Genomic DNA, 115343 nt, shown 5'->3' on the forward strand with positions numbered 1-115343 from the left:
GGTAGTCACGGCCTGGGCGGTGAGGATGTTGAAGATTTGCTGGGAGATGTACTGGTTGGCGTGTTTTTCCATGGCATTGACGTCAATGTTCTGGATATTGCCGTCATCGCTCTCTTCGGCGTAACGCATGATGTCGTTGGAGATCAGCATCATCGCGTTCCACGGGCGGATACGCCCCTTCACGCTGGCTTCGCTGCTGTCTTCATTGTCGAAGTTGTACGAGAAGTCCCATTCTTCCGAAAGGTATTTGCACAGCAAGCGTCCGGCGTTGATGTGCAGTGCCTCGGACATTTCGCTGCGGTGGTCGGAGATGTTCGGCAGCACACAAATGCCGCTGGTGAAGATCGGCTCGAAGACGAAAGCGTGGCCGCTCTTGCTGTCGTGCTCGTCGGCGGGCTTGGTGTCGAACGTCTTGTTCATGTACGAATGCTGCTGCGCCAGGCCGAATTCCGAGGCCATGCCCGAACCGGTACCGCCGCCGGCGCTGAAGATCGAGAAGTACAGGCGCGACTGATTGGCCTTGATGCCGCAGGAATCGATCAGGTACGAATGGATCATCTTCCAGTCGGGGCTGGAAAAGCGCTGGGTGTCTTTGTTGAGGATGATCTTGGCCAGGTACTGGCCGAGGATCGGCGCGTTACCGGCGCCACCGGCATGGACTTCGGAGAGGTCCATGATTTTCATCTTGCTGTAGTCGCGCAGAAAGCCGCTTTTTTCGCCCTTGCGCGAGAAACGGATACGCCCGGCGATGTCCTTGTCCAGGTCGCCCAGCATCACCAGCGGTTCCACCAGGAACACCGGCTTGCTGGCCTTGCCGCCGCCCAGGCGCAGGTTGTTGCGAATCCACTGGGCCGGGCTGTAGCCCTTATCCAAGGATTTATCTTCAGTGCTGAATTCGTTGAGGTAGAACTTGCGCGCGTTGTACACCAACTCCGCTACGTCCAGCGCGATGTTCGAACCGCAGCGGCCCAGGCCGATCAGGCAGACCGAGGGGAATTCCTGCTCGCTGTGCTGCTCGCTGTCGCCTTCCAGGTGAGGCGGTCGCGGGAACACCATGTCGCGCAGGCCGTCGAGGTTATCGAGGATGCGGTCGGTATTGGTTTCGGTGAAGTACAGGTATTGCTGGGTGGCCAGCGGGCGTGCGGTGCTCAATGACTTTGAACCTGAGGGCTTTTCCGCAGGAGCTGGGAGCAACACATCGGATACCACGGTGCCAGAGTTATTTTTAGAAGTCATTGTGCGCCATGTACCTGGGCGGATGGCTGAAAAAGTATCAAATAGCCATCGCAGAATGGGAGTTCGCGACTTTACAGTGCGTCCTTGTCCGGTACGATCAGGCTTACCCAGTGTGCTCAGGAAAAACCTGGCCGGACTCTAATGAATCGGCCGTTCGTCGGCGATCTTTAGGTAAGTGATGGCGAAATGCCAAAGATTCGACGTCAGCGAATTGGCCGGACGATAGAGGTGGATCCGGAGCGGCCAGGGGAGGACTCTTTCCCCGGGCGGGTGTCCTTGGTGCCCGCCACGCTGAATGGGTAGAGCGGATTGCGTATGTCGATACCTTGCATTGCGCCAATTATTTCACTGGCGGGGACCGCCGGGCTCAACAGGTAGCCCTGGACGAAATCACAGCCATGTTTGAGCAACAATTCGAACTGGGCCTGGGTTTCCACACCTTCGGTCACCACCTGCAGGTGCAGGGTATGGGCCATGCCGATAATCGCCTGGACGATCTCGATGTCGGCGGTCGACTTGGGAATATCCTGGATAAACGAGCGATCGATCTTCAGGGTGTTGAGCGGCAGGCGCTTGAGGTAGGCGAGGGAGGAGTAGCCGGTGCCGAAGTCGTCGATAGCCAGCGACACGCCCAGCGCGCGGATTTGCCGCAGCAGCGCCAGGGTGCTGCTGATATTGCCCATCAAGGCATTTTCGGTGACCTCCAGCTCCAGGCGGTTGGCGCCGATCCCGCTGAAGCGCAGCGCGTTTTCGATCTCATCCGCCATTTCGTCGCGGGCCAGGTTCAGGGCCGAGCAATTCACCGCCATGGTCAGTTCGGTATAGCCTCGGTCGGAGAGCAGGCTCAAGTCATGGCAGGCCTGGCGCAAGACCCAATGGTCGAGTTCGGCGATCAGCCCATTGCTTTCGGCAATCCCGATAAACCGGTCGGGGGCCAGCAGCCCCTGTTGCGGATGCTGCCAGCGCACCAGGGCCTCCAGGCGCGTGACCTTGCCCAGCTTCATGTCAAAGATCGGTTGGTAGAACAGCACCAGTTGGTTCTGGGCACGCAGGGCGCTGCGCAGCTCCTCTTCCAGTTGCAGTTCGAGGAAGGCTCGGGTCTTCAGGTTGGAGCTGAAGAAGTTCAGGCTGTTGCGTCCCGTGTCCTTGGATTGGTACAGCGCCAGGTCGGCGGTTTTCAGCAGCTCTTCGCAGGTCAGGCCATCCTCGGGAAACAGGCTGATGCCGATACTGGTGGTCATCACCATACGGCGACCGGCCAGTTCGATCGGATCCTTCATCTTCTGCATGATGCGCTGGGCCAGGTGTCGCGCTTCGTCGCGGTGATGAACGCTGATCAGGATGCAGAACTCATCGCCGCCAAACCGGGCGACCACGTCCGCATGGCTGCGCACAGAGCCTTTGATATGGCTGGCCAGAACGGTGAGCAATTGATCCCCGGCGTCATGGCCGAGGCTGTCGTTGATGCGCTTGAAGTGATCTATATCGAGGAAAATAACTGCCATCATGCCGTTTGAAGCCGTTTTTTCGGCGATCTTTTCCGCGAAAATCTGATTGAAACCCCGTCGATTAAGCAGGCTGGTCAGTGCGTCGTAATGGGCCACCTGTTGCAGGGAGGCGCGCGCCTGGTCCAGTTCGCTGAGCAGCGCGTTGACCCGACGCAGGTCGCGCTCCTTGTGCTGCAGCTTCTTGTCCGCCAGCGCGGCGCTGATGCTGCTGCCGATCACCAGCAGGGTGATCACGGCGACCGACAGGCCCAGCTGGATGGGGTTGTTATCCAGCGGTAATGAGAGGTCGGCCCCCGTGGGGACTATCAGTTGCATGGCGGCCATGCCGGTAAAGTGCATGCTGATAATGCCCGCGCCCAATATCAGGCTTGCGGCGTATTTGAGCAGTTGATGGAAGACCCCGGCGCCGGTGCGCAGGTAGCTCGACAGCAGCAATGCGGCGAGGCTGGCGCCAATGGCGATGCCCACCGAGGCGAGGAGCAGTCCCGACTCGAAATACGCCTGGGCTTGGGAGCGCATGGCGGACATGCCGACGTAATGCATCAAGGCAATGCCGATACCCATCCATACCGATGCCAGCAGGTATTGGTTAAACCGCAGGTGGTTGTGACTGAGGGTTTGCATGGCGAACAGCGAAGCGATCAGGGCGATGATCAGCGAGGCGAACGTCATGAACAGTTCGTAGTGAATTGCGATGGGGGCCTGGAAAGCCAGCATGCTGATGAAGTGAGTGGACCAGATACCACCTGCCAGGCAACCGGCCCCCAGCCAGCGCCAGTGGCGGCGAGGGGTGGGGTCTTCGACATTGCCGACTCGTTCGGCCATGTCTAGGGTGCCGAAACCTGCCGCACAGGCGACCAGATAGGCCAGCAGCACCAGGAACGGGTTATGACTGCAATTGAGTAATAAGTGCCCGTTCGCGGGGAGGTCGGTAAAAAAGTGCAGACCTAGCCATTCCATAGCATGTCCCGTCATAGCGTCACGTCACAGCCTCAGGCGATGACCTATGAGGTCGAGTGTAGAAGCCTCGGGGGATTCGCCATCGATAATGGCATTTTGCTCACTATGATTTTGGCATGTCGTTAATAGCGTTTAATGCTAAGCGCTGAGGGGCAGGATCAGTTCGAAAGGTTGCTCCAGGGGGGCGAGGCCAAATGCTGCGCGGGCGGCATCGCAGTCGACGTTCTGCACGCCTTGGCTCCAGGACGAATCGAACTCGCGGCACACACTGGAGCGCTGCTCATAAATTGAGCAACTGGTGGCCTGGCCCACGTTGCCCTCCAGGCTGCAGCAGCGTGCGGGTTTCTGGTCGGTGCCGATCATGGCCACGCGGGTGGGGTTGATCTGCACCACCAGGTCATCGGGCACAGTGCCCCCCGAGGAGGCGCACTCACCCCAGAAGAAAGACACACGAAAGTGTGAACAGCAGGCACCGCAATTCAGACACGGACTGGCTTCGGACATGGGCGTCTTCGATTAAGAAAGGTAAGGGGAGAGTGGTTCGGGAAGGCTCGCCATTCTAATCGGGTCATGGCCGTTGGGAAGGGGGGCATGCACTTATATTTTTGTCGGCAAAGTCCCGTAGTGACGGGTGAAATCATGCCCTATCAGCTTTACGAATCATTACAGACAACCACGGCTCGCCTGACTATGTTGCAGGTTCCGGGCGGGATGCATCGGGCATCGCAGCTCTCATAACAATAAAAGAGACGGACCCATGCAGAACTCGACCCAAGCGGCGAATGCCTGGCGCATTCTGTTCCTGCTGTTCCTCGCCAACCTGTTCAACTTCTTCGACCGCACCATTCCGGCGATCATCATCGAGCCGATCCGCATGGAATGGCACCTGAGCGACTTCCAGCTCGGCATCATCGGCACCGCCTTTACCATCGTCTACGCCATTGCCGGCCTGCCGCTGGGGCGTCTGGCCGATACCGGCTCGCGCAGCAAGCTGATGGGCTGGGGCCTGTTCGCGTGGAGCGGGCTGACAGCGGTCAACGGCCTGGTTGGCAGTTTCTGGACGTTTTTGCTGGTGCGCATGGGCATCGGTATCGGTGAAGCCAGCTATGCGCCGGCTGCCAACTCGCTGATTGGCGACCTGTTCCCGGCACACCGTCGTGCCCGGGCCATGGGGATTTTCATGTTGGGCCTGCCTTTGGGCCTGTTGCTGGCGTTCTTCACCATCGGCTGGATGGTCAAGGCGTTCGACAGCTGGCGCGCGCCATTCTTTATCGCCGCCGTGCCGGGGCTGATCCTTGCGGTGTTCATGTTCTATATCAAGGAACCCAAGCGCGGCGCCGCCGAAGCCGTACAAGTCTCCCAGGAGCGCGTCGACCGCCCGATCCGCCGCGTGCTGGCCGTGCCGACCTTCCTGTGGCTGGTGCTGGCCGGGTTGTGCTTCAACTTCGCCACCTACGCGTGCAATTCATTCCTGGTGCCGATGCTGCAGCGCTATTTCCTCATGCCACTGCAGGACGCGGCGGTCGCCACTGGCGTCATTGTCGGGTTGACCGGCCTTGTGGGCCTGACCTTGGGTGGCTGGATTGCCGACAAGATCCATCAGCGCGTTGCCAATGGCCGACTGCTGTTTGCGGCGTGCAGCCTGATCATCTCCACCGTCACCACCGCCTGGGCCTTGCATGCCGGGCGCATCGAGATCGGTGTGTTTGTGGCGCTGTTCAGTGTGGGCTGGTTGTTTGCGTATAACTTCTACACCTGTGTGTACACGGCGATCCAGGACGTGGTCGAGCCGCGCCTGCGGGCTACGGCGATGGCGTTGTTCTTTGCCGGCTTGTACTTGCTGGGCGGAGGCATGGGGCCGATTGTGGTGGGCGGGCTGTCCGACCATTTTGCCCATGCGGCGATGTATGCGGCGGGGGCGGAGCAGATGACTGAGGCTTACAAGGCAGTGGGCTTGCACGACGCCATGTACCTGATTCCGGTGGCGCTGTTCCTGACCATGTTGTTTCTGTTCCAGGCGTCACGCAGTTTTGTGCGTGATGCCAAGCGGATGAAGGAGGGATTGGTGGCTGTTGAGGTGCCGGCTGCGGCAGCGACGGCTTGAAACCGCGGTGACTGTGCCGGGACAAGCCCCCTCCCACAGTTGACCGAGTTGTCATGTCGAGCACTGATCAATGTGGGAGGGGGCTTGCCCCCGATGAGGCCCGCAAAGCCAAAGCTGTTCTCAAGTGAATAAAAAAGGCCCGCATTGCGCGGGCCTCTATTCAACAGGGCAGGGCGGTAATCAACCCGCTACCAACACCCGAATGGCTTCCAGTCGCAGCGCAGCCTTGTCGAGCATGGCCAGGCCTTGCTCGCGTTGGTTGCGCAGGGCGACCAACTCGCTGTCGCGTACGGTCGGGTTGACCGCTTGCAACGCGGTCAGGCGCGCCAGTTCTTCGTCGGTGTCTGCCGCCAGGCGACGTTTGGCTTCGGCCACACGTTCGGCGTGACGCGGCGTGATCTTCTCTTCACCGGCGTTGATCCGCGGTGTGAGTTGATCGCGCTGGGCCTGCACGAACTTGTTGGCGCTGGCCCGTGGCACGCTTTCCAGCTGGTCGTTCAAGGTTTCGAACGAGACGCGGCCGGACAGGTCGTTGCCATTGGCATCCAGCAGGCAGCGCAGTGCCGCCGGCGGCAGGTAGCGGCCCAATTGCAGCGCGCGCGGCGCGACCACTTCGCTGACGTAAAGCAGTTCCAGCAACACGGTGCCTGGCTTGAGCGCCTTGTTCTTGATCAGCGCCACGGCAGTGTTACCCATGGAGCCGGACAGCACCAGGTCCATGCCGCCCTGCACCATCGGGTGTTCCCAGGTGATGAACTGCATGTCTTCACGGGACAGCGCCTGGTTACGGTCGTAGGTGATGGTCACGCCTTCGTCGTCGCCCAGGGGGAAGCTGGCGTCGAGCATCTTCTCGCTTGGCTTGAGGATCAGCGCGTTTTCCGAATGGTCTTCGCTGTCGATGCCGAATGCGTCGAACAGGGTTTCCATGTAGATCGGCAGGGCGAACTGGTCGTCCTGCTCGAGGATGTCCTCCACCAGCGCATCGCCTTCGCCGGCGCCGCCGGAGTTGAGCTCCAGCAAGCGGTCGCGGCCGGTGTGAAGTTCCTGCTCCAGACGCTCGCGCTCGGCACGGGCCTCGTCGATCAGGGCTTGCCACTCGCTGTCGTCGGCATTTTCCAGCAGTGGCAGCAGGCGCGGGCCGAACTGATGCTGCAAGGCGTTGCCGGTCGGGCAGGTGTTGAGGAACGCGTTCAGCGCTTCGTGGTACCACTGGAACAGGCGCTGTTGCGGGCTGGTTTCCAGGTACGGCACGTGCAGTTCGATCACATGCTTCTGGCCGATCCGGTCCAGACGACCGATCCGCTGTTCCAGCAGGTCGGGGTGGGACGGCAGGTCGAACAGCACCAGGTGGTGGGAGAACTGGAAGTTGCGGCCTTCACTGCCGATTTCCGAGCAGATCAGCACCTGGGCGCCGAATTCTTCATCGGCGAAGTAGGCGGCGGCGCGGTCACGCTCGAGGATGTTCATGCCCTCGTGGAACACCGTGGCCGGGATGCCGGAGCGAACGCGCAAGGCGTCTTCCAGGTCCATGGCGGTTTCGGCGTGGGCGCAGATCACCAGGACCTTGGTGCGCTTGAGCATTTTCAACTGGTCGATCAGCCACTCGACGCGCGGGTCGAAGCGCCACCAGCGGTTTTCTTCGTCGATGTCCGGTTGCGACTGGAAGCTGACTTCCGGGTACAGCTCGGCGTGTTCGCCCAGGGGCAACTCGAGGTATTCGTCCGGGTTCGGCAGCGGGTAGGCGTGCAGCTTACGCTCCGGGAAGCCCTGCACGGCGGCACGGGTGTTACGGAACAGCACGCGGCCGGTGCCGTGGCGGTCGAGCAGTTCACGCACCAGGCGTGCGCTGGCTTCGGCGTCGCCATCGTTGACGGCGGTCAGCAGCGCTTCACCTTCGTTGCCGAGGAAGCCCTGGATAGTCTTGTGCGCGGCGGGGGAGAGGCGGCCCTTGTCGAGCAGCTCCTGCACGGCTTCGGCCACCGGGCGATAGTTCTCGCTTTCGGCGCGGAAGGCGTGCAGGTCGTGGAAACGGTTGGGGTCCAGCAGGCGCAGGCGCGCGAAGTGGCTGTCCTGGCCCAGTTGTTCCGGGGTGGCGGTGAGCAGCAACACGCCCGGGATGACCTCGGCGAGTTGTTCGACCAGGCTGTATTCCGGGCTGGCTTTGTCTTCATGCCACACCAAGTGGTGGGCTTCATCGACCACCATCAGGTCCCAGCCGGCGGCGAACAGCGCGTCCTGGGCTTTCTCATCGTCCACCAGCCATTCCAGCGCGACCAGGGCCAGTTGGGTGTCTTCGAACGGATTGGCGGCATCGCTTTCGATAAAGCGTTCTTCATCGAACAGCGCCACTTGCAGGTTGAAGCGGCGGCGCATTTCCACCAGCCACTGGTGCTGCAGGTTTTCCGGTACCAGGATCAGTACGCGGTTGGCACGGCCCGAGAGCAGTTGGCGATGGATCACCAGGCCGGCTTCGATGGTCTTGCCCAGGCCCACTTCGTCCGCCAGCAAAACCCGTGGCGCGATACGGTCAGCGACTTCACGGGCGATATGCAATTGGTGGGCAATAGGTTGCGCACGCACGCCACCCAGGCCCCACAGCGAGGATTGCAATTGGCGGCTGGTGTGTTCCAGGGTGTGATAGCGCAGCGAGAACCAGGCCAGCGGGTCGATCTGCCCGGCGAACAGACGGTCGCTGGCCAGGCGGAACTGGATAAAGTTGGAGAGCTGGGTTTCCGGCAGGGTGACCTGCTCGTTCTGCCCATTGAGGCCGTGGTAGACCAGCAGGCCGTCGACGTCGTCGACTTCCTGTACGGTCATTTTCCAGCCTTCGAAATGGGTGATGGAGTCACCCGGCGAGAACCTCACGCGGGTGAGGGGCGCATTCCGTAGCGCATACTGGCGGGTGTCGCCAGTGGCCGGATAGAGCACGGTCAATAAGCGGCCGTCCTGTGCCAGAACGGTGCCTAACCCCAGCTCTGCTTCGCTGTCACTAATCCAGCGTTGCCCCGGTTGATACTGCTGCGCCATGCTGCCTGACTCCCGCCGTGAAAAAGCCGACTATCTTAACGGAACAAGGCCCCACGCCCAAGGACTCTGACAAAAACTACGCCGTTTGAGTGGCCGGGTGAGCGCAGAATCGACGGGTGGCGGGCACTTGTGAGTGTCGACTGGGTCACAGGTTGACGAACCTGCGCTCAAGTCGCCACGCGGCCCGCCGACAGCCTGCTGACAGGAGAACAACTATTATGCTTCCACCTATGCTGCCCGTCAGCGTCGTACCGGTTACGTCGCAACTCGACCCGGTCCGCCAGAAACCCGATATTCCGCCCGTGGTCCCTGTGCAAGCGGGCTCCAACGAAAGCACCATCGACCTGAAAAAGGGCGATGCTGAGCAGTCGACCTTTTTGCTGCGCGAGGAACAACGCCGCCAGCAGGAACAGCAGAAACGCCGGCGCGAAGCCGATGAAGACCCGGATCAACACTTGGCGATCCCGGGCGACCTGCTCAATGCCGACAACACCGTACCGGTTGTGCCGCTGATCGAAGACGCGCCGCGCCAGGGCTTGTGGGTGGACGTGGAGGTTTAGCCCCGCAGTTCCCGCAGGGCCGTCATCAGCAACGCGATGTCGTCATCGTTGTTGAGCGGGCTGACGGAGATCCGCGCAATGCTGGTCAGGCCACGGGCCTGCATATCCAACGGGGTGTAGGCCACGCCGTTAGCGCCAATATTGATCCGCTTCAACCCCAATCGCCGTTTGAGCTCGAAGGCGTCCCAACCGGCGAGGTTGAAGGCGATCAAGCCTGATTGAACCGTGCCCAGGTCATGCAGGGAAATACCCGTAATCTCACGCAATGCTTCGCGGATTCGCCTACTGGTTTGCGTGACCCTTTCCCACACCCGCTCGATCCCCAATTGATTCATCTCCTGCAGCGCATTGCCCAAGCCCGCCAACAGGGCAAACGACGCCTCGCTGGTTTCAAAGCGCCGGGCGTCGTTGCGCAGGTCGAAACCATCGGCGGCCCAGGGGGCGGAAAACACGTCGCGTTGGGCCGGTTTCAAGTGCTGGAGGAAATCCGGCCGCACGTACAGCAGTGCCGTGCCCCGTGGCCCGCGCAGGTGCTTGCGACCGGCCGCTTTGAGCACATCGCACTGCAACGCCTGCACATCCACCGGCACCTGGCCGACGGCTTGGCCGGCGTCGATAAAGTAGGCGATCCCATGACGCCTGGCCACTTCGCCGATGGCCTGGGCGGGGTTGATCAGGCCGCCGTTGGCGGGGAGCCAGGTGAGGTCGATCAGTTTTACGTTCGGGTCGATCATGGCGTCCAATGCCACGGGGCAAACCGCGCCGGTGGCATCGCACGGGATGACCTCCACCCGCGCGCCGGCTTGCACCGCCAACTGCATGCTCGCCAGATTGCCGCCCCATTCGTGGCGCCCTACCAGAATGCGATCGCCCGGCTGCCAAGGGTCCAAGGCCTGGAACGCCATGCTCCAGGCGGTCGAGCCGCTGCTGGCAAAGGCAATCGACGGGGTGGGCGCGTTGAGCAACTGCGCGGCCGCGCGGCGGGCTTTTTCCACCAGCACGGCGCCATATTCGCCGGCTTCCATCGGGCCGTCACGGGCTTCGCGTTGCAGTTGCTCGATGATGGCGTCGAGGGTCGCCTGGCTTGGTAATGAGGCGCCGGCAGGGTTGAAGTGCACGATGCCCGATTGGCAGCCGCGTGTGCCCTCACGCAGATGTTGCACTTCAAGCGGGCTCACGGTTGCAACTCGAAAATCGCGTCAACCTCCACCGCCACGCCGGCCGGTAGGCTGGAAACACCCACTGCCGTGCGCACATGACGGCCCTTTTCGCCGAGGGTATTCACCAGCAGGTTGGAGGCTCCATTGGCCACCGCGCCCTGGCGCTGGAAGTCGCCGCTGCTGGCGATAAACACCCCCAGGCGCAGGATGCGCACCAGGCGCGACAGGTCATCGCCCAGGGCGTCGCTCAATTGCGCGAGCAAGCTCAATGCGGCCAGCTCCGCCGCCTGGACACCTTCTTCCTCGCTGAGGGATTCGCCCAGGCGGCCGACATAGGCGGGCTTGCCGTCTATCAGCGGGATTTGCCCGGAGATAAACAGCTGGTTCTGGCTGACCACATGGTTGATGTAGTTGGCAATCGGCTGGCTGGGGGACGGCAGCGTCAGGCCAAGGGCTTGCACGCGGTGGCGGAGGGAGTCGCTCATGGTGAATCCTCTTGGGTCTGGAGGTTTCAGCATGTGGGGCAGGGGGATTGTCGACAAACGGATAGATCTCATGCGACGTATCGAAATAACTCACGCGTCGCCGCAGATCTCCTTCAACCACTCGCTGAAACAGCGCGCGGCGTCATTGGCAGTGTCTTGCGGTGCAATCAACCAGTAGCCTATTTCACTGTGATAGGGCGGCCAATCGAAGGCTTCCACCAGGCTGCCGTCATTGAGCCTGCGTTGGATCAGGCGATGACGGCCCATGGCAATGCCCTGGCCGGCCACAGCGGCTTCGACCACGATGTTGTAGTCGTGGAGCATGACGCGAGGATGGTGCTTGAGGTCGACTTGATAATGCCGAGACCAATCCGTCCACTCAAAAGGCCGGTGCGAAGTCGCCATCAACAGCGCACCGTTGTGCAGGTGGCTGGCCTTGAATGCCGGGCTGCACACCGGTGAGATCACCTCCGGCATCAGCCGAGTGGCCTGCACGTCGGGCCAGTCGCCTTTGCCGTAGCGAATGGCCAGGTCGACTTCGGCACCTGCGACGTTGGCCAATTGAATCGCCGGCAGCAACTCCACCTGGATATGCGGATAGCGGTTGAGAAAACCGGCCAGGCGCGGCGCCAACCACAGGGTGGCAAAAGACGCCAGCAGGCCGACACGTAACACCGTGGCGCTGGGCAGCACCCGTTGGGCGCGGGTCGCGATGGCAATGGCGTCAAGGGCTGGACGGATTTCATCGTAGTACCGCTGGCCGTCTGCAGTCAGATCGATCGCACGGGTGCGTCGGATAAACAGCGGTTTACCCAGATGCTGTTCGAGCTTTTGCACCTGATGGCTCAGGGCGCTCTGGGTCACGGACAATTCCTGCGCGGCCTTGATAAAGCTCAAGTGTCGGGCCACGGCTTCAAAGGCGCGCAGGGCCAGCAACGGCGGAAGATCCTTATGCAGTGCCACCTGAATGCGCTTCCTGGAGGGGTGAAAAGTGCCGATTTTGGGCGACGGCCTGCCATTTGTCGCGGGTTGATTTGCCGTCGGGCGCAGGAGTCCGCATTATTGAGCCTTACTCGCCACGACGTAAGCCAAGCCATGAGTGATGACGACAAGCTGATCGACCTGAACGCCGAACGCGCCAAGCGGGTGCATGACCTGAATGACAAGCGCCTGAATGAAGTGCGCCAGGCGTTTGAACAGGCGATGCCTTTAGGTAAAGCCAAGAAAAAATCAAAGAACAAACCCAAAAAGCGTTAAAACGGCCTGCATCTATTGATGCAGGTCAGTTATTACCCTGCTTTACGCCCCGTCGCGGGCAACATTGATCCCTGTCAATTTTTCAATCCGCCTTCTCCATTAACTTAGCCCTATCGCAACAAGGCAAGTGCAGGAGGCCGGTCATGTTTATCGACAATGTGGTATTCGCCGGAGTGCTGACTGTAGGCCTCATGGTGCTGTTTTTTGTAGGGTTTGGATTTTTTATCTGGAAAGACGCGAACAAGCGTAAAAAACCTTAGGTCTTTCCGGGTTACATGAGCACGCAAGGCATTTTGGGCGACTTCGGTCGCCTTTTTTTTTGCCTGGTATTTAATGATCTCGGTTAATTCATATCCATAAAAAAGGTGCGGTCCTCACAGAGGCCGCACCTTTTTTCAGCGCCTGGCTATCAGTTGCCCAGTGCCTTGGAGGCCAGCCAGAACAAGCCGGCCGAGAGGCCTACGGTCGCAGGCAGCGTCAACACCCAAGCCATCAGGATGGTCTTGACCGTGCCACCTTGCAGGCCGCTCTTGTTGGCGACCATGGTGCCCGCCACGCCGGAAGACAGTACGTGGGTCGTGGAGACCGGCAGGGCGAAGATATTGGCAAAGCCAATCATCGTGGCGGTGGTGATCTGTGCCGACATGCCCTGGGCGTAGGTCATGCCCTGCTTGCCGATCTTCTCACCGATAGTCAGTACCACACGCTTCCAACCCACCATGGTGCCCAGGCCCAGGGCCAGTGCGACCGCGAGGATCACCCAGAACGGCGCGTACTCGGTGGTGGCGGTCAGGTCTTTGCGCAGCTTGTCGAGGTCGGACTTCTCTCGCGCTTCCAGGCCCGGCAGCTTGCCGACTTTTTTCGCGGTGTCGTCCAGGCACAGCAGGTAGCGGCGTACTTCGATACGCTGATCGGAGGTCAACGAGTGGTAGTCGGAGACACCCTTCAACGTACTCACGAGTGCGTTGATGGTGGGCTCGGTCTGCTGCGGATTGCACTGGAATTTGCCCGGCAGATCGTCCTTCACACTTTTACCCAGGGCCAGGAATTCGCCAAGCGTATCGTTGTTACGCTGGTAGAACTGGCTCAAATGCACGGTCGCATCGCGGGTACGCTCGATCTGGTAGGTGGTGCTGCCCAGGTCAAGTACGAACTGCGCCGGCACAATACCGATCAACACCAGCATGATCAGGCCGATGCCTTTCTGGCCATCGTTGGAGCCGTGAACGAAACTCACGGCCATGGCCGAAATCACCAGGACCAGGCGGTTCCAGAACGGCGGGTGCTTCTTGTCATCAAGCTTGCGGCGCTGGTCCGGGGTCTTGTGCATCTTTGACAGCGGACGCCACCATTTCAGGCCGAGCAGCACCAGGGCTGCGACCAGGAAGCCGGCCATCGGCGAGAACACCAGGGATGCGCCGATATCGACGGCCTTCTGCCAGTTCACACCGTCAGCCAGGGGGATGTCGTTGATCAGGGCATTGGCCAGGCCGACACCAAGGATCGAACCGATCAGTGTGTGGGAGCTGGATGCGGGGATACCGAAGTACCAGGTGCCCAGGTTCCAGGTGATCGCCGCAGCTAACAACGAGAAGACCATGGCCAAACCATGGCCGGTGTTCACATTGATCAGCAACTCCACGGGCAGCAAGTGCACGATGGCGTAGGCGACACCGACACCGCCGAGCAACACGCCGAGGAAATTGAACACCCCGGAGAAGAACACGGCCAGATGCGGCGGCATGGCTTTGGTATAGATGACTGTGGCCACCGCGTTAGCGGTGTCATGAAAGCCATTGATGAACTCGAAGGCGAGGACAAAGGCCAGGGCGAGCAACAGGCTCACGAGAACCCAAGCATCCAGTCCGCTGAATAAATCGATCATGAAGGTTTTCTGACCCGGTCGTAAGGGGGCGCGATTATGCCAGAAAACCTCGGTAATCGATGCACTAGCTGCTCATCGGTAACAATCTTCATTGAATCGACATGGGCGAAAGCTGGCGATCCCAGGGTTTTCGGGCCTTTGGCAAGTCTTTGATTTATAAAGCGCAGGGCGGAAAAGACAGGGTTTTGTCACAAAATCGTCATACCTGAAACATTTGTATGAAATTTTACAGGTGATCGTGAGATTTAGGCCGACTGGAAGCTGGCTAAGTGACAGCATTCCAGCCAGGACCCTGGGATAAACCCGAAGCGCTTATGGCTCTTCGGCTTTGCGTTCCTGTTCAATCTTTTGGATTTCCTGGGCAAATGCCTGGTCGAGCAGGCTGGCTCGCTTGCGCCATGGTTTGCGTTCAGGTTCAGGTTGGGCGGCGTAGGTGGTGATTTCTCCGCCGTAAACATCCTTGTAACGTTGCTCCTGGCGCTCAAGTTCCGCGCGCAGTTCATCTTTCGTCACATTGTTACCTAATTGAGTTGAGTGTAAATACGTAGCAGCGTTAATGCCTGAATGCCGCCTCGGGCCGTTCCAAATTGAACCCATGAAGTGTTCAAGTTTGAAATAGAAACGAGAGGCCACTGTTGTGGCAGTCATTCCAGGCAGGTAATTGCGACCGCCCATGCACGGCCTGTGCATGGTTTGGCGAGCCCCTGCCCCGATATGAAACCGGGTTGACCTCCGCACAGGGTGCATTATAGCGGCGCATTTGAATAACACTATCGGCATAAAGTTAAAAAGCGTCACCTTTGTGTGAGTGTTTTGTTACGCGGACGCGTCGGTATTTGCTGAAAGTCTGGCGTCATAAATACAACAAGGGATCCCGCTATTAAATGACCGGCTTAATATTATCCGATGGCATGAATGGGAGGTCGGCTTCAGGCGAGGTGCAAAATTGCGATAATCGCATGGTTGTCCGATAATCGCCCAATGTTGCTGGGCTTGCCTTGTGCATCACGGCCGGCCCGGCTTGTAATAGCAGCCCAATCCCCTGCGGTTGACAATAAGAGAAAGGAACCTGGCATGAACGATCAATTGCGCAACTCTTTCGCGTCAGTGGCGCCGCCGATCGTTGCCTCGCCGGCCAAGCGTATCCAGGCGTTTACCGGTGACCCGGACTTCATGACCTCGCTGGCCCGCGGCCTGGCCGTGGTGCAGGCGTTCCAGGAGCGCAAGCGCCACCTGACCATCGCCCAGATCAGCCACCGCACCGAAATCCCCCGCGCCGCCGTACGCCGCTGCCTGCATACCCTGATCAAACTCGGCTACGCCACCACCGATGGGCGCACCTATTCATTGCTGCCCAAAGTCCTGACCCTGGGCCACGCCTACCTGTCCTCCACGCCGTTGGCGGTGTCGGCCCAGCCGTACCTGGACCGCATGAGCGAGCAACTGCACGAAGCCTGCAACATGGCCACCCTCGAAGGCGACGACATCCTCTACATCGCCCGTTCGGCCACCACCCAGCGCCTGATTTCCGTGGACCTGTCGGTAGGCGGACGGTTGCCGGCCTATTGCACCTCCATGGGTCGCATCCTGCTCGCGGCATTGGATGATGCCTCGCTGCAGGACTACCTCGACCACGCTGACCTGCCCACCAAGACCAGCCGCACCCTGACCACCCCAGAAGCCTTGTTCGAGTGCCTGCAACAGGTGCGGCAGCAGGGCTGGTGCATTGTTGACCAGGAACTGGAACAGGGCCTGCGCTCCATCGCCGTGCCGGTGTATGACGCGTCGGGCCAGGTGCTGGCGGCGCTCAATGTCAGCACCCACGCGGGACGGGTCAGCCGCAGCGAGCTGGAGCAGCGTTTCCTGCCGAGCATGCTCAGTGCCAGCCGTGAGTTGAGTGCGCAGCTGTTTGCCTAAGGTGTTCGGTGACCGCACAGATCCCCGCTTGATGAATTGACGATGTTTCCCCCGGCTTATTACTGTGCGGCAGCGCTCTTGAGGGCGCACCAATAATAATGACGGCCCCAGGCCGTTGGCCCGCCATCGGTGTGGAATAAGAATAATGAATCAGCCTTCTGTCGGTACCACCCTGGACGTGCAGTCCTTTATCAACACCCAGCCACTGTCCCGTTATCAGTGGCGCGTGGTGATCCTGTGTTTCCTCATCGTTTTCCTCGATGGCCTCGACACCGCCGCCATGGGTTTTATCGCACCCGCGCTGTCCCAGGACTGGGGCATCGACCGCGCCAGCCTTGGCCCGGTGATGAGCGCCGCATTGATCGGCATGGTGTTCGGCGCCCTGGGGTCCGGGCCACTGGCCGACCGCTTCGGCCGTAAAGTGGTGCTGGTGGGCGCCGTGCTGGTGTTTGGCGCGTTCAGCCTGGCCTCGGCCTACAGCAGCAATGTCGACCAGTTGCTGGTGCTGCGCTTCCTCACCGGGCTGGGCCTGGGCGCCGGTATGCCGAACGCCACGACCCTGCTGTCCGAATACACCCCCGAGCGTCACAAATCGCTGCTGGTGACCAGCATGTTCTGTGGTTTCAACCTGGGCATGGCCGGTGGCGGGTTTATCTCGGCCAAGCTGATCCCCGCGTTCGGCTGGCATAGCCTGCTGCTGATTGGCGGCATCCTGCCATTGATCCTCGCCGTGGTACTGCTGGTGTGGCTGCCGGAGTCGGCACGTTACCTGGTGGTGCGCAACCGCGGCACCGACAAGGTGCGCAAAACCCTGTCGCCGATCGAACCTTCTATTGTTGCCCAGGCCACCGCCTTCAGCGTGCCCGAACAAAAAACCGTCAAGGCGCGCAACGTGTTCGCGGTGATCTTCTCCGGCACCTACAGCGCGGGCACCTTGTTGTTGTGGCTGACTTACTTCATGGGCCTGGTGATCGTGTACCTGCTGACCAGTTGGTTGCCGACCCTGATGCGTGACAGCGGCGCCAGCATGGAGCAGGCCGCTTTCATCGGGGCGCTGTTCCAGTTTGGTGGCGTATTGAGCGCCGTCGGCGTGGGATGGGCGATGGACCGGTTCAATCCCCACAAGGTCATCGGCACCTTCTACCTGCTGGCCGGGGTGTTTGCCTACGCGGTAGGGCAGAGCCTGGGCAATATCACCCTATTGGCCACGTTGGTGCTGGTCGCCGGGATGTGCGTCAACGGTGCGCAATCGGCGATGCCGTCCCTGGCCGCGCGCTTCTACCCGACCCAAGGCCGCGCCACCGGCGTGTCGTGGATGCTTGGCATCGGCCGTTTCGGCGCGATCCTCGGCGCGTGGATGGGCGCCACCTTGCTCGGCCTGGGCTGGAACTTCGAGCAGGTGCTCACCGCCCTGGTGATTCCGGCCGCTCTGGCCACTGCTGCCGTTGTCATCAAGGGCATGGTCAGCCATGCGGATGCCACCTGAGATCAATCGATAGCCTGCCAACAATCCGTTCGATAATCGAACGCTGAGTCGATTATCGGATTGTTTGGCCCATTTCCCCGGCTTAATCTTCAAGCACTTCGGCGCCACCTCAGCGCCTTTTTCGATCCATACCGGGAGCCCAACCCCATGGCTGAAATTCTCACCCTGCGTGATGCGGTCAAGCGCTTCGTGAACGACGGCGATACCGTTGCCCTCGAAGGCTTTACCCACCTGATCCCTACGGCCGCAGGTCATGAAATCATTCGTCAGGGCAAGAAAGACCTGACGCTGGTGCGTATGACGCCTGACTTGATCTACGACCAGTTGATCGGTGCCGGGTGTGCGCGCAAGCTGATTTTCTCTTGGGGCGGTAACCCGGGTGTAGGTTCCCTGCATCGCCTGCGCGACGCGGTCGAAAAGCAATGGCCGCAACCGTTGGAAATCGAAGAGCACAGCCACGCCGACTTGGCCAATGCCTACGTCGCCGGCGCATCCGGCCTGCCCTTCGCGGTGCTGCGCGCCTACGCGGGTTCCGACTTGCCCAAGGTCAACCCGCTGATCAAGACCGTGACGTGCCCGTTCACCGGTGAAGTGCTGGCAGCGGTGCCGTCGGTGCGTCCGGACGTCACCGTGATCCACGCGCAAAAGGCTGATCGCAAGGGCAACGTGCTGCTCTGGGGCATTCTTGGCGTGCAGAAGGAAGCGGCCCTGGCGGCCAAGCGCTGCATCGTCACCGTGGAAGAAATCGTCGATGACCTGAACGCGCCGATGAACAGCTGCGTGCTGCCGACCTGGGCCCTGACTGCGGTGTGCCATGTACCCGGTGGTGCACATCCGTCCTACGCCCACGGCTACAACGAGCGAGACAACCGCTTCTATCAGGCGTGGGACCCAATCGCCCGCGACCGAGGGACCTTTACCGCCTGGATGGATGAATACATCCACGGCACTGCCGATTTCAGTGAATTCCAGGCCAAGCTGACCACACAGCAGGAGGCCAAGTAATGGCTTACTCCACCAATGAAATGATGACCGTCGCCGCCGCGCGCCGCCTCAAGAACGGCTCGGTCTGCTTTGTGGGCATCGGCCTGCCGTCCAAGGCCGCCAACCTGGCACGCCTGACCTCATCGCCAGATGTGGTGCTGATCTACGAGTCCGGCCCGATTGGCGCCAAGCCCAACGTATTGCCTCTGTCGATCGGTGATGGCGAACTGGCGGAAACCGCCGACACCGTAGTGCCGACCGGTGAGATCTTTCGCTACTGGCTGCAGGGCGGGCGTATCGACGTGGGCTTCCTCGGTGCCGCGCAAGTCGACCGCTTCGGCAACATCAACACCACCGTGGTCGGTGACTATCACCACCCCAAGGTGCGCCTGCCGGGTGCTGGTGGCGCGCCGGAAATCGCCGGCTCGGCCAAGAGCGTGCTGATTATCCTCAAGCAGTCGTCCCGTTCGTTTGTCGACAAACTGGACTTCATCACCTCGGTCGGCCACGGCGAAGGCGGCGATTCGCGCAAACGCCTGGGTCTGCCGGGTGCCGGTCCTGTCGGAATTATTACCGACCTGTGCATCATGGAGCCGGAAGAGGGCACCCATGAATTTGTGGTCACCGCCCTCCATCCGGGCGTGACCCGCGAGCAAGTCGTAGCGGCCACCGGTTGGGCGATTCGATTTGCCGACCAGGTCAGCACCACCGCCGAGCCTACCGAGGTGGAACTGACTGCCCTGCGTGATCTCGAAGCACGCACGGCCGCCGCCCATGGCCAAGCACCGGGAGAAGCCTGATGCGCGAGGTATTTATCTGCGATGCGATTCGTACCCCCATCGGCCGTTTCGGCGGTGGCCTGTCCACCGTGCGTGCCGATGACCTGGCGGCCTTGCCGATCAAGGCGCTGATCGAGCGCAACCCATCGGTGGACTGGTCGGCCGTTGACGAGGTGTTCCTCGGCTGCGCCAACCAGGCCGGTGAAGACAACCGCAACGTTGCCCGCATGGCGCTGTTGCTGGCCGGCCTGCCGGAGAGCATTCCTGGCGTGACCCTCAACCGTTTGTGCGCCTCGGGCATGGATGCGATCGGCACCGCCTTTCGCGCCATCGCCAGCGGCGAAATGGAGCTGACAATTGCCGGTGGCGTCGAGTCGATGTCCCGTGCCCCGTTCGTGATGGGCAAGGCTGATGCGGCGTTTTCGCGCAACATGAAGCTGGAAGACACCACCATCGGCTGGCGTTTTATCAACCCGTTGATGAAGGCCCAGTACGGCGTGGATGCCATGCCGCAGACCGCCGATAACGTCGCCGACGACTACCAGGTTTCACGCGCTGACCAGGACGCCTTCGCCCTGCGCAGCCAGCAACGCACCGCCGCCGCCCAGGCGGCCGGGTTCTTCGCTGAAGAAATCGTGCCGGTGCGGGTCGCCCATAAAAAAGGCGAAACCGTGGTGGAGCACGATGAGCACCCGCGGGACACCACCCTCGAAGCCCTGGCCAAACTCAAGCCGGTCAACGGCCCGGACAAAACCGTCACCGCCGGCAATGCCTCAGGTGTGAATGACGGCGCGGCCGCGCTGATCCTGGCGTCTGCCGAAGCGGTGAAAAAACACGGCCTGACCGCCCGCGCTCGCGTATTGGGCATGGCCAGCGCCGGTGTCGCGCCACGGGTGATGGGCATCGGCCCGGTGCCGGCGGTGCGCAAGCTGGTGGAGCGCCTGGGCCTGGCCGTCACTGACTTTGATGTGATCGAACTCAACGAAGCCTTCGCCAGCCAAGGCCTGGCGGTGCTGCGTGAACTGGGCATTGCCGACGACGCCCCCCAGGTCAACCCGAACGGTGGCGCCATTGCGCTTGGCCATCCCTTGGGCATGAGCGGTGCGCGGCTGGTACTGACGGCCCTGCATCAGTTGGAAAAAACCGGCGGCCGTAAAGGCCTGGCGACCATGTGCGTGGGCGTCGGCCAAGGCCTGGCCCTGGCGATTGAACGCATCTAATAAGAGAGGACTGCTCCATGAGTGACAAGCCCGGTTACCGGCGCCCGCAAGCGGGCACTCAACCTGATTACCTGCACCCGGCCTATCAGTCGACGAACCTGCGTTCGCCGTCCCAGCCGTTGGTGTTTCTGCCCCATTCCTTGTCGGAAATCACCGGCCCGACCATCGGTGCCGAGCGAGTCAGCGAGAAGGACAACGACCTCACTGCCCAACACGACGGCGAGCCCCTGGGTGAACGCATCATCATTCACGGTCGCGTGCTGGATGAAAACGGCCTGCCGGTGCCGGGCATTCTCGTGGAGATCTGGCAGGCCAACGCCGCCGGTCGCTACAACCACAAGCGTGACCTGCACGATGCGCCGCTGGACCCGAACTTCACCGGCACCGGGCGCACCGTCACCGACGCCGATGGCTGGTACCAGTTCCAGACCATCAAGCCCGGTGCCTACCCATGGGGCAACCACCACAACGCGTGGCGCCCGGCGCATATCCACTTTTCGCTGTTCGGCCCGAGCGTGCTGACGCGCCTGGTGACGCAGATGTATTTCCCTGGCGACCCGCTGCTGGAATACGACCCGATCTACAACTGCGTACCGGATACCAGCGCCAAGGAACGCCTGATCGCCCGTTTCGATTTGGAAAAGACCATTCCTTCCTATGCCCTCGGCTACCGCTGGGACATCGTCCTGCGCGGCCGCGACGCCACGCCGATGGAGAAATGAGATGACACTCAACGCGACCACGTCCCACACCGTCGGGCCGTACTACCACATCGGCCTGACCTGGCTGAACCGCGAAGACTTGACCGTCGCCGCCACCCTCGGTGAGCGCGTGGCGATCAGCGGGCAAGTGGTGGACGGCAACGGTGATGTTGTCAACGACGCCATGCTCGAAGTCTGGCAGGCCAATGCCGCCGGCAAGTACGACCACCCTGAAGATGAGCAGGACAAGGCGCTGGACCCGAATTTCGAAGGCTTTGGCCGGGTGCCGGTGGATGCCGAAGGGCGTTTCCGCTTTACCACGATCAAGCCAGGCAGCGTGCCGGGCCTGCAGGGCACGACCCAGGCGCCGCACCTGGTGGTGCTGGTGTTTGCCCGTGGGCTAGTGAAGCACCTGCTGACGAGGATTTATTTCGAGGGCGAGGCGTTGAATGGGGATGACCCATTGTTGGCGTGTGTGCCCGCAGAGCGGCGCGGCACGTTGATTGCCAAGCCGGATGCGGCGGGTGTGCATCAGTGGAATGTGATTTTGCAGGGGACAGATAAGGAAACGGTGTTCTTCGATTACTGAGTCGCTTGTCAGGGCCTCATCGGGGGCAAGCCCCCTCCCACATTTGATAGGCGGCGCGGTCAAAAGGTGGGAGGGGGCTTGCCCCGATGGGGCCGGTTCAGGCACTGCCTACTCAAAAGTCTGCTTGCGGAACATGGTTGTTGCAAAGTATGTCTAGGCTATAACCGTTCCCACTGAGTGAAAAAAACCATGACAACCACCACCAGTCACTACACCGGAGAAGAACGTAGCAAACGGATCTTTGCGATTGTCGGTGCCTCCTCCGGCAACCTGGTCGAATGGTTCGACTTCTACGTCTATGCCTTCTGCGCCATTTACTTCGCCCCGGCGTTTTTCCCGTCGGATGACCCCACGGTCCAACTGCTCAACACTGCTGGCGTGTTCGCCGCCGGCTTTCTGATGCGCCCCATCGGCGGCTGGCTGTTCGGCCGGGTTGCCGACAAGCACGGGCGCAAGAGTTCGATGATGATCTCGGTGCTGATGATGTGCGCCGGTTCCCTGGTCATTGCCTTTTTGCCCACCTACAAAGACATCGGCGCCTGGGCCCCGGCCTTGCTGCTGGTGGCGCGGCTGTTCCAGGGCCTGTCGGTGGGGGGCGAATATGGCACCACCGCGACCTACATGAGTGAAGTCGCGCTCAAGGGCCAGCGTGGGTTTTTCGCCTCGTTCCAGTACGTGACCCTGATCGGTGGCCAACTGTTGGCGGTGCTGGTGGTGGTGATCCTGCAACAGATCCTCACTGAAGAAGAGTTGCGCGCCTGGGGCTGGCGGATTCCGTTCGTGATCGGTGCGATTGCGGCGGTGATTTCCCTGCTGCTGCGTCGCACCCTCAAGGAAACCACCAGCAAGGAAATGCGTGAAGACAAGGACGCCGGCAGCATCGTCGCGCTGTTTCGCGACCACGGCAAAGCGTTCGTTACGGTGCTCGGCTACACCGCCGGTGGCTCGCTGATTTTCTACACCTTCACCACTTACATGCAAAAGTACCTGGTGAACACCGTGGGCATGCACGCCAAGACGTCGAGCTACATCATGACCGGCGCACTGTTCCTCTATATGTGCATGCAGCCGCTCTTCGGTATGTTGGCGGACAAGATCGGCCGACGTAATTCGATGCTCTGGTTCGCAGGCCTCGGCACCCTGTTCACGGTGCCGATCCTGCTGACCTTGAAGACCGTCACCAGCCCGTTCCTGGCGTTTGTGCTGATCACCCTGGCCCTGGCGATTGTCAGCTTCTACACCTCCATCAGCGGCCTGGTCAAAGCGGAGATGTTCCCGCCCCAGGTGCGTGCTTTGGGCGTGGGGCTGGCGTATGCGGTGGCTAATGCGGTGTTTGGTGGTTCGGCGGAAGTCGTCGCGCTGAGCCTGAAATCCATCGGCATGGAAAACACTTTCTATTGGTACGTCACCGCGATGATGGCGGTGGCTTTCCTGTTCAGCTTGCGCCTGCCGAAACAGGCGGCGTACCTGCATCACGATTTGTAAGGGATGAGTTATGACACTGCGCACGAGCAATCAACTGTTCGACGCTTACTTCACCGCTGACAGCATGGCCGAGGTGTTCTGCGACCAGGGACGCTTGCAGGGCATGCTCGATTTCGAAGCCGCGCTCGCTCGGGCGCAGGCCCAGGTGGGGGTAATCCCGCAGGCCGCCGTGGCGCCGATTGCCCAGGCGTGCCTGGCCTCGCTGTACGACGTGGATGCCCTCGGCGCGGCGATTGCCACGGCGGGGAATTCGGCGATTCCGCTGGTGAAGGCGCTGGGCAAGCTGATTGCCAGTGAGGATGCTGGGGCCGAGCGCTATGTGCACCTGGGCGCGACCAGCCAGGACGTGATGGACACCGGGCTGGTGCTGCAACTGCGGCGGGCGCTGGGGTTGATCGACACGGACCTGGCGCGTCTGGGCGACGTGCTGGCCGCCCAGGCCCAGCGTTATGCGACGACACCGTTGGCCGGGCGTACCTGGTTGCAGCACGCAACGCCGGTCACCTTGGGGATGAAGATTGCCGGTTGGCTGGGCGCGGTGACGCGCAGTCGCCAGCGCTTGGAAGAACTGAAACCGCGTTTGCTGGTGCTGCAATTCGGCGGCGCGTCGGGGACGTTGGCGGCACTCGGTGAACACGCCATGCCGGTGGCCGAGGCGCTGGCGGCTGAACTGCAACTGAGCTTGCCTGAACAACCCTGGCACACCCAGCGCGATCGTCTGGTGGAGTTTGCCGCCGTGTTGGGCCTGATCGCCGGCAGCCTCGGCAAACTGGGCCGCGATATCAGCCTGCTGATGCAAACCGAAGCGGCCGAAGTCTTCGAGCCGTCGGCGCCCGGCAAAGGCGGTTCGTCGACCATGCCCCACAAACGCAACCCGGTCGGCGCCGCCGTGCTGATCAGCACCGCCACGCGCGTGCCCGGCCTGGTGGCGACGATGTTCAGCGCCATGCCCCAGGAACACGAACGCAGCCTGGGCCTGTGGCACGCCGAATGGGAGACCTTGCCGGAGATTTGCCGCCTGGTTTCCGGTGCCCTGAAACAAGCGCTGCTGGTGAGCGAAGGGTTGGAAGTCGACCCTGGACGCATGGCCCACAACCTCGACCTGACCCAAGGCCTGGTGCTGGCAGAGGCCGTCAGTATCGTGCTTGCCCAGCGCCTGGGCCGGGAAACCGCGCACCACCTGCTGGAGCAATGCTGCAAACGCGCCGTCTCCGAGGGGCGCCACTTGCGCGCGGTGCTGGCGGACGAACCGCAGGTCACCGCCGAGCTGTCCGCCCCTGAGTTGGACCGCCTGCTCGACCCGGCCCACTATCTGGGCCAGTCAACCACCTGGGTCACTCGCGCTGTCACCGAACACTTTGCACTGACCGCCTAAGGAGAACGCTGTGGCTTTCGTACAACTCGCCGAGGGCGAACTGCATTACCAACTTGATGGCCCCGTGGATGCGCCGGTGCTGGTGCTGTCCAACTCGCTGGGCACCGACCTGCACATGTGGGACATCCAGATCCCGGCGTTGACCAAGCATTTCCGGGTGTTGCGTTTTGACACCCGTGGCCACGGTAAATCCCTGGTGACTGAGGGACCCTACAGCATCGAGCAACTGGGCCACGACGTGATCGCTCTGCTGGATGCGCTGGATATTCAGCGTGCGCATTTTTGCGGGCTGTCCATGGGCGGCTTGATCGGCCAATGGCTGGGGATTAACGCGGGTGAGCGCCTGCACCGCCTGGTGGTGTGCAACACCGCCGCCAAAATCGGCACACCGGAGATCTGGAACCCACGGATCGAGATGGTCCTGCGCGACGGCGCGGCAGCCATGGTGGCCTTGCGCGATGCATCGATTGCACGCTGGTTCACCGCCGATTTTGCGGCGGCCAGCCCGCACCAGGCCAAGCAGATCACCGACATGCTTGCCGCGACTTCGCCCCAAGGATACGCGGCCAACTGTGCCGCCGTGCGTGATGCGGATTTCCGTGAGCAGGTGTCGAAGATCAAGGCGCCAACCCTGGTGATTGCCGGCACTGAAGACGCGGTCACCCCACCGGCCGGTGGTCACTTTATCCAGCACCATGTACAGGGCGCCGAATACGCCGAGTTCTACGCCGCGCACCTGTCCAACGTACAGGCCGGTGCTGCATTCAGTGACCGGGTTATCCAGTTTCTGCTGGCCCGCTGAGGCAGCTGTTGTGGCGAGTTGAAATCTTATTGAAGCAGGAGTTTTTTGTGGACGAGAAACAACGTTATGCCGATGGCCTGCAAGTGCGCCGCGAAGTGCTGGGCGATGCCCATGTCGACCGCAGCCTCAATGCCCTGACCGAGTTCAACAGCGAGTTCCAAGAGATGATCACCCGCCACGCCTGGGGTGATATTTGGACCCGCCCCGGGCTGCCTCGGCACACCCGCAGCCTGATCACCATCGCCATGCTGATCGGCATGAACCGCAGTGAAGAGTTGAAGCTGCATTTGCGTGCGGCGGCCAGTAACGGCGTGAGCCGCGCCGAGATCAAGGAAGTACTGATGCAGAGTGCGATCTATTGCGGGATTCCGGCGGCTAATGCCACGTTTCACCTGGCGGAGTCTGTATGGGATGAGCTGGGTGTCGAGTCGCGCGAGTGATCAGTGGGAGTCTGCGTCCCACACCCAATTCCACACGCCCGGCAGATGCACGGCTTCATTCACATCTTTGACCGTACGCGCCAGCGCCGCGCGTTGCAGGGCGGCCGTATCTGTGTAGAACGGTTCGGTGGCGGTCTTCATGCCGTTGACTCGGGCGCTGTCCAGCAGGATCTGCAGGTATTCCTGCATATGCCGCGCGGTGTAGCGGTTGATGTCGTGGAAGGTCACCACCACCGGTATCACGCCGTCCACCGTGGGCAATTCGTCCAGTGCGATGCGCTCGCGCACCACCGACAGTTGTCGGTACAGGTTGGCGCGGCGGCGTGGGCTGCCGTTGAAGCCCCAGATCTTGCCGTCATTGGCGCTCAGGTCGGTCAGCAAGACCTGCATGCCATGGCGCTGGTAGGCGGCGAAGGTGCGCCGGTCGTAGTTCCAGAACGGCGGGCGCACCAGCACGGGCGGTGCGCCGGTGATCGAGGCGATATCCGCCGCGCCCTGGGTGAGGGTGCTTTCCAGTTCGGTATTGCTCAGCCAGCGATGGTTGGTATGAAACGCCGTCGCCGTATGGAACGCCAGGATATGGCCGCCCGCATACTCGCGTTCCATGGTCTTGCGCCCCCTGGAGCTGCCGCCGGAGCGGGCCGCTTCGGTCTGCAGGAAGAACACCGCCTTGATCCCCGGCAGCACCGGGTTGTGTGCCAGGTCGGCGACCACTGAACGGCTGGGGTTGTCGTAGCCCGAAGCACTGGGGCCATCGTCGAAGGTCAGCAAAAAACGGATCGGCGCCTCGGCTTGCAGGCGTTGCTCGGTCTGCGTTGTCAGGGCGATGGGCGCTCCGATACAGCCGCTGAGGCATAAGACCAGGGCAAGCACGGCGTTTGCTAAGGCAAAGGATTTCATGGTGTGCGCAGGCTCGAATAAGAGGCCGCTGCTGGGCGGATCAGCAGCGGCAGGCGCGCACGATACAGTAAGTGTCGCGCTGGATTACAGCAGACTTATCGGGTAACTGACGATCAACCGGTTTTCATCGAACTCGTTGTTGCTGTAATCGCGGCGCATGCTGGAATTGCGCCAGCGCACCATAAGGTTTTTCATCGCGCCGCTTTGCACGGTGTAGCCCAATTCGCTTTCGCGACCCCATTCCTTGCCGTCGGTGATGGTGCCCGTGTGCACGTTGCTGCCGCTGATATAGCGGTTCATCAGGGTCAGGCCCGGTACACCGAGGGCGGCGAAGTTGTAGTCGTGGCGTACTTGCCAGGATTTTTCCTCGGCGTTGTCGTAACTCGAGTTGTAGCTGTCGTTGGCGAGGGTGCCGCCGCTGGTGCCGTTGACGCGCATCCACGCGCTGTTGCCGGTGAGTTTTTGCAGGCCGACGTAGAAGGTGTTGCCGCCATACTTGGCCGAGAACAGGCCGGACCAGGTCTTGTTGTCCAGGTCGCCGGCGCGGGCGCTGCCGTCGTCCTTGCCGTAGAAGAACCCGAGGTTGGCGCCGAGGGTCCAGTCGCCCACGGGCTGGCTGTGGATCAGGTTGACGAACTGTTGGCTGTAGATGTCCTTGAGCTGGGCGTTCCACAGACCGATCTGCGTGCGTTTGTCGTTGAAGGCGTACTCGCCGCCCTGGAAGTTGAAGCGGTCCGAGGTGAACGCGGTTTTGCCGACCATCGACATGTCCGACATGCTGCTGTCGTCTCGCGGGCTGTTGGCGCGGAACTGGCCGCCGTACAGGGTCAGACCGTCGATTTCCTTCGACGTGATCTGCCCGCCGCGCAGGGTTTGCGGCAGGGAGCGGCCATCGTCCGCACGCAGGATCGGCAACACCGGCATCCATTCGCCGACCTTTACTTCGGTCTTGGAAATACGCGCCTTGAACGCCACGCCGAGACGCCCGAATTCATCCGCAGGGCGGCCATCGTGGTCCAGCGGCAACAGCTGGGTGCCACCGGTACCGCGCCCGCCATCGAGCTTCAACGAGTACAACCCCAGCACATCCACCCCGAAACCGACGGTGCCCTGGGTAAAGCCGGACTTGGCATCGAGGATGAAACTCTGCGTCCACTCCTGTGCGCCGCCCTGGGTCTTGGTCGGGTTGGTGAAATTGCGGTTGAAGAAGAAATTACGCAGGTTGAGGTTGGCGCTGGCGTCCTCCAGAAAACCGTGTTCTTCGGCGACGACGGGCATGGCAAGACTGGCGATAGTGGTGGCCAGCAGGAGCCGGCGCGGGTGAAAAGTGCTCATGGTGGTAGGCCTGTTGTTATTGGGTTTATGCAGGTGGCGGCCATGGTGCGGGGCGGTGCGGGGGCGGTTCAATCGGGGGTGGGCGGGTTGTGGGCGATGATCGAACGCAAGTTACCGGGCCTCCCTTTGTCAAGGAGGCGCCGGTTCAATGGCTCAGAGGAAGTAGAGCAGGCTCGTCCACGGGATCTCTGGCAAGTACCTCTGGCAGAGTAGGGTGACCGCTGCCATCACGGCCAGGAAAGCCACCTGCAGCGGACTCCAGTGCGCCCAATGCAAGCCGCTGACCCAAGGGTAAAAGTGCTCGACATGCTCATTCACTTTGCCGATACGCCTGCTGTGGAACAGATGGATGCCGATCATCCCCAAGTACGTCAGCATGCCTATTACGCCCAGCAACAAGCCGAACATCAGCAGCATGCCCACTTGAGGAATGCCGTGGCGCAGCACCAGCCAGTGTTGATGGGGGTTGAACCGTGACGGCAGCAAGCGCTTGCTGAGCCACAGGTCCTGGACGATCAGCTGTGATGTCAGGACCGCCCACAATTGAGTGCCACGGATGCCGATAATGGCAGGCACAAAGGTCAGTATCACGACAATGACGGCATCGCTGAGCCTATCCATTTTTGTATGGGGGGAAACGGCCAAGGCGGCTGCCAACGCCAGGCCGCCCCATACCCGTATCCAACTGTGATGGGATACCGGCCTGGGGAGGAGCTCTCGCCAAAAAAACACATTGGCCTGGGGGAGCCGCTCAACCAACTGCGGGTAGCGCCAGGTCAGGATTTCGGCCAGATGCTGACAGGCATTCCAGGCGTTACTGTCGAAGCGCTCCGTCATCTGTTTTTGTTGTGTCGCTGACATTGGCGTGAGCAGCAGGCGCGCCGCCATGGCGTCGGCGGATTTCCATGTCGTATCCTGGGCCTTGTCTTGTAAGCTGGCGTAGAAGCTTTCCTGCTCGCAACGCGACACCAATTCGCGCCACATCCACGCCGGTTCCGGGTAGACGCCTTTCTGGTCGTCCCAGCCGAAGGCCTGGCACACGCGCTCGAACAGCGGCACGCTCCATTGGGTGTCATGCAGCAGGTGTAGGACGATACGTTGCCACTGCTGTTGCAGGTCGAACACCCGCAGCCAGGGTTGGTCGTTGTACTGCGTGAGCTGGGTGATGAACTCGCGCTCGGCCTTTTGCTCCAGGAGTTCCTGCAGGGTGCGGCGGTAGTCTTGCAGCAGTTCGCCGGTCAGCGCTTCGTATTGCCAGGACGTCATCGCCACCTGCTGCCAGGGGGTCAGCCATTCCAGGTGTTGCGCGGCCCAACCGGCGATGGCGCTGCGTTCGCCCGGTGCTTCGAAACAATGGCGCAACAGGCCGGCCTGGAACGCATCGGTGCAGCCCTGTTGCCGAGCCTGGGCCCAGCGTTCATCGAGGTTACGCGCGTTGAGGCCGTCGAGCAGAGCCTGGGCCGGGTCGGGTGTGTGGGCTTCGAAGGGCGCAGGGCTGACGGGGCTGATGTTCATCAGTTCGGCCAGGTCATTCAGGTTTCCGTAGACCGCGTCGGCCACGGGCGCCTGGATGCGTTCTGCCTCTTCGTTATCAGCCCGCCAGCGTGCTTCACTCAGCGCGTGTTCATAGGCTTCGCGCAGGCGCTGGAAGCCTTGGGCATCGTCGTCCGGGCGGCAGCTTTTCAGCAGCCGCGCATAGCTGCGCTTGATGCTGCGCTCGTCGGCGTCATCCGGCAGTTGCAGTACGGTCCAGCAATCCATCGGTGTTCCCTCAGCGCCAGAACCCGTTGTCGAGTTGCTCAAGTTGACGGGTCAGTTCGCTGCGCGCTTCGCGGATGCGGCGTTCGTCCTGGGTGTCGAGTACCTGCTGGAACTGCGCCGCCCAATGGCCGAGCTGTTCGCGCAGCTCGCCGAGGTTTTCCTGGTAGAGCCGTTCGAGGCGGGCGACGAGCACGGTGTTGACCTGCTGGTCGCGTGGGTGGACCTTCAATTGCGCCAGGGCTTGCAGGCGTTGCTGGATCTCCTGCGGGTTGAGCACGCCGGGGTTGTTCTCGATCACCAGCGAATGCTGCTCGCCGGTCAGCGGGATATTCACCTGGGCTTCCAGCAGGCCGTTGTTGTCGTAGGTGAAACGCACGTCCAGGGACACTTCACCGGCCTTGCGCTTGGGCACGGGAATATCCAGTTGGCCCAGCTCAATGTTGTCTTTGACCAGGCGGCTTTCGCCTTGGTAGATCTTCAGCAGCACGCGGGTCTGGTCGTCGTGCAGGGTGACCACACTTTTGACCCGGCTCACCGGCACGCTGCTGTTGCGTTCGATCAACGGCAGGTAATGGCCGCTTTCGATATGGCCGCCGTACTGGTTCGAGGTTTCGATGCCCAGGGTGTAGGGGCAGACGTCGGTCAGCACCACTTCTTCGAGGGCGGCGGAGCGCGCCTTGAGCGCGGCCTGGATCGCCGCGCCGTGGGCGACCACCTGGTCGGGATCGAGGCTGATGGAGGGGAAGCGCCCGAACAGGCCGGCGGCGAGTTTGCGTACCAGCGGCATGCGCGTGGTGCCGCCCACCAATAGGATTTCATCCAGGTCGCCGACCCGAATCCGCGCATCGCGCAGGGCGCGTTCGATCGGCGCGCGCAAGCGCTCCAGCAGCGGGGTGTAGAGCTTGGCCAACTCCTGTTGGGTGACGGTTTTAACCCATTGCTGGCCGTCGACACGCAGGGCGAACTCAGCACTGTCATCCTGGCCCAGGGCTTTGCGCACGCGCTCGGCTTCGCGGCGCAGGGCTTGCAGCACAGTGCGGGTGGGCGGGAAACCTGTGGCGTTACGTTGGCTGTCGACAAAGTGTTCGAGCAACAGGGTGTCGAAGTCTTCGCCACCGAGGAAGTTGTCGCCGGCGCTGGCGCGGACCTCCATCACGCCGTCGAACAACTCGATGATCGACACGTCAAAGGTGCCACCGCCGAGGTCGAAGACCAGGAACGAGGTTTCTTTATCACGCTGATGCAGGCCGTAGGCCAGGGCCGCTGCGGTCGGTTCGTTGATCAGTTTCTCAACGGTGAGCCCCGCCAGTTCACCGGCGATGCGCGTGGCCTTGCGTTGGCCGTCGCTGAAGTAGGCGGGCACGCTGATCACTGCGTCGGTGACGGTTTGGCCGTAGGTACGCTCGATGTCCTCCTTGAGGCTTTTGAGCACCAACGCCGAGAGTTCTTCGGGGCGGAACGAGCGGTCGCCCAGGCGCACTTCGGTGGCGCTGCCCATGTAGCGCTTGAACAGCGAGGTGGTCAGGTGCGGGTGGGTGTGCAGGCGCTCTTTGGCGGCCTGGCCTACCAGGACACGGCCTTGGTCATCCAGCCCGACCACGCTGGGGGTCAGCAACTGGCCCAGGGCATTGGGCACCATTTCGGCGGCATCACCGCGCCAGACGGCTGCGAGACTGTTTGTGGTCCCCAAGTCGATTCCTACGATCATTACGACAAGCTCCCTCTGTGGTCTGTAAGAATCTGTGACAGATTTTACCCTGAAAGGTTGAGCGCAAAGCAAGGCGGGAGAGTTTTGTGGCGAGCGGGCTTGCCCCGCGTTGGGCTGCGAAGCAGCCCCAAACCAAGCCCGCTGTCACAAAAACATTCTGGCTATCGCAAAGCACCGATGACCTGGCATAAAAAAACCGCTTCCAGTAAAGGAAGCGGTTTTGATTACAACGGCGCTATCAGAACAACTTCAACGCCGGTGCTTCTTCTTTCAGCGGTTCGTTCTTCGCGGTCTGCTCGTTCCAGCCACCGCCGAGGGCCTTGTACAGGTTGACCTCGCTGGTCAGCTGCGCCAGGCGGTCGGTGATCAGCGATTGCTGGGCACTGAACAGTTGGCGCTGGGCGTCGAGGAAGGTCAGGTTGCTGTCGACACCGATGCGGTAGCGACGCTCGGCCAGGCGGTAGTAATCCTGGTTGGCCGCGACGAAGCCACGCTGGGCTTCCAGCTGCTGCTTGTAGGTCTCACGCGCGGCGAGGCCGTCGGAGACTTCCTGGAAGCCGGTCTGGATCGCCTTCTCGTAGTTCGCCACGTTGATCTCTTTCTGGATCTTCGAGTAGTCCAGGCTGGCGCGCAGGCTGCCGGCGTTGAAGATCGGGATGTTGATCTGCGGGGCGAACGACCAGGTGCCCGAACCGCCTTTAAACAGGCCGCCCAGGGTAGGGCTGGCGGTGCCGGCGCTGGCGGTCAGGCTGATGCTCGGGAAGAACGCTGCACGGGCCGCACCGATGTTGGCGTTGGCGGCCTTGAGGTTGTACTCGGCCTGCACGATGTCGGGACGACGTTGCAGGAGGTCCGAGGGCAAGCCGGCCGGGACGTCGCTGAGCAGGTCATCCGACAGCGGCTTGCTGGCGATATTCGCTGGCAGGCCGGTGCCCAGCAGCAGGGTCAGGCTGTTTTCGTCCTGGGCCACCTGGCGGGTATAGCGCGCCAGTGCTACGCGGGCGTTTTCCACCGAGGTGCGCGCCTGGCTGAGGTCGAGGGCCGAGGCCACGCCGACTTCGTTGCTGCGCGAGGTCAGCTTGAAGCTCTGCTCGTACGCACCCAGGGTGTCCTGGGTCAGCTTGAGCAGTTCCTTGTCGGCCTGCCAGGTCAGGTAGGCATTCGCCACACTGGCCACCAGGCTGATCTGGGTGCTGCGCCGCGCTTCTTCAGTGGCGAAGTACTTTTGCAGGGCTTCTTCACTCAGGCTGCGCACACGACCGAACAGGTCCAGCTCATAAGAACTGATCCCGAGGCCGGCCGAGTACTGGCTGGTGATGGTCGATTCGCCGGTCTGCGACAGCTTGGCCGGGGTGCGCGAACGGCTTCCGCTGCCCGTGGCCGATACGGCCGGGAACAGGTCGGCACGCTGGATCTGGTACTGCGCCGCATAGGCGTCGATGTTCAGGGCCGCGACACGCAGGTCACGGTTGTTCACCAGCGCGGTCTGGATCAGCTGTTGCAGGGCAGGGTCATGGAAAAACTGCTTCCAGCCCTGCTCGGCGGCGGCCTGGCCCGGCGCCTGGGCCGACGAATACGCCGGCCCCTGTGGGAACTGAGCTGCCACCGGCGCTTCAGGGCGCTGGTAGTCAGGGATCAGCGAGCAGCCACTGAGCACGAATGCCGTGACGGCTAAGGAAAGTAGCGACTTGCTCATTGGCCAGCCTCTTTAGAAGTGTGCTTAGGTTCAGTCTTTTTACGTTCGCCCATGGCGGACACAGTTGCGAAGAACAGTGGCACCCAGAAGATCGCCAATACCGTGGCCGTGATCATACCGCCAATTACGCCGGTACCGATCGCGTGCTGGCTGCCTGAGCCGGCGCCCGAGGAGATCGCCAGCGGCAATACGCCGAGGACGAACGCCATGGAGGTCATGATGATCGGCCGCAGACGCATCCGGGAAGCCTCGATGGCGGCTTCGACGATGCCTTTGCCTTGCTCGTGGAGCTCCTTGGCGAACTCGACGATCAGAATGGCGTTCTTCGCCGCCAGGCCCACCGTTACCAACAAGCCCACCTGGAAGAACACGTCGTTGGACAAGCCGCGCATGCTGGTGGCGATCAACGCACCCACCACGCCCAGTGGAACCACCAGGATTACTGCGATCGGGATCGACCAGCTTTCGTACAGCGCCGCGAGGCACAGGAACACCACCAGCAGCGACAGCGCATACAGCGCCGGCGCCTGGGAGCCGGACAGACGTTCTTCATACGACAGGCCCGTCCAGGCATAGCCCACGCCCGCCGGCAATTGCTTGGCGATGCGTTCAACTTCGGCCATGGCGTCACCGGTACTGTAGCCGGGTGCCGGGGTACCGAGGATTTCCATCGCCGCTACACCGTTATAACGCGAGAGCTTCGGCGAGCCGTAGATCCACTTGCCCGAGGCGATGGCCGACAACGGCACCATCTTCCCGGAGTCGCTGCGCACGTACCATTTGTTCAGGTCTTCCGGGGACATCCGGCTGGCGGCTTCACCCTGCACGTACACCTTCTTCACTCGACCACGGTCGATGAAGTCGTTGACGTAGCTGCCACCCAAGGCAATCGCCAGGGTCTGGTTGATGTTCGACAGCGTGATGCCTTGGGCGCTGGCCTTCTCGTCATCCACGGTGAGCTCGTATTGCGGCTCATCGTTTACGCCGTTGGGGCGCACACCGGCCAGGATCTTGCTCTGGGCAGCCATGCCCAGGAACTGGTTACGCGCAGCCATCAGTTTTTCATGGCCGACACCGCCCTGGTCTTGCAGGAACACGTCGAAACCGGTGGCGTTACCGAGTTCCAGTACAGACGGCGGCACAATGGCAAACACCATGGCGTCCTGGAAGGTCTGCATGAAGTAACCCTGGGCACGCTTGGCAATCTCGAATACCGAGGTGGAAGCATCACGCTCGTCCCACGGCTTGAGCATCACGAAGGCCAGGCCCGAACTCTGGCCACGACCGGCGAAGTTGAAGCCGTTTACGGTAAACACCGATTTCACGCCTTTGCCTTCGCCTGGCTCGCCTTCCTTGTCATTGAGCAGGTAGGCGCGCATATCGTCGATGACTTTTTGCGTACGTTCAGCCGACGAACCTACCGGGGTCTGCACCTGGGCAAAGATCACACCCTGGTCTTCATCGGGCAGGAACGCAGCCGGGATGCGCATGAACAGCCAGATCATGCCGGCGATGATCAGCGCGTACACCAGGAACGCCGGGATCTTGTGCTTGATCATGTTACCCACGCCGCGCTCGTAGCTGAGGACGCCACGGTCGAAGGTGCGGTTGAACCAGCCGAAGAAACCGCGCTTGGGTTGGCCGTGCTTCTCCGGATCGATCGGCTTGAGCATGGTGGCGCACAGGGCCGGGGTGAAGATCAGCGCAACCAGTACCGACAACGCCATGGCCGAAACGATGGTGATGGAGAACTGTTTGTAGATCACACCGGTGGAGCCGCCGAAGAACGCCATCGGCAACAGTACCGCCGACAGCACCAGGGCAATACCCACCAGGGCGCCCTGGATCTGGCCCATGGACTTGACCGTCGCTTCTTTCGGCGACAGGTGTTCCTCGGCCATTACCCGCTCGACGTTCTCCACCACGACGATGGCGTCGTCCACCAGCAAGCCGATGGCCAGGATCATGCCGAACATGGTCAGGGTATTGATGGTGAAACCAAATGCCGCGAGGATCCCGAAGGTACCCAGCAATACCACCGGTACGGTCATGGTGGTGATGATGGTGGCACGGAAGTTCTGCAGGAACAGGAACATCACCAGGAACACCAGCACGATCGCTTCGACCAGGGTGTGTACCACACCGGAAATCGATTCGGTCACGACCGGGGTGGTGTCATATGGCACCACCGCCTTCATGCCAGGCGGGAAGAACGGTTCCAGGGACGCCACGGTGGCACGAATGGCCTTGGCGGTGTCCAGGGCGTTGGCGCCCGATGCGAGCTTGATCGCCATACCGGAAGCCGGGTTGCCGTTGAACTGCGCACTGATGCTGTAGTTCTGGCCGCCGAGTTCGATGCGGGCAACGTCATGCAGGCGAACCTGGGAGCCGTCGGCATTGACCTTCATCAGGATATTGCCGAACTGCTCCGCCGTTTGCAGGCGGGTCTTGCCGATGATGGTCGCGTTCAGCTGGTTGCCGGGCAGGGCAGGCAGGCCGCCCAGTTGACCGGTGGCCACCTGGACGTTCTGCGCAGAGATGGCGGTGCTGACATCGACCGGCGTGAGCTGGAAGTTGTTCAGCTTGGCCGGGTCCAGCCAGATACGCATGGCGTACTGCGAACCGAATACCTGGAAGTCACCCACACCCGCAGTCCGGGAAATCGGGTCCTGGATGTTGGAAACGATGTAGTTGGACAGGTCATCCTTGGTCATGCTGCCGTCTTCCGACACCAGACCGATTACCATCAGGAAGTTCTTCACCGACTTGGTTACGCGGATACCCTGCTGCTGCACTTCTTGCGGCAGCAGTGGGGTCGCCAGGTTGAGCTTGTTCTGCACCTGAACCTGGGCGATGTCCGGGTTGGTACCTTGGTTGAACGTCGCGGTGATGGTCATGCTGCCGTCGGAGTTACTGTCCGAGGCCACATAACGCAGGTTGTCGATACCGTTGAGCTGTTGCTCGATGACCTGCACCACGGTGTCCTGCACGGTTTGTGCAGACGCGCCTGGGTAGGTCACCTGGATGTCGATGGCGGTTGGCGCGATGGCCGGGTATTGGTTGATGGGCAACTTCAGGATCGACAGTGCCCCGACCAGCATGATCACCAGGGCAATTACCCAGGCGAAAATGGGACGGTCGATAAAAAATTTCGACATGGATTACTCCCCCTGGCCAGGCGCGGCAGCAGGAGCAGCGGCGGAACCGGCGGGCTTGGCGTTGTCAGCCTCCTTGACCTTGACCTCCACACCCGGCTTGACGTATTGCAAGCCTTCGGTGATCACGCGGTCACCGGCGTTCAGGCCTTTTTCAACCAGCCAGTAGGCGCCGGCGGTGCGGTTGGCCACCAGTACACGCTGCTCGACCTTGTTGTCGGCGTTGACCACCAGTGCCGTCGGGATGCCCTTGAGGTCGCGGGTCACGCCTTGCTGTGGTGCGAGGATGGCCTTGCTGTTCACGCCGGCTTGCAGCTGGGCGTGTACGAACATGCCCGGCAGCAGGGTGTGGTCAGGGTTGGGGAACACGGCGCGCAGGGTCACGGAGCCGGTGGTCTGGTCGACCGAGACTTCGGAGAATTCCAGCTTGCCGTCGTGGCCGTAGTCGCTGCCGTCTTCCAGGGTCAGCTTGACCTTGGCGGCATTGGCGCCGGCTTTTTCCAGTTGGCCGCTTTCCAGGTCGCGGCGCAGTTTCAGCATTTCAGCCGAAGACTGCGTGACGTCGACGTAGATCGGGTCCAGTTGCTGGATCACGGCCATGGCATCGGCCTGGCCATTGCTGACCAGCGCGCCTTCGGTCACCGAAGAACGGCCGATACGCCCGGAGATCGGCGCGAACACTTTGGTGTAGCGCACGTTGATCTGGGCGGTTTGAACGTTTGCTTCCGCAGTCATGCGGTTGGCCACGGCGGTGTCGTATTCCTGGCGGCTGACGGCTTGCTCATCGACCAACTGCTTGTAGCGGTCGGAGATGGACTTGGTCTGGGTCAGGCTGGCTTGTGCGCTTTTCAGCGTGGCGTCATAGACCGACGGGTCGATCTGATAGAGCTGCTGGCCTTCCTTCACATCCGCGCCTTCCTTGAACAGGCGCTTGAGAATGATGCCGTTGACCTGTGGGCGAACTTCCGCGATGCGGTAGGCGGTGGTGCGGCCTGGCAGCTCGGACGTCAGGGTATAGGCTTGCGGTTGAATGGTGACCACGCCGACCTGAGGGGCTTGAGCGGGCGGAGCCGCTTCTTCCTTTTTACATCCGCTGAGCAGCGATGCCAGGGCGACGGCAGTGACCAGAGCGGTAACAGCTGGCTTAAGTTGCATGAAGATCCTCGGGTCAGGCGCGCAGGGTGCGCACAAGAAGGGTGGAAGGGTAAAAAACAAGCCGTGAGTGGATAAGTAGCTTGCTACGCAATATACTTACGTTCATGGTTGTTTGTAAACTCTTGACAGGTTTTGCGCAATGCTTACAAAGCATCGTCAAAAGCCTCGATTTTAGTACGTTCGGCGCCCATGACGGTGCCGTCCCACAATTATTCAGATGATCGTTAGCGCTTGTTAACTCTGCGTTAACGTCAGTCCCTGTTGCCCTGATTGAGGTTTTACTGCCATGGTTCGTCGCACCAAAGAGGAAGCTCAGGAAACGCGCAGCCAGATTCTCGATGCTGCCGAGCAAGCCTTCTATGAGCGCGGCGTTGCGCGGACTACGCTGGCGGACATCGCCGCGTTGGCCGGTGTGACGCGGGGCGCCATTTACTGGCACTTCAGCAATAAATCCGATCTGTTGCAGGCGTTGCTCGACACCTTGCATGAGCCATTGGACGAGTTGGCCAGGGCCAGCGAAAGCGAGGACGAAATCGACCCGCTGGGCTGTATGCGCAAGCTGCTGATTCATCTGTTCCATCAAGTGGCCCTGGACCCGAAAACCCGGCGCATCAATGAGATCCTGTTCCATAAGTGCGAATTCACCGATGAAATGTGCGACATGCGCCGGCAGCGCCAGACCCACAGCCTGGAATGCAACCTGCGTATCGGCCTGACACTGCGTAACGCAGTCCATCGCGGGCAACTTCCGGAAAATCTCGACACTACCCGTGGCGCGGTGTGCATCCATGCCTACATCAACGGCCTGATTGGCCAGTGGCTGTTGGTACCCGACAGCTTCCAGTTACATCAGGAAGCCGAACGCTGGGTGGATGCAGGGCTGGACATGCTGCGCTGGAGCCCCAGCCTGCGCAATTAAGACAAAATGCGTAATTGCATCAGTGTGTGTCAACAGTAAAGCCCAAGGACAGTCAATCGTCCTTCTGCCTGATTGGTGGGGTGACTTTATATACGGGCTGGCGGGCGGTTGATAGGTAGCCGCCTAAGTATTTTGTAGGGATTTTGTTGCGGTTCTGTGAAGCAATGTAGCCAGAACCTGCACGCAGCCAACAATGTGGGAGGGGGCTAGCCCCGATGGCAGTGGTTCAGTCAACACATACTGTGACTGACGCACCGCTATTGGGGGCAAGCCCTCTCCCACATTTGGTTTCAGGTTTCGGCCGATTACAGCGGCAGGGTCGGGTAGTCGATGTAACCCACTGGGCCCTTGCCGTAGAAGGTTTCCGGGTGTGCTTCGTTCAGCGGCGCATCGGTCTTCAGGCGCGCCGGCAGGTCCGGGTTGGCAATGAACGGTACGCCGAAGGCCACCGCATCCGCCTTGCCAGCCGCCAGCCACGCATTGGCACTGTCCTTAGTGAAGCGTTCGTTGGCGATGTACACGCCGCCGAAGGCTTTTTTCAATTGGGGGCCGAGGCTGTCCGCCCCTTCCTTTTCACGGGAGCAAATGAACGCTATGCCACGCTTGCCCAGTTCGCTGGCGACGTAGGTGAAAGTTTCGGCCAGGTTGTCGTCGCCCATGTCGTGGGAGTCGGCGCGCGGTGCCAAATGCACACCCACACGGCCAGGGCCCCAGACTTCGATGGCCGCATCGGTCACTTCCAACAGCAGGCGTGCACGGTTTTCCAGGGAACCCCCATAGTTGTCGGTGCGCTTATTGGTGCTGCTTTGCAGGAACTGGTCGAGCAGGTAGCCGTTGGCGCCGTGGATCTCCACGCCATCAAAGCCGGCGGCCTTGGCATTCTCGGCACCGGTGCGGTAAGCGTCGACGATGTCGGCGATTTCAGCGGTTTCCAGGGCGCGCGGCGTCGGGTAGTCGGCCAATGGGCGCACCAGGCTGACGTGGCCCTTGGGTTGGATCGCGCTCGGCGCCACCGGGGTTTCGCCGTTCAGGTAGGACTCATGGGAGATCCGCCCTACATGCCACAGTTGCAGGAAGATCTTGCCCCCCGCGCCGTGAATGGCCTTGGTGACGTTGGCCCAGCCGCGCACCTGGTCATTGGACCAGATGCCCGGCGTGTCCGGGTAGCCCACGCCCAGCGGTGTCACCGAGGTGGCTTCGCTGAGGATCAGCCCGGCGGAAGCACGTTGCACGTAGTACTCGGCCATCAGCGCGTTGGGTACGCGGCCGGCATCGGCGCGGCAGCGGGTCAGCGGCGCCATGATGATGCGGTTCGACAATTCCAGGTCGCCCAGTTTGATCGGATCGAAAATAGTCGTCATGGGAAAACACCCTTCTCTTTGAAGTTGATCAGTTGGTCGCAGGGGCCAGGTCGGCATCGCCGCCCTGACGGAAAGTAATCAGGGTCACCAGCAGCGCCAGGATCGCCAGGGCGGCTGCCGCCAGAGGCACGTTGGTCAGGCCGAAACCGTGGGCAATCACGCTGCCGCCCACCCAGGCGCCGAGGGCGTTGCCGATGTTGAAGGCGCCGATATTCAGGGTGGACACCAGGTTCGGTGCAGCCTTGCCGAAGGTCACCACGTTGATCTGCAGCGCCGGTACGGCGGCAAACGAAGCGGTGGCCCACAGGAACAGGGTGATTTCGGTCGGGATCACGGCGACGCTGGTCCAGGTCAGCGCGGTGGACACCACCGCCATGCTGATAAACACGCCGATAAGGGTGGTCGCCAGGCGTTTGTCCGCCAGCTTGCCGCCGATGATGTTGCCCACGGTGAGGCCCAGGCCGATCAGCAGCAGGGTCCAGGTCACGCCTTTGGGCGAGACGCCGGTGACATCGCCGAGCAGCGGCGCAACATAAGTGAAGAGGGTGAACATGGACGCGGCGAACAGCGCGGTCATGCTCAGCGACAACCAGATACCGGCACCCTTGAGGGCGGCCAGCTCGGCGCGCATGTCGAGTTTTTCTTCGTCACGCTTGGCCGGCAGGAAGCGGATCAGGCCGATCAGCGCTACCACACCAATCACCGTCACCGCCCAGAAGGTCGAGCGCCAGCCGGCTTCCTGGCCCAGCGCGGTGCCCAGCGGCACACCGAGCACGTTGGCCAGGGTCAAACCGGTGAACATCAGGGCCACGGCTGAAGCGCGCTTGTTGGCCGGCACCAGGTTGGCGGCGACCACCGAACCGATGCCGAAGAACGCACCGTGGCACAGCGCGGTGATCACACGGGCAAACATCAGCACGTTGTAGTCACTGGCCAGGGCGCAGAGCAGGTTGCCGATAATGAAGATACCCATCAACGCTACCAGGGCCGCCTTGCGTGGCAGCTTGGCGGTGGCCAGTGCCATGAACGGTGCACCGATGGCCACGCCCAGGGCATAGCCGGTGACCAGCCAGCCGGCGCCGGGAATCGACACGCCGAGGTCTGCCGCCACATCGGGCAACAAACCCATGATCACGAACTCGGTGGTGCCGATGGCGAAGGCGCTCAGGGCCAGTATGAGTAGCGAGAGGGGCATTATCGTTTCCTTGTTACAACGGCGCGCTGATTTCAGCGCTGAGTTCAGTGGTAAGCGCCGCGAGGAAGGCTTGGATCACTTCCTCATCGCGCTTGAAAAAGTGCCACTGCCCGGCCTTCTGGCTGCTGATCAGTCCCGCACGTTGCAAAGTGGCCAGGTGGGCCGACACGGTCGACTGGGACAAGCCGCAGCGCTGGTCGATTTGCCCGGCGCAGATGCCATATTCGTGGTTGTGCACTTGCTCGGGGAACTGCACTTTCGGGTCTTTCAGCCAGGTGAGGATGTCTCGTCGTACTGGGTGTGCCAGGGCTTTTATTATTTCGTCGAGGTCGATGGACATGGCAGGTGCTCGGTGTCGTAAAGCGTTATATCGCGATGAGGCGAACCTTAAATCGTTATATCCCGATATACAAATATGATTTTGCTCTGATATCAGGCTAAATCGGTATATCGGGTTATAACGATACGTTGATGGCAGTGCTAAACTGCGCGGCATGAATTATCTCGCACATCTGCACCTGGGCGGCCAACTTCCTGCGCAACTGCTGGGCAGCCTCTATGGCGACTTCGTCAAAGGCCGCCTGCAGGGCCAGTTCAGCCCGCAAATCGAATCGGCGATCCAGTTGCATCGCTCGATCGATCGCTTCACCGACAGCCACCCGTTGGTGGGGGAGGCGTTGTCGCGCTTCAGCCTGACTCGCCGGCGCTATGCCGGGATTGTCCTCGATGTGTTCTTCGATCACTGCCTGGCGCGGGATTGGGTGCTGTACGCCGACCAGCCCCTGGAGCACTTCACCTCGCAGGTGTACCGCGTACTGGCTGCCGAACCGCAGTTACCGGGACGGCTGGCGCAGATTGCGCCGTCTATGGCCGCGGATGATTGGTTGGGGTCGTACCGCGAGTTTGCGGTGATGGAGCCGGTGTTGCGCGGGATTTCGCGGCGGCTGACACAACCCCAGGAATTAGGGTGTGCGATGCAGGAATTGCGTGAGTTGTATGAACCGTTGAGTGAAGACTTCCGGATCTTCTACCCCGAACTGCAAGCCTTCGCGCATAACCACCTGACAACACAAAGCTAAATGTGGGAGGGGGCTTGCTCCCGATTACGGTGTGCCAGCCACCACTGATGCTGGCTGATCCACTGCTATCGGGAGCAAGCCCCCTCCCACATTTGAACTGTGTTCACATCTCAGGCTGCAAAAGCCGGTCGAGCATGCACTTGTTCAGTCTCCGGCACCGGCCCAAACAACGCCTTCTGCACCGCCTGCTGCGCCTGGAACGCCAGCGCCGCACGTTCCTGCCCGGCGCAGGCAATCGGCTTGAGCACATGGATTTCCACATCGCCCTGGTCATTGCCGAACAGGCGCATCAGGTGCGAGAGCAAATCGTCATCGCCAATAAACGGTGCCAGCGGGTCGATCTGCCCATCGCGCAGATAACGGATGGCCACTGGTTGCAGCGACACATCCGCGTCAATCGCACTGGCCAGCAAGCGCCCGTGGAAGGTGCGCAGGCTGCGGCCGTCGGTGGTGGTGCCTTCGGGGAACATCAGCAGCGGGTGCTGTTGTTCCAGATGGCGGGTCATCTGCTTGCGGATCAGCTGGCTGTCACCCGAACCGCGACGGATAAACAAGCTACCGGCCTTTGCCGCCAACCAGCCGGCCACCGGCCAGGTGCGCACTTCGGCCTTGGACAAAAACGACATCGGCGCCACTGCGCCCAGCAACGGAATATCGGTCCAGGACACGTGGTTGCTCACCCACAGCATCGGCGTTTGCGGTACCTCGCCGTGCACGGTCACGCGAAAGGGCAGGGCGTTGGTCAGCCGCGCCATGAAGAACCGCGACCAGCGCTGGCGGCGCACCATCGAGTTGGCCACGCCCAACCGTTCGAATACGCCGAACACACTGGCCATGCTCAAGCCCAGCGCCACTACCACCAGTACGCGGGCAATGCGCCCGTACACGCGCAGGCGGCTCATCACATGGCCGCCTTGAAGTGGCGTGCATAGCGCGGGCATAGCTCATCGCGCTTAAGCAGGATGAACACGTCGGCCACCTGGAAATCTTCATCCCAGCACGGCTCGCCGCAGATCTTCGCACCCAGGCGCATATAGGCCTTGAGCAGCGGTGGCATCTCGGCGATTACGTTGGTCGGCAGGTCCAGCGCCGGCAGCGGTTTTTTCGGTTCGGCGCGCAGGTGTTCATTGCACAGGTAGCGTTCGCGCAGGCGCTGCATGATCGCGTGGGCCTGGATGCCGCCGTCGTGCATCGGGATGCTCGCGCAGCCCATCAAGTAGCTGTAGCCGCCCTGGTTGAGCACTTCGGCCAGCTCGCCCCACAACACGGCGATGGTGCCGCCGTTGCGGTAGGCCGGGTCGACGCAGGTGCGGCCGATTTCCAGGATCGGGCCCTGTAAATGCAGCAGGCCATGCAGGCTGAATTCTTCTTCGCTGTAGAACCGGCCCAGGGTGCTGGCGGCCTGGTGATCGAGCAAACGGGTGGTGGCGACGAGTCGACCGCTGTTCAAGTCCCGCACGCCGATGTGGCTGCAGTGAACATCATAGTCATCCATGTCCAGGCCATGTTCCGCGCCTTTCAGCTTGGCGTTGAACTCGCCGCTGAACACGTTGAACCGCAGGGCCTGGGCTTCCTGCAACGCTTGTGCGCCAACCAGGCGTTCGGCTTGCAGACGGCGTTCATTGCCGGTGTCGCTGATGCGGGCGATCTGAGTCATGGCGAATCTCCGAGTGCCAGCCACGTTCCGGCCGGTCGACTTGTTTGTCCAAACTCAGGCTATGTAGGCTCGGTGTCATCTCCATGAAGTTATGGTGACGCTTGGATGACAGCCTCCCTGTAGCAAATCTGTCATCGCCCTCGGCTAGGCTCGCGGGCTTGAATGCTCCGTTGAGTGTGTGTCCATGGTCAGAGGCCTGCTGTGCGTTGCCCTGCTGTTCGTCACCGTTACCGCCTGCGCTGAAACCTGGCCTGACAAGGAGTGGGCCAAGGGTACGCCGCTCGCCGGCCCCGCTGTCGACGCCCTTGACGCCTACGCTTTTCCCCCGCGTGATGACACCACCCGCCAAGGCATTCGCACCGATGCGCTGCTGGTGATCCGCGACGGCGTGGTTGTCTATGAACGCTACGCCGCGCCGACCACGGCCAGCACGCCGCACCTGACCTGGTCCATCAGCAAAAGCCTGATGGCCACCGTCTTGGGTGTAGCCTACGGCGACAACCGCTTCAAATTGACCGACCCGGTGTCGCGTTTTTACCCGCCGATGAAACAGCACCCCAAGGTGACCATGGCCGACCTGCTGCACTGGGCCTCGGGCCTGGACTGGCAGGAAGACTATGAATACGCGCCGCTGAAGTCCTCGGTGGTTGCGATGCTCTACACCCGTGGTCGCGCCGATATGGCCGAGTTCGGCGCCAACACCGAATCCTTCAGTGCACCGGGCCAGGCCTTTCGTTATTCCAGCGGCGACAGCAATATCCTGTCCGCCGCGCTCAAGGGCATGCTCGGTCACAAGGCGTACATGAGTTACCCCTGGGATGCGTTGTTCAAGCCGCTGGGCATTCACAACGCCACCTGGGAAACCGATGCGGATGAAACCTTTGTCGCCTCGTCCTACGCTTACCTCACCGCACGTGACCTGGCGCGAGTCGGCCTGCTGATGGCTCGCGACGGGCGCTGGGGGAATCAACAATTGCTGCCCAAAGATTGGGTCGCTTTCAACCGCCAACCCTTCGACAAATACGCCGCAGGCCAGGATGAAGCCGTCCCCGGTGGCCAATGGTGGCTCAACCAAGGCGCTCCAAGACCCTGGCCCGATGCCCCCACCGACACCTTCGCCGCCCTCGGTCATTGGGGCCAGGCGCTGTACGTGATGCCCGACGAACATCTGGTCATCGTGCGTTATGGCGATGATCGCGACGGCAGTTACCGCCACAACGAACTGCTCAAACGCGTGCTTGCGGCGGTGCAACCATGATTCGTCGTCGGCCGTTTACCAGCCTTTTTCTGGTGCTGTTGCTCGCCCTGTCGGGCTGGGTTTGGCACGAGCGCGTCAACCTGCAAGCCTTCCCCGACATCATCGCGGCCTATACCGCCAAGGAGTATTGCTCGTGCCGCTATGTGGCGAACAATCCAGCCGACTATTGCCGGGGTTATGTGAAGCAGTACGTGCCCACGAGTGCGTTCAGCGACAACCCGGAGCGCAGTGAAGTGACGGCGAGCGGGTTGGGGCGTACGCACAGCGCGCGGTGGTTGGGGGAGCGGCAGGGCTGTCGTCTGAATCCCTGACACCGCGCAAGCCAGCTCCCACATTGGATTTGCGCCGTTCGTGACATTGCGCTTAAGGTTCGTGCAGGTTTTTCGCCCTACGAGTCCTTAATGTTCAACGCGTCTGTTATCAAACCCCTGGCCTTTGCCCTGCTGGTCGCTGCCGCCGTACCCGCCCACGCCGACTGGTATCTGGACAACGAATCCTCACGCCTGTCGTTCGTCACCACCAAAAATACCGAGATCGCTGAAGTCCATCGCTTCCTGGTGCTGCACGGCAAGGTCGACAGCAAGGGCGCGGCGCAATTGGAAGTGGAACTGGAGTCGGTCAACAGCGGCATTCCGCTGCGTGACGAGCGCATGCGCAATCAGCTGTTCGAGATCAAGACCTTCCCCGAAGCGCTGATCAGCGCACAGATCAATCTGCAACCGATCAATGACCTGGCCCCCGGCGCGCAACTGGAACTGCGCTTGCCCCTGAGCGTCACCCTGCACGGCAAGACCCAGACCTACAGCGCCGAGTTGTTGGCCACGCGCCTGGATGACCGGCGTTTCCAGGTGGTGACCTTGGAACCGGTGGTGTTGCATGCCGAGGATTTCGACCTGGCGCCGGGGGTGGCGGTGTTGCGCAAAGCGGCCGGGCTCAAGTCGATCAGTTTGTCGGTACCGGTGGGTGCGGTGCTGATTTTTACGGCGCGCTGACATGAGCGGCGCAGTGTTCCCGTGGCGCAGCGCCAACCGTTTCGAGTTGTTGATCGACGGCCCGCAGTTTTTTCCGCAGATGCTGGTGGGCATTGCCCGGGCCGAGCGGCAAGTGGAGTTGGAGTTGTACCTGGTGGAGGCCGGAGCCTGCGCCGAAGCCATGGTGCAAGCATTGGTGCTCGCGGCCGAGCGCGGCGTGCGGGTGCGTTGTCTGTTTGATGATTACGGCAGCCTGGCCTTTACCCTTGGGCTGCGCAAACGCCTGACGGACGCCGGTGTGGAGCTGCGTTTCTACAATCGCCTGAGCTGGCGCCGCTGGATGCGCAACCTGTACCGCGACCACCGCAAGCTGTTGCTGATCGACCAGGAAACTGCCGTGGTCGGCGGCACGGGCGTCACCGATGAGTTCTGGACGCCGGGGCAAGACACCGCCGACTGGCATGAAGTAATGGTGCAGATCAGCGGCCCGCTGGTGCTGGACTGGCAAGCGCTGTTCGAGCGGCAATGGCACGCCAATGTCGCGCGCCGTGCGTGGAAGCCCGCCACCCATTTCGGTCTGCCGCGGTTGCCCAAGGTGCCGGCGACGGGGCCAGGCCTGGGCCGAGTGGCCTACGCTGATGCCCGACAGCACCGCGACATCTTGCAATCGCTGATCCGCGCGCTGAACAGCAGCCAGCAACGTATCTGGTTCGCCACGCCGTACTTCCTGCCCACTTGGGGCGTACGCCGCGCGTTGCGTCGGGCAGCAGGGCGTGGGGTGGATGTGCGTTTGCTGCTCACCGGCCCGCGCACCGATCACCCGTCCGTACGTTACGCAGGGCATCGTTATTACCCGCGTCTGCTGCGCTCGGGCGTGCAGATATTTGAGTACCAGCCGTGCTTTTTGCATCTGAAGATGGTGCTGGTGGACGACTGGGTGAGCATCGGCTCGTGCAATTTCGATCACTGGAATCTGCGTTTCAACCTGGAAGCCAACCTCGAAGCGTTGGACCCTGAACTGACGCAGGCGGTGGCGGCGAGTTTTACTGCGGATTTTGCTCAGAGCCAGGTGGTCAGCCTGGAAGCGTGGAAGGCGCGGCCATTGTGGCGGCGGGTGAAGCAGCGAGTGTGGGGTTGGATTGATCGGTTGGTGGTGAACCTGCTGGATCGACGCGGCTAGCAAGAACACTGAGATCAAATGCGGGAGGGGGCTTGCCCCTCCCACATTTTTTGACCGCGTCAGGCGTTAGAGCAGTTCGAAGGTCTGCTGCTGTACGTCCTGGGAGTCCAGGCCGATCTGCACATTGAACTCACCCGGTTCGGCCGCAAACTTGAGCTGGGTGTTGTAGAACTTCAAGTCTTCCTCGGTGATGGTGAAGTGCAAGGTGCGCTCTTCGCCAGCCTTGAGCATGACTTTCTGGAAGTTCTTCAGTTCCTTGATCGGACGGATCATCGAACCCGCCACGTCCTGGATATACAGTTGCACCACGGTTTCGCCGTCGACCTTGCCGGTGTTCTGCACCGTGACGCTGGCGTCGAGCTTGCCGGTCTTGTTCAGGGTGGTGGACGACAGCGCCATGTCCGAGAGGCTGAACGTGGTGTAGCTCAGGCCATAGCCAAACGGGAACAGCGGCCCGGTGGTGTCATCGAAGTACTGTGAGGTGTAGTTGCCCGGCTTGCCCGGGGTGAATGGCCGGCCGATGGTCAGGTGGTTGTAGTAGGTCGGAATCTGCCCCACGGAGCGTGGGAAGGTGATCGGCAGTTTGCCCGACGGGTTGTAGTCACCGAACAGCACGTCGGCAATGGCGTTGCCGCCTTCGGTACCGGCGAACCAGGTTTCCAGGATGGCGTCGGCCTGCTGGTTCTCTTCCAGGATCGACAGCGGACGGCCGTTCATCAGCACCAATACCAGCGGCTTGCCGGTGGCCTTGAGGGCCTTGATCAGGTCGCGCTGGCTTTGCGGGATGTTCAGGTCGGTGCGGCTGGAAGATTCGTGGGACATGCCACGGGATTCACCCACGGCGGCGACCACCACGTCGGCATCTTTGGCGGCCTTGACCGCTTCGTCGATCATCACCTGCGGCGCGCGCTTGTCATCCACCACTTCCGGGGCATCGAAGTTGAGGAAGTTGAGGTAGTCGACCACGGCCTTGTCGTTGGTGATGTTGGCGCCACGGGCGTAGATGATTTTGCCTTTCTCGCCGATCACCGCATTCAACCCGTCGAGCAGGGTCACCGATTGCGCAGGCTTACCGGCAGCCGCCCAACTGCCCATCATGTCGATCGGGGCCTTGGCCAGCGGGCCCACGAGTGCGATGGTCGCGGATTTTTTCAGCGGCAGGGTGTTGTTCTGGTTTTTCAGCAACACCAGGCTGCGGCGCGCCACATCACGGGCCTCGGCACGGTGCAGGCGGCTGTCGGCGTAGGTGTCGGCCGGGTCGTCCTCGGCCTTGCCGATGCGCAGGTACGGGTCCTTGAACAGGCCCATGTCGTACTTGGCGCCGAGCACTTCACGCACGGCGTTGTCGATGTCGCTCTGTTCGATCTCGCCGGATTTGAGCAACCCCGGCAGTTCCTTGCCGTACAGCGAGTCGTTCATGCTCATGTCGATACCGGCCTTGATTGCCAACTTGGCGGCTTCACGCCCGTCCTTGGCCACGCCGTGCTTGATCAGCTCGAAGATCGCCCCGTGGTCGCTCACGGTCAGGCCCTTGAAGCCCCAGTCCCTGCGCAGCAGGTCGTTCATCAGCCAGGTGTTGGCGGTGGCAGGTACGCCGTTGATCGAGTTCAGCGCCACCATCACACCGCCGGAACCGGCCTTGATCGCCGCGTGGTACGGCGGCAGGTAGTCCTGGTACATCTTGACCGGGCTCATGTCGACGACGTTGTAGTCACGCCCGCCTTCCACTGCGCCGTAGAGGGCGAAGTGCTTGACGCTGGCCATGAGGCTGTCGGCATTCGCGGGGCTGGTGCCCTGGAAGGCCTTGACCATCACTTCGGCAATCCGCGAGACCAGATAGGTGTCTTCACCGAAACCTTCGGAAGTGCGACCCCAGCGAGGGTCGCGGGAGATGTCGACCATCGGCGCAAAGGTGATGTCGAGGCTGTCGGCGGCGGCTTCCTGGGCGGCGATGCGCCCGGAGCGGCCGATGGCGTCCATGTCCCAGCTGGAGGCCAGGGCCAGGCTGATCGGGAAGATCGTGCGGTGGCCGTGGATCACGTCATAGGCGAAGAACATCGGGATCTTCAACCGGCTGCGCATGGCCGCGTCCTGCATCGGACGGTTTTCCGGGCGGGTGATGGAGTTGAAGGTGCCACCGATGCGGCCGGCGGCGATTTCCTTGCGGATCAGCTCACGGGGCATTTCCGGGCCGATGCTGATCAGGCGCAATTGGCCGATCTTTTCATCAAGGGTCATCTGCTTGAGCAGGTCGCTGACGAAGGCGTCCTTGTCTTTAAGCGCAGCAGGCTTTGTTTCTGCCCAGACGGGGTGGGTGGCCAGAGTGGCAACAAGGCCGAGCAAACACAGCTTCTTCATGAATATCCTTTTTCGGCTCACTGCACAGCGATTAGGCTGATCGGCCAAAATGTGGGGAGCGTCTATTGTTGTTCGGGTGTTGTTCAGATAAATGCAGCACACTCTGAACTCTTTTTCGCGCTGGGCATCTTTGTAGCTGATTGGCTCGATGCAATCCAGTGGTGGCGGATTATGCCCCAAGCGCGCGGTTTATAGGGTTAGTCGTCACATTCCATAAAGTTTGGGCAGGAGAAACACCATGCAAGCAGCACAACATTACCGCTGGGGCTTCAAGGTCGCGGCTTTGCTATTGATCAGCACAGTATTGAGCGGCTGCGGCATCAATAACATTCCGACCCTGGACGAACAGGCCAAGGCTGCCTGGGGCCAGGTGCAGAACCAGTACCAACGCCGCGCCGACCTGATTCCCAACCTGGTGGAAGTGGTCAAGGGTTACGCCGCCCATGAGCAAGACACCCTGACCGCCGTGATTGAGGCGCGGGCCAAGGCCACCTCGATCCAGGTGGATGCCAGCACCCTCGATAACCCGGAAAAACTCAAGCAGTTCCAGCAGGCCCAGGACGGTTTGAGCGGTGCCCTCAGCCGCTTGATGGTGGTGTCCGAGCGCTACCCGGACCTGAAGGCCAACCAGAACTTTCTGGCCCTGCAATCCCAGCTTGAAGGCACCGAAAACCGCATCGCCGTGGCCCGTCGCGATTTCATCCAGGCCGTGCAGGCGTACAACACCGAGATCCGTACTTTCCCTGGCCGCTTGTGGCACAGCGTGATGTACAGCGATCTGCCGATCCGCGCCACCTTTGAAGCCACCAGTGCCGATGCCGATAAAGCGCCGCAAGTGAAGTTCAAATAGGCTGCACTGAGGTGTCGATGCGTTTATTACGGATAGGCCTGGCGCTATGGATGCTGGCCTGCGTGGGTGTGGCCCAGGCAGCGCTGACGTTCCCGGCGTTGACCGGACGGGTGGTAGACACCGCCCAGATGATCGACCCGGCAACGCGCGAACACATCACCCAGCAGTTGCAGGCGCTGGAACAGACCCGTGGCGACCAGATCGTGGTGGTCACGGTGCCCGACCTGCAGGGCGTGCCCATCGAGGACTACGGTTACCAATTGGGTCGCCAGTGGGGCATCGGCCAGAAAGGCAAGGACAACGGCGCATTGCTGATCGTCGCCCGTGATGAGCGCACGTTGCGCATCGAAGTCGGCTATGGCCTTGAAGGTGTGCTCACCGATGCGCAGTCCTGGGTGATCATCAACCAGGTGATTGCCCCCAAGTTCAAGGCCGGTAATTTCAGCCAGGGCATCAGCGACGGCGTGGCGGCGATGGTGCAGGTGGTTGGCGGTGAACCGCTGGCGGTGCCGGCGCATGTGGCGGATGCCAACTTTGCCAAGGATAATCCCGGCTTTTCCATCGGGCTGTTCATCCTGCTGATCGGCGTGTTGTGGCTGTGCAATCGCATGGGCCTGCCGGTAGGCGCGATCCTGCTGGCGATCCTCAGCAGCAGTGGACGCGGCGGCGGTGGCGGAGGAGGTGGCGGCGGTTTCCGAGGCGGTGGTGGTGGCTTCGGCGGCGGCGGCGCGTCGGGCGGCTGGTAATGACAATAATTAGAGAGCAACTACAACCATGGCATTACTGACTGAACACGAGCAGCGCCAAGTCGCCGAAGCGATTGCCCGGGTCGAAAAAACCACCGACGCCGAACTGGTCACCGTGCTGGCGGCCCGCGCCGACGACTACGCCTACATCCCCCTGCTGTGGGCCAGCCTGATCGCCTTGGTGGTGCCGGGCGTGGTGCATTACTTGTCGGGCTACCTGACCATGTACACCTTGCTGCTGGCGCAGTGGGCGACGTTCATCGTGTTGTGCCTGGTGTTTCGCCTGCCCAAGGTGACGACCCGCCTGATCCCGCGCTCGGTGCGCCATTGGCGTGCATCCAACCTGGCGCGCCGGCAGTTCCTGGAGCAGAACCTGCACCACACCCTGGGTAGCACCGGGGTGCTGATTTTTGTCAGCGAGGCCGAGCGTTATGTGGAAATCCTGGTGGACGACGGCATCTCCAGCCGCCTGGATGACAGTCATTGGGATGGGATCGTCAAGGCGTTTACCCAGCAGGTGAAACAGGGGCAGACGCTGGCTGGGTTTATTGCCTGCATTGAGGCGTGTGGCGAGTTGCTCAAGGTGCATGTGCCGGTGACTCAGACACGTAATGAACTTCCCAACCGCCTGGTCGTACTCGAATAATCCAGACACCGCTGAGCAAAAATGTGGGAAGGGCGCAGTACCGTTGATCAAATAACCCCGTGCCCTAAACCCCCATCCCCCCTAAAATGCCCGGCATTCCCTGCCCGAGGCGTTTTTGTTCATGTCCGTTACCGCTCAACCTGCCAGCCCCGCGCCGGATCATCACGCCCAGTTCATCGAACTGTTGAGCACAAGCCTTGCGCAGAACGCCTTTATCAAGCTGGTGCTGGCCAAGTACGTCGGTGACGAAGCCGAGTTGCAGCGGCTGATCATCAAGGCGGTGACGGTCAAGGAGCAGCCGTGCCTGTCCTTTGTCTACCGCTACAAGACCCGCGACATCACCAAGAACTTGCCGCTGGCCGACGGCGTGGCGGCGATTGCCGAGTTGCTGCCGGCGTCGTTCAAGAACGCGCACCTGCTGTCGCTGACCGACGAAGCCCAGTTGGAATACAGCAAGAAGAACAAAAGCTCGCTGTTCAGGAGCAAGCCGCAACAACTGCGTGAGGCGCCATCGGCCGAGCATAACCGTGAGAAGAATCGCTTCCTGGACCTGAGCCGGCCGTTCCTCGCCGACCTGGGCGTGACCGACGCCAAGCAGGCGCTGATTCCGTCGATGTCGCGCAAGTGGAAGCAGATCAACAAGTTCATCGAAGTGTTCAGCCATGCGCTGACCTCCTCACCGCTGAAGCTGGACCAACCGGTGCGCGTCGCCGATTTCGGTTCGGGCAAGGGCTACCTCACGTTTGCGATCCACGACTACCTGCGCAACACCCTCAAGGCCGAAGGCGAAGTCACCGGCGTTGAGCTGCGCGAAGACATGGTGACGCTGTGCAACACCGCCGCCGCTCGCCTGGAGCACCCGGGGCTGGTGTTCAAGTGCGGCGACGTACGCAGCGTGGCGCCCAGCGAACTCGACGTGATGATCGCCCTGCATGCCTGCGACATCGCCACCGATTACGCGATCCACACCGGCATCCGCTCCGGCGCGTCGATCATCATGTGCTCGCCGTGCTGCCATAAGCAGATTCGCCTGCAGATACAGAGCCCGGCGCTGCTCAAGCCGATGCTGCAATACGGCCTGCACCTGGGCCAGCAGGCGGAAATGGTCACCGACAGCCTGCGTGCGTTGTTCCTTGAAGCCTGTGGTTATGAGACCAAGGTGTTCGAGTTCATCTCCCTGGAGCACACCAACAAGAACAAGATGATCCTGGCGGTCAAGCGTGCGGAGCCGGTGGACAACGCGCAGTTGCTGGAGAAAATCCAGGAACTGAAGGCGTTCTATCACATCACTGAGCACTGCCTGGAAACCCTGCTGCGCGCGGATGGCTACCTGATCTGACCGACGCCCACTGTAGGAGCGAGCCTGCTCGCGAAAAGCCTGAGAGCACCGCAGGCTTTCAGGTTTCCCGCGTTATCGTTAGCGACCTTCGCGAGCAAGCTCGCTCCTACAGGGGACTGGCGCAGCCTGCACCGCCGTCTTGCGCCCGAGCATCACCGTGACGATTACCCCACAGGCAAACACCCAGGTAATCGGCTCGATATGTTCACCAAAGAACAGCGCCGAAAACGCGATGGTGAAGAAGATCTGCAACAGCTGAATCTGGCTGACCCGCGCAATGCCGCCCATGGCCAGCCCGGCATACCAGGCGAAGAAGCCCAGGAACTGCGAGAACAGCGACACATAGCCGAACGCCCACCAGGTGCGCATGGAAATCGCGCCTTGGTGCTGCGCCGCCAGGTACCACACCGGGCCGATCAACACCGGCGTGGACAGCACCAGCGCCCAGCAGATCACCTGCCAGCCGCCCATCTCCTTGGCCAACCGGCCGCCTTCGGCATAGCCCAGGCCACCGACGGCTATCGCGCCGAGCATCAATAAGTCGCCGGCCTGGATACTGCCGGCGCCGGTGATCAACGCATAACTCAACACCAGCGCACTACCCAACGCCGCGCAGGCCCAGAAGGCTTTCGACGGCCGCTCATGGGACAGCCACGCCGCATACAGGGCCACGCACAGCGGTTGCAGGCCGTTGACCAGCGCGCCATGGGACGCCGGCAAGGTTTGCATGGCCCACGCCGACAGCACCGGGAAGCCCAGAATCACCCCCGCAATTACCAGGCACAAACCCCGCACCTGCCGCCAGGTCGGCCAGCGCTCACGGCGCCACAGCAACAGCACCGCCGCCGGCACCGCCGCGAACAACGCACGGCCCAGGCCGTTGAGCAACGGGTGGATTTCCTGCACCACGATGCGGGTGAAGGGCAGGGTCAGGCTGAAGATGATGACGCCCAGCAGGCCGAGGGCCATGCCGGTGTTTTCGCGCGAGCTCATGGGAGGGATCCGAAATCCAGAGGGCTTCAAGGGAAGCCCATCTAGCCACAACCCTCGTCGATTACGGGCTTACAGCTGGGTGCCGATTCATCCGTACAGTTTTCAGAAGAAGCGCGTGATGCTGATCTTGGCGTTGCGCCCTTGGCTGTAGGCACGGTCGCCGCTGAGGGCGGGCCGGTAGTTGTTGTTGAGCAGGTTGTCGACAGTGAAGTTGACCTCGGTGCCTTTAAGACCGGCCTGCTGCGGTTTCCAGTTGGCGAACAGGCCCATGCTGGCGTAGGACTCGTTGGCGTATTGGTCGTAGAACGTGTCGCCCACCGAGCTGTTCAAGCCGCCTGAGTATCTATCGCTGGGCAGGCGGTCAGTCTTGCGCACGAACTGCGCTTGCCATCCGAACTGTGCGTCCCAGCTTGGGATTTTGTTGCCCATCATCACCACCCATTTGGCCGGTGGAATGTCCCGGGCCCAGACGTGGATGTCGGTGGCCCACGGGTTGGTGTAGGGGTTATCGCGTTTGCCTGTGGCGTAGGAGTAGGAAACCGAGCCGAACAGGTAGGTCGAGTCGTAGTAAGCCTCAAGCTCGAAGCCCTTGATGGTCATGCCGCCGACGTTGCGGTAGTTGGTCTTGGCGGCCATGTCGGCGCTTGTGCAGACGCTGTCGATGCTCCCCACTACGGTGTTCTGACGGTCACAGCCGATGCCAGTCGCCTTGAAAATTTCGTCCTCGATACGGTTGTGGAACAACGTCGTACGCAGTTGCAGGTTATCGCCACGGCCGATGAGGTTGGAGAAGTTGGTGATGTTGCCTGCGGTGATGGCGGTGATGCGCTCCGGGTCGAGGTTGAGGCTGGTGGAGGTGCGGCTGCCGACGCCCTGGACTTCGTACTGCTCGTCGATCACCGGGGCGCGCCAGGTCTTGTTCCAGCTGGCAAACATCGCCACGTCCGGCGTGATGTTCCAGTAGGCGGCCAGGCGCGGGGACCAACCGGTGTAGGTGCGGTCGCTGTAGTCATGGCCGATGCTCGGGTCCGGGTTGCTGTAGTACGGCGCATCGTTGGCTTCGCCCCGATTACGTACGTGGTCATAGCGCAGGGACGGCGTGATAGTCACGTCGCCGAGGGTCACCGCGTCCTGGAGATAGAACGCATTGGTATCGACCTTGCCGTGGGGCATGAAGTACGGCTGGAAGTGCCCGTAGTTGTACTTGGCAGTGTTGTAGGTCGCGCCGGGCATCCAGCTTTCGGTTTCACGCTTGTGCTTGCGCACCTGCACCCCAGTGGTCACGGCGTGTTCCAGCGGGCCGGTGCTGAACAGGCTGATGTTGCGCAGTTCCAGAATCTTGTCGCCGTAGGCCGTGTCCATCTTGCGCCCACCCGTGGCCAGGGAGAACGAAGCGTCGGCCTCGCGCTCATCGGTCTGGTCGGTATGGGACACCGAATAGCTGAGCTTCATGTCGATCAGCGGGTTGTCCAGCGGCTGGTAGAGGTACTTGCCCGAATAGGTGGTATCGATGGTTTCACGGTTGGCGAGGAAGCGTTTCAAGGCGCCTTCGTAACCATAGCGGTCAATCGCGGATTGCAGCGGCGGGGTCGGGTAGCTTTTGGCTGAGAACGGGGTCCATCGCTGGCTGTTGGACCGCGAGTAAGACAGGCCCACGCTGTGTTCGTCAGTGAGGTGGGCGTTGAACTTGAACAGTTTGCCGTCCACATTCTGCGCGCTGTTGGGCAAGCGCTTGGGGTTGATCGGGTAGCGGTTTTCGGGATCGGGCGGAGTGCCGGCCAGCTTCATGTCACCGCCATCGCGTTGCGTCAGGTAGGCGAGCGCATCGAAGCGGCCATCATCGGTACGGCCATACACCGCCGAACTGTAGACCTGTTCGTGGTCGTTGCTGGCGTAGCCATATTTGAGCATGGCCCCGGCGTTGCGGCCTTCTTCCAACAGGTCTGGGGCGTCCTTGGTTTCCATGATGATCGAGCCGCCGAAGCCACCGTTGCCGGTGAAGGGTGAGTACGGCCCTTTTTCCACTTCGACGTTCTTGATCAGCTCGGGCTCGATAAACACCGTGCCTTGCTGATAGCGCTCAAAGCCGCTTTTGGTGGCGCCATCCACCGACATCGGCACGTCTTCGGCCTCGCCCATCCCGCGGATGTTGATGGTCTGGCCGCCGGGTTTGGGCGAGCCGCCCATGAACACGCCGGGCAGGTTCTGCAGCAGCGCGGGGATGTTGTTGGGCTGATAGCGATCAATATCCGCCTGGTTCATGGTTGAGCGGCCGACGGTGCTGGAGTCGACCTGGTTGCCGGTGCCTATCACGCTCAGGGCGTCCAGCTGGATCGCGCCGCTCTGGGTGGTCTTGGCCTCTTCGGGCTTTACCACATACGTGCTGCCGACCTTGATCAGGGTGAACTCGCCGTTTTTCAGCAGGCTGCGAATCGCAACTTCCGGTGTGAAGTCACCGTTGAGCGCCGGTGCCTGCACGTTCTTGAGCAGCGCCTCATCGAACAACAACTGTATTTTTGCCTGCTGCGCCACCTGGCTCAGGGACGTGGCCAGCGATTGGGCGGGCAAGTGCAGCGTGAATGACTCGGCCTGGGCACTGAGGCTGAACGCCAGGCAGGTGGCGACAAGGGTCGGTCGAAAAAACAGGTGCGAAGCGTGGCAAGGCGCGCGAAACATGAAATCCCCCGGTGCGGCCAAATGGCCAAAAAGGTGTGCTGATCAGATGCAGACCGGAGGAAGACGGGGCAGATAAAAAAATCCACACCTGCGAATGCTAAATATTCTCAAATAAGATTTTCGGGGGTTATTTACTCGGTTCAATCCGCACGATGCCATCGGCCGAGACTACGGTTTTCACTGGCAACAGGGCGGGCAGGGCGTTGAGCAGGGCGTCGGGATCATTCACATCCAGATTGCCCGAGACTTTCAGGTGCGCCACCGCGTTACTGACTTGCAACGGTGCCTGCGGGCGATACAGGCTCAGTTCATCGATCAGGCTGGCCAGTTCACGGTTGCGGAACGACAAATGCCCGCTGCGCCAATCGGCCACTTCTTCGGCCGTGAGGGTTTGCTGCTGCATTGTGCCCTTGGCGTAGCTGTAGATGGCGCGTTGCTGGGCGCCGAGCAGGGAAACGGGGCTTTTGGCGGACGGCTCGAAAGCGACCTGGCCGTGGGCGACACTGACCACCAGTTGCTGTTGGCTGCGGCGCACATCGAAGCCAGTGCCGACCACCCGCACATTCGCCTCGCCCGCCTGTACGAACAGCGGCCGCTCTTTGTCGGCCGCCACCTCGATATACACCTGGCCCTTGTCCAGGTGCACGATGCGCTGGTGGGCGCTGAAATCCACGCGCAGGCGGGTGTTGGCATTCACATACAGGGTGGTGCCATCGGGCAGGTTCAGGGTGCGCATGCCCTTGGCATGGGCCGCCACCTGGCTGTGATACAGCTCGCGGGGCGCGCCGAGATGGCTGGCCAATACCGCGCATAGCAGGGCGGCGGCGACGGCCAGGGCCGGGCGCCACACCGACGGCTTGCGCTTGGGCAGTGCCACGGGTTTGTTCAGTTGCTGCAGTTGGGCCAGGTCGGCCCACAGCTGCTCGAATTCGGCATAGGCGCGGGCATGGGCGGGCGTGGCCTGCCAGGCGGCAAAGGCCTTGCGGTCGGCACGGCCCGCGTCGTTATGGTTGCGCGCAAACCAGCTGGCGGCTTGGGCATCGATGGCATCTCTCGCTTCGATATCCAGGTCATCGGTGTCGCTCAGGCGGTTCATTCTGGCTGCTCCGTGCCGGGGTCGTTTTGAAGGCGTCGCTTGCAATGCAGCAGGGCAAAAGCGATGTGCTTTTCCACCATGCTCGTCGAAATGCCCATGCGCTCGGCGATCTGCGCCTGGCTCAGGCCTTCGAAGCGGTGCAGCATAAGGGCTTCTCGCCTGCGGGGCGAGAGTTCGGCGAGGACTTCTTTCAACTGTTCCAGGCGTTGCAAGCGCTGTGCGGCGGCCATGGGATCGTTTTGCTCGTCGTTGACCGGTTCGGCGTCCCTGCCGGCCTGATCTGGGTGGACGGTCTGCCGTACCTTCTGTTTGCGCCAGTGATCACGCAGCAGGTTACGTGCCATCTGGAACAGAAATGCCCGTGGCTGCTCGACCTTGGCCCGGTCGCGGTAGTCCAGCCACTGGGTAAAGACATCCTGGGTCATGTCCGCCGCGTCGCTGGCGTTGTCCGTGCGTTTGCGCAGGAAATGCAGAATATCTGCATAGAACCCGCGAAAGGCATCGGCCGACAACGGGTCGGGCTTGGGACGAGACATGGAGATCCTTCTTGACGAAGCACGACATGGAAAAGTCGTGAATACTATCGAGAATCATTGTTATTTGTCTCTATTTAAAGGATGTACTCGATTTAAAATGTGGGAGGGAGCTTGATCAGCGTTCCACGGGTACTGAGAGTGCTGGATCACCCAGCGGATGCGTACGCGCCGCAAAAAACTTCAACGCCACACCGCTGCCCTCAAACAATTCCGAATACCGCCGCTTCTGCTGGCGAATAAACCCCTCGCTGCGGCCCGATACCGAGATCGCCAGGGTGGTCGGCCGAGCCTGGCGAATTGCATCCACCACGTGTTTATCCTGCGGCCCCAGGTCATGGCCAAAGATGCACAGCGCGCCCTCATGGGTCAGTAACTGCTCATAGCAGAACGACAGGTAATCCGAGCTGCGGATGGTCTTGAGCTTCTCTTCCACCTTGCCTTCGTTGATAAACAGCGGCACATCGTCCAGGGTCTTGATCGTGTTGTTGATCGCAAAGCTGCTGAGCAAGGTGCTGTCGGTGCTTGGCAATTTGCGCGCGGTGCCGTCAAGGTTGCGCACCAGGTGCAGGCCGCCGTGCAGGTAGAGGATGCGCGTGGCATCGGTGTGGGTGTTGCGCAGGTCGAAGCTTGAGTCGGCGCTGCGGAACAGGTCATCGATGCCCGGCGTGTGCAGGATCGCCCAATAGTTGAGCAGGTCGTAATTGGTGGTGAACACGCTGGCGTAGTTCGTCAGTTCGCGGTTGATCGTCGCCAGCGTCGACGGCTGCACCAGGCGCCACGGAATGTGCACGGCGTGGATGGTATTGATCAGCGCTTCCTTGATCGCGTAGTAGCGATTGCGCGGCGCCGCCGAGCTGACCGCCAGGGCCTTGTTGACCCGACTGGTGGTTTTCAGCGCGCTCAGGGCGTGCTCGAAGCTGCGGGTTTGCAGGGCGTCGAACACGCTGAGTTCGGATTGGCCCAAGGGTTTTTCTTCGACGGTGCGCGCGTTTTCGAACAGCGAGTCGTAGGCGAAGTCTTCCCAAATCGTGCGGCTCGCGCCATTGCCGATCAGAATCCCACTGAAGGCGGTGCTGCTGCGCAGGGCGCTCCAGTCTTCAAGGTGGGCGTCAATATCCTGGAAATCCTTCATTGCGGCGGGTCTACTCGAAATCGGCTGGATGGCGACTTTATCACGAGTGGGTGTTGATCCTGATCAAGGTGCCGCAGGCAGGTGAGGTTGATGCTGTAGGCATAAACGTCATCCGAGGATTCGCCATGAGCAGCACCTTCTTCATTCCCCCCGTCAACATCATGGGCACCGACTGCCTCGACGAAGCCATGAATGCCATTCGCAACTACGGTTTTCGCAAAGCATTGATCGTCACCGACGCCGGCCTGGCCAAGGCGGGCGTGGCCAGCATGATCGCCGAGAAGCTGGCGATGCAGGACATCGATTCAGTGATCTACGACGGCGCCAAGCCCAACCCCAATGTGGAAAACGTCGAGAAAGGCCTGGCGTTGCTGCAGCAGAGCGCCTGCGATTTCGTGGTGTCCCTGGGCGGCGGTTCGCCCCATGACTGTGCCAAGGGCATCGCCCTGTGCGCCACCAACGGTGGGCATATCGGCGACTATGAGGGCGTCGACCAATCGAGCAAACCGCAGATGCCCTTGGTGGCGATCAACACCACCGCCGGCACCGCCAGCGAGATGACCCGTTTCTGCATCATCACCGACGAAACCCGCCACGTGAAAATGGCCATCGTCGACCGCAACGTCACGCCGCTGCTGTCGGTCAACGACCCGAGCCTGATGGTCGGCATGCCCAAGGGTCTCACCGCCGCCACCGGCATGGACGCCCTGACCCACGCCATCGAAGCCTACGTGTCCACCGCGGCCACCCCGATCACCGACGCCTGCGCGATCAAGGCCATCGAACTGATCAGCGCCAACCTGCGCCTGGCGGTACGCGACGGCAGCGACAAGGTCGCGCGGGAAAACATGGCCTATGCCCAGTTCCTCGCGGGCATGGCGTTCAACAATGCGTCCCTGGGTTTCGTGCATGCCATGGCCCACCAACTGGGCGGCCTCTACGACCTGCCTCACGGTGTGTGCAACGCGGTGCTGCTGCCCCATGTGCAAAGCTTCAACGCCAGCGTCAGTGCCAAGCGCTTGAGCGACGTCGGCCGCGCGATGGGTGTCGACGCCAAGGGCACCACTGACGAAGAGGGCGCCCAAGCCGCCATCGCCGCCATTCGCAGCCTGTCCCAGGACGTTGAAATCCCCGCCGGCTTGCGCGAACTGGGCGCCAAGTTGCAGGACATTCCGCTGCTGGCCACCAATGCATTGAAGGACGCATGTGGGCTGACCAACCCACGGCGCGCCGATCAGCGTCAGATTGAGGAGATCTTTCGCAGCGCGTTCTGATGTGTCCGGCAACTGGCGGCACACGTGAATGCGCCGCCAGCCAACGCCACGCACAAGAGCGCCAATGGCCATGCCTGCTGACTCACCAGCAGGCTTGCTACGCCGCCGATCAACGCCACCATCAACTGATGCATAAAGCCGCTCAAGGCTATGGCATAGGAACCGCCGACCGGCGACTGATCATTAGCAAGTGACAAACTGATGGGGTAACTCATCGATTGCCCAAATATCGCCAGGCAATAGGGCAGCCACAACAACAGTGCGATCTCGCTGGCAAACACACTGCCCAACAGCATCAGCGCCGCTCCCGTTAACGCCAGTCCCACGCCCCAGCTCATCATCGTCAACCGCCCCATGCGGGCCACGAAGCGATTAACCATAAACGCCCCCGCCAGATAGGCCCCGCTGATAGGCCACCCCAGCCAGCCGTACTGCGCCGCGCTCCACTCGAAACGCCCTTGCAGTATCAGCGGTGCACAGGTGTTGAATGCAATGATCACCCCATAGCCCAGCCCACCGGCCAATGCTGCGTGTAGAAAGGGGGGATGCCGCACAATCGTGGCGTAGATCCGCCAGGCTGAGTCTGGCGAATCAGCCTTTATCACTGACGGAAACACCACCCTTTGCAACACAGCAATCAACGTGACAGCACTTATTGCCAACCCATAGAAAATTGCCTTCCAGCCGAAGGCCGCCTGCAACAGCGACCCCATGAACTGGCCGATACCTAGGGCGATTACAAACGTCATCCCCAGCCACGACAACCCCCTGGCCAAAAGCGCCCCGCTGAAACTGTCTCTCACCAACAATCTGGCCATAACCGAGACTCCGCCCGCCCCCAAACCCTGAATCAGCCGTAATGACAAAAAAGATTCGACGTTAAAGGCCGATGGAATCGCTGCGCTTGCCAAGGCATATACTGCCAGCGCCCCCAGCAGTACCGGCTTTCTGCCAAAACGCTCCCCCAGGCTGCCCCAGAGCAACATCGGCAGCGCCATTCCTACCAGGTACACCGCCAGGGCCAGTGCGACGTGGTCTTCGGCGGCGAGCAGGGACTGGGCGATGACCGGTACAGCGGGCAAATAGCTGCTAATGCCGACTTGGGCGAGGAAGGCGGCGCAGCAAGCGAGGGCGAGACTGGTGGTTTTTTTCAAGGGGAGGCATCCTGCGCCTTAAGTTCTGCGTACGTCATCGTAAGTCGATTCATCCGTATAGATCCGAACAATGATTGATGCTTATGCTCACTGAGAAATAAGAGTGCTTATGTGGAGGTTGGTTATAGTAGGTGCGAAATTTAGTTTGCGTCTTTGTGTTCCTCTATTAAGGCTGTCAGTGTTGAGCAAAACAACTCTACTGTCTTAGGGCTCATGTCTGCCCGAAGAGTTATACGTAATGCTGCTTTTCCCTTGGGCACCACAGGAAAAAATACGGCAGAAGTGAAAAATCCGCTGTCAGCCAGTCGTATAGCGAGTGTGTTCGCTTTTTCAGCCTCGCCGCAGGTTACCAATCGTATTGCGGTGTGGGCACCCTGTTGTTCAGTGTGGATAAGGCTGTCGAATAACCGGATGTTGGTTTGAAGCTGTTCTTGACGCACGGATAGCTCGGTTGTTTGATGTATTTTTATTGACGCCAGCCCGGCTCCTATGGCGGCAGAGTTCAGACTTTGAGACCAGTTACTGGGGCCGCCGTATCGGTACATTAGACTTTTCTGTCTTTCGCTACCGAACATGATCAGTCCTCCACTGGCACCAAATGATTTGCCTAGAGAGGCCACGATTAAGGTTTTATTGTCTATCTCTTGCAAGCGCGGCCGGATAAAACCGCCCCTTTATCTCCAAATGCTGACAGGGCGTGGGAGTCATTGTGAGGCGCGGTTTTTACTTCTGTTTCATCTGCGCACGAGGCTTTAATATGATTCATTGAATAGTGGGAATGTTTGTCGAATACCATAGTGGGTGGGGAGTCATTGGTAAAGACGCCGCTGGCGAGCATGGGCAAGAGTCCGGAACTGGCCGCACTACAGGACAAAGTGCTGAGGCAGATTGAGTTGAAAAGGCCTGATAGCTCTGTTTCATAGCGTTCGAGTATTTCAAGTTTGCATCGATTTTTTGAGTTTGCAATGCGAAGTGTTTTGGCTTCTTTTATTCCCTGGATAGCCCCTTTTAGTATGTTTGGGTGATAGTCGAGGCCAAGATATGACGTCGTGCAGAAGTGATGGAGTTTTCGTCCATGTTGATCAATAAGTTGGTTGTTGTTTTGGACTTTTACATTAAGTTCGCAGGTTCGGCCTGACTGTGCTGAGTGCCAGTCTCTGTCGGCAAGATCAATTGGTTTTTTGTAATTTGTGAATTGATTTTTTGATTGAGTATTTTTCATTGTTTTTACCTGTCCTTAGGGAAGGCAAAAACAGTAAAGGGAAAATTTTGATAGGGTAAGTCAGATATTTCCCATGCAAGCTACTCCGAATGGATATTTTGTTGTGAGTAAGGTCCTACATTTTGTAAGTCCCAATGGACATCCGACCGATTCTTATGTGCATGACCCAACGTAGCGGATTCAGGGAACATTTGATTGTGATTGGGTAAATAAATGCAGTGGGGGCGTTCGCGTTTTGTTGAGGTCGTATCCCGCAGGATTGAGTAAGGTGTCCGCATACAGGCCGGATGTGACGATGGCCTTCAAGGACCTGTCTCTTGGGTAGTCGAAACTAGATGGATGAAGGGAGTACTTGATGAGAGTTCTGTTATTCGGTGCCACCGGCATGGTCGGCCAGGGCGTCCTGCGCGAGTGCCTGCTGGCCGCTGACGTACAGGAAGTCGTCGCCGTCGGCCGCACGCCCCTGACCCAGGAACACGGCAAGCTGCATCAGGTGTTGCACAACGACATGCTGGATTTCCACCCCCTGGAAAACCTGCTGCAAGGGTTTGATGCGTGTTTCTTCTGCCTCGGTGTCTCTTCGGCGGGCATGAATGAAACCCGGTACACCCATCTCACTTATGACCTGACCCTCGTGGCCGCCAGCACCCTGGCGCGGCTTAATCCGCAGATGACGTTCATCTACGTGTCCGGCGCCGGTACCGACAGCTCCGAGGCGGGCAAGTCGATGTGGGCGCGGGTCAAGGGCAAGACCGAGAATGCCTTGCTGCGCCTGCCATTCAAGGCGGTGTATCTGTTCCGGCCGGGGATCATCCAGCCGCTGCACGGTGTGCGCTCGAAGACGCCGTTGTATCAAGCCTTCTATTCCGTGCTCGGGCCAGTGCTGTCGTTGGCGCGTCGGGTCAAGCCGGGCTGGGTGGTGAGCACCGAGACCGTCGGCCGGGCGATGCTCGCGGCGGTGCGCCATGGTGCGCCGCAACCGCTGGTGGAACAGGCCGAGATCAATCGCCTGGCGTCCGAGCGCGCCTGATGTTGCACAAGAGCCTGGTGCGTCGCCTCGATCTGATCACCCTGCAACTGTTCGTCGCGGTGTTCGAAGAGGGCACCCTGACCCGTGCCGCCGCCCGCGAAGCCATCGCCGTGTCGGCAGCCAGCAAGCGCTTGATGGAACTGGAGCAGGTGCTGGGTGTGAGCCTGTTCGTACGGCGCGCCAAGGGCATGGACCTCACCGCCGCTGGCGAAACCCTGCTGCACCATGCCAGGCAGATGCTGTTCAACGTGGAAAAAATGGGCCTGGAGCTCGGCGAGCACAGCCACGGCGTGCGCGGTTACGTGCGGATGCTGGCCAATCTTTCGGCGATTATTCAGTTTCTTCCAGAAGACTTGCGGGATTTTTCCGAGCTGCATCCCGAAGTGAAAACCGACCTTGAAGAGCGCCCCAGCAACGGCGTGGTGCAAGGCGTGCTGGATGGGGTGGCGGACCTGGGGATCTGCTCCAGTGATACCGACACCAAAGGCCTGCCCAGGGTGACCTATCGCCACGACAAACTGGTGGTGTTGATGCCGGCGGATCACCCGTTGGCGCCGCGCGAAAGCCTGGCCTTCGTCGAGACCCTGGACAGTGACTACGTTGGCCTGCACGCCGCCAGCTCGATCAACATGCGCAGCCACGCCGCCGCGCGCGAGGCCGGCAAGATGCTGCGTCTGCGTATTCATGTGCCGGGCTTTGATGCGATGTGCCGGATGGTCCAGGCGAACATGGGCATCGGCATCCTGCCGTTGAAGGCCTATGAATTGTTTGGCCGTGCCCTGGGCCTGCATGCCGTGCCGCTGACCGATGCCTGGTCGGACCGCAGTTTGATCCTGGTGGTGCGCGATGAGGCGCAGTTGTCGCCAGTGAGTCGGCTGTTGTTCGATCATCTGAGCGTTCGCATTTAGCGAACGCTCCTTGCCAACTGACGGTTGGATTTTTCCTGCCCCTGTCCTCTAGCCTTGGGCTCACATTCCAAGAATAAGAGGTACACCCCATGACGGCTCCCTTGAGCGGTATCAAGGTGATCGAGATCGGCACGCTGATTGCGGCGCCGTTCGCCGCCCGGCTGATGGCCGAGTTCGGCGCCGAGGTGATCAAGATCGAAGCCTTGGGGCAGGGCGATCCGCTTCGTAAATGGCGAAAGCTGCATGAAGGCACCTCGCTGTGGTGGTACCTGCAATCACGCAACAAGAAATCCCTGGCCCTGGACCTCAAGTCCGCTGAAGGCCTGAGCCTGATCAAGCAACTGCTCGGCGATGCCGATGTGCTGATCGAAAACCTGCGCCCCGGTGGCCTGGAAAAACTCGGCCTGGGCTGGGACGTACTGCACACGCTCAACCCCAAACTGACCCTGGTGCGTATCTCCGGCTACGGCCAGACCGGCCCTTACCGCGACCGCCCTGGTTTCGGTGCCATCGGCGAAGCCATGGGCGGGATTCGCTACACCACCGGCAACCCCGATTCGCCCCCGGCGCGGGTCGGCGTGAGCCTCGGCGACTCCCTCGCGTCGTTGCATGGTGTGATCGGCGCGCTGATGTCGTTGCTGCGGGTCAAGACCGGCCAGGGCGACGGGCAGATTGTCGATGTGTCCCTGGCGGAAAGCGTGTTCAACCTGATGGAAAGCCTGGTGCCCGAATACGACATGCTAGGCCACGTGCGTGAGCGCAGCGGCGGCGCCTTGCCCGGCATCGCCCCCTCGAATACCTACCTGACTGCCGACGGTGCCTATGTGGTGATCGCCGGCAACAGCGACCCAATCTACAAGCGTTTGATGACCACCATCGGCCGTGCCGACCTGGCCGAAGCCGCCGAATTCGCCCACAACGATGGCCGTGCGGCGAAAAGCGGTTTGCTTGATGCCGCCATCACCCACTGGACCAGCAGCCTGCCTATCGAGCAGGTGCTCAGCGCCCTGGAAGCCGCCGAAGTACCGGCCGGGCGCATCTACTCCGCGGCCGATATCGTCAGCGACCCGCACTACCAGGCGCGCGACATGTTGCTCAATGCCGAGCTGCCTGGCGGTGTGTCGGTGAAGATGCCCGGCATCGTGCCCAAGCTCTCGGAAACCCCCGGCGCCGTAAACTGGCAGGGCCCGAGCCTGGGCCAGCACACCGATGACATCCTCGGCAGCCTGGGCCTTACCGTTGCCGACATCCAACGCCTGAAAACCTCGGGAGTGGTGCAATGATCACTGACTATTCCGACCCGCTGATCGTGCAGGAAGTATCCCCGCGCGATGGCCTGCAAATCGAACCGACCTGGGTCGAAACCGCTGACAAGATCGCCCTGATCGACCAGCTTTCCCTGGCCGGTTTTTCGCGGATCGAAGCCGGTTCTTTCGTGTCGCCCAAGGCCATCCCTGCATTGCGCGATGGCGAACACGTGTTCCAGGGCATCGAGCGTAAAGCCGGTGTGATCTACGTTGCGCTGATCCCTAACCTTAAGGGCGCCCAGCGTGCCGTCGAGTCGCGCGCCGACGAACTGAACCTGGTGATGTCGGCCAGCCAGACCCACAACCTGGCGAATATGCGCATGCGGTGCGAGGCGTCGTTGGCGGCATTCGGCGATATCGTCAGCTTTGCCGCCGGGCACCCGGTACGCCTCAACGGCAGCATCGCCACCACCTTTGGCTGCCCGTTCGAAGGCAAGATCGATGAAGACCGCGTGCTGCAACTGGTCGACGCGTATCTGCACCTGGGCATCCAGGGCATCAGCCTCGCCGACACCACCGGCATGGCCAACCCGCGCCAGGTGGAACGCCTGGTCAAGCGCGTGCTGCAACGCGTGCCTGCCAGCGACCTGACCCTGCATTTTCATAACACCCGCGGCCTGGGCCTGTGCAACGTGCTGGCCGCCTACGAAGCTGGAGCCCGACGCTTTGATGCAGCGCTGGGGGGCCTGGGTGGGTGCCCGTTTGCGCCGGGGGCGTCGGGCAATATCTGCACCGAAGATCTGGTCAACCTGTGTGAAGAGGTCGGCATTCCCACCGGTATCGACCTGCCGCACCTGCTGAACCTGTCCCGCCGCTTGCCGGCCCTGCTGGGCCATGAATTGCCCGGCCAGGTAGCCAAGGCCGGGCGCAATTGCGACCTGCATCCGCCGCCGGACTACGTCGCCGCCTTGTAACGCCATACCAGACAACAAAAACAATCGGACGCCTGTGAGCAGTCCGCTGGAGAGAAAGCATGAGCACTAATACGTTAGAGGTCGGCGCGCGCCCGGCCGCTGAAATCGATGCCGAAAAAGCCCTGGTCAGCAAGGTCGCCTGGCGCCTGATGCCGCTGATCATGGTGTGTTACCTGTTCGCGTTTTTTGACCGCATCAACATCAGCTTTGCCAAGTTCCAGCTGCAAGCCGACCTCAGCCTGAGCGACACCGCCTACGGCCTGGGCGCGGGGTTGTTTGTGGTGGGGTATGTGATCTTTGAAGTGCCAAGCAACATGATGCTGTACAAGGTCGGCGCGCGGCGCTGGATCGCGCGGATCATGATGTCGTGGGGCCTGGCCACGGCGGCCATGGTGTTTGTCACGGCCGAATGGCAGTTCTATGGCCTGCGTTTCATCATCGGCGCGATGGAGGCGGGCTTCGCGCCCGGTGTGCTGTATTACCTGACGTTGTGGTTCCCGCAGCACTTCCGCGGGCGCATTACCTCGATGCTGTTCCTGGCGTCTGCCTTTGCAGGTTTGGTCGGCGCACCGTTCTCCGGCCTGGTGCTGGAACACCTCGACGGCGTGCTGCAGATGCGCGGCTGGCACTGGCTGTTCCTGCTCGGCGGCTTGCCCTGCATCGGCTTGGGCTTCCTGGTGCTGACGCTGCTCAAGGACCGTATCGAAGATGCGCACTGGCTGACGCCGGCGGAGAAAACCCTGCTGTCGAGCCGTATTGCCCAGCATGAGCCGAACACACATGGCGGCTCGTTGCTGTCGGCGATCCGCATTCCCGGCTTTTTGATGCTCGGGTTTATCTACTTCCTGATCCAGGTGGCGTCTTACGGCCTCAACTTCTGGGCGCCGCAACTGATCCGCAGCGCCGGCACCCAAAGCCCGGTGATGATCGGCCTGCTCACGGCGATTCCCTATGTGTGCGGCGCGATCAGCATGGTGGTAATCGGGCGGCTGTCGGACGCGACCGGCGAGCGCCGAAAGTTTGTCTGCGGGCTGGTGGTGCTGGGCGCGGTGGGCTTCTTCAGTGCCGGGATCTTTGCCGACCACACCACCTTCCTGATCATTGCCCTGGGGATGTTGGGCGCCGGCATCATCGCTTCGATCCCGACCTTCTGGACCCTGCCACCCAAGTTGCTGGCCGGTGCCGGCGCAGGCGCGGCGGGCGGGATTGCGGTGATCAACACCCTCGGGCAGTTCGGTGGCATTGTCAGCCCGGTGATGGTGGGACGGATCAAGGACCTCACCGGCAGCACCACCCCGGCGCTCTATGTGATAGGCGTGTGTGCGTTGTTGGCGGCGGCGCTGCTGCTGTGGGGCCTGCCGCAAAAGCTGCGCACCCTCGACAAGGCTTGATCAGCCTGCGGTTGTCAGCGCACGGGCCGGTGTGGCGCTGAGCTGAATCAACGCCACGCCGCCCATCAACAACAACGCGCCAAGGATTCGGGGCGTTGTCAGGGGGCGCTCCGCCAAGCCAAACAGGCCGAAGTGATCCAGTAGCAGCGACGCAAGAATCTGCCCGGCCATGGCCAGGGCGATAAACCCCGAAGCGCCCAGCTTGGGCAGCAGCATCAACGCCAACGCGATAAAGCACACACCAAACGCACCACCGGCCCACATCCACAGGGGCGCCTTGGTGATGAACGTGAGGCTGGGCAGCGGCAAGCGCAGCGCCACGATCACCGGCAGCAGCACGGTAATGCTCACCAGCAGCGACGCCAGGGTGGCCCACAGCGGGTGCCCAAGACCGCGCCCGAGGTTGGCGTTGATCGCACTTTGAAACGGCACCACCGCTCCTGCGATCACCGCCAGGAGCAATAAACCTGCCCAATGCAACGTCGTCATGTCGAATCTCCCAGAGGTTTTTCTGGACTCTAAGCTATTCGTCACGCAAATTTAAATTCCATATTATTATGACGAGCATGCAGCTGATGAATGATCTGCGCCGCATTGATCTCAACCTGCTGGTGATCCTCGACGCCTTGCTCAGCGAGCAACACGTCACCCGCGCCGCCGAACGTTTGCACCTCAGCCAGCCCGCGGTCAGCCATGCACTTGCGCGCTTGCGCGATATGTTGAGTGACCCGCTGCTGGTGCGTCAGGGCGGCACATTAGTGCCCACGGCCCGTGCCCTGGAGTTGGCGGCGCCATTGGCTGAAGCCCTGGCCCAGGTGCAGGCGCTGCTGGCGCCGAATCGCTTTGACCAGGCATCGGCCAAGCGCCGGTTTCGCGTGGCGATGTCGGACTACAGTGCGGCGATTTTCCTGCCGGGTCTGGTCCGAGTCCTGCGGCGTGAGGCGCCCGGTATCGACCTGCAAATCATCCAGGCCAGCCGCGAAGGCATGGTCGACGGTGTGCTCAATGGTGATCTCGACCTGGCAGCCGGTGTCTTCCCCGACATGCCCGCCGAGCTGCGCACTGCGCCGTTGTTCGAAGAGCATTACACCTGCCTGCTAGACCGCAACAGCCTGTCGCACAACGGTGTGCTCGACCTGCCCACGTATCTGTCGCGTCCCCACGTACTGCTGGAAATGCGCGGCAGCGGCGCGCCGGAAATCGAACGGGCGCTGACAGCGATTCGTGAACGACGGCATGTGGCGATCAGCCTGCCGCACTGGGGGGTGGCGCCGCAGTTGATTGAGGGCACGGACTTGATTCTCACCGTATCGTCGCGAGGCTTGCTGAATATTGATCACCCGCATCTGGTCGCCGTGGCGCCGCCGTTTCATATCCCGTCGTTTACCTTTGAGCTGGCATGGCATGCGCGACGGGGCGGGGATTCGGGGTTGCAGTGGTTGATTGGGCAGGTGCAGGGTATGTTGTCCGAGGGCTGCAGATAACAGGAAAAAAATATGTTCTCAGGCTTCAACCACTTGACCCTGGCCGTCACCGACTTGAGTCGCAGCGTCGGCTTTTACCATGAGTTGTTGCAACTCAAGCTCGACGCCACGTGGGACACCGGCGCCTATTTGTCATTGCCGGGCCTATGGCTATGCCTGTCGCTTGATCCGCTGCGCGACTCGCAGCCGGCGGCCGATTACACCCACTATGGGTTCACTGTCGGAGCGAGTGATTTCGCTGCGCTGGTCTCGCGTCTGCGCGCCGCCGAGGTGCAAGAGTGGCGCGACAATCGCAGCGAAGGCGCTTCGTTCTATTTCCTCGATCCCGACGGCCATAAGCTCGAAGCCCATGTGGGCGACCTGGCTTCGCGCCTGTTGGCTTGCCGCGACAGCCCCTATGCGGGAATGAGGTTTTACCCATAGCGCAGGAACGTGCAGAATCCGTCCACCTTCCCACGCTTTGTCAGAGTCGCGCCCATGACCCCCTCCTTGCTGCTCGCCGTCCTCGCTTCGGGTTTTATCTACGGTATTACGCCTGGCCCCGGGGTATTGGCGGTGTTTGGTATCGGCGCTGCCCGAGGCCGTCGTGCCGGGGCGGGGTTTCTGTGCGGGCACTTGCTCGGCGATGTGCTGTGGTGCAGTACGGCGTTGGTCGCGATTGTGGGCGCGCGGGAAGTCGGCAGCAGCGCGTTCGATGTGCTCGGCGTGCTCAGTGGCCTGTACCTGTTCTGGCTCGGCTGGCGCGCGATTCGCACCCAGCGTCGCAGCAGTGATGCCCCCCAGGGTGCGGCGCGGCACCCGTTCTGGCACGGCATTGTGTTCGGCTTGACCAACCCCAAGGCGTATCCGGTGGCCGTGGCGACATTTACTGCATTGCTGTCCAGCCGTGCCGAATTGCTGACCTGGTCGATGCTGCCGGCGTTGATCTTCCTGAGCTTCGTCGGTGGCCTGTTGGCCTACGCGATCCTGATCGGCGTGGTCGGTGCCCAGCGGGTGCGCACGGTGTATCAGCGCCATGAAATCCTTATCACCAAGCTCTGCGGCGTGATGTTTATCGGCTTTGCCATCAATGCCCTGGCCCATGCGTTGCCAGGCCTGTTCGGCAGCAAACCGGCCTGACGGGCCACGACCGTTCGTCGCACGGGCAAGTTTTTTCTAAACCTTTGCCGCCCGGAAAATTCGAATTCAGGGCGGGGTGTATTTCCCCGCACCTATTTTTGCCCTGGAGGAACCCATCATGAGCCGCATGGCTATCCGGTTACGCACCGCCAGTTTCGCGATGCTGCTGGGCCTCGGCGCCAGCAATGCTTTCGCCCAGTCGCCTGCTGAATTCATCGAGCAGGCTTCGGCCAAAGGCATGGCCGATATCGAAACCAGTCGCATGGCCCACGCCAAAACCTCGTCCCAGGAAATCAAGGACTACACCATCGAGGTGATCAACGAGCGCACCCTGGCCAACCAGCACTTGGCGGCGATCGCCAAGAAGCTCGACCTGCCCGTGGCTCCACGGGAGAAGATCATCGACAAGGCCGAAACCCTGATGCCCGAACTCAAGGACGGCGATTCCTTCGACGCGGCCTACACCGCGCAGCAAGTGAAGGAAAACGAAGATGCCATTGCCCTGTTCAAGCGCGAAGGTGCGGCCTCGGATGTGCCGGAAATCAAAGCACTGGTGGATGAGACGCTGCCTAAACTGGAAGAGCGTCTGCAAAAGGCCCGGGCCCTGGCGTCGACCTACGGTAAAGGCCATCAAGGCGACGGTTGAGACCTTCACTTGATATGAAAAACGGCGGTTGGATCCTATCCAACCGCCGTTTTTTTACGCCTGGTTCAGGTCGGTCTTGTTCGGGGCCGCATCGTCGGCCGCATGGCCGCAACTGCTGTTCAGGCTCACGGTGCCGGTGTTGCCAATGCTGCGGTATTCCTGGCGCAGTTTTTCCAGTTCCTTGCGGTCCAGGCCATCCAGGCTCAGCACGGCGTTCTGCGCATCCTTGGAGACGCGCAGCAGTTCATCGATCTTGATGTGCAGGATGTCGTTATCGCGGTTTTGCGTGTTCTGGATCAGGAACACCATGAGGAAGGTGATGATGGTGGTCGAGGTGTTGATGATCAACTGCCAGGTGTCGTTGTAGTGGAAGTACGGCCCGCTCAAGCTCCACAGGAAAATCAACGCGACGGCCGCATAGAACGTCCGGGCACTGCCTGCCCAACGGGACAAGGATTGTGAGACTGCGGAGAATTTCATGACCGTTTTCCTTAAGGTGAGTGATGAAAATACTGACCGCAGGCACGCTCTGAAATTTCTTTTTACAACTTGGGATGTGAACAACGCTGTGCGTTTTTCTGCAGGGTTCTTGGGAGTGGGCCTACGGCGTTTTGCAACGACGGGCGCAAGACTGGGGTTTTATACGGAAAATCCCATGCACGCTGACACCGCCTGCGACCTGCCTGCGCTTTATCACCAGACCGAAGATCATTATTTCGCCGCAACCTGCTCGCTGCATCGCCGCTACAACACCTGTATCAACGCTTACTTTACCGACGACTATTTCGACCCGTGGAACCTGTTGTTTATCCGAGTCGGCAGCGCGCCGATGGGGGGCGCAATGGCGGTGCCGATGGACCTGCTTCGCCGTATTTTTCTGGATACGCGCGTAGTGATTCATGAGGAAAAGGTCGGGCTGATCGCTGAGGCGCTCATGGGGATGGGCTTTCAGCCTGCCGAAAAGACGACTGCGATGGTCCTCGATCTGTCGAGCCTTGTTTCATCTACAGATGACAGCTCTGTGCAGATCAGCTTGACTCGGAACCTGGCCGATTGGGCCGTTCCCCTTGGCAACGCATTTTCGATGCCGCCCGAGGGCATTGCGCGTTATCAGGCCCGGCACCAGCGTGCTCTGGAAACGGGGCAATCGCTTCACCACTTCATCCTGTCCACCGAGGGGCAGGTGAGGTGTTCGTTGACTTTATCCCTGTGTAATGGAGAAGCTCGGCTTAACGATGTCGGCACGCTCGTGGGTTTTCGCACCAAAGGTTACGCCACGCGATTGATTCAAGCGGCCTTGCGTCACGCGTCGAGCCTGGGTGCCCGGCGATGTTTTCTTGAGGCAACCATGGACGGAATCTCGGTGTATCGAAAGTTGGGGTTCGAAGGTTTGTTCGACTACCAGTCTTTTATTCGGGGGCCGGTTGCAGTCGCCTGATCAGACGCTCATTTTTACCTGGCTGCGGTCTTCAAGCGTCAACAGATACTGCTTGGCTTCAAGCCCTCCGGCAAATCCGGTCAAGGTGCCCGAAGCGCCGATAACCCGATGGCACGGTGCAATGATCGAGATAGGGTTGCGCCCATTGGCAGCGCCCACGGCACGGACGGCTTTCGGGTTGCCGATCTGCTGGGCGATCTGGCTGTAGCTGCGGGTTTCGCCAAAAGGAATGGTCAGCAGCGCCTGCCAGACCTGCTTCTGAAAATCGGTACCGGCGAAATCCAGCTCCAAATCGAATGTATGGCGACTACCGGCGAAATACTCCTTCAACTGGCGCTCGGTTTCCAACAGCACCGGGCTCTCGTTGGCTTCGTGCAACTCACCCAGGCGCACTCGGTTGGCGCGTTCCACTTCCCACAGGATGGCGCTGAGCTTGCCATCGCGTGCCACCAGGGTGAGTTCACCGACGGGGGAGGACATGAGCTTGTATTCGTAGGGCATGAGCGGGCTCCTCGAAGGGCAGTTGTTAAACGCTACAGGCCTACGGTAATGCCATCCGCCGGACTGGAAACTACGTTTCTTGCGCTTGAATTCTCACTGGACCTACTGGAAATTCCAATAAACCCAGTTGGAATAGTACGGATACCAGTAGAACCAGGAAATCCGGTAGAGCCCCATGATCACTGAGGCCTCCCCGATTGTGACCAGGGAAATCAGATTGAACAGCGTGACGATTGCAGCGAATACGGTCACGCCTCGGCTGGCATGGCGCCTGGCAAACCCTACGCCGTAGACGGACGCGACGATCGATCCGAGTGCCAGCCCCAGGCCCCAGGGATACGGAAGCCGCACCAGTGCGACCAGCAGTGGCAACACCAACACCCAGCCGAGTACTTGGCGCAGTACGGGTGTGGATGCGTGTTCTTTGGGTTCAATCATGGCAATAACCCTGGGGGGAACTAGTGTTGAGCGAACTTTCCGATAGTGGTGTATGAACCGGTAGTTGAAGACTGAGCGTTATCGAGCGCGCGCAACCTCATCAATGAGCGCTATAAAGGCTTGCACTGACAAATTCGGTTCCTCTCTACGGGTCAACACCAACAACCGCGCACACGCATCCGCCTCCACCAAAGGCCGATAAGTTACGCCCTTGTTCATCAAACTCTGCGTACAGGCTGGCACCAGGGCCACCCCTTGCCCGGCGGCCACCAGCGCAATGATCGAGGTGATCTGCCGTCCGGTCGGTCCGGCATGCAATGGCACGCCATGGTGGCGGTAAAGCTGCTCGATGGACTGGTTCAGCCCCGAGCCGTAATCCGCTGGAAACAGAATCAAAGGATAGGCACCGAGCTGCGCCAGGCTGATACCGGCCTGGTCAGCCAGGGGGCTGTCACTCGACACTGCGGCCACAAGGCGTTCCTCGCCCAATGACAGCGCGTGCACCTTGTCGTTTTGCGGCAACAGCCGGCTCAAGCCGATATCCAGCCGCCCGTCGGCGACCTGTGCTCCGAGGCTGCCGGAGGCGCATTCCACCAGGGTCAGTTGCACATCGGGAAAGCGCTGGGCGAAAGCCTGGATCGACTGGCTGAACAGGTCCGACAGGGCAATCGAGCTGACGTAGCCCAAGGCCAGTTGACCCGCTGTCCCTGCTGCCAACTTACCGGCAATCACCTGAGCCAACTCCACCTGTTCCAACACGCCACGTGCGTAGGGCAGGAACGAGCGGCCCTGGGCGGTGAGCGTTACGGTGCGGCTGGTGCGATCGAACAGCTTGAAACCCAAGTCTGCCTCCAGCGCTGAAATCTGCCGGGTCAAAGGCGGTTGGGCGAGGTGCAGGCGCAGGGCGGCGCGACCGAAGTGCAATTCTTCGGCGACCGTCAGAAAGTAACGCAGCTTGCGTAGGTCGAGCATCCTGATCCTTGGGTATCAATCGGTCGGAATTCGGTATTGGTTTAAGACCCGCCGGCCATTCTATAAAGACCTTTCAAAATAAAACGAGAGGTTTCATGAAACCGCGCCTGCATTGTGCCCGCCTTGCCCTGTTCCTGTGTGGCTGCGCGGCGTTTCTCAACCTCTATGCGACCCAAAGCATTCTCCAGACGTTTGCCGCGCACTTTCATATCAGTGCCAAGGATGCGGGTTGGAGCATCACCGTCACCACCCTGGCGGTGGCGATCACTGCCCCGTTCGTCAGTCGCCTGACCAGGCGCTTCGAGCAACGCAGCGTGATCGTCGTGGCGGCGTTACTGCTGGCGCTGCCGGCATTGATGACCGCTTATGCCGACAGCTTTGCCGAAGTGCTGGTGTGGCGCTGTGTCGAAGGCATGTTGATCCCGGTGGTGTTTGCCACCAGCGTGGCTTACATCGGCGACCGCTGGAGCGGTGGCACGGTCACTGAGGTCACGAGTCTCTACGTCGCGGGCACCGTGTTGGGCGGGTTCGCCGGGCGCTTCGTCACCGGGGTGATGACCGAATATGTGGGCTGGCGCGAAGCCTTTGAATTGCTCGCGGTACTGAGCTTGATGGTCGGCGGGTTTATCCAGTTTCTGTTACCGGCCAACCGCCCACGGACCGTGCAAGTTAAAGCCTCTTCGTCAGGTGTATTTCGCCGGCCGCTGTTGGCAGCTTACGCCGTAGGTTTCTGCGTGCTGTTCTCGCAAGTCGCGGCGTTTACCTACGCAGGTTTGTACTTGGGCCTGCCGCCGTTCAACCTTGGGCCTGCGGCCTTGGGGACGTTGTACATGGTGTTCCTGTTGGCGTTGATCGTGATCCCCATCGCCGGGCGCCTCAGCAAAGCCCGCCCCCATGCCGAACTGCTGAGTGTCGCCGCCGTGCTGGGCGTCAGCGGTTCGGCGTTGACCTTGGTGCCGTCCCTGTGGTGCATCGTAGTCGGCCTGGCGCTCAGTTCCACCGGCGTATTCCTCGCCCAAGCCGCCGCCAATGCGTTTATCAGCGCCACCGCGCGCAATAACAAGACGGGCGCTGTCGGTGTTTATCTCACCTGTTATTACCTGGGCGGCAGTGGCGGCGCCATTGTCCCGGCGCTGATCTGGGAACGCTGGGGCTGGGCCGGTTGCGTGGTGCTGATCATCGGTTTCCAGCTGCTGACCTTGTTGATCGCCTTGACCGGCTGGAAGCCCCTTAAACCTGAGCTGATTTCTGCACCATAAACGACACCGTCGCTGTGCCTTCGTCCGAATTAAAAACTCGCCGTCGCGCCCTGTTCGCCGGTTGCAGCGCCCATGCCGTGCACGATGGGCTCACTGATGTGATCTATGTTTTGCTGCCTGTCTGGCAGGCTCAGTTCGCCTTGTCCTACGCCCAGATCGGCCTGTTACGTGGCGCCTATTCCGGGATGATGGCCGTGTTCCAATTGCTGGCCAGTCGCGCTGCCAGACGCTGGGGCCGCACGCTGATGCTGGTGGGCGGCACTGCGCTGGCGGGTGTTGCCTACCGGTACCGCCGGCATCGGTCTTGCGCTGACCCTGCTGTTCATCGGCGGCGCCTTCGGCAAACTGTTCTGCGGCTACCTCGGCGCACGCATCGGCATGATGAAGACCGTGTGGATCACGGAAACCAGCACCGCACTGCTGATCGTCGCGGCGGTGTACCTGACGCTCAGCGGGTTGATGGTGATGCTGCCGCTGTTGGGGCTGGTACTGAATGGCACCTCCTCGGTGCTGTACGGCGCCGTGCCCGACCTTGCCGGCGCGGGCAAGCGCGAGCAGGCGTTTGCGCTGTTCTACACCGGCACCATTGGGGGTGGCGCGTTGGCGCCGGTGGTGTTTGGTGGCGTGGGGGATGCGCTGGGCGTGCCGGTGGCGGTGATGGTGTTGGCGGGGATGTTGGGTGTGACGTTGCCGTTGGCGTGGGTGGCTTCCTCGCTGTCGAGCAGGTCAACAAGATCGAAAGCGGTCAATGGCTGAGTCATGATCAAACCTGCGTATGCAGTTCTGGTGGGGTGGGGCCATGGACAATGATGTGAGTGGCAGGTTGAATTCAAACGTTCTTCAGCGGCTATTTGTTGCCAAAAGCTTCGATTTCTTCACGCTTCGAGCATGGGTCTGAACCTTGCGGCATTGCCTACACAACGATCAGACTCGTCCGAGTTGTGCGCCTTGGACGACCTCTTTAAGGTTCGTCAGCCGCTGCCCATCAGCGGTCGGGTTTAGTAGCCCGATACGATCAACGGTGTACAGCTGCTCTTATGGTGGCTGCACGCAGGGCGTCTTCGGGCGCGCCGGTTTCGTTGATTCGCCGGTCTACTAACCTGCGTACAGCCGCCACCCATTGTTTAGTAGCTCTGGTATGCGGTCCCTAACGAGGATCAACAGATGTGTACTGACTCATGCAATCCATCCGTAAAACTGTTCAGCGTCCGTCCCGAAATCGACACTCAAGCGCTGCTCGCCAACGCCTACGAAACCATCGCCGGTGCAGGTGCCATGACCCACGAGTTCGTCGAAAGCCTGCCCTCTCAACAGCGCTATCTGGCCCTGGCCATTCAGCAGATGATTGAACTGGGCCTGCTGCTGGTCGAGGCTGTTCAGGACCGTGTGGACCGAGTCGCGTAGGCCATCCGTACGGTGTAAACGGCTTGCCTTCCCAGGCCGCCCATACCACGGGGGAGGGGAGCCAGAATTTACAGTGTCGCCGCCAGCGAAAACGGAATGCGCAACGCACCGATAGGCCCTTCACGCGTGCCGCACATTTCATCGTGAACGCAGTGTTGCACCAGTACGCAAGGAAACGGCGGAACCCGTTGCAACAGGTCGCGTAAATGCGTGGTGGACCCGATGCGCAGCGGCTTGCCGTGATCGTCCAGTAACGTTGCCTCGACGTGCTCCAGCCTGACGCGAGCGATATAGAAACCGCCCTCCAGGGACAGCAACTCCAGCTCACGTATTTCGCCTTTCCCGGCCAGCTCGGCCAGCATTTGCATATTCATGATTGACCCTCGCTCGGACTCATTGGCGACGAAAGAACAGCGTGACCTGACCCCACTCGACACCGAACTTGGACATGCTCGAGCGGTTGATCAAGGTGTCCTCGTCCATCAGGTACATCCAATCGTCAAAGCTGACTTCGTACACCGAGCCATCCACCGGCAGATTGAGCCGGTAGCGCCAACGCAGCGCATTACCCGCCACTTCGCCGATCGCCTCGCCCACCACATCCCCGGCTCGTCCGCGCCAGCGCCCTGGGCCGTCCGGCGTCAGTGTCCACACCCGTTGCTGGCGCGTGCCATCGCTGTACAAGAAACGCTCGTCCAGAATCAACGCGTTGCCCTCGCGCCGGCTGGCAATATCGACCTCAAAGCGCTTGGCCACTTCCCCCGAACGCTTCTGGAAGATGCCCCAGGCTTTCACGGGTTTACTGAAGAAGCGCTCCAGGTCCAGTTTCGGTTGCTGGTCGGCGTAGTGGTTGACACCCACGTTCGCGCAACTGCTCACACTCAATGCCAGCAATAGTGAAACCCATAGACGCGTCATGACCAGGCTCCTTGAGCGTGCGAGGCGCGATGCCAATGCTTGGGCCTGATACTTGTACATAATTTATTATTTGTACATGTTTTTGAGTGCAAGAGGGATATTGAAATTTCGGGCATTGCCTACGCAACCATCGGAAGCGTCGATGTTGTGCGTATTGGACGAGGTACTTACTAGTTTGAATTACCAACCGGCCTGCCAAATCGCCCCATAAAAACTGAGGCGTCTGATGTTCAGAACACAAGACTCAGACCTAATCGGCGTTCCTGGCATTTTTGGTGAAGGCCTTGCGCATTGGCATAGCGTGTCACGAGTGCTCAGAACTCACTGGTATCACCTTACTATTCGCTTGCCTGACGAAGGTCGCAGCACTGAGTTCGTTGACATGATTTAGGGTTCGCACAGGTTGAAAAGCATGCTCGTCACCCGGAACGCTGAACAAGAGATAACTGATGTTCAGGTCATGACCCAGCATGGATGAACAAAGGTGCCGGGTGGGACACGGAACGCGTAACCTAGACGGCATCGAGGCTAAAAGCCATCAACACGGTGATCAGCTATCTTCTCGCCGCCCAGTTAACGCCTTGCACATGTAGCAAGCCGAGCCAGGGCAAAGCCCCCTGAACTGCTCCGTCTGAGAAATCAGAGGCGGCGCGGAACCTCGTTGATTTACTGCATAGCCCTGCAGTTCAAAAAAGCCTGACGCAGTCGTTGTCAGCAAATGAAATCGAGCGATTCCCTGCTCGGCAGCTATTGCTTCAATGACTCGAAGCACTGCAACCCCAACCCCTTTCGATCTGTATGCCGGCTCTACGACCATGGAGCGCAGCAGTCCATCTGTTCCATGCGTTTCAAATCCTCCCCATCCGACACTCCTACCGTCCCTTGTGAACTCAAAAAAGGTTCGGCCTGGAAGGTCAATATCGTCTACGGGAAGATCGGCGGATTTCAATGCAGTGCGAAAACGCTGCCATTGGCCTCCGGCAATTTTCGTTGCCTGGATCATCATTTCACTCTCCATCTCCTCAACTCCTTGATACCCCGTGATCAGACTATGGCGGCCTAGCAGAGAGACGCAACCACCATATTCGCTTTACCGAATATTCGCCAAGCCGTATATTCGGTTATCCATATGTTCCGAGATCAACCATCAGCCTTGCTATCAAAGTGCTTTTCGTCTGCGCTGCCAACTTTGGAAGTCTATGACCGAGCCTATGAACCCCTCCACGCTATTCAAGTGTCTGGCTGACGACACACGGATCAAAATAACGCTGCTCGTCGTGAGTGAAGGTGAGTTATGTGTTTGCGAACTGACAGCGGCTCTTGAGTTGAACCAACCCAAAATTTCTCGTCACTTGGCGCTGCTCCGTTCAGCCGGTTTGCTGATGGATCGTCGCCAGGGTCAGTGGGTGTACTACCGACTGCATCCCGATTTGCCTAGCTGGGTGGCGGCAGTTTTAAAAGACGTAGGCGATGCCAATCAACAGTGGTTGGAAGTCGAGACCAAGCGCCTGTGTGGCATGAACGAACGTCCCATCAATCAGGCCGAGTGCAGTTGATTCACTTCCAAAGCGGGTTATTCAGATGCTGATTGCCGCAATCGCTGCAGCTGAAAACCATCAGCACTAACCCTCAGGGCCGAACTGAGCCATATCGGTTCGCTTTGAGGAACAATCGAGGTTGTGCCAGCTAGGCGCACCTGTAGGAGTTTTCATGCAAGACACATTGCCGAACGTACACGCCGACCTGATCGACGTTCCCTCCTTGGAGCAATTGGAGCCGCGTACACCGTCACTCCATAAGCCTCGAATTCTGCTTTTGTACGGATCGACGCGAGAGCGCTCTTTCAGCCGTTTGGTGACTCAGGAAGCAGCCCGCTTGTTGGAGGAGTTTGGCGCCGAAACCAAAATCTTCGATCCCTCGGGTTTGCCGCTGCCGGACGATGCTCCGGATACACATGCCAAGGTCGTGGAGTTGCGCGAACTCATGCAATGGTCTGAAGGACAGGTGTGGTGCTCTCCTGAGCGCCACGGCTCCATGAGCGCCGTTTTCAAGGCCCAGATCGACTGGGTTCCGCTGGCGATTGGGGCTGTTCGACCTACGCAAGGAAAGACCCTTGCAGTAATGCAGGTCTGCGGCGGCTCGCAATCTTTCAACGTGGTCAATCAGCTGCGCGTATTGGGTCGGTGGATGCGCATGTTCACCATCCCAAACCAATCTTCGGTGGCCAAGGCGTTCACCGAGTTCGACGAGGTAGGTCGTATGAAGCCGTCTTCGTACTACGACCGACTGGTGGACGTGATGGAAGAGCTAATGAAGTTCACGCTGCTGTTGCGGGATCGCCAGGACTACTTGGTTGATCGCTACTCCGAGCGTAAAGAGTCCGCTGAAGAGCTGTCCAATCGCGTCAACCAGCGCTCCATTTAACGTCACCGCGAGGAAACCCTATGAGTCAGATCACGATCTATCACAACCCGCAATGTGGCACCTCTCGCAACACCTTGGAACTGATCCGCAACAGCGGAGAAGAGCCGACTGTTATCGAGTACCTGCAGACCCCACCTGACCGCACCACGCTTGTCAGGTTGATCAAGGATATGGGTATCGAGGTACGTGCCCTCCTTCGTATCAAAGGCACGCCTTACGAGGAGCTGGGACTGGGCGATACGTCACTTACGGATGACCAACTCATCGATGCCATGATGACTTACCCCATCCTGATTAATCGCCCCATTGTCGTGACGCCCTTGGGGACACGCTTGTGTCGTCCTTCAGAGGCCGTCCTCGACCTTCTGCCGCAAGAGCAGCGCGGCAGCTTTGTCAAAGAAGACGGACAAGTCGTCATTGATAAGAGTGGCCGCAGGGTTTAAAGCGATGTGAAGCAGATTGGCCTGGAGGAATGGTGGTGAATCAAAATTCGAAATTTGATGTCGTGGTCATTGGCGGTGGCCAATCCGCGCTCACCGTCGCCTATTTTTTGAGGCGTACAGGCCTTTCCTACGTATTACTCGACGCCGAGTCTGCACCGGGAGGAGCCTGGCGGCATGGATGGGATTCTCTCCGACTATTCTCGCCGTCTGCTTGGAGCTCCATCGCCGGCTGGCCTATGCCAGCTGTCTCCGAAAGTACTCCTGGGAGGGACGATGTGGTCGACTATCTGACTCAGTATGAGCGCAGATATGACTTTCCCATTGTCCGCTCCACGCGGGTGACCCGTGTCGAAAACATCGAAGGCGGGTTGCGCGTTTTCTCTGGGGATACTTACTGGGATGCCAAATCAGTCATCAGTGCAACAGGCACGTGGAGCAGTCCGGTTATTCCAACCTACCCACGACAGGAGCTTTTCGAGGGGCAGCAGATCCATTCCGCCCATTATGTTGGGCCGCGTGAGTTCGAGGGGAAGACAGTGCTGGTCGTTGGCGGTGGTAACTCAGGTGCCCAGATTTACGCCGAAGTTTCGAAGGTGGCTCACGCAACTTGGGTGACTCAGCAAGCGCCAAAGTATCTTCAAGATGAGGTCGATGGCCGCGTCCTGTTCGAGCGGGCCACTGCTAGATTGAGGGCGCAACAAGATGGGACGGAGCCTCAGCAGCCCGTTGGAGGACTGGGAGACATTGTGATGGTGCCACCGGTAAAGGAAGCTCGCGAACGCGGCGTGCTGAACGCGGTACGGCCATTCACGCACTTCACCTCAACGGGTGTTGTGTGGCCATCGGGGGCCGAGTCGAAGATTGATGCCGTCATCTGGTGTACTGGATTTTCTCCCGCGCTCGACCACCTGGGCAACCTGGGTATCGTTGACGATGACGGTAAAGTCGCCGTGAATGAAAACCGGAGTGTTGCTTCACCAAATCTGTGGCTGGTGGGCTACGGCGATTGGACGGGGCTTGCCTCCGCTACATTGATCGGAGTAACCCGCACAGCTCGAGATGTAGTCAACCAAGTCCAAAGCTATCTTACAAGCGAAGCCTGATCGCTTGCGACGCAAATCAACACTAGCGATGAAGACCTACAAACACGTATTTCTGCAGTCGCACAGGCGATTTCCGGTCGGACGTATCTGTGGCTCCGCTACGTGGAATGAGCTCCGTTCGCAGCAAAAGCCCGGCTGAATAGATACCAGAACTTGTGAGAGGTTTGGGGCTTTTGGCAGTCTTGTAGGAGGGCAGTTGCTTTGCACGTTGTGTTCTCCGCACGACGGGGGCGCTACTTAGTCGGGCCGCAAGATCTGACTAACTGACTTACTTCAGTTGGCGAGCCGCTGTGCGCGGGCAGGCTGGCGTGAATCGAGTTCCCGCGTCCCTCCGTATCTCGGCCCTTGCGGGCGTCCATCCTTCACGCCCTCGGCTGTGCCAGCCTGCGCGCTCCGCTTGCGTCGGTTACTCAGCGCTTTCCTACGTTCTGTACCCTAGACATCCGATCATTATCGCTCCGGCCGCAGAGAGGGATTCTGGTTCTGTTGCCTATCGCCGCTAGCGGGCTTTGGGTTATCCAACTGTTACAGAACGCAGGATCGATTACGCACGTGTCTTTCGGCTTGTGGTGGCAACGAGGGAGGGGGAGGTGCGAACTGGTTTTGATTTGCTTGGCGGTTGCAGCGAGATTGGCTAGAAGGGCCGGAATTGCTGCTGCTGATTGGAGCGGGTAGAGGGAATCGAACCCTCAACTAAAGCTTGGGAAGCTTTCGTTTTGCCACTAAACTATACCCGCTTGGTCAAGCTATTTACGCACCCAGGGCAAGGGTCGATTAAGAACCCTCGTTACCAGCTTGGGAAGCTGGAGTAATGCCATTATACGACACCCGCTCAGAGCGGCTGACTTTGTACCAGATGTGCGCCGGGATTTGAAGTTTTTCTTCGAAAAATGTGCGAGTTGCAGGCACTTGCCCTGGCGACGAACGGAGCCGATGTAGGAGCGAGCTTGCTCGCGAAGAATTCAAGAGCGCCGCGTTCAACCAGGGCGCGCACGTCATCGTTGGCGATCTTCGCGAGCAAGAACTAGGCGTCCCCCTCGCTCCTACACGGTATTTCAGATGGCAAAGGCATGCTGTGTCTGGCCCTGGTGATAACGCAATCGGCTGACCTGCCGTTCCGGTTTCAAAAAGCCCACCACCGCCTCACGGCTATCCCGGCACGCCGCCTTGTGCTCCATATCCAGGAAATGCCCCGTCGCCTGGATGGTGCTGAAGCTGCTCTTCGCCACGTACTGCCCGAACTGCCTGGCATCTTCGGCGCTGGTGTACTCGTCCCATTCGCCGTTCAAAAACAGCACCGGCACGTCGATCTGCCGCGCGGCGTTGAGGTAGCACAGGCGGTCGTTGTGCAGTACCTGGCTGATGTGAAAATGCATCTGCCCGTATTCGTGCTCGGCCAGGCTGCTCACATGCTTGTAGTTGAATCGCTTGAACAGCGACGGCAGGTGTTTGCCGATGGTGCTGTTGATCAGGTGGCCGACGCGGTCGCGGTCGAGGTTGCCGAGGTAATCGACGCCACGTTCGAGGTAGTCACGCATCGGTGCGTTGATCACCGGCGAGAATGAGCTGATCACGGCCTTTTCCACACGGCGTGGCCGCTGGGCGAGGGCCACCAGGGTGGCGGCGCCGCCCCAGGAGAAGGACAGCACGTGCTCGGCGGCGAAGTGGTCGATAAGTTCCAGGAGAATCTGGCCTTCGACTTCCTTCGTCAGCATTTGCTCATGACGGTTATGGATTTTGGAGCGACCGGCGTAGGGCTGGTCGTACAAAACCACATTGAATTGCGGGTACAGGCTTTTCACGGTTTGGGCGAAGGAGGCCGTGGTGGCCATCGAGCCGTTGACCAGGATGATGGTCTTTTCAGCAGCATCCGCGCGATAGAACTCCGTGTAAACCCGATACTGACCCTGTATATCCAACACAGCGATTTCTGGCCTCATGTCGTAAGACTCCTGGCAAGCGGGTAGGGCGCGCAGATCACTCTGCACGAGCTTTATGACAGGTAGGCATACGCCTGGAAGATGAGGGCCCATGTCGGTCCGATGACGGCTGGCCGACGGGTGTTGTTATGGCGGGCTGTTTGCCTGGGAGGCCCGTAGATCAAGCGCGGGCGGGGCAAGGTGTTTCTTGGAGGTTATAGGCGACTCGTCAGTCATAATTTGGCTGACGGTTTGATTCAAGCAGTAGACCGGGGATGTCGCAAGTTGCAGAAATGGGTTTTTGCCATCACCGGCCGAACGGTCGTCAGACTTGTCGGATTTCTTCCTCGGACAGCGCCCGGTACTCGCCCGGCGCCAGAGCCGCATCCAATCCCAATGGGCCCATTCGCTCACGGTGCAGGCCGATCACTTTGTTGTTGAAGTGTCCGAACATGCGCTTTACCTGGTGATAGCGGCCTTCGATGATGCTCAATCGTGCCAGGCGTGGCCCCAACAGCTCCAGCTCGGCCGGTTGCGTCGTCAGGTCTTCAAACGCGAAATACAGGCCCGCCGCAAAGGTTGCCGCGTATGCGGGGCCGATGTCCTGCTCGGTCTCCACCCGATAGACCTTGGGCAGCTTGGTCTGCGGTTGCGTCAGGCGCCGCGACCACTGGCCGTCGTTGGTGATCAGCATCAGGCCGGTGGTGTTGAAATCCAGGCGACCGGCGATATGCAGCTCGCCTTTGTCCGGCTCATCCAGCAGGTCCAAGACAGTCGGGTGTTGCGGGTCCGAGGTGGCGCTGACGCAGCCCTGAGGTTTGTGCAGCATGAAATAGCGCGCCGCTTTGCCTGCCTGCAACACGTCATCGTCAACACACACGCGGCTGAATTCGCGCACTTCATGATGAGGGTCACTGACTGCCACGCCATCCACCGTCACCCGCCGCTCGACCAGCAACACACGCACTTGCTGGCGATTGAAACGCGGCAGGTTGCTGAGGAAACGGTCAACGCGCATTGCGAAGCTGCTCATCCACCTGAGCACAGCGCGGGCACAGGCAGGCCGTGTTGCGCAATGCATCGGGCAGCGCTTCAAGCACCGCCGGGTCGATGGTGACGCTGTAGCACCAGCACGGCTGGTCGGCGGTGCGTGGGTCGGCCAGGGTGCAATCGTTGCGGGCACCGCAGGCGGGGCAAAGGGTTGGCGTGGTCATGGTCGGTGGGGGCAGGGCCTCGGAAGTCCCTGCACGATACAGCGCCGGTCAGTCCCGTTCCAGCACCACGACCCGCTGGCCTGCGCCAATCCCGCTGCCCGGTCGCACCGGGATTTCCCGCACCACCCCGGCAAACGGCGCCAGCACCGGGATCTCCATTTTCATCGACTCCAGAATCACCAGCACATCACCGGCCGCAACCCGCGCGCCCACGCTTACCTGTACCTGCCAGAGATTGCCGGCGATATGGCTGTCGATGCTGTATTCATTGGCCGTAAGCGGCGTGTCTTGCCCCGCTGGCGCCGCGAGTTCTTCGCTGTCGAAATGTGCCTGGCCGCTGACGATCCAGCGCTCACGCTCGGCGTTGAACGCCTGTTGCTGTTGTTCACGAAAAGCACCGATCCCCGAGGCTTCCCGCGCAAGAAATGCCTGGTAATCCGCCAGGTTCAGGGTGCTCTCTTCGATATCCAGCTCGAAGCGTCCCAGGGGAAAATCCCGACGAATCCGCACCAGTTCATCCGCGCTCACGGGATAGAACCGAATCTGATCGAAGAAGCGCAGCAGCCAGGGTTTTCCATCAAACGCCGCGACTTCGCGATAGCGGTTCCACATCTGCAAGGTGCGCCCGACAAACTGATAACCGCCGGGCCCTTCCATGCCGTACACGCACAAATACGCGCCGCCGATGCCCACCGAGTTCTCGGCGGTCCAGGTGCGGGCCGGGTTGTATTTAGTGGTCACCAGGCGATGACGCGGGTCCAGCGGCGTGGCCACCGGCGCGCCGAGGTAGACGTCGCCCAGGCCCATCACCAGGTAGCTGGCGTCGAACACCGTGTGGCGCACTTCATCGAGGTTGGCCAGGTCGTTGATGCGCCGGATGAACTCCAGGTTGCTCGGGCACCACGGGGCGTCCTTGCGCACAGTGGTCATGTATTTTTCGATGGCCAGCTGGCACGCCGGGTCGTCCCAGGACAGCGGCAGGTGCACGATGCGCGAGGGCACTTGCAGGTTTTGGCGGGTGCACACGGCGGTCCACTCGTGGGTGATCAGTGCCAGCAGGTCGGCCAGGGGCAGTTGCTCGGGTTGATAGTGGATCTGTAGCGAGCGGATGCCGGGCGTCAGGTCGATCACGCCCTTCAATGCTCGGGTTTCGAGGGCCTGCATCAGGGCATGGGCGCGAAAGCGCAGCACCAGGTCCAGCTCCGGCGCGCCGATTTCCAGCAGCAGGTGGGTGTCGCCAGCGAGGCGCGCGACCAGGCGGGTGTCGGCTTGGCCGATGTCCAGGATGATGGGGGATGCCAATTGCTCGATGCTGGCGGCGGACCGAGTTGAGCCCATCGCGAGCAAGCTCTGCTCCCACAGGGTTTCGGCATCCCTTTGATCCCAGTTCAGGGCAAGGTCGCGGGCGGTCTTGAGGTCCACGGGATCAAAGCGAATCTTGTCACCGGCCTTGAGCTGGCCGAGCTGCCAAAGATCCGCCTCGATCACCGTCACCGGGCACACAAACCCGCCCAGGCTTGGCCCGTCCGGCCCCAGGATCACCGGCATGTCCCCGGTGAAATCCACCGCGCCGATGGCATAGGGGTTGTCATGGATATTCGACGGATGCAGCCCTGCTTCACCGCCATCCGTGCGTGCCCAAAGAGGCTTCGGCCCGATCAGCCGGACACCGGTGCGGCTGGAGTTGAAATGCACTTCCCACTGCGTGGCGAAGAAGGTGTCGATGTACGCCGGCAGGAAGTATTCCGGCGCGCCGTGGGGGCCGTAAATCACCCGCAGTGTGCGGACCTCCGGCAGCGGTTCGGCGACTAATTGTTGCCCGGCGTTCAGGTCTTCCAACGGCAACAGATGCAACACATCGCCCGCCCGCAAGGCGCGACCCCCATGCCCGCCAAACTGGCCGAGGGTGAAGGTGCTTTTGCTGCCCAGGTAGTCCGGCACTTGCAGCCCGCCACGCAGGCACAGGTAGCTGCGTGCCCCGGCGCCGGCGAGGGTGCCCAGGCTCAGGATCGACCCGGCCTCAATCAGCAACGCGGTGTTCATTGGCACGGCTCGATCATTTAACCGCAACGGGATTTCAGCACCGGTCACTGCGACCACCGCCGCGCAATTGAAGCGCAGCAGCGGCCCGCTCATGGTGATTTCCAGCGCCGCAGCCCCCTCGTCGTTGCCCAGCAGGCGATTGCCCAGGCGCAGCGCGCGGCTGTCCATCGGCCCTGACGGCGGCACACCCACGGCCCAGTAGCCGAGGCGGCCGGGATAGTCCTGCACACTGGTTTGCGTGCCCGCGCTGACGACTTCAAACGTGTCGGCCACGTAGACCAGGTCTTCCAGGCATCGCGTCCACGGCCGGCCATTGGCGAAGGGCGGGGCCAGCAGGATTTGGCGCAGGTAATCGCGGTTGGTTTCCACGCCGTATAACTGGCTGTCGCTCAACGCCTGATGCAGAGCCAGGCGCGCCTGTTCGCGGGTGGGCGCCCACGTGATGAGCTTGGCGATCATCGGATCGAAGTACGGCGGGATCTCGCAGCCGGCTTCCACCCAGGTGTCGATCCGCAGACCCTCGGCCCGCGGGAAATCCACACGGGTCAGCAAGCCGGGGCTCGGCTGGAAATCCCGGCCCGGGTCTTCGGCATACAGGCGCGCCTGGATCGCGTGGCCCTGGGGGGTTAACTCGAGTGTGTTCAGCGGCGGCATTTCCCCGGCCGCCAGTTGCACCATCCAGCGCACCAGGTCCACGTCCCATACCTGCTCGGTGACGCCGTGTTCCACCTGCAAGCGCGTGTTCACTTCGAGGAAGTAGAAGCGCCCGTCCGCACTGTCATAGATAAATTCCACGGTGCCGGCGCTGCGGTAATTCACGGCCTTGGCCAGGGTGATGGCGGCCGCGCACAGGGCCTCGGCCATGCCGTCGGGCAGGTTCGGCGCCGGGGTTTCTTCGAGGACTTTCTGGTTGCGCCGTTGCACCGAGCAGTCGCGCACGCCGAGGGCGATCACTTCACCGGCGCCGTCGCCGAACACCTGCACTTCCAGGTGGCGTGCGTGCTCGATGTACTTCTCGATAAACACGCCGGCATCGCTGAAATTGTTCTGCCCCAGGCGTTTGACCGCCTCGAAGGAGTCACTCAATTCCTCTGCGCTGCGGCACACGCGCATGCCGATACCGCCGCCCCCGGCGGTGCTTTTGAGCATCACCGGATAGCCCACGGCGTCGGCGGCCAGCAACGCAGAGGCGAGGCTGTCGAGCAGTTCGGTGCCTTCCAGCAGTGGGATCTTGTGCTGCCTGGCCAAGGCGCGGGCGGTGTGTTTGAGGCCGAAGACCCGAAGTTGTTGCGGTGTCGGCCCGACAAAGGCGATGCCGGCGTTTTCACAGGCTTCGGCAAACGCTGCGTTCTCCGACAGGAAGCCGTAGCCGGGATGGATCGCCTTGGCCCCACAGGCCTTGGCGGTGGCGAGGATTTTTTCCACCGCCAGATACGTACTGGCCGCCGCGCCTTCACCGAGGCTGTAGGCCTCGTCGGCTTGCTGGATATGCAGGCTCGCCGCATCGGCCTCGGCGTACACGGCGATGCCCTTGACCTGCAGCTCGCGCAAGGTGCGCAGGATGCGGCAGGCGATGGCGCCACGGTTGGCGATCAACAGTTTTTCGAACATGGCAAAACCCTGCGGGCCGTCCCGCAAAGTGGGGGAGCACTGCGGTCGTCCGCAGTGTGTGTGGTTAGTGTGGGAGGGGGCATTACTGGACCACCGCTATCGGGGGCAAGCCCAATGCCTGTAGGAGCGAGGGCAAGTTCCCTCCCACATTGGATCTCTAGCGCTTTTGCAGGCACTGCCCGGCTCGGGACTGGCACAGGGCAAATAACCAATGGCGCAGGCGCTTGAGTTTCAGTTCCATACCAGCAGCTCCGCAGGGGTGGGGTTGTAGGCGTTGCATGGGTTGTTCAACTGCGGGCAGTTGGAGATCAGCACGATCACATCCATCTCGGCGCGCAGGTCGACGTACTTGCCGGGGGCGGAAATGCCGTCTTCGAAGGTCAGCCCGCCGTCGGCCGTCACCGGCACATTCATGAAGAAATTGATGTTCGGCCCGATGTCGCCTTTGCCCAGGCGGCCGTCGTGGGCACAGGCGCGCAGGTAGTTGTCGCGGCAGCTGTGCATGTAGCGTTTTTCCAGGGCGTAGCGCACGGTGTTGCTCTCTTGGGCGCAGGCGCCGCCGAGGGTGTCGTGGCGCCCGCAGGTGTCATCAACGATGGTCAGCATCGGCTGGCCGAGGTTGGAATACAGCACGCTGCCGGTGCCCAGGTACACGCTGTTTTGCCGGCGCAACGTGCGCTGCACGTCGTAGCGTTCACGCGGGTTTTTCACGCTGTAGAACAAAGTGTCGACGGCCTGGTTGCCCTCCAGGTCGAGGATGCGCAGGGTCTGCCCGGCCTTGACCTCCATCAGCCACGGCTCGCCGGCGGGGATGGTTGCGCGGTACACGGCCGCGTCCGGTTGTTTCAGTGCGATAGACATGGCAGCTCCTCAGGCGAACAGGCGATCGGTGTTGATAAAGCCGCGCTCGTTTTCCGGGCGCGAGGTACGGCAGTGTTCGGCGACGCTTTTATCGGCGTTCATCCAGCTCAGCTTCAGCGGTTGCGGCGCGTAGTGCGGGTTCGGGTCCATCGGATGTTGCAGGGCGGTGAGCACCACCAGGGTGTCCATCGGCGCGTAGAGTTCGATGTAATCGCCGGCCTTGGAATTACCCGGCACAAAGTGCAGGTCACCGTCGCTGTCCACCGTGACTTTGCTGAACAGGTTGAGGGTCATCAGCAGGTCGGACAGGCCCAGCCCCCACTTGCCCAACTCCACCAGCAGGTTGTCGGTGCCGTTGCGGAAGAAGCCGTTGCGCAGTTCCTGATAGCGACCCTGGCCGTACTTCTCGGCGACTTCGGCGGCGCACAGCACACCGCCGATGCTGTCGCTCCAGCCGCAGGTATCGGCGGTGATCGCGGCCAGTACGCGGCCCATGTCCGAGTACAGGCAATGGCCCGTGGTGAGCTTGGCTGTGTGTTGGCATTTGAGGCTGTCGGGCACGTTCAGGCGCTCGGTTTTTTCGTTGGCGTTGAGCAGGGTCAGGCTGACGTTGGCGCCGCCGCGAAGGTCGGTCAGGCGCAGCAGTTGGCCGCGCTTGAGCACGAACGAACGGTGGCCGCCGCCGGGCAGCATTTCTTCGGCGAAGGGTGGGAACAGTTGGGTGGAATCGGTCATTTGGACGTGGCTCCAAGTTCGGCGGCGAGCGCCTTGCGGCGCTCGCTGTTCAAAGGGATGTCGTAGGTGATGCGGGCGCCATAGGCGCCGGGGGCGTGGGGGTCGACGCGGACCTTGTCGAACACCAGCAGGCGCGTGCCGAGGCTGAAGCCTTCGCTCAGGTCGTGGGTGACCATGAACACCGTCAGCCGGGTTTCGCGCCACAGTTCCAGCAGCAGATGGTGCATGTCCTTGCGAATGCCCGGGTCGAGGGCGCCGAAGGGTTCGTCCAGCAGCAACACGCGGGGTTTCATGATCAGGGCCTGGGCGATGGCCAGGCGTTGTTGCATGCCGCCGGAGAGCTGCGCGGGGTACTTGTCCAGGGCGTGGCCGAGGCCGACTTTGTGCAGCAGCGCGGCAGCCTGTTCGCGGGCGTCCTTCCTGGCTTTACCGAACAGCCGGCCCAGCACGCGTGAACGTGGCAGTTCCAGGCCGAGGGCGACGTTGTCGAGCACAGTCAAATGTGGGAACACCGAGTAGCGCTGGAACACCACGCCACGGCTGGCATCGGGCTCGGCGGCGAGGGCCTGGCCGTCCAGCAGGATCTGGCCTTTGCTCGCGGTTTCCTGGCCCAGCAACAGGCGCAGGAAGGTCGACTTGCCACAGCCGGACGTACCGACCAACGTGCAGAATTCACCCTCGGCGACGTGCAGGTTGAGGCCTTCGAGCACCACTTGGTCGCCATAGCGCTGCCACACATTATTGACGCTGATAAAGCTCATGCCCGCGCTCCTTCGTACCAGGGGAACGCATGCCGGGTCAGGGCCTTGAGGCCCCAGTCCATCAGCCAGGCCAGCAGCGTGATCCACACCACGTAAGGCAAGATCACGTCCATCGCCAGGTAGCGTCGTACCAGGAAGATCCGGTAGCCCAAACCGTCGGTGGAGGCGATGGCTTCGGCGGCGATCAAAAACAACCACGCCGAGCCGAGCATCAGCCGCAGCGAGATCAACAGGCGCGGCAGCAATTGCGGCAATACCACACGCAGCATCAGGGTCCAGGTAGAGGCACCGAGGGTCTGCGCCTTCACCAGCAGCTCGACCGGAATTTCCCGCGCGCGCTGTTCCAGGTCACGGGCCAGGCAGGGGGTGACGCCGATGACGATCAGCATCACTTTGGACAATTCCCCCAGCCCGAACACGATGAACAGAATCGGCAGGATCGCCAGCGGCGGCACCATCGACAGCACCGTCAGCAACGGTGACAACGGTGCGCCAAACAGCGGCAGCGTGCCGGCGGCGATCCCCAGGCACAGGCCGGCGAGGGCGCTGATACCCAGGCCGATGGCGAGGCGGCGCAGGCTGGAGGCGCTGTCCTGCCACAGTACGTATTCGCCGGTGCGGGTGTCGGCGTTGAAGGCCAAGCGTTTTACCGCGTCAATCATTTGCCCGGCGCCGGGCAGCAGCTTGTCGTTGGGGTTGTCTGCCAGGCGCTCGGCCGAGCCCACGAAGTAGGCAAACAGCAGCAGGGCGAACGGCAGCAGCACCAGCAACAGGCGGCTGGAGCGGTCCGGGTGACGGTTGATCAGGCGCATGGCCGGGTCCTCTTACAGCTTGCCGTCGGCGGCCATCTGCACGTAGCTGGGGTCGAAGTGCAGCTTGAGGTTGGCTTTGTCGCCGCTGGTCACGCCATTGGCGAAGCTCATGCCCACGGCGCTGGTGTCCTTGGCGCCTTCACCCAGCAGGCCGTGTTTAAACGAGAACTCGGCGACTTTGCCCATGGTGGCGGGCAACTGTGCGCTGGTGGCGAAGGCCAGGGCTTCCTTGGGCGTGGCGAACAACTTGGTGGTGTCCAGTTGCGACTGGAAGCCCGCAAGGTCAGTGCCGGAAGCCTTGGCCATATGTTCCAGGGCTTCGGTGCTGGCGGCGCCCTTGGCGTTCATCAGCGCGACCACTTCGAACCAGGCGCCGGTGAGGGCTTTACCCAGCTTGGGGTTGTCTTTGAGGACCTGGGTGTTGACCACCATCATGTCCATGATTTCGCCGGGCACTTTGCTGGAGTCGAACACTTGGCTCACGCCAGGCTTGGCCTTGATCTCCGAGAGCATCGGGTTCCAGGTGGTGACGGCCTGGACCTGGTCGGTGTTGAAGGCCGCTGCGATGTCGGCATCCGACGTGTTGACCACCTTCAAATCTTTTTCGCTGAGGTCCGCCGATTCGAGCGCGCGGGCCAGCAGGTAGTGGGACACCGAGAGTTCCACCAGGTTGACGTTCATGCCCTTGAGGTCGGCCACGGTCTTGCCGGTGCCCTTGATCACCACGCCGTCGTTGCCGTTGGAGAAGTCGCTGACCACCAGTGCGGTGCTGTCCACGCCACCGGCGGCGGGGATGGTCAGGGCGTCCATGTTGGTCATGGTGCAGCCGTCGAACTGGCCGGCGGTGTACTGGTTGATGGATTCGACGTAGTCATTGAGCTGCACCATGTCGATGGTGATGCCGTACTTCTTGGCCCACTTGTCGAGGATGCCTTGGCTGCCGGCATACTCCCACGGCATCCAGCCGGCGTAGATCGTCCAGCACACGCTGAAGTGGTTTTTGGATGCGGCTTGGGCCTGGAAGCTCAGCACGGCGGCAAAGACGGCGGCGAGCAGAGCGGGTAAACGGATTGAGGGCATGGGGCTTCTCCAGTTGATCAAGGGCGAGCAGGAGCAACGCGGCACCGTGAACGGTGGCTTGTCTCCCGGGCTTTTATCCCGCCGTGTAACCTCAACTGGAGGTCGCCAACTCTCGGACCAGCCACTCGCTTTTGGCGAGCCGGAACCCTAGTCGGCCATTGCAAATTGTGGTGCCGCGAACCTGTATCAATCCTGCACGCAAGAGATAAAGCGAGAGTCGTGCCAAGTGGCTTCGACGCCCGGCGGTTCAGCCTGGCGGGTGGGAAAGGAGGGCATAGAAGAGGGCGTTGTGCGCCACGCGGGTGCGTCGGCGCACTGCGATGAGGCGCTTACAGCTGGAACTTACTGACCAGCATATTGAACGAGGTGGCCAGTCGCGACAGGTCCTGGCTGGAGGCGTTGGTCTGGTGGGCACCGGCGGCGGTCTGGGTGGACAGATCCTGGATGTTGAGCAGGTTGCGATCCACTTCGCGGGCCACCTGGGCCTGTTCCTCGGACGCCGAGGCGATTACCAGGTTGCGCTCGTTGATGCTGGACACGCTGGCGGTGATGCGCTCCAGCGCCTGGCCGGCGTTTTGCGCCAGGGTCTGGGTGTTGTTAGCCCAGGTCAGGCTCTTGTTCATAGCGGCCACGGCACCATCGGCGCCTGCCTGCACTTCACCGATCATTTTCTCGATGTCGACCGTGGAGATCTGGGTGCGGTGGGCCAGCGCCCGCACCTCATCGGCCACCACCGCAAAACCACGGCCTTGTTCACCGGCACGGGCGGCTTCGATGGCGGCATTGAGGGCCAGCAGGTTGGTCTGGTCGGCAATGCCGCGGATCACATCGATCACCTTGCCGATTTCGCGCACCTGGTCGGCGAGGTCGGCGACCGATTGGGTCGAATCGTTGATCTCGACCACCATCGATGACATGCCCGACACGGCCTGCTCCACCTGCTGGCGGCCGTCCTCGGCTTCGGCGCTGGCCTGGCGCGACGCCTCGGAGGTCGACACGGCGTTGCTCGCCACTTCGTCGACCGCTGCGGTCATCTGGTTGACGGCGGTGGCGGCTTGTTGGATTTCGTCGTTCTGGCGGGTCAGGCCACGGGTGCTTTCATCGGTGACGGCACTCAGCTCTTCGGCTGCCGACGCGAGCTGGTCGGAAGCGTTGGCGATTTCCATCAGCGTGCTTTTCAGGCCGCCTTGCATATCGGATAAGGCCATCAGCAGTTGCCCGGCTTCGTCGGTGCGGTCGGTCGTGATGGCTTGGGTCAGGTCGCCCTTGGCGATGCGCTGTGCGTTTTCAACCGCTTGTGCGATAGGACGGGTGATCAGGCGCGTGATCAGCACACCGACGATGATCGCAATGATGAAGGCCAGGACAATGCCGCTGATCATCCAGGTCAATGCGCTGCTGCGAAGGTCCTCGGCGGCGACGGCGCCTTCCTTGATCTGGCGGTTATTGGACTCGATCATCACACGGATCAACTCGCGCGCCTGGCGAAACAGTTCATTGTTGGTGCTGTTGAGCTGGGCGCGGGCCTGCTCGACCTGGCCACTGTCGAGCATCGACATGATACGTTCGGAGCTGCTGGTGTAAGTTGGCCAGATCTGGTCGAGCTTGTCGCCTGCTGCCCGTTCGTCGTCTTCCAGGGGCGTGGCACGGTAGGTGGCGTAGGCGCTCTGGCTGCGTTTGAGTTCGTTGGCGATGTCCTGGCGCACACGGTCGCGGTCTTGTTGGGCGACGTCGCCTTTGCTCGCATCCATCAAACGGTACAAACCACGGTTGTGGGCCACCAGGCCATTGAGGGTAGCGGTCGTGTTGCTGACGGACGCCAGGTTATTGGAGAACGTCTGTTCCAATGCATTGGCGAGGCGGACCACGCTTTTGATACCCAGCAGGCCGACCCCGAGGGTGACCAGCGCACACACTAGAAATGAAAGCAGCAGTTTGGTTGAAATTTTCATGGATCGGATCCGGCGAAAGTGGCGAAGGGCGCACGTTAGAGCCTCCCTGGCTTATGCGATGTCATAGTGACATCATCGCAATCTGGAAAGTTTCGGGCCAGAAAAATTTACTGAATCGATAAACCTGGGGGATAGATTTGCGCTATGCGGCAGTGCATTTAATGGTGTATGGCCGCAGTTGGCATTGATGTATCAAGTTGTTACCAAAACGCACCAGATTCGGTTTTTGATGTCAGATGTTTCGTCATTCAGTGAAAGCTGAATGCCGCTCCCCAGCGTCGCTGGAGGTGCTCTTTCGCGGTCCAGGAGGCCGCCATGTATCGACGACTGCTGCTCAGCGCTTTACTCGGTCTGACCCTTTCCGCTTGTGTGCCCTACTACGATGGAGGCCAGAGCTATTACCGTTCCGAGGTCTACACCTCACCGGCGCCGGCTTATTACTACGGCGGCGGCACGGCGTATCAATATCGCCGTGATTACTACCCGTCGCCGCGTTACTACGCTCCGGCTCCGCGTTACTACTCGGCGCCGCGTTATTACCAGCCGGCGCCTCGCTATTACCCGTCAGGGCCAAGGGCCGGTTATCGGCCTCACCCGAACCAGGGCTGGGGGGATCGTTGGAACAATGGCGGGCATGGACGCGGTGGCGATCATGATCGTGGAGGTGGCCGCGGCGGTCACCGTTGACCGGCCTGTATGACAAGCGGCGCATGAAGCGCCGCTTTTTTATGGGCGCAAAACGTCAGTAATCGGACAAGTCCGCGAGCGGATGCCGGCCTTCCCACGCCTTGGTGAAGTGCGCCTGCACCACGGCGTCGGGGACCGTATTGATGTCCGGCCAATGCCAGTGGGGCGTCTGGTCCTTGTCGATCAACCGCGCGCGCACCCCTTCGCTGAACTCCGGATGGCGGCAGCAGTTCAGGCTCAGGGTGTATTCCATCTGGAACACCTCGGCCAGGGACAGATGACGGGCCCGCTGGATCTGTTCCCACACCAGGTGCGCGGTCAGCGGGCAGCCTTCGCTCAGTGTCTTGCCGGCGCGGTTGAACAGCGGGTCGGCGTGGTCGCGCAGCGGGCTCAAGGCGCGCCAGGCGCTGCGCACATCACCGACGTCCAGCCATTCGTCGATTTGTGCCCGACGTGGCAGCCATTGCGCCTCGGGTTGCTGGGCCACGGCTTCCTGGGCCAGGGCCTTGAGCAGGCTGTTGAGCTGTATCGCGGTCTGTTCCTGCCAGTTCAGTTGCAGCAAACCCTCGAGTAACTCGTCTTGTTGATCGTCACGCAGGAAACGGTCGGCCAGGCCCAGGTCCAGGGCGTCACGGCCGTTGATATGGGCGCCGGTGAGGCCAAGGAATAACCCCAGCTTGCCGGGCAGGCGCGACAGAAACCAGCTGGCGCCCACGTCCGGGTACAGGCCGATGCTGATCTCGGGCATGGCCAGGCGGCTGCTCGGCGTGACAATCCGTATGGCCGCGCTTTGCAGCAGGCCCATGCCACCGCCCAGCACGTAACCGTGGCCCCAACAGATCAGCGGTTTAGGGTAAGTGTGCAAACGGTAGTCGAGGCGATATTCCGCGGCAAAAAACTGTGCGGCCAGGGCTGGCACTTCCCCCGGCTGCTCGCGGCAGGCCTGGGCCAGGCTGCGCACCTCGCCGCCGGCGCAAAAGGCCTTGGGCCCGTTGCCACGCAGCAGCACACAGGCGATGTTCGGGTCTTTGGCCCAAGTGTCCAGGCGATCAGTCAGGGCCAGAATCATCGGCAAGGAGAGGGCATTGAGGGACTTTTCAGCGTCCAGGCTGGCGATGCCAATGCGGGCGCCGCCACTGCCGGTCAGTTCTTCGAAGTGCAGATTCATCGTGACCTCAATCGAGAAGGTGAAGGATCAGTATGATCGCTTCGTGGGAAAGTGCCGGTGGTGTGTCAGATCAATTGACAAGCAGGGCCGGCTTTCCTAGGGTTCGCCTCATTCTTTTCTACAAGACATTTCAACTATGACCGAAGGCGACCGTATCAAACTCGAACCCAGCTGGAAACACGCCCTGCGTGATGAGTTCGATAAGCCCTACATGGGTCAGTTGCGCGAGTTCCTGCGCCAGGAACATACCGCCGGCAAAGAGATCTACCCGCCCGGTCCGCTGATCTTCAATGCGCTTAACTCAACGCCGCTGGACAAGGTCAAGGTGGTGATCCTCGGCCAGGACCCGTACCACGGCCCCGGCCAGGCCCACGGCTTGTGCTTCTCGGTGCAACCGGGCGTGCCGGCGCCGCCATCCCTGGTCAATATCTACAAAGAGCTCAAGCGCGACCTGAACATCGACATCCCCAATCACGGCTGCCTGCAGAGCTGGGCCGACCAGGGCGTGTTGCTGCTCAACACCACCATGACCGTGGAACGCGCCAACGCCAATGCGCATGCGGGCAAGGGCTGGCAATTCTTTACCGATCGGATTATCGAAGTGGTCAGCGAACACCAGCCGCACCTGGTGTTCCTGTTGTGGGGCGCCCATGCCCAGGGCAAGCAGAAGCTGATCGATGCCACCAAGCATTTGGTGCTGACGTCGGTGCATCCGTCGCCGTTGTCGGCATATCGCGGATTCCTGGGCTGCGGACATTTCAGCCGCACCAACAAGTTTCTTCAGCAAAACGGCGAAACCCCCATTGATTGGGCGCTACCACCGGTCTGACTGGAACGACCTACCTGTTATTTCCGACAGTATCGGGTAGGTCGTTTTGCGCATTTAATAATCTCCTTGGCCTTGTCGATCTGGCGAACACCAGAACGGTAGTCAATGGTCGATCATCGATTGATTGCTCAAGGAGATTAAACATGTCCGAGTCGAATCTTCCCTCTGACGCCCAGCCCGTTGACCCGCGGCAGCCGGCTGGGGATAAGCGCCCCCCGCGCAAACATTCCGAGTCAATCATGAGCCTGGACAATCCCATCCCGAGCCAGGCACTGCCGTTGCTGTGGGATGAGGCGGCCTACACCCTGCCGGTGAGCCTGCAGGATCAGGTTTTGCTGGTGACGATCGAGAGAGTCTGGCCGGTCCATCATTCCAACTTCGCAGTTCCCACCTTGGTGGAGTACCTCTTGCAGGGGGAGGTCGAACATACGTACACGATCCAGGGGCCGTACGACCCCGACGTGGTGTTTCCATTGACTCAGGCATTACCCGCTCACCTCCTGTCTATCGGGGGCATTCGGCGTTTGAATTATCGAGTGAGCTCGCCGTTTGTGCCGCTGACCGAATCCTTCCCGACGTTTATCAATATCGACAAGACCGCGCCCAATTTTGATAACCCCGGCCTGCCGCTGGAGTTTGAGGACGAGGTACTGGTTGAAGTGACGGATGACTATCTGGTCCGCAATGGCGGGGTGCCTGCAATCGTACCGCGGTGGCTGGATATTCGGACTGAAGATGTCGTCAGGTATTACTGGGGCGAATTTCCCGACGTCAACCTGGCGGGTGTCGTTGTTATCGAGCGGTCGCATGTTGAAGGTGCGCCTGTCGAGTTCACCTTTCCCGAGGCATTTGTGCGTACCAGCGGCACGGGGCAACGTTTTGCTTCCTACACCCTGACTGATCGAGCCGGTAGGGTGGGGCCGTTTTCCGAGCCGGTGACGCTGAACGTGTCACTGGCAACGCTGCCCGACCTGCCGCGGCCGTTGGTGCCCTTGGCCGAGGCGGATGGCTTGATCAACCTGGAGGACGTGCGCCAAGGTGTCACAGTGTCGATTCCACAGATCACCGACGCCGCCCCTGGGGACCGCGTTTTTCCGTTCTGGAACACCCATGCCCTTGGACCGATTACCATCGGCGCGGTACAGCAGTGGCCCATTCCAGTGCCGGTGCCCTGGCCGATTCTGGCTGACGGTGGCTTCGACAGTACCTACCCGGTACGGGTGCGCTATCTGTACCTGCGGGGTACGGCATCGAAGAACTCCCCCGACAGCTTCTACCTGGTCGACCTTTCGGTTGCAGGCGTTTCGCCCATTGGCCCTGACCCGATCAATCCCGGGTTGGAGAGGGTCACCGTAAAAGGCCGCTCTGGGGATAATGTTGTTACGGCTGCCGATGAGCCGGGGCCAGTCCCCGTGGAGGTTCCCCTGTTTTTTAACCCAGTCGTGGGTGAGAGGCTGGAGTTGTATTGGGGCAATGATGACACTTATGCCGGCGAGTATGTGGTGCAGCCAGGCGATGTTGCGGGGCAGTTGGTCACGATCCAGGTGCCCTGGACAGTGGTGTCGACCGGCTCCAATCCAGCGCTTGAGGTCTACTACTGGACTGACAATGGCATCAATCGCCAACGCAGTCCGTTCACGCCGGTACGGGTGGAGTTCGATACGTTGATTGGCTTGCTGCGGCCTCGGTTGCTCAATGACAGTACCCGCGACTTTGTTGCCTGCGGCACCATTCCGGAGCCTTGGGAGGGGGTGTTCCTGGGAATAGACTGGAACTCGCAGCATTTCGAGGTCGGCGACACTGTTCGGCTGTATTGGAAAAGCTACCCGAGCAAAAATGGCAATGGGGAACATTTTGATGGCACGGATGTGTGGTTCGATCACACACTGACGAGTGATGATCGTGACATCGGTGTGGCGCAAATCCAGATCCTGCCCTTCAATCCATTGATTACCCTTCCAGGTCTCGTTGCCGAATGGGGGTCTGCAGTTGTTTCTTACCGTCTGTACAAGGCCACGGGGCCTACAGGGATATCGTTGAGGAAGCTGATTTACATCGACCTGAAACGGCCGGGTGGGGGCACCTGCCTGGGACCGTCGAGTAAAATGTGACCTGTGCAAGCAATGACAAAGAAGAGGGCGCAAGCCCTCTTTTTTTCCTTGATTTTCGACCAATGGCGCAGCGTTATTGGTCATGAGGGACTTTCGAGTTGCGGGGCTTATGTCGGGTTAGATTTTATGTCACTAGCAGATTATGTTTGCGCATGAGTGAGTTATTAAAAACAGCCAATCGCAGGTTGTTATCGTCAAGCACATTTTTTCATATTGTGCATCTGTCAGATTTGACAGGCTGTGCCTCGAAGTTGAAAGGCGTTTAATTAATCTGTCCTTGGTTCAATTGCATTGGGCGAGCACAGTCCTTAACCTTTCGAGTACATACCGATGGCAAACTCAAATAACCAAACCCCACCCATTCAGCCGACGGATGTTCTATTGAAACGACATCCGCGAGGTTATTCGCCGGGTGGGGCGTATGCGGTCGACGACTTGCGCGTCGTCAATACGCTCCCTGATGTCCCCGGTGGGCAGCCTAACTTGATGCGGCTGGCCACGCTTTATCAACAGGGTATCCAGTGTGAAATTGATAGCTGGACCGATACCTTTCCGGTTCCGGGTTCCAACCCGGATAATTTGCAGATCTACATTAATGGAACGCCGTATGGTGCGCGTATTCCCTTTACGAAACCGTTGTCCGCTCACACTTGGCCTTATACATTTTCGATTCCGGAACAGGACATTGGCGAGCACGGCGAGAAAAGGCTGAGTTATGAGGTGTTTGTGGGTGTGGGCGCCGATGAGCGTTCGGGCAATACGCGGGTGACGATCGACCGCCTCGATCCCAACGCCCGGATCATCCCCGAAGCTATTGGCCTGCCAGGCTGGGTGGTGGACGGTTTAATCACACTGGAGGGGTTGGCGGAGCACGGCAATCAACTTGAGTTGACCGTTCCCGGCCGCCTTGACCCCCAAGAGGGTGATATGGGGATGGTGTTCTGGGGGTTCCCTAACCCGACTCCCATTTTCAATACGGCTTTAACCCGAACCACCGCACCGTTTATTCTTACGTTGACCACCGCTCAGATTGTGGCGCAAGGCGCCGGCATGAAATATCTCGCCTACCGATATACCGACCGTGCTGGCAACAACACTTCTTGGCCACCGGAACTGACGCCGGTGACGGTAGTGACGGACCCCTTCCCAGCCAACCTGCAACCCCCTCACATTCCAGAAGCGCCTCTTGACCTCACTGATGTGCAACTGGGAAGGGCGGAAGTCTTTATCGATGGCTATGACAATGCCCAAGTGGGTGATGATATCCAGATTGACTTCAACGGCCTGGTGATCACCTATACCTTGCCGTCAGTGTCCTGGCCGCAGAGGGTTCCCATCCCGTGGGATATCCTCAGGGACGCGGGTGGGCTGGACGCTCCCTATCAGGCAGACGTCCGTTACCGGGTGGTTCGTGCAGGGAGCGCTTCGCCCTATTCAACCACCGTCACGGTGGATGTGGACCTGACCTCGGCGGGTGGGATTCCTGAGGACCCGGGCCCTGTCAATCCTAACCTGGACCTGATCGAGATAGAGTCTTCGGAAGGCCTGATCAACGAGATCGGGCCAGGGGACACGGACGATGCTACCGCACGCTTTGCTGTCTACCCCGGAGCGCGCGCAGGGCACAGGATTCAGATCTTCTGGAAAGGCATACCGGCCCTCACGCCGCCCTACATCGTGACATCGGCGGACGAGAGCGCAGCTGAATTCGTAATTACCATCCAGGCAAACGTGATTGCCATGGGCGGTAACGGCGAAAACCTACCGGTGTGGTACGAGCTCAATAACGGGGTCAATGACAACACTATCTCCTCGTTGGAGACGCCGGTTGATGTGTTTGCCAGCCAACTCACCGATCTTGAGCCCATCGTCTTTCCTGATGCGCTACCTGCAGGCGGAGGATTATTCGTCCTCACCTGCGACCAGGGTGTTACCAATGGCATCCGCACGAAGATCCTCGATCCTGAGAACCTGCGTACCGGTGATAAGGTCACTCTGGTGTGGGTGGTCTACGGTCCTGATGATCTTAATTCCACGATCATCACGGTCGATCATGCCTTTGATCCAGTCACGGTCACGGGGGATCACAATGTGCCGGGGCACCCAGGCGAGCTTCGTACCGTGCCTTTCCAGGCGTTTATCCAACCCGTTACGCTAGGCCGTATCGAAGCCTACTATCGAGTTCTCAAGGCTGATGGCGTAACACAGGGAGAGTCCGACCCCACAGTGGTGTATTTAACTCGTCGTAGAGGCGATGGGACTATCTGCGAATAATCCATTATTCGCTGTTTGAAATGCACGGACCGGTGAGGGTTGCCTCAACGGTTCGTGTGGTTTTATCACCCCTCCCTAGTTTCCTTTCTATCAAGTCCCCTTTACTGGTGCGTGATTAGGATAAGTCCTACGCGCTCTTGGAATCGGCTGACATGCATCGCCCTCTTCGTTCCGTACTCTTTGCGCCTCTGAAAGCCTGAGTCGATGGTCCTGTAATCGATTGGCTTATTCAGTCATCCGAATAGAGGTACTACCCTTGAGTAACGAAACATCTTTTCCTTTATCACGACTCGCCACTGCAATTAAGGTAATGGCGGTCATGCCGTTTTCCCTGGTCGCCACACAAGCCTTGGCTGTGGATATTCATCCCGGTCAGAATGTGGTTATCGATGAGAGCTCGCAGCGTGACCGCTATAAAGTCACCGATGCTACGTTGATCGCCAATGGCGCGGATATGGTGAGCGTTACTGCTTACGGCTCGACGTTCAACATGACCGGTGGGCAAGTGAAAACGACCCTCGACGGTGAGGTGGGTGTTGCCCTTTACGGCAGCCAGGCCAACATTGACGGGGCTTATATTTCCAGTGCCGGCGGCGCCGGCATGATTGTGGGTTCCCTGAGCACTCAAGGCTCCAGCGTCCAGGTCAGCAACAGCTTTATTGAAGGCGCAACCGACGGCATCCTGCTCAACGGTTCCAGCACCTTGATGCTGGACCGCACCAATGTCTATGGCGGCAAGACGGGGTTGTCGTCGTATGACGGTCAACTGACGGCCAACAACAGCCTCATCGTCGGGGGCACCAACGGCATTGTGGCCTACCGCCTGCCGACTCAGGACAACCCCTCCGTATTGACCCTCAACAACACCGACGTGGTGGGTGAGACGGGCGCGGCGATCCTGGTGGACTACCCGGGAGGGACCCAGATCAACGTCGCTAACGGCTCTACCCTGGTGGGCGGCAACGGCAATATGCTGGAGCTGACCAACGGCGGCTCCGCTGACATGCGCGTCAGTAGCACGGCCCTCAGCGGCAACATTCAAGTCGGCACGGCGAGCGTGCTGGACTTGAGCCTGGACCGCGCGATCATGAATGGCGACGTGATCAACAACGGTGGCACGGCCAGCGTTGGCCTCGACAACGGCTCGATCCTTACCGGCCGCCTGGAGAGTGTCGATAAGCTGGCCATCAACAATGACGCGACGTGGGTGATGGTCGACAACCAGCAACTGGGCGACCTGTCTTTGAGCGGCGGTAACGTCAAGTTCGGTGACCCCGGTACGTTCTACCAACTGGATGTGGACAACCTGTCGGGCAATGGCACCTTCCACATGAGTGCGGATTTCTCCACGTTGACCGGCGACTTCCTCAACGTTACCGGTACTTCGTCGGGTGACCACAAGCTGTTGATCTCCAGCAGCGGCGCCGACCCATTGCGCGATGACCGTCTGCATGTGGTGCATACCGCCGATGGCGGCGCGAGGTTCAGCCTGTTGGGCGATCGTGTGGATGTGGGCACCTATTCCTACAGCCTGATCGATGATAACGAGAGCAAGGACTGGTACCTCGACCCGGACAGCAAAATCATCAGCCCGAGCACCAACTCCGTGCTGGCGTTGTTCAACGCCGCGCCGACCGTGTTGCTGGGCGAGATGACTACCCTGCGCACCCGTATGGGCGAGTTGCGCTTCAGCGACGGCAAATCCGCAGGCCTGTGGACCCGCGCCTATGGCAACAAATACGAGGTGTCCAACGACACGACCGGCCTGGGCTACAACCAGACACAACGTGGTTTCACCCTGGGTGCCGATGTACCGGTAGAGGGGGGCGATGGCCAGTGGTTGATCGGTGCCATGGCCGGTCACAGCAGCTCGGACCTGGACCTGAACCTAGGCAGCAGTGCCACCATTAACAGCTACTACGTCGGCGGCTACGCCACTTGGATGGATGCCGAGAGCGGCTTCTACTTCGACGGTGTGCTCAAGTTCAACCGCCTGCACAACGAGTCCAAGGTGGCTATGAGCGACGGCAAGAAAGCCAAGGGCAATTACACGCAAAACGCGGTAGGTGCATCGGCGGAAGTCGGCCGGCACATCAAGCTGGACGATGATTTCTTCGTCGAGCCTTACGGCAAGGTGGACGCGGTGATTACTCAGGCCCAGAGCTACACGCTGGACAATGACCTGGATGCCAAGGGCGATCGTTCGAGCACGGTGATTGCCGAATTGGGCACCACGGTTGGGCGCAATATCCAGCTGGAAAGCGGCAGTGTGCTGCAACCGTACTTGAAGGCTGCGGTAGCCCATGAGTTCGACCAGAGCAACAAGGTGTTCGTTAACGATAATGCCTTCAACAACGACCTGTCCGGCTCGCGCTTCAAGGTCGGCGCGGGTGTGGCGATGTCGGTATCGCAGAACCTGAAGCTGCATGCGGACATGGAGCACAGCGTCGGCAAGAATATCAAGCAGCCTTATGGGGTGAACGTGGGGTTGCGGTACGATTTCTAAGTCGGTGAATCCAGGGTTTGGTGGCAGTTCAAACTGTACCGGTAATAGAAAATGCCCCCGCTCGAAAGAACGGGGGCATTTTTTTATGGCTTAAAGGCTGACGATAATGACATTGTTGTTTCCGGAATTGGCAACGTACGCCACCCCGCCATCAGAGCTGATAACAATTTCTTTTGGACGATCCAGCGGGTGGGTGGTGGTATTGATTTCTCCAGTGATGAGTCGGGTTGTTGTATCGATGATTTTTATCGAGTTGTCTGCCTGCAGGCACATATAGGCTTTATCCCCCGCTGGCGCAAATGCTATTCCCCAAGGCTGGTGAAGGCTCTCGATCTTCTTGATAAGAGAGGGCGGGGTGGTCGTTGCTGAAAGTATATTAAGGGTGCCATTGGTAGGCGTCGAACCATAGGTTGTCACGTAGAGGACTTCTTCAGTAGGGCTGTAGGCAATACCTTTGGATTCTGTAGATCCATTGTGATAACTGCCTAAAAGCGTGCCGTTAGATTGATTGAACTCACTTACATAGTAACCCGTTGTGTAAAGTCGACTGCCAGAGCGGTTAGTTGTAATCGCATTTGCATAATAGTAGCTGCCGTAGAGATATTTCACGGATGTGTTAGTTGATGTTTCGATTTCTTGTGTAAAAGGGTAGTAGTCATTGCCTACATATAGGCGTGAGCCTGTAGGGTTCAGGCGCATTGCTGAACAAGAAGTATATCCACTAATAGTTTTGGTGGTCTGGAAGTTCTCAGTCTCAATGACAAGCGTCGAAGCCGTTTCAACGGTGACATACAAGGTTTGGTCGTTCGGATGAATGGCTATGCCGCGAGGTGCCGTTGCAAGCGAGATCGTGTGTGTCACTTCACGTGTAGCGGTATCGATGACAGATACCGTTTTACTGCCAAAGTTGGCCACATAGAGTGTCGAATCATCAGAACTCAGCGCGAGGTGGTTGGGCGTGTTGCCCACCGCGATTGCCCCTTCAACCACTCCCGATGCCTTCTTCACCCTGTACGCCGGCGAAAGTGTCAACGGCGTGGCCGAAAACTTGTACCCGGTGCCATCCAGCGACACCAGCGCCTGGGCTCTGAGCGTGTCACCTTCATGCAGGCTTCGCAGGTAAGTGGCCGGTATTGGTGCCCGGATACGTTTGTCCGTGAACTCCCCGTCGCTGACCGGCACTGCGATCCGTAAGTCCAGATTACTGCTGCTGAGCAGGTCGATCCAAACCGCCTGGCCCTGGCGCATGAACGGCCATCCTTGTACCAGCACGGTATAGGGCTTGCCAGTTTCCACCTGGTTGCCCACCGCTTCTGGAATGGTCACCAGGTCCAGTTCCTGCGGCGCCAATGCTTCGATTTTCAGCGTCAGGTCATCGGACTTGCTGGTCTGGCCGATTTCAATCAGGTTGTAAAACACCGTGCATTCCCCACCCAGGTACATGCCGACAAAGTCGTTGGGCACGGTAAAGCTGGTGTAGTTTCCGCCGGGTTCGGGCCGTGCCGGTTTAATCGGGATATCCGGCGAGCCGCCCCCCGTTTTGCTGATGATGTACACCTTGATATCCGCACTCGGTGGAAGCGTGTCAGTGATCACACGGATGGTCACGATTTCTGGACGCGGCGGCAGGACGTGCAGTGGGTTGAGCGTGGCGATATCGGTGCCTGTCACCGTGGCCTCGACGACTGTCGGTGCGCGCAGCAGCAGTCTGGAACCGACCCCCATGTTCACCGGCTGCGAGAAGCGCGTCAGTGTGTTATCGCGTTCGCGGGTGTAGTAGATGCGCATGCTCTGGCCCAGGTTGGGCGTAATGAAGCGGCGTTCAAGTGTGAAGGGCAGGTCGCGGCCGACCCAGAAACTTTGGATAGGGAAGCGTTTTGGCGGTTGGGTACCGCCGGGGGCAGTGCCTTCGCAGTGCAGTACGACGGTATCGCCTACGTGGAAGTCGGGATTGCTCTTGACCAGGATCTGGGCATCGTCGAGTGACACGGCCGGGTCGAATTGATACAGCGGTGGGGGCGCTTCTTCTACCAGAGGTTCGGGCAACGAGGCGACCGGGCTGCCGACGTTGTACGTCGCATCCAGCGAGGTGCGGCTGCCCTCGGCGTTGGTTACCTTATAGAGGACCCGCAACGTGCCCCCTTCGAGTTTGGCGATGTCGCCGTTGGGGCCGTTGTTGAGTCGGAACAGGATAGCGCCGGTGCCCGCCGGCTTGTCGATTTCCCTGTAGTAGCGACTGCCATTGGCGTAGGTGCCGTCGAGGATCAGGGTAATCAGGTCGAACGGATCTCGACCGTCATATGCCAGCACTTCGACGTTGACAGCCAGCAGTTGTGGGTCGATCACATCCCCATTGGCTTCGATGACGATGGGCGCACGTAGGTCGGTTTCGATGGGCGTACCGATCACCTGCACGATGCTGCTTTCGGATGGCCGGTTCGGCACGCCGCTGCGCACGCGTTCGTAGGACAGCTGGAAGCGTCCTCCGATCAGCTTGCGCAAGTCTTCGTTAGGGCAAGGGATGATGACAAAGCTGGGAGCTGTCAGGGGCGGGGAATCATACGTGGTGATAATGAGGTTTCCGCTGACCGTACGACCCACGACGGTGGCTCGCACGATGTCACCGGTCATGAAGTTCGGAGACGGAGTGGATACGAAGATGCTCGCATTCGCGCCATTGAGTCCATCGTGGTTGAGCGTGCCCGCGGGTGCTTCCAGGACAAACGCCGCCGGCAGCAAGGGCTCGGCGCCATCGTTGAGACGGACATTGAGCAACTGTGGCGGCGACCATCCTTGAGAGGCGTTGCCCACTTCATCGATGACCTCGTATTCGCACACATGCGAACCGCTGCCGACTTGCTGCCAGAACCCGTAATAAAGTGTGACGGTGATATCGCCACGGCCAGCCGCCTGGGCGTCGGAGAGGGGCGGAATGGGTGCAAATGCCCCGCCAATGCTCAGGCGAATACGGTCGCGTGTTACGCGGTAAGTGTTGGCGGGCTGGCCGTCATCGACCGGGTAGAACCTGAATGTAACGGGCACGCCGTGCTGCGCATCGGCATCGGTCACGCCGAAATCAACGATTGCCTGTGGAAATACCGGCATGGGCAGGTTTTCATTCTGCAGGGTGCTGGCAATGGGATTACGGCCAGCAGGCGGGACGGTATCGACCTTCAATCTTAACCGAGTGGTTTCTTCGGAGCCCCCTCCAGTGAATGTGGCCCTCATGAACACCGGGGTGACCGTGCCGTCGGTCAGACGTGAACGACGGATATAGAGCGGAATTGCCCGGCCTTTTGCGACATCATCACTGGTCACGTTGTAGATAGCGGCCGGCACGACCGTGTCAACGCAAAACAACTCGATGAAATCGCCATCAGCCATATCCAGGTAAGGCAAGAGGATGCATAGCAGGCCCGCCTCACGGTGTACTTCCAGTGCCGCTTTGTTGATGCCGCCATCAAAGCCTTGAACACCGGATGTCAGCCCCGGAATGTAAAGGGGCAGGCTGGAAAACGGCACCCTGGCGAAGTCTGCCGGGGTCAGCACGTCTTGAGTTGACTGGGGGGGCGCGAAGTATTGGGGGAGCAGGCGTTGGGGGGCGGACAGGTCCACATCCAGCTCGTCTTCATCGTCGGCATTCGGAGGTGCTGGAGTCACGGCAGGAAGGTGGGCGGATTGCAGATCGGTACTAAGATCAATATCAAGACTCATGATAGCTAATCCTTTGTCATGCACGAGGGATACGACTGGAATGTCGATTGCGCATTCGTCGTTTCAGCAACTTAGCGCCGCCCCAGGCAGCGTGGATAGCTGTGAGAAATGACAGTGCCGACCAATGGTCAGTGGCCCGGAACGGGCCCTTGATACAGAAGGGTTATGGCTGCCGGTTCCAGTGCCGGAAGAGTGGCTCCGCCAGGAACAGCACAAACAACAAGCGCATTACCTGCATCGCCGTCACCAACGGCACTGACAGTTGCAGGGTCTCGGCCGTGAGGCTCATCTCGGCAATCCCGCCGGGCATCATGCCCAGGGTCAGCGAGCGCAGGTCCAGATGGGTGAGAGCGCTCAAGCCCACTGCCGCCAACGTTGCCAGCGCCATGGTCAAGGCCGTGCCGATCAAGGTGCGCCCCATGAACGACGGCGCTCGACGGAAGAACTGCCGATTGAAGTGGCAGCCCAACCCGCTGCCGATCAACCATTGGCCGATCTGGCTGCCACCGTCGGGCAGGCCGATATGCAGGTCCCACACCACGCTGGCCGTGGCACTGACCAGCAATGGGCCGAACAACCACGGGTTAGGCTGACGCAAGCGCTGCCAGCCCCAGGCCACCAGAGCACCGACTGGAAACAGCACCGCCAGCCACGCCCAACTTACCGGCGCCGGATGAAACTGCGGCGCACCGCCGTCCAGCAAATACTTGAAGATCGCCGGCACACACAGCACCACCACCAGCACGCGCAAACTCTGCCCGGCCGCCACGCGGCTGAGCACCGCGCCATTGCGTGCGCCGAGGTTGACCATCTCCCCGGAACCGCCCGGCATGCTGGAGAAAAACGCCGTGGCGCGGTCTTCACCACTGCGGCGCATCAACCACACGCCCACCACGCTCGACAGGCTGGTGACCAGCGCACCGAAGAAAATCAGGCCGAAGTGGCTCATTACCTGCTCGATCACCACCGGGGTGAAGTGCAGGCCGATGCCGATGCCCACCACCCATTGGCCGCATTTGCGCCCGCCGGGAATCTCCGCCAATTGCCACGGCGTGAGGCAACGCACGAGGATAATCGCCAGCAATGAGCCGACCATGTACGGCAAAGGCCAGCCGACCAGGCTGGCCAGGTAACCGCCGGCCAGACCGACCAGCGGTGTTCCCCACCAATGTTTAAAGGTGACCTCAGACATCGGCCACGGCACGACGCTGTTGGGCACGTTTACGCCAGATACGCAGCAACGGTACAAACAGCATGATGGCGGTCAGCACCCAGACGCCAAAGGTGATCGGGCTCGACCACAGGATTTCCAGCGCACCGTTGGAGATCGACAGCGCGCGGCGCAGGTTCTGCTCCATCAGGCCTCCGAGGATAAAGCCCAGCAGCACCGGCGACAGCGGGAAGTCCAGCTTGCGCAGGATGTAGCCGAAGATACCGATACCGACCATCAGGAACAGGTCGAAGGTGGTGGCGTGGACCGCGTACACACCGATCGCGGTGATGATCGCGATCACCGGCACCAGCGCCCAGTTCGGCACGGCGAGGATGCGCGTGAAGATGCGGATCATCGGGATGTTGAGGATCACCAGCATGATGTTGGCGACAAACAACGAGGCGATCAGGCCCCACACTAGGTCAGGTTGCTGTTGGAACAGCAGCGGGCCGGGGGTGATGTTGTACAGCGACAGGGCGCCGATCATCACGGCGGTGGTGCCCGAACCGGGAACGCCGAGGGTCAGCATCGGCACCAGGGCACCGCAGGCGGACGCGCCGATCGCGGTTTCCGGTGCAGCCAGGCCGCGCATGTCGCCCTTGCCGAATTTGCCGCTGGCACCGGCCAGGCGTTTCTCGGTCATGTAGGCCACGGCCGAGGCCAAGGTGGCGCCCGCGCCGGGCAGCACGCCCATGATGAAACCAAGCAGGCCGCAACGGATGTTCACCACGAACACCGAACCTGCTTCCTTCAGGTTGAACATCATCCGCCCGGTGGCTTTCACCGCTTCCTGGCCACGGTGGGTTTTTTCCAGCAGCAACAGGATCTCGCTGATGGAGAACAAGCCCAGCACCAACACCACAAACTGGATGCCGTCGGTGAGGTGGATGTTATCGCCGGTAAAACGGTACACGCCGCTGTTGGCGTCGATGCCCACGGCCGAAAGGAACAGGCCGATCAGCGCCGCCACGAAGGTCTTCAGCGGCTTGTCACCGGCCATGCCGCCCAGGCAGACAATCGCGAACACCATCAGCACGAAGTATTCCGCCGGGCCGAAGGCAATCGCCCATTTGGCCAGCAGCGGCGCAAACAGCACCATGCCGCAGGTGGCGATAAACGCGCCGATGAACGAACTCCACGCGGACAACGACAGCGCCACACCGGCCAGGCCTTTGCGGGCCATCGGGTAGCCGTCGAGGGTGGTCATCACGGTGGAGGCTTCGCCCGGGATGTTCAGCAGGATCGAGCTGATACGGCCGCCGTATTCGCAGCCCAGGTACACGGCCGCCAGCAGGATCAGCGCCGATTCCGGTGGCAGGCCCAGGGCGAATGCGATGGGGATCAACAGCGCCACGCCATTGATCGGGCCCAGGCCCGGCAACAGGCCGACCACGGTGCCGATCAGGGTGCCGCACAGGGCGGTCACCAGGTTGTAGGGGGACAGTGCAACGCCGAAGCCCTGGCCCAAATAGCCGAAAGTATCCATATCAGTTCTCCAGAACGTCGAGCAGGCCGAGGGGCAGCGGAACATCCATGGCTTTATCGAACAGCAGATAAAGACCGATGGCCATCAGGCTGACGATCACCACGCTGGGCACCCAGCGGCCGCCATACAGGCGCGCCATGGGGATGCCGATCAGCATGCTGCTGAGAATGAAACCGAGCGGTTCGAAGGTGGCGGCAAACACGATCAACAGCGCCACGCAGATGCAGATCTTGACCAGCGTGGCGCGGTCCAGCGCGGGTTCTTCTTCAGTATGTTTGGTCGGCTGCGGGCGGATCAGCATATAGATCAGCGCCAGGCTCATCAGCCCGAGCATCAGCAGTGGGTAGGCCCGAGGCCCCACCGGCTCGTAGGAAAAAGCCGCCTGATACGGCCAGGCCATCAGTGCCAGGCCGGCACAGGCCAGCAACAGCACTGCGGCAAAAATGCGTTGTAAGAGCATGTAGAACTCCTGGGCCACACCCGCTGTGGAGGAGGGCGTGGCCGCGCAAGGAAGAAGGGGCGATTACTGGATCAGGCCGAACTCTTTGGCCAGCACTTTGTAGTCAGCCACCTGTTTCTTCACGTAGGTGTCCAGCTCCGGGCCGGTCATGGCGAACGGGAACAGCTCGCGCTGGTCACGCAGCTTGGCGAAATCCTCGGAAGCCAGCAGTTTGTCGAAGGCCTCCTTCCACCAGGCGTAGTCGGCATCGCTGACTTTTGGCCCGAGGTAGAAGCCACGCACCACCGGCCAGACGATGTCGTAGCCTTGCTCTTTGGCGGTCGGAATATTCTTCATTTCCGGTTCGTCCAGGCGCTCCTCGGAGAACACCGCCAGCAGGCGCATGTCGCCGCTGAGGATGTGCGGCATGGAGTCGGAGATGTCGGTACTGCCGACCTGGATATGCCCACCGAGCAGGGCGGTTGCGATTTCACCGCCGCCTTCGAGCGCCACATAGCGCAGTTCGCGTGGGTTGATCCCGGCGGCCTTGGCGATCAGCGCGGTTTGCATCCAGTCCTGGCTGCCGACGGTGCCGCCGGAACCGATCACTACGCTGCCCGGATCTTTCTTCAGGGCTTTAACCAGGTCGTCGAGGGTCTTGTAGGGCGAATCGGCTTTAACGGCGATGGCGCCGTAGCTGGTGCCGACTGCGGCCAACCAGCGTACGGCGCTCTCATCGAAGCGCCCGAACTTGCCCTGGGCCAGGTTCAACAGCGAACCGCTGGACCAGGCCACCAACGTACCGCCGTCCGCAGGACGCTGGGCCACCACCGCGTTATAGGCCACCGCGCCCACGCCGCCTGGCATGTAGGTCACGCGCATCGGCTTGCTCAGCAACTTCTCGTTGACCAGCGCGCTTTGCGCCAGTTTGCAGGTCAGGTCAAAACCGCCGCCAGGGGAGGCCGGGGCGATGCACTCCGGGCGCTTGGGTTCGTCGGCGGCCAGCAGGTGGCCGGCGAACAGCATGCAGCCGGCGGCGAGGGCAAATTTACGCAGTGAAGGGGTCATGGTGATCTCCGTCGTTGTTGTTATGAGTGGCTTACCAGGCACTACTTACCAGAGCGCAACGCTGTAGCTGACCAGCAGGCGCATTTCATCCGCATCACGGGCTGAATAGTTGGAGCGGTACGTGGCATTGCGCAGGCGTACGGCGACATCCTTGAATGTGCCGCTTTGCACCACGTACTTGATCTCGCTGTTGCGCTCCCATTCCTTGCCGGTGTCGCCGTTCCTGAGCTTGATATTGTCACCCGACAGGTAACGGCTCATGAAACTCAGGCCGGGAATGCCCAGCTTGGTGAAGTCGTAGTCGTAGCGCGCCTGCCAGGAGCGCTCTTCGGCGTCGGCAAAGTCGTTGATCTGCACGAAGTTGACCAGGTACGGGTCGCTGCCATCCACATAGGGAAAGGCGCTGTCGCCGGACATATGCTGGTAGCCGGCGCTGAGCTTATGGCCATTGAGGGCATAGCTGAACAGGCCGTTGAGGGAGGTGTTGTCGATCTTGCCGCCACGGGCTGCGCCTGTGTCATCGCTGAGCGCCAGGCGCAGGTCGGTGGCGAAGGTGCCGGGGCCCATCGGACGCGCGGCGACCAGGCCGAGGAAGTGCTGGCGATACACGTCATCGAGCTGGGCAAAGTGGTAGCTGCCGGTGATCTTGTCGGCGAACTTGTAGTCGATGCCGCCGAAGTTGAAATGCTTGCCGGTGGCACCGCTGAGGAAGCGGCTGTTCTTGTTGTTGAGGGCGATGTCTTCGTAGTTGCTGTCGTCGCGGTCCTTGGCTTTGTCGAGACGGCCACCGGTGAAGACCAGGTTCTTGAATTCCTTGGAGGTGATCAGGCCACCGTTGAAGGTCTGCGGCAGGATGCGGCCGTCGTTGGGCTTGAGGACCGGCAGCTCGGGCATCAGCGAACCGATCTTCAGCTCGGTGGCGGAAATCTTCACTTTGCCGGTCAGGCCCAGCTTGGAGTACTCGTTGGCGGCGCGGCCATCGTCGTGGGTGGGCAGCAGGCCGGTGCCGGTGCGGTCGGGGCTGGAGTCGAGCTTGACCCCGAGCATGCCCAGTGCATCCACGCCAAAGCCGACGGTGCCGTCGGTGTAGCCCGATTGCAGGTTGAGCATGAAGCCCTGGGCCCATTCGTCGCGCTTGGATTGCTGCGCGCTGGTGCCGTCGCGAAAGTCGCGGTTGAAGTACATGTTGCGGGTTTCCAGGGTCGCGCTACTGTCTTCGAAGAAGGCAGCCTGGCCAAGCGGCGAAAAGCCGGCAAGGGCAGCGGCACTGGCAAAGGCGGTGTGGGTCAGGCGGGAAATACGAACAGGCGGGCAAGCCTGGGGCTGTGTCGACAGCATCGTGGTGCACTCCGTTATTGTTCTTATTTTGGCGAAAACGCTTCGAGGCGTTTTTCGGGCGCGACCCATCAGGTCGCTCGGCAGGCATGACCTACCGTGTCTTGATGCTAAAGGGCGAAGCTTTCACTAACCTTTCAGCGGTCTTTCAATGTTTTCAGGCTTCACAGGGCAGTCGGCGCCTGTAAACTGCCCGGCAAAGCGTGGCGCCGACCACGTCCGAATAAGGTGGAAATCCATGCGTGTCCTTCTGGTTGAAGACCATCTGCAACTCGCCGAAAGCGTCGCCCAAGCGCTCAAGAGCACGGGTTTGACCGTTGACGTATTGCATGACGGCGTGGCCGCCGACCTGGCCTTGAGCAGTGAGGATTACGCAGTCGCCATCCTGGACGTGGGCCTGCCCCGCATGGACGGTTTCGAGGTGCTGGCGCGTTTGCGGGCGCGTGGAAAAAACCTGCCGGTGCTGATGCTGACCGCACGCAGCGATGTGAAGGACCGCGTGCATGGCCTGAAC

The 115343-nt window shown here is 60.7% G+C and carries 101 protein-coding genes, 1 tRNA gene, 3 pseudogenes and 1 riboswitch (2 of these 106 running past the window's edge); of the genes and pseudogenes, 49 read left to right on the plus strand and 56 right to left on the minus strand.

Going from position 1 to position 115343, the window contains the following annotated elements; translation table 11 throughout:
• The 3 genes from M2397_RS03740 to M2397_RS03750 all read right to left on the minus strand — a co-directional run.
• A protein-coding gene (locus M2397_RS03740) for a hypothetical protein (protein WP_131697195.1) crosses the window boundary here: on the minus strand, positions 1-1236 show its 5' portion. 942 nt of this gene lie to the left of the window's left edge; only the first 1236 of its 2178 coding nucleotides appear in the window; its start codon is at positions 1234-1236; its stop codon lies off the left edge, out of view.
• Positions 1237-1439: 203 nt separating this feature from the next.
• Complete coding sequence (locus M2397_RS03745) at positions 1440-3704, minus strand: bifunctional diguanylate cyclase/phosphodiesterase (protein WP_259242312.1); 2265 nt, start codon at positions 3702-3704, stop codon at positions 1440-1442.
• 138 nt (positions 3705-3842) lie between these two features.
• A complete protein-coding gene (locus M2397_RS03750) occupies positions 3843-4208 on the minus strand; it encodes a YkgJ family cysteine cluster protein (protein WP_131697193.1) in 366 nt (121 codons plus the stop codon).
• Between the two features lie 253 nt (positions 4209-4461).
• Between M2397_RS03750 and M2397_RS03755 the strand changes: the two genes are divergently transcribed.
• A complete protein-coding gene (locus tag M2397_RS03755) occupies positions 4462-5808 on the plus strand; it encodes an MFS transporter (protein WP_145334980.1) in 1347 nt (448 codons plus the stop codon).
• Between the two features lie 180 nt (positions 5809-5988).
• Here M2397_RS03755 and rapA read toward each other — a convergent pair whose 3' ends face one another.
• Entirely contained in the window at positions 5989-8835 is a 2847-nt protein-coding gene (rapA, locus tag M2397_RS03760; RefSeq protein ID WP_065926413.1) for an RNA polymerase-associated protein RapA, read from the minus strand.
• Between the two features lie 218 nt (positions 8836-9053).
• Here rapA and M2397_RS03765 point away from each other — a divergent pair, with 218 nt between their 5' ends.
• A complete protein-coding gene (locus tag M2397_RS03765) occupies positions 9054-9395 on the plus strand; it encodes an aspartate-semialdehyde dehydrogenase (RefSeq protein WP_065926412.1) in 342 nt (113 codons plus the stop codon).
• Here M2397_RS03765 and M2397_RS03770 read toward each other — a convergent pair.
• The 3 genes from M2397_RS03770 to M2397_RS03780 form a co-directional block, all read right to left on the minus strand.
• Positions 9392-10573: an aminotransferase class V-fold PLP-dependent enzyme gene (locus M2397_RS03770; RefSeq protein WP_259242313.1), complete on the minus strand. Its 1182-nt coding sequence runs from the start codon at positions 10571-10573 to the stop codon at positions 9392-9394. The two genes, M2397_RS03765 and M2397_RS03770, sit on opposite strands and share 4 nt — an antisense overlap.
• Entirely contained in the window at positions 10570-11040 is a 471-nt protein-coding gene (locus M2397_RS03775) for a RidA family protein (RefSeq protein WP_259242314.1), read from the minus strand. Before M2397_RS03775 ends, M2397_RS03770 begins: the two co-directional genes overlap by 4 nt.
• Positions 11041-11130: 90 nt before the next feature.
• Entirely contained in the window at positions 11131-12003 is an 873-nt protein-coding gene (locus M2397_RS03780) for a LysR substrate-binding domain-containing protein (protein ID WP_259242315.1), read from the minus strand.
• Between M2397_RS03780 and M2397_RS03785 the strand changes: the two genes are divergently transcribed.
• Complete coding sequence (locus M2397_RS03785) at positions 11992-12297, plus strand: hypothetical protein (protein WP_145334978.1); 306 nt, start codon at positions 11992-11994, stop codon at positions 12295-12297. The two genes, M2397_RS03780 and M2397_RS03785, sit on opposite strands and share 12 nt — an antisense overlap.
• 143 nt (positions 12298-12440) lie before the next feature.
• Complete coding sequence (gene ccoM / locus M2397_RS30260; RefSeq protein ID WP_010563588.1) at positions 12441-12557, plus strand: cytochrome c oxidase subunit CcoM; 117 nt, start codon at positions 12441-12443, stop codon at positions 12555-12557.
• A gap of 149 nt (positions 12558-12706) precedes the next feature.
• Here ccoM and M2397_RS03790 read toward each other — a convergent pair whose 3' ends face one another.
• Both M2397_RS03790 and M2397_RS03795 read right to left on the minus strand, forming a co-directional pair.
• Positions 12707-14182 carry an inorganic phosphate transporter gene (locus M2397_RS03790; RefSeq protein ID WP_131697187.1) on the minus strand — a complete coding sequence of 492 codons (1476 nt, stop codon included), beginning with the start codon at positions 14180-14182 and terminating at the stop codon, positions 12707-12709.
• Between the two features lie 312 nt (positions 14183-14494).
• Positions 14495-14695 carry a hypothetical protein gene (locus M2397_RS03795; RefSeq protein ID WP_131697441.1) on the minus strand — a complete coding sequence of 67 codons (201 nt, stop codon included), beginning with the start codon at positions 14693-14695 and terminating at the stop codon, positions 14495-14497.
• Positions 14696-15256: 561 nt separating this feature from the next.
• On the opposite strand from M2397_RS03795, the gene pcaR reads away from it, so the two are divergent.
• The 11 genes from pcaR (at position 15257) to pcaC (ending at position 25960) form a co-directional block, all read left to right on the plus strand.
• The gene (pcaR, locus tag M2397_RS03800) at positions 15257-16099 is read left to right on the plus strand and encodes a pca regulon transcriptional regulator PcaR (protein ID WP_017530459.1); all 843 of its coding nucleotides are present in this window, start codon (positions 15257-15259) and stop codon (positions 16097-16099) included.
• 145 nt (positions 16100-16244) lie between these two features.
• Complete coding sequence (locus M2397_RS03805; protein ID WP_092487752.1) at positions 16245-17585, plus strand: MFS transporter; 1341 nt, start codon at positions 16245-16247, stop codon at positions 17583-17585.
• A gap of 147 nt (positions 17586-17732) precedes the next feature.
• Complete coding sequence (locus M2397_RS03810) at positions 17733-18590, plus strand: CoA transferase subunit A (RefSeq protein ID WP_145334974.1); 858 nt, start codon at positions 17733-17735, stop codon at positions 18588-18590.
• On the plus strand, positions 18590-19369 hold the full coding sequence (locus M2397_RS03815; RefSeq protein WP_131697185.1) for a CoA-transferase subunit beta: 780 nt from the start codon (positions 18590-18592) through the stop codon (positions 19367-19369). The genes M2397_RS03810 and M2397_RS03815 overlap by 1 nt, the downstream gene beginning before the upstream one ends.
• On the plus strand, positions 19366-20568 hold the full coding sequence (gene pcaF, locus M2397_RS03820) for a 3-oxoadipyl-CoA thiolase (protein ID WP_184744923.1): 1203 nt from the start codon (positions 19366-19368) through the stop codon (positions 20566-20568). The genes M2397_RS03815 and pcaF overlap by 4 nt, the downstream gene beginning before the upstream one ends.
• Positions 20569-20585: 17 nt before the next feature.
• Positions 20586-21290 (plus strand): protocatechuate 3,4-dioxygenase subunit beta, encoded by a 705-nt coding sequence (gene pcaH, locus M2397_RS03825; protein WP_027604405.1) that lies wholly within the window; start codon positions 20586-20588, stop codon positions 21288-21290.
• A 1-nt stretch (position 21291) separates the two neighbouring features.
• Positions 21292-21858: a protocatechuate 3,4-dioxygenase subunit alpha gene (gene pcaG / locus M2397_RS03830; protein WP_027604404.1), complete on the plus strand. Its 567-nt coding sequence runs from the start codon at positions 21292-21294 to the stop codon at positions 21856-21858.
• Positions 21859-22047: 189 nt separating this feature from the next.
• Positions 22048-23343 (plus strand): MFS family transporter, encoded by a 1296-nt coding sequence (locus tag M2397_RS03835; protein ID WP_184744411.1) that lies wholly within the window; start codon positions 22048-22050, stop codon positions 23341-23343.
• Positions 23344-23353: 10 nt separating this feature from the next.
• The gene (locus M2397_RS03840) at positions 23354-24718 is read left to right on the plus strand and encodes a 3-carboxy-cis,cis-muconate cycloisomerase (RefSeq protein ID WP_259242316.1); all 1365 of its coding nucleotides are present in this window, start codon (positions 23354-23356) and stop codon (positions 24716-24718) included.
• 10 nt (positions 24719-24728) lie between these two features.
• Positions 24729-25520: a 3-oxoadipate enol-lactonase gene (gene pcaD / locus M2397_RS03845; RefSeq protein WP_145334968.1), complete on the plus strand. Its 792-nt coding sequence runs from the start codon at positions 24729-24731 to the stop codon at positions 25518-25520.
• 47 nt (positions 25521-25567) lie between these two features.
• A complete protein-coding gene (gene pcaC, locus M2397_RS03850) occupies positions 25568-25960 on the plus strand; it encodes a 4-carboxymuconolactone decarboxylase (protein ID WP_184744407.1) in 393 nt (130 codons plus the stop codon).
• On the opposite strand, the gene M2397_RS03855 is transcribed toward pcaC, so the two are convergent.
• From M2397_RS03855 to M2397_RS03885, 7 genes are all read right to left on the minus strand, one after another.
• Complete coding sequence (locus M2397_RS03855; protein ID WP_131697179.1) at positions 25961-26860, minus strand: polysaccharide deacetylase family protein; 900 nt, start codon at positions 26858-26860, stop codon at positions 25961-25963. It lies immediately after the preceding gene.
• Positions 26861-26944: 84 nt separating this feature from the next.
• A complete protein-coding gene (locus M2397_RS03860; protein WP_259242317.1) occupies positions 26945-28195 on the minus strand; it encodes an OprD family porin in 1251 nt (416 codons plus the stop codon).
• Between the two features lie 153 nt (positions 28196-28348).
• Positions 28349-29956, minus strand: coding sequence for a J domain-containing protein (locus M2397_RS03865; protein WP_167656534.1), 1608 nt, complete (start codon positions 29954-29956; stop codon positions 28349-28351).
• A gap of 10 nt (positions 29957-29966) precedes the next feature.
• Positions 29967-31664 (minus strand): molecular chaperone HscC, encoded by a 1698-nt coding sequence (locus M2397_RS03870; RefSeq protein ID WP_131697176.1) that lies wholly within the window; start codon positions 31662-31664, stop codon positions 29967-29969.
• A 238-nt stretch (positions 31665-31902) separates the two neighbouring features.
• Positions 31903-33360, minus strand: a complete 1458-nt coding sequence (gene adeC, locus M2397_RS03875) for an AdeC/AdeK/OprM family multidrug efflux complex outer membrane factor (protein ID WP_065928271.1) — start codon at positions 33358-33360, stop codon at positions 31903-31905.
• A complete protein-coding gene (locus M2397_RS03880; RefSeq protein WP_184744403.1) occupies positions 33357-36518 on the minus strand; it encodes an efflux RND transporter permease subunit in 3162 nt (1053 codons plus the stop codon). The genes adeC and M2397_RS03880 overlap by 4 nt, the downstream gene beginning before the upstream one ends.
• 3 nt (positions 36519-36521) lie before the next feature.
• Positions 36522-37670, minus strand: a complete 1149-nt coding sequence (locus tag M2397_RS03885; protein WP_131697174.1) for an efflux RND transporter periplasmic adaptor subunit — start codon at positions 37668-37670, stop codon at positions 36522-36524.
• Between the two features lie 286 nt (positions 37671-37956).
• Here M2397_RS03885 and M2397_RS03890 point away from each other — a divergent pair, with 286 nt between their 5' ends.
• On the plus strand, positions 37957-38589 hold the full coding sequence (locus M2397_RS03890) for a TetR family transcriptional regulator (protein ID WP_090408288.1): 633 nt from the start codon (positions 37957-37959) through the stop codon (positions 38587-38589).
• A gap of 305 nt (positions 38590-38894) precedes the next feature.
• Here M2397_RS03890 and M2397_RS03895 read toward each other — a convergent pair whose 3' ends face one another.
• The 3 genes from M2397_RS03895 to M2397_RS03905 are packed head-to-tail and all read right to left on the minus strand — an operon-like array spanning position 38895 to position 41485.
• Positions 38895-39950 (minus strand): alkene reductase, encoded by a 1056-nt coding sequence (locus M2397_RS03895; RefSeq protein ID WP_131697173.1) that lies wholly within the window; start codon positions 39948-39950, stop codon positions 38895-38897.
• Between the two features lie 28 nt (positions 39951-39978).
• Positions 39979-41145, minus strand: coding sequence for an MFS transporter (locus M2397_RS03900; RefSeq protein WP_131697172.1), 1167 nt, complete (start codon positions 41143-41145; stop codon positions 39979-39981).
• Positions 41146-41158: 13 nt separating this feature from the next.
• Positions 41159-41485, minus strand: coding sequence for a helix-turn-helix transcriptional regulator (locus tag M2397_RS03905; protein WP_131697171.1), 327 nt, complete (start codon positions 41483-41485; stop codon positions 41159-41161).
• Positions 41486-41639: 154 nt separating this feature from the next.
• Between M2397_RS03905 and M2397_RS03910 the strand changes: the two genes are divergently transcribed.
• Complete coding sequence (locus tag M2397_RS03910) at positions 41640-42224, plus strand: ACP phosphodiesterase (RefSeq protein ID WP_184744401.1); 585 nt, start codon at positions 41640-41642, stop codon at positions 42222-42224.
• Positions 42225-42334: 110 nt separating this feature from the next.
• Here M2397_RS03910 and M2397_RS03915 read toward each other — a convergent pair whose 3' ends face one another.
• On the minus strand, positions 42335-43126 hold the full coding sequence (locus tag M2397_RS03915; RefSeq protein ID WP_131697169.1) for a lysophospholipid acyltransferase family protein: 792 nt from the start codon (positions 43124-43126) through the stop codon (positions 42335-42337).
• On the minus strand, positions 43126-43881 hold the full coding sequence (gene olsB / locus M2397_RS03920; protein WP_145334961.1) for an L-ornithine N(alpha)-acyltransferase: 756 nt from the start codon (positions 43879-43881) through the stop codon (positions 43126-43128). The genes M2397_RS03915 and olsB overlap by 1 nt, the downstream gene beginning before the upstream one ends.
• Positions 43882-44065: 184 nt before the next feature.
• Here olsB and M2397_RS03925 point away from each other — a divergent pair, with 184 nt between their 5' ends.
• The 4 genes from M2397_RS03925 (at position 44066) to M2397_RS03940 (ending at position 47290) form a co-directional block, all read left to right on the plus strand.
• Positions 44066-45139: a serine hydrolase gene (locus M2397_RS03925; protein WP_259242318.1), complete on the plus strand. Its 1074-nt coding sequence runs from the start codon at positions 44066-44068 to the stop codon at positions 45137-45139.
• Positions 45136-45450: an amidase gene (locus M2397_RS03930; protein WP_131697166.1), complete on the plus strand. Its 315-nt coding sequence runs from the start codon at positions 45136-45138 to the stop codon at positions 45448-45450. The genes M2397_RS03925 and M2397_RS03930 overlap by 4 nt, the downstream gene beginning before the upstream one ends.
• 90 nt (positions 45451-45540) lie before the next feature.
• Positions 45541-46131, plus strand: coding sequence for a YceI family protein (locus M2397_RS03935; protein ID WP_259242319.1), 591 nt, complete (start codon positions 45541-45543; stop codon positions 46129-46131).
• Position 46132: 1 nt separating this feature from the next.
• A complete protein-coding gene (locus M2397_RS03940) occupies positions 46133-47290 on the plus strand; it encodes a phosphatidylserine/phosphatidylglycerophosphate/cardiolipin synthase family protein (RefSeq protein WP_184744399.1) in 1158 nt (385 codons plus the stop codon).
• Positions 47291-47356: 66 nt separating this feature from the next.
• Here the strand turns inward: M2397_RS03940 and bglX are convergent, their stop codons facing one another.
• Entirely contained in the window at positions 47357-49648 is a 2292-nt protein-coding gene (bglX, locus tag M2397_RS03945) for a beta-glucosidase BglX (RefSeq protein ID WP_131697163.1), read from the minus strand.
• A gap of 238 nt (positions 49649-49886) precedes the next feature.
• Here bglX and M2397_RS03950 point away from each other — a divergent pair, with 238 nt between their 5' ends.
• The 4 genes from M2397_RS03950 to M2397_RS03970 all read left to right on the plus strand — a co-directional run bounded on the left by M2397_RS03950 (position 49887) and on the right by M2397_RS03970 (position 53229).
• Positions 49887-50498, plus strand: a complete 612-nt coding sequence (locus M2397_RS03950; RefSeq protein ID WP_259242321.1) for a LemA family protein — start codon at positions 49887-49889, stop codon at positions 50496-50498.
• A 17-nt stretch (positions 50499-50515) separates the two neighbouring features.
• Positions 50516-51244 (plus strand): YgcG family protein, encoded by a 729-nt coding sequence (locus M2397_RS30265; protein WP_145334957.1) that lies wholly within the window; start codon positions 50516-50518, stop codon positions 51242-51244.
• Between the two features lie 28 nt (positions 51245-51272).
• On the plus strand, positions 51273-51890 hold the full coding sequence (locus tag M2397_RS03965; protein WP_131697160.1) for a TPM domain-containing protein: 618 nt from the start codon (positions 51273-51275) through the stop codon (positions 51888-51890).
• 121 nt (positions 51891-52011) lie between these two features.
• The gene (locus tag M2397_RS03970; RefSeq protein ID WP_259242322.1) at positions 52012-53229 is read left to right on the plus strand and encodes an SAM-dependent methyltransferase; all 1218 of its coding nucleotides are present in this window, start codon (positions 52012-52014) and stop codon (positions 53227-53229) included.
• A gap of 8 nt (positions 53230-53237) precedes the next feature.
• Here the strand turns inward: M2397_RS03970 and M2397_RS30340 are convergent.
• The 6 genes and pseudogenes from M2397_RS30340 to M2397_RS03995 all read right to left on the minus strand — a co-directional run.
• Positions 53238-53354, minus strand: a pseudogene (locus tag M2397_RS30340) (outer membrane lipoprotein carrier protein LolA); the annotation flags it as partial.
• A complete protein-coding gene (locus tag M2397_RS03975; protein ID WP_145334953.1) occupies positions 53308-54222 on the minus strand; it encodes a DMT family transporter in 915 nt (304 codons plus the stop codon). The gene M2397_RS03975 and the pseudogene M2397_RS30340, both read right to left, overlap by 47 nt.
• A 102-nt stretch (positions 54223-54324) precedes the next feature.
• Positions 54325-56898 carry a TonB-dependent receptor gene (locus tag M2397_RS03980; RefSeq protein ID WP_259242323.1) on the minus strand — a complete coding sequence of 858 codons (2574 nt, stop codon included), beginning with the start codon at positions 56896-56898 and terminating at the stop codon, positions 54325-54327.
• A gap of 127 nt (positions 56899-57025) precedes the next feature.
• Entirely contained in the window at positions 57026-57994 is a 969-nt protein-coding gene (locus tag M2397_RS03985; RefSeq protein ID WP_131697156.1) for a FecR domain-containing protein, read from the minus strand.
• Complete coding sequence (locus tag M2397_RS03990; RefSeq protein ID WP_167656525.1) at positions 57991-58530, minus strand: RNA polymerase sigma factor; 540 nt, start codon at positions 58528-58530, stop codon at positions 57991-57993. Before M2397_RS03990 ends, M2397_RS03985 begins: the two co-directional genes overlap by 4 nt.
• Positions 58531-58645: 115 nt before the next feature.
• Positions 58646-59662, minus strand: a complete 1017-nt coding sequence (locus tag M2397_RS03995; RefSeq protein WP_131697154.1) for a DUF4917 family protein — start codon at positions 59660-59662, stop codon at positions 58646-58648.
• Positions 59663-59787: 125 nt separating this feature from the next.
• Here M2397_RS03995 and yiaY point away from each other — a divergent pair, with 125 nt between their 5' ends.
• On the plus strand, positions 59788-60936 hold the full coding sequence (gene yiaY / locus M2397_RS04000) for an L-threonine dehydrogenase (protein WP_184744391.1): 1149 nt from the start codon (positions 59788-59790) through the stop codon (positions 60934-60936).
• Here the strand turns inward: yiaY and M2397_RS04005 are convergent.
• Both M2397_RS04005 and M2397_RS04010 read right to left on the minus strand, forming a co-directional pair.
• Positions 60903-62090 carry an MFS transporter gene (locus M2397_RS04005; RefSeq protein ID WP_184744390.1) on the minus strand — a complete coding sequence of 396 codons (1188 nt, stop codon included), beginning with the start codon at positions 62088-62090 and terminating at the stop codon, positions 60903-60905. The genes yiaY and M2397_RS04005 overlap by 34 nt on opposite strands.
• 140 nt (positions 62091-62230) lie before the next feature.
• Positions 62231-63312 (minus strand): annotated as a pseudogene (locus M2397_RS04010) (aminotransferase class I/II-fold pyridoxal phosphate-dependent enzyme).
• A gap of 355 nt (positions 63313-63667) precedes the next feature.
• Between M2397_RS04010 and M2397_RS04015 the strand changes: the two are divergent.
• From M2397_RS04015 to M2397_RS04035, 5 genes are all read left to right on the plus strand, one after another.
• The gene (locus M2397_RS04015; protein WP_131697152.1) at positions 63668-64342 is read left to right on the plus strand and encodes an NAD(P)H-binding protein; all 675 of its coding nucleotides are present in this window, start codon (positions 63668-63670) and stop codon (positions 64340-64342) included.
• Entirely contained in the window at positions 64342-65250 is a 909-nt protein-coding gene (locus M2397_RS04020) for a LysR family transcriptional regulator (RefSeq protein WP_259242324.1), read from the plus strand. Before M2397_RS04015 ends, M2397_RS04020 begins: the two co-directional genes overlap by 1 nt.
• An 89-nt stretch (positions 65251-65339) precedes the next feature.
• The gene (locus M2397_RS04025; RefSeq protein ID WP_259242325.1) at positions 65340-66533 is read left to right on the plus strand and encodes a CaiB/BaiF CoA-transferase family protein; all 1194 of its coding nucleotides are present in this window, start codon (positions 65340-65342) and stop codon (positions 66531-66533) included.
• The gene (locus M2397_RS04030; RefSeq protein WP_259242326.1) at positions 66530-67471 is read left to right on the plus strand and encodes a hydroxymethylglutaryl-CoA lyase; all 942 of its coding nucleotides are present in this window, start codon (positions 66530-66532) and stop codon (positions 67469-67471) included. The genes M2397_RS04025 and M2397_RS04030 overlap by 4 nt, the downstream gene beginning before the upstream one ends.
• A gap of 59 nt (positions 67472-67530) precedes the next feature.
• On the plus strand, positions 67531-68862 hold the full coding sequence (locus M2397_RS04035) for an MFS transporter (protein WP_053136910.1): 1332 nt from the start codon (positions 67531-67533) through the stop codon (positions 68860-68862).
• Here M2397_RS04035 and M2397_RS04040 read toward each other — a convergent pair whose 3' ends face one another.
• A complete protein-coding gene (locus M2397_RS04040; RefSeq protein ID WP_259242328.1) occupies positions 68863-69351 on the minus strand; it encodes a DMT family transporter in 489 nt (162 codons plus the stop codon).
• Between the two features lie 77 nt (positions 69352-69428).
• Here M2397_RS04040 and M2397_RS04045 point away from each other — a divergent pair, with 77 nt between their 5' ends.
• From M2397_RS04045 to M2397_RS04060, 4 genes are all read left to right on the plus strand, one after another.
• The gene (locus tag M2397_RS04045; RefSeq protein WP_237683173.1) at positions 69429-70346 is read left to right on the plus strand and encodes a LysR family transcriptional regulator; all 918 of its coding nucleotides are present in this window, start codon (positions 69429-69431) and stop codon (positions 70344-70346) included.
• A gap of 12 nt (positions 70347-70358) precedes the next feature.
• Positions 70359-70769, plus strand: a complete 411-nt coding sequence (fos, locus tag M2397_RS04050) for a fosfomycin resistance glutathione transferase (protein ID WP_145334928.1) — start codon at positions 70359-70361, stop codon at positions 70767-70769.
• 54 nt (positions 70770-70823) lie between these two features.
• Positions 70824-71465: a LysE family translocator gene (locus M2397_RS04055; protein ID WP_131697145.1), complete on the plus strand. Its 642-nt coding sequence runs from the start codon at positions 70824-70826 to the stop codon at positions 71463-71465.
• 118 nt (positions 71466-71583) lie between these two features.
• Entirely contained in the window at positions 71584-72111 is a 528-nt protein-coding gene (locus tag M2397_RS04060) for a DUF4142 domain-containing protein (protein ID WP_131697144.1), read from the plus strand.
• Between the two features lie 54 nt (positions 72112-72165).
• On the opposite strand, the gene M2397_RS04065 is transcribed toward M2397_RS04060, so the two are convergent.
• Entirely contained in the window at positions 72166-72591 is a 426-nt protein-coding gene (locus M2397_RS04065; RefSeq protein WP_027604355.1) for a low affinity iron permease family protein, read from the minus strand.
• Between M2397_RS04065 and M2397_RS04070 the strand changes: the two genes are divergently transcribed.
• Positions 72590-73549, plus strand: coding sequence for a GNAT family N-acetyltransferase (locus M2397_RS04070; protein WP_310521524.1), 960 nt, complete (start codon positions 72590-72592; stop codon positions 73547-73549). The genes M2397_RS04065 and M2397_RS04070 overlap by 2 nt on opposite strands.
• Here M2397_RS04070 and M2397_RS04075 read toward each other — a convergent pair whose 3' ends face one another.
• The 3 genes from M2397_RS04075 to M2397_RS04085 form a co-directional block, all read right to left on the minus strand.
• The gene (locus tag M2397_RS04075) at positions 73550-74050 is read right to left on the minus strand and encodes a methylated-DNA--[protein]-cysteine S-methyltransferase (protein ID WP_145334924.1); all 501 of its coding nucleotides are present in this window, start codon (positions 74048-74050) and stop codon (positions 73550-73552) included.
• Between the two features lie 102 nt (positions 74051-74152).
• On the minus strand, positions 74153-74488 hold the full coding sequence (locus M2397_RS04080) for a hypothetical protein (protein WP_259242331.1): 336 nt from the start codon (positions 74486-74488) through the stop codon (positions 74153-74155).
• 78 nt (positions 74489-74566) lie between these two features.
• The gene (locus tag M2397_RS04085) at positions 74567-75460 is read right to left on the minus strand and encodes a LysR family transcriptional regulator (RefSeq protein ID WP_131697141.1); all 894 of its coding nucleotides are present in this window, start codon (positions 75458-75460) and stop codon (positions 74567-74569) included.
• A gap of 95 nt (positions 75461-75555) precedes the next feature.
• Here M2397_RS04085 and M2397_RS04090 point away from each other — a divergent pair, with 95 nt between their 5' ends.
• The 3 genes and pseudogenes from M2397_RS04090 (at position 75556) to M2397_RS04100 (ending at position 78123) form a co-directional block, all read left to right on the plus strand.
• A complete protein-coding gene (locus tag M2397_RS04090; RefSeq protein ID WP_259242332.1) occupies positions 75556-76719 on the plus strand; it encodes an MFS transporter in 1164 nt (387 codons plus the stop codon).
• Positions 76716-77475, plus strand: a pseudogene (locus M2397_RS04095) (MFS transporter). The gene M2397_RS04090 and the pseudogene M2397_RS04095 overlap by 4 nt, the downstream one beginning before the upstream one ends.
• Positions 77476-77883: 408 nt before the next feature.
• The gene (locus M2397_RS04100; protein ID WP_145334920.1) at positions 77884-78123 is read left to right on the plus strand and encodes a DUF6124 family protein; all 240 of its coding nucleotides are present in this window, start codon (positions 77884-77886) and stop codon (positions 78121-78123) included.
• 68 nt (positions 78124-78191) lie between these two features.
• Here the strand turns inward: M2397_RS04100 and M2397_RS04105 are convergent, their stop codons facing one another.
• The 3 genes from M2397_RS04105 to arsN2 all read right to left on the minus strand — a co-directional run bounded on the left by M2397_RS04105 (position 78192) and on the right by arsN2 (position 80059).
• Positions 78192-78497: a DUF6482 family protein gene (locus tag M2397_RS04105; protein WP_131697138.1), complete on the minus strand. Its 306-nt coding sequence runs from the start codon at positions 78495-78497 to the stop codon at positions 78192-78194.
• Between the two features lie 19 nt (positions 78498-78516).
• Positions 78517-79041, minus strand: a complete 525-nt coding sequence (locus M2397_RS04110; protein WP_184744380.1) for a DUF3833 domain-containing protein — start codon at positions 79039-79041, stop codon at positions 78517-78519.
• A gap of 550 nt (positions 79042-79591) precedes the next feature.
• Positions 79592-80059 carry an arsenic resistance N-acetyltransferase ArsN2 gene (arsN2, locus tag M2397_RS04115; protein WP_184744378.1) on the minus strand — a complete coding sequence of 156 codons (468 nt, stop codon included), beginning with the start codon at positions 80057-80059 and terminating at the stop codon, positions 79592-79594.
• A 181-nt stretch (positions 80060-80240) separates the two neighbouring features.
• Between arsN2 and M2397_RS04120 the strand changes: the two genes are divergently transcribed.
• From M2397_RS04120 to M2397_RS04135, 4 genes are all read left to right on the plus strand, one after another.
• Positions 80241-80597: a metalloregulator ArsR/SmtB family transcription factor gene (locus M2397_RS04120; protein ID WP_259242333.1), complete on the plus strand. Its 357-nt coding sequence runs from the start codon at positions 80241-80243 to the stop codon at positions 80595-80597.
• 154 nt (positions 80598-80751) lie between these two features.
• Entirely contained in the window at positions 80752-81465 is a 714-nt protein-coding gene (gene arsH / locus M2397_RS04125; RefSeq protein WP_184744374.1) for an arsenical resistance protein ArsH, read from the plus strand.
• A gap of 20 nt (positions 81466-81485) precedes the next feature.
• Positions 81486-81908: an arsenate reductase (glutaredoxin) gene (gene arsC, locus M2397_RS04130; RefSeq protein WP_184744372.1), complete on the plus strand. Its 423-nt coding sequence runs from the start codon at positions 81486-81488 to the stop codon at positions 81906-81908.
• A gap of 29 nt (positions 81909-81937) precedes the next feature.
• Positions 81938-83011 carry an ArsO family NAD(P)H-dependent flavin-containing monooxygenase gene (locus tag M2397_RS04135; RefSeq protein ID WP_259242334.1) on the plus strand — a complete coding sequence of 358 codons (1074 nt, stop codon included), beginning with the start codon at positions 81938-81940 and terminating at the stop codon, positions 83009-83011.
• 663 nt (positions 83012-83674) lie between these two features.
• Here the strand turns inward: M2397_RS04135 and M2397_RS04140 are convergent.
• The 11 genes from M2397_RS04140 to M2397_RS04190 form a co-directional block, all read right to left on the minus strand.
• Positions 83675-83748 (minus strand) — tRNA-Gly (locus M2397_RS04140).
• 318 nt (positions 83749-84066) lie between these two features.
• The gene (locus M2397_RS04145) at positions 84067-84951 is read right to left on the minus strand and encodes an alpha/beta fold hydrolase (RefSeq protein WP_259242335.1); all 885 of its coding nucleotides are present in this window, start codon (positions 84949-84951) and stop codon (positions 84067-84069) included.
• A 304-nt stretch (positions 84952-85255) separates the two neighbouring features.
• Positions 85256-85948, minus strand: a complete 693-nt coding sequence (locus tag M2397_RS04150; RefSeq protein ID WP_131697134.1) for a 16S rRNA pseudouridine(516) synthase — start codon at positions 85946-85948, stop codon at positions 85256-85258.
• Positions 85938-86144, minus strand: coding sequence for a cysteine-rich CWC family protein (locus M2397_RS04155; RefSeq protein ID WP_065938870.1), 207 nt, complete (start codon positions 86142-86144; stop codon positions 85938-85940). The genes M2397_RS04150 and M2397_RS04155 overlap by 11 nt, the downstream gene beginning before the upstream one ends.
• A gap of 48 nt (positions 86145-86192) precedes the next feature.
• Positions 86193-89798, minus strand: a complete 3606-nt coding sequence (uca, locus tag M2397_RS04160) for an urea carboxylase (RefSeq protein WP_259242336.1) — start codon at positions 89796-89798, stop codon at positions 86193-86195.
• A gap of 231 nt (positions 89799-90029) precedes the next feature.
• The gene (locus M2397_RS04165) at positions 90030-90659 is read right to left on the minus strand and encodes an urea amidolyase associated protein UAAP2 (protein ID WP_074844417.1); all 630 of its coding nucleotides are present in this window, start codon (positions 90657-90659) and stop codon (positions 90030-90032) included.
• A gap of 9 nt (positions 90660-90668) precedes the next feature.
• Positions 90669-91394 (minus strand): urea amidolyase associated protein UAAP1, encoded by a 726-nt coding sequence (locus tag M2397_RS04170; protein ID WP_259242337.1) that lies wholly within the window; start codon positions 91392-91394, stop codon positions 90669-90671.
• Entirely contained in the window at positions 91391-92155 is a 765-nt protein-coding gene (locus M2397_RS04175) for an ABC transporter ATP-binding protein (RefSeq protein WP_259242338.1), read from the minus strand. The genes M2397_RS04170 and M2397_RS04175 overlap by 4 nt, the downstream gene beginning before the upstream one ends.
• Positions 92152-92967 (minus strand): ABC transporter permease, encoded by an 816-nt coding sequence (locus M2397_RS04180; RefSeq protein WP_131697130.1) that lies wholly within the window; start codon positions 92965-92967, stop codon positions 92152-92154. Before M2397_RS04180 ends, M2397_RS04175 begins: the two co-directional genes overlap by 4 nt.
• 12 nt (positions 92968-92979) lie before the next feature.
• Positions 92980-94047 carry a putative urea ABC transporter substrate-binding protein gene (locus tag M2397_RS04185; protein WP_259242339.1) on the minus strand — a complete coding sequence of 356 codons (1068 nt, stop codon included), beginning with the start codon at positions 94045-94047 and terminating at the stop codon, positions 92980-92982.
• A 60-nt stretch (positions 94048-94107) separates the two neighbouring features.
• Positions 94108-94209, minus strand: a riboswitch (guanidine-I (ykkC/yxkD leader).
• Between the two features lie 167 nt (positions 94210-94376).
• Complete coding sequence (locus M2397_RS04190; protein WP_131697128.1) at positions 94377-95999, minus strand: methyl-accepting chemotaxis protein; 1623 nt, start codon at positions 95997-95999, stop codon at positions 94377-94379.
• 315 nt (positions 96000-96314) lie between these two features.
• Here M2397_RS04190 and M2397_RS04195 point away from each other — a divergent pair, with 315 nt between their 5' ends.
• On the plus strand, positions 96315-96686 hold the full coding sequence (locus tag M2397_RS04195) for a hypothetical protein (RefSeq protein WP_259242340.1): 372 nt from the start codon (positions 96315-96317) through the stop codon (positions 96684-96686).
• Positions 96687-96741: 55 nt separating this feature from the next.
• On the opposite strand, the gene M2397_RS04200 is transcribed toward M2397_RS04195, so the two are convergent.
• Complete coding sequence (locus tag M2397_RS04200; RefSeq protein WP_131697127.1) at positions 96742-97854, minus strand: enoyl-CoA hydratase/isomerase family protein; 1113 nt, start codon at positions 97852-97854, stop codon at positions 96742-96744.
• A gap of 136 nt (positions 97855-97990) precedes the next feature.
• Here M2397_RS04200 and ung point away from each other — a divergent pair, with 136 nt between their 5' ends.
• The 4 genes from ung to M2397_RS04220 all read left to right on the plus strand — a co-directional run bounded on the left by ung (position 97991) and on the right by M2397_RS04220 (position 105574).
• Positions 97991-98683, plus strand: coding sequence for a uracil-DNA glycosylase (gene ung, locus M2397_RS04205; protein ID WP_259242341.1), 693 nt, complete (start codon positions 97991-97993; stop codon positions 98681-98683).
• A 239-nt stretch (positions 98684-98922) separates the two neighbouring features.
• Complete coding sequence (locus tag M2397_RS04210) at positions 98923-100794, plus strand: hypothetical protein (RefSeq protein WP_131697125.1); 1872 nt, start codon at positions 98923-98925, stop codon at positions 100792-100794.
• Positions 100795-101124: 330 nt separating this feature from the next.
• Entirely contained in the window at positions 101125-103068 is a 1944-nt protein-coding gene (locus M2397_RS04215; RefSeq protein WP_259242342.1) for a hypothetical protein, read from the plus strand.
• A gap of 319 nt (positions 103069-103387) precedes the next feature.
• On the plus strand, positions 103388-105574 hold the full coding sequence (locus M2397_RS04220; RefSeq protein ID WP_259242343.1) for an autotransporter outer membrane beta-barrel domain-containing protein: 2187 nt from the start codon (positions 103388-103390) through the stop codon (positions 105572-105574).
• A 90-nt stretch (positions 105575-105664) separates the two neighbouring features.
• On the opposite strand, the gene M2397_RS04225 is transcribed toward M2397_RS04220, so the two are convergent.
• From M2397_RS04225 to M2397_RS04250, 6 genes are all read right to left on the minus strand, one after another.
• Positions 105665-109288, minus strand: coding sequence for a YncE family protein (locus M2397_RS04225; RefSeq protein ID WP_259242344.1), 3624 nt, complete (start codon positions 109286-109288; stop codon positions 105665-105667).
• Between the two features lie 163 nt (positions 109289-109451).
• On the minus strand, positions 109452-110480 hold the full coding sequence (locus M2397_RS04230) for an AbrB family transcriptional regulator (protein WP_131697439.1): 1029 nt from the start codon (positions 110478-110480) through the stop codon (positions 109452-109454).
• The gene (locus tag M2397_RS04235; RefSeq protein WP_131697121.1) at positions 110473-111987 is read right to left on the minus strand and encodes a tripartite tricarboxylate transporter permease; all 1515 of its coding nucleotides are present in this window, start codon (positions 111985-111987) and stop codon (positions 110473-110475) included. The genes M2397_RS04230 and M2397_RS04235 overlap by 8 nt, the downstream gene beginning before the upstream one ends.
• Position 111988: 1 nt before the next feature.
• Positions 111989-112447: a tripartite tricarboxylate transporter TctB family protein gene (locus M2397_RS04240; RefSeq protein WP_131697120.1), complete on the minus strand. Its 459-nt coding sequence runs from the start codon at positions 112445-112447 to the stop codon at positions 111989-111991.
• 63 nt (positions 112448-112510) lie between these two features.
• Positions 112511-113494, minus strand: coding sequence for a tripartite tricarboxylate transporter substrate binding protein (locus M2397_RS04245; RefSeq protein WP_131697119.1), 984 nt, complete (start codon positions 113492-113494; stop codon positions 112511-112513).
• A 45-nt stretch (positions 113495-113539) separates the two neighbouring features.
• Complete coding sequence (locus tag M2397_RS04250) at positions 113540-114832, minus strand: OprD family porin (RefSeq protein WP_259242345.1); 1293 nt, start codon at positions 114830-114832, stop codon at positions 113540-113542.
• A gap of 235 nt (positions 114833-115067) precedes the next feature.
• On the opposite strand from M2397_RS04250, the gene M2397_RS04255 reads away from it, so the two are divergent.
• A protein-coding gene (locus M2397_RS04255; protein WP_131697117.1) for a response regulator crosses the window boundary here: on the plus strand, positions 115068-115343 show its beginning. The gene runs 396 nt beyond the window's last position; the window shows 276 of its 672 coding nt (coding positions 1-276); its start codon is at positions 115068-115070; its stop codon lies off the right edge, out of view.

This window comes from Pseudomonas sp. BIGb0381, assembly GCF_024809815.1.
Classification (GTDB): domain Bacteria; phylum Pseudomonadota; class Gammaproteobacteria; order Pseudomonadales; family Pseudomonadaceae; genus Aquipseudomonas.

Bases quoted from the DNA above. Each gene is read 5' to 3' on its own strand.
- M2397_RS30265 (WP_145334957.1), top strand. From the start codon at position 50,516: ATGCGTTTATTACGGATAGGCCTGGCGCTATGGATGCTGGCCTGCGTG.
- M2397_RS04230 (WP_131697439.1), bottom strand. From the start codon at position 110,480: ATGTCTGAGGTCACCTTTAAACATTGGTGGGGAACACCGCTGGTCGGT.
- M2397_RS04070 (WP_310521524.1), top strand. From the start codon at position 72,590: ATGACCGTTTTCCTTAAGGTGAGTGATGAAAATACTGACCGCAGGCAC.
- rapA (WP_065926413.1), bottom strand. From the start codon at position 8,835: ATGGCGCAGCAGTATCAACCGGGGCAACGCTGGATTAGTGACAGCGAA.
- ung (WP_259242341.1), top strand. From the start codon at position 97,991: ATGACCGAAGGCGACCGTATCAAACTCGAACCCAGCTGGAAACACGCC.
- M2397_RS03890 (WP_090408288.1), top strand. From the start codon at position 37,957: ATGGTTCGTCGCACCAAAGAGGAAGCTCAGGAAACGCGCAGCCAGATT.
- M2397_RS04195 (WP_259242340.1), top strand. From the start codon at position 96,315: ATGTATCGACGACTGCTGCTCAGCGCTTTACTCGGTCTGACCCTTTCC.
- M2397_RS03925 (WP_259242318.1), top strand. From the start codon at position 44,066: ATGGTCAGAGGCCTGCTGTGCGTTGCCCTGCTGTTCGTCACCGTTACC.
- M2397_RS03810 (WP_145334974.1), top strand. From the start codon at position 17,733: ATGGCTGAAATTCTCACCCTGCGTGATGCGGTCAAGCGCTTCGTGAAC.
- M2397_RS03775 (WP_259242314.1), bottom strand. From the start codon at position 11,040: ATGAGCGACTCCCTCCGCCACCGCGTGCAAGCCCTTGGCCTGACGCTG.
- M2397_RS04090 (WP_259242332.1), top strand. From the start codon at position 75,556: ATGAAACCGCGCCTGCATTGTGCCCGCCTTGCCCTGTTCCTGTGTGGC.
- M2397_RS03995 (WP_131697154.1), bottom strand. From the start codon at position 59,662: ATGAAGGATTTCCAGGATATTGACGCCCACCTTGAAGACTGGAGCGCC.
- M2397_RS04220 (WP_259242343.1), top strand. From the start codon at position 103,388: ATGCCGTTTTCCCTGGTCGCCACACAAGCCTTGGCTGTGGATATTCAT.
- M2397_RS04250 (WP_259242345.1), bottom strand. From the start codon at position 114,832: ATGCTGTCGACACAGCCCCAGGCTTGCCCGCCTGTTCGTATTTCCCGC.
- M2397_RS03745 (WP_259242312.1), bottom strand. From the start codon at position 3,704: ATGGAATGGCTAGGTCTGCACTTTTTTACCGACCTCCCCGCGAACGGG.
- M2397_RS04245 (WP_131697119.1), bottom strand. From the start codon at position 113,494: ATGACCCCTTCACTGCGTAAATTTGCCCTCGCCGCCGGCTGCATGCTG.
- M2397_RS04170 (WP_259242337.1), bottom strand. From the start codon at position 91,394: ATGACCGATTCCACCCAACTGTTCCCACCCTTCGCCGAAGAAATGCTG.
- M2397_RS03805 (WP_092487752.1), top strand. From the start codon at position 16,245: ATGAATCAGCCTTCTGTCGGTACCACCCTGGACGTGCAGTCCTTTATC.
- arsN2 (WP_184744378.1), bottom strand. From the start codon at position 80,059: ATGGAGAGTGAAATGATGATCCAGGCAACGAAAATTGCCGGAGGCCAA.
- M2397_RS04190 (WP_131697128.1), bottom strand. From the start codon at position 95,999: ATGAAAATTTCAACCAAACTGCTGCTTTCATTTCTAGTGTGTGCGCTG.
- M2397_RS03865 (WP_167656534.1), bottom strand. From the start codon at position 29,956: ATGGATTGCTGGACCGTACTGCAACTGCCGGATGACGCCGACGAGCGC.
- M2397_RS04110 (WP_184744380.1), bottom strand. From the start codon at position 79,041: ATGACGCGTCTATGGGTTTCACTATTGCTGGCATTGAGTGTGAGCAGT.
- M2397_RS04155 (WP_065938870.1), bottom strand. From the start codon at position 86,144: ATGACCACGCCAACCCTTTGCCCCGCCTGCGGTGCCCGCAACGATTGC.
- M2397_RS04215 (WP_259242342.1), top strand. From the start codon at position 101,125: ATGGCAAACTCAAATAACCAAACCCCACCCATTCAGCCGACGGATGTT.
- arsC (WP_184744372.1), top strand. From the start codon at position 81,486: ATGAGTCAGATCACGATCTATCACAACCCGCAATGTGGCACCTCTCGC.
- M2397_RS04040 (WP_259242328.1), bottom strand. From the start codon at position 69,351: ATGACGACGTTGCATTGGGCAGGTTTATTGCTCCTGGCGGTGATCGCA.
- M2397_RS04135 (WP_259242334.1), top strand. From the start codon at position 81,938: ATGGTGGTGAATCAAAATTCGAAATTTGATGTCGTGGTCATTGGCGGT.
- M2397_RS04145 (WP_259242335.1), bottom strand. From the start codon at position 84,951: ATGAGGCCAGAAATCGCTGTGTTGGATATACAGGGTCAGTATCGGGTT.
- M2397_RS03900 (WP_131697172.1), bottom strand. From the start codon at position 41,145: ATGCCCCTCTCGCTACTCATACTGGCCCTGAGCGCCTTCGCCATCGGC.
- M2397_RS03980 (WP_259242323.1), bottom strand. From the start codon at position 56,898: ATGTTTCGCGCGCCTTGCCACGCTTCGCACCTGTTTTTTCGACCGACC.
- M2397_RS03750 (WP_131697193.1), bottom strand. From the start codon at position 4,208: ATGTCCGAAGCCAGTCCGTGTCTGAATTGCGGTGCCTGCTGTTCACAC.
- M2397_RS03880 (WP_184744403.1), bottom strand. From the start codon at position 36,518: ATGTCGAAATTTTTTATCGACCGTCCCATTTTCGCCTGGGTAATTGCC.
- M2397_RS04180 (WP_131697130.1), bottom strand. From the start codon at position 92,967: ATGCGCCTGATCAACCGTCACCCGGACCGCTCCAGCCGCCTGTTGCTG.
- M2397_RS03790 (WP_131697187.1), bottom strand. From the start codon at position 14,182: ATGATCGATTTATTCAGCGGACTGGATGCTTGGGTTCTCGTGAGCCTG.
- M2397_RS04020 (WP_259242324.1), top strand. From the start codon at position 64,342: ATGTTGCACAAGAGCCTGGTGCGTCGCCTCGATCTGATCACCCTGCAA.
- M2397_RS04065 (WP_027604355.1), bottom strand. From the start codon at position 72,591: ATGAAATTCTCCGCAGTCTCACAATCCTTGTCCCGTTGGGCAGGCAGT.
- M2397_RS03905 (WP_131697171.1), bottom strand. From the start codon at position 41,485: ATGTCCATCGACCTCGACGAAATAATAAAAGCCCTGGCACACCCAGTA.
- fos (WP_145334928.1), top strand. From the start codon at position 70,359: ATGTTCTCAGGCTTCAACCACTTGACCCTGGCCGTCACCGACTTGAGT.
- M2397_RS03855 (WP_131697179.1), bottom strand. From the start codon at position 26,860: ATGAAATCCTTTGCCTTAGCAAACGCCGTGCTTGCCCTGGTCTTATGC.
- M2397_RS04030 (WP_259242326.1), top strand. From the start codon at position 66,530: ATGATCACTGACTATTCCGACCCGCTGATCGTGCAGGAAGTATCCCCG.
- yiaY (WP_184744391.1), top strand. From the start codon at position 59,788: ATGAGCAGCACCTTCTTCATTCCCCCCGTCAACATCATGGGCACCGAC.
- M2397_RS03965 (WP_131697160.1), top strand. From the start codon at position 51,273: ATGGCATTACTGACTGAACACGAGCAGCGCCAAGTCGCCGAAGCGATT.
- M2397_RS04240 (WP_131697120.1), bottom strand. From the start codon at position 112,447: ATGCTCTTACAACGCATTTTTGCCGCAGTGCTGTTGCTGGCCTGTGCC.
- ccoM (WP_010563588.1), top strand. From the start codon at position 12,441: ATGTTTATCGACAATGTGGTATTCGCCGGAGTGCTGACTGTAGGCCTC.
- M2397_RS04025 (WP_259242325.1), top strand. From the start codon at position 65,340: ATGACGGCTCCCTTGAGCGGTATCAAGGTGATCGAGATCGGCACGCTG.
- uca (WP_259242336.1), bottom strand. From the start codon at position 89,798: ATGTTCGAAAAACTGTTGATCGCCAACCGTGGCGCCATCGCCTGCCGC.
- M2397_RS04235 (WP_131697121.1), bottom strand. From the start codon at position 111,987: ATGGATACTTTCGGCTATTTGGGCCAGGGCTTCGGCGTTGCACTGTCC.
- M2397_RS03765 (WP_065926412.1), top strand. From the start codon at position 9,054: ATGCTTCCACCTATGCTGCCCGTCAGCGTCGTACCGGTTACGTCGCAA.
- M2397_RS04200 (WP_131697127.1), bottom strand. From the start codon at position 97,854: ATGAATCTGCACTTCGAAGAACTGACCGGCAGTGGCGGCGCCCGCATT.
- M2397_RS04175 (WP_259242338.1), bottom strand. From the start codon at position 92,155: ATGAGCTTTATCAGCGTCAATAATGTGTGGCAGCGCTATGGCGACCAA.
- M2397_RS03910 (WP_184744401.1), top strand. From the start codon at position 41,640: ATGAATTATCTCGCACATCTGCACCTGGGCGGCCAACTTCCTGCGCAA.
- arsH (WP_184744374.1), top strand. From the start codon at position 80,752: ATGCAAGACACATTGCCGAACGTACACGCCGACCTGATCGACGTTCCC.
- M2397_RS03915 (WP_131697169.1), bottom strand. From the start codon at position 43,126: ATGAGCCGCCTGCGCGTGTACGGGCGCATTGCCCGCGTACTGGTGGTA.
- M2397_RS03950 (WP_259242321.1), top strand. From the start codon at position 49,887: ATGCAAGCAGCACAACATTACCGCTGGGGCTTCAAGGTCGCGGCTTTG.
- M2397_RS03940 (WP_184744399.1), top strand. From the start codon at position 46,133: ATGAGCGGCGCAGTGTTCCCGTGGCGCAGCGCCAACCGTTTCGAGTTG.
- M2397_RS04185 (WP_259242339.1), bottom strand. From the start codon at position 94,047: ATGCCCTCAATCCGTTTACCCGCTCTGCTCGCCGCCGTCTTTGCCGCC.
- M2397_RS04150 (WP_131697134.1), bottom strand. From the start codon at position 85,948: ATGCGCGTTGACCGTTTCCTCAGCAACCTGCCGCGTTTCAATCGCCAG.
- M2397_RS04100 (WP_145334920.1), top strand. From the start codon at position 77,884: ATGTGTACTGACTCATGCAATCCATCCGTAAAACTGTTCAGCGTCCGT.
- pcaG (WP_027604404.1), top strand. From the start codon at position 21,292: ATGACACTCAACGCGACCACGTCCCACACCGTCGGGCCGTACTACCAC.
- M2397_RS04080 (WP_259242331.1), bottom strand. From the start codon at position 74,488: ATGATTGAACCCAAAGAACACGCATCCACACCCGTACTGCGCCAAGTA.
- olsB (WP_145334961.1), bottom strand. From the start codon at position 43,881: ATGACTCAGATCGCCCGCATCAGCGACACCGGCAATGAACGCCGTCTG.
- M2397_RS04055 (WP_131697145.1), top strand. From the start codon at position 70,824: ATGACCCCCTCCTTGCTGCTCGCCGTCCTCGCTTCGGGTTTTATCTAC.
- M2397_RS04165 (WP_074844417.1), bottom strand. From the start codon at position 90,659: ATGTCTATCGCACTGAAACAACCGGACGCGGCCGTGTACCGCGCAACC.
- M2397_RS03970 (WP_259242322.1), top strand. From the start codon at position 52,012: ATGTCCGTTACCGCTCAACCTGCCAGCCCCGCGCCGGATCATCACGCC.
- M2397_RS04015 (WP_131697152.1), top strand. From the start codon at position 63,668: ATGAGAGTTCTGTTATTCGGTGCCACCGGCATGGTCGGCCAGGGCGTC.
- M2397_RS03895 (WP_131697173.1), bottom strand. From the start codon at position 39,950: ATGACGACTATTTTCGATCCGATCAAACTGGGCGACCTGGAATTGTCG.
- M2397_RS03935 (WP_259242319.1), top strand. From the start codon at position 45,541: ATGTTCAACGCGTCTGTTATCAAACCCCTGGCCTTTGCCCTGCTGGTC.
- pcaH (WP_027604405.1), top strand. From the start codon at position 20,586: ATGAGTGACAAGCCCGGTTACCGGCGCCCGCAAGCGGGCACTCAACCT.
- M2397_RS04105 (WP_131697138.1), bottom strand. From the start codon at position 78,497: ATGAATATGCAAATGCTGGCCGAGCTGGCCGGGAAAGGCGAAATACGT.
- M2397_RS04085 (WP_131697141.1), bottom strand. From the start codon at position 75,460: ATGCTCGACCTACGCAAGCTGCGTTACTTTCTGACGGTCGCCGAAGAA.
- M2397_RS03860 (WP_259242317.1), bottom strand. From the start codon at position 28,195: ATGAGCACTTTTCACCCGCGCCGGCTCCTGCTGGCCACCACTATCGCC.
- bglX (WP_131697163.1), bottom strand. From the start codon at position 49,648: ATGAAGAAGCTGTGTTTGCTCGGCCTTGTTGCCACTCTGGCCACCCAC.
- M2397_RS04210 (WP_131697125.1), top strand. From the start codon at position 98,923: ATGAGCCTGGACAATCCCATCCCGAGCCAGGCACTGCCGTTGCTGTGG.
- M2397_RS04120 (WP_259242333.1), top strand. From the start codon at position 80,241: ATGACCGAGCCTATGAACCCCTCCACGCTATTCAAGTGTCTGGCTGAC.
- M2397_RS03815 (WP_131697185.1), top strand. From the start codon at position 18,590: ATGGCTTACTCCACCAATGAAATGATGACCGTCGCCGCCGCGCGCCGC.
- M2397_RS03930 (WP_131697166.1), top strand. From the start codon at position 45,136: ATGATTCGTCGTCGGCCGTTTACCAGCCTTTTTCTGGTGCTGTTGCTC.
- M2397_RS03990 (WP_167656525.1), bottom strand. From the start codon at position 58,530: ATGTCTCGTCCCAAGCCCGACCCGTTGTCGGCCGATGCCTTTCGCGGG.
- pcaR (WP_017530459.1), top strand. From the start codon at position 15,257: ATGAACGATCAATTGCGCAACTCTTTCGCGTCAGTGGCGCCGCCGATC.
- M2397_RS03885 (WP_131697174.1), bottom strand. From the start codon at position 37,670: ATGCAACTTAAGCCAGCTGTTACCGCTCTGGTCACTGCCGTCGCCCTG.
- M2397_RS04075 (WP_145334924.1), bottom strand. From the start codon at position 74,050: ATGCCCTACGAATACAAGCTCATGTCCTCCCCCGTCGGTGAACTCACC.
- M2397_RS04060 (WP_131697144.1), top strand. From the start codon at position 71,584: ATGAGCCGCATGGCTATCCGGTTACGCACCGCCAGTTTCGCGATGCTG.
- M2397_RS03785 (WP_145334978.1), top strand. From the start codon at position 11,992: ATGCAGTGCCACCTGAATGCGCTTCCTGGAGGGGTGAAAAGTGCCGAT.
- M2397_RS03870 (WP_131697176.1), bottom strand. From the start codon at position 31,664: ATGATCGTAGGAATCGACTTGGGGACCACAAACAGTCTCGCAGCCGTC.
- M2397_RS04225 (WP_259242344.1), bottom strand. From the start codon at position 109,288: ATGAGTCTTGATATTGATCTTAGTACCGATCTGCAATCCGCCCACCTT.
- M2397_RS03985 (WP_131697156.1), bottom strand. From the start codon at position 57,994: ATGAACCGCCTGAGCGACACCGATGACCTGGATATCGAAGCGAGAGAT.
- adeC (WP_065928271.1), bottom strand. From the start codon at position 33,360: ATGAGCAAGTCGCTACTTTCCTTAGCCGTCACGGCATTCGTGCTCAGT.
- M2397_RS04045 (WP_237683173.1), top strand. From the start codon at position 69,429: ATGCAGCTGATGAATGATCTGCGCCGCATTGATCTCAACCTGCTGGTG.
- M2397_RS03840 (WP_259242316.1), top strand. From the start codon at position 23,354: ATGACACTGCGCACGAGCAATCAACTGTTCGACGCTTACTTCACCGCT.
- M2397_RS03755 (WP_145334980.1), top strand. From the start codon at position 4,462: ATGCAGAACTCGACCCAAGCGGCGAATGCCTGGCGCATTCTGTTCCTG.
- M2397_RS04035 (WP_053136910.1), top strand. From the start codon at position 67,531: ATGAGCACTAATACGTTAGAGGTCGGCGCGCGCCCGGCCGCTGAAATC.
- M2397_RS03835 (WP_184744411.1), top strand. From the start codon at position 22,048: ATGACAACCACCACCAGTCACTACACCGGAGAAGAACGTAGCAAACGG.
- M2397_RS03975 (WP_145334953.1), bottom strand. From the start codon at position 54,222: ATGAGCTCGCGCGAAAACACCGGCATGGCCCTCGGCCTGCTGGGCGTC.